At 37.2% G+C, this 105810-nt stretch carries 97 protein-coding genes, 2 tRNA genes, 9 pseudogenes and 2 other annotated features; of the genes and pseudogenes, 51 read left to right on the top strand and 57 right to left on the bottom strand.

Annotation, left to right across the window (positions count from 1 at the left end):
- Positions 1–52: 52 nt before the first annotated feature.
- From CP352_RS04025 to CP352_RS04050, 6 genes are all read right to left on the bottom strand, one after another.
- On the bottom strand, positions 53–304 hold the full coding sequence (locus tag CP352_RS04025; RefSeq protein WP_089143501.1) for a helix-turn-helix domain-containing protein: 252 nt from the start codon (positions 302–304) through the stop codon (positions 53–55).
- Between the two features lie 685 nt (positions 305–989).
- Positions 990–1127 (bottom strand): hypothetical protein, encoded by a 138-nt coding sequence (locus CP352_RS11290; protein ID WP_223876007.1) that lies wholly within the window; start codon positions 1125–1127, stop codon positions 990–992.
- A gap of 114 nt (positions 1128–1241) precedes the next feature.
- Positions 1242–1583: a type II toxin-antitoxin system HicB family antitoxin gene (locus CP352_RS04035; protein ID WP_061205067.1), complete on the bottom strand. Its 342-nt coding sequence runs from the start codon at positions 1581–1583 to the stop codon at positions 1242–1244.
- Positions 1570–1830, bottom strand: coding sequence for a type II toxin-antitoxin system HicA family toxin (locus tag CP352_RS04040; protein WP_068813839.1), 261 nt, complete (start codon positions 1828–1830; stop codon positions 1570–1572). The genes CP352_RS04035 and CP352_RS04040 overlap by 14 nt, the downstream gene beginning before the upstream one ends.
- A gap of 131 nt (positions 1831–1961) precedes the next feature.
- Complete coding sequence (gene purB / locus CP352_RS04045) at positions 1962–3260, bottom strand: adenylosuccinate lyase (protein ID WP_061205066.1); 1299 nt, start codon at positions 3258–3260, stop codon at positions 1962–1964.
- Between the two features lie 3 nt (positions 3261–3263).
- Complete coding sequence (locus CP352_RS04050) at positions 3264–4553, bottom strand: adenylosuccinate synthase (protein ID WP_089143500.1); 1290 nt, start codon at positions 4551–4553, stop codon at positions 3264–3266.
- 197 nt (positions 4554–4750) lie between these two features.
- On the opposite strand from CP352_RS04050, the gene CP352_RS04055 reads away from it, so the two are divergent.
- The 3 genes from CP352_RS04055 (at position 4751) to CP352_RS04065 (ending at position 6096) form a co-directional block, all read left to right on the top strand.
- Entirely contained in the window at positions 4751–5743 is a 993-nt protein-coding gene (locus tag CP352_RS04055) for a GMP reductase (protein WP_013087027.1), read from the top strand.
- A gap of 197 nt (positions 5744–5940) precedes the next feature.
- Positions 5941–6014: transfer RNA gene (locus tag CP352_RS04060), tRNA-Arg, on the top strand.
- An 8-nt stretch (positions 6015–6022) separates the two neighbouring features.
- Positions 6023–6096: transfer RNA gene (locus tag CP352_RS04065), tRNA-Pro, on the top strand.
- Between the two features lie 76 nt (positions 6097–6172).
- On the opposite strand, the gene CP352_RS04070 is transcribed toward CP352_RS04065, so the two are convergent.
- Positions 6173–7231 carry a DUF871 domain-containing protein gene (locus tag CP352_RS04070; protein ID WP_005720009.1) on the bottom strand — a complete coding sequence of 353 codons (1059 nt, stop codon included), beginning with the start codon at positions 7229–7231 and terminating at the stop codon, positions 6173–6175.
- A 124-nt stretch (positions 7232–7355) separates the two neighbouring features.
- Positions 7356–7605 (top strand) — a binding site (T-box leader).
- Between the two features lie 62 nt (positions 7606–7667).
- Between CP352_RS04070 and asnA the strand changes: the two genes are divergently transcribed.
- Complete coding sequence (asnA, locus tag CP352_RS04075; RefSeq protein WP_089143220.1) at positions 7668–8681, top strand: aspartate--ammonia ligase; 1014 nt, start codon at positions 7668–7670, stop codon at positions 8679–8681.
- Positions 8682–8745: 64 nt separating this feature from the next.
- Here asnA and CP352_RS04080 read toward each other — a convergent pair whose 3' ends face one another.
- The 10 genes from CP352_RS04080 to CP352_RS04125 form a co-directional block, all read right to left on the bottom strand.
- A complete protein-coding gene (locus CP352_RS04080; protein ID WP_089143219.1) occupies positions 8746–10137 on the bottom strand; it encodes an APC family permease in 1392 nt (463 codons plus the stop codon).
- Positions 10138–10149: 12 nt separating this feature from the next.
- Positions 10150–10878: a gamma-glutamyl-gamma-aminobutyrate hydrolase family protein gene (locus tag CP352_RS04085; protein WP_005723688.1), complete on the bottom strand. Its 729-nt coding sequence runs from the start codon at positions 10876–10878 to the stop codon at positions 10150–10152.
- A gap of 106 nt (positions 10879–10984) precedes the next feature.
- Positions 10985–12085, bottom strand: a complete 1101-nt coding sequence (locus tag CP352_RS04090; protein WP_057726674.1) for a hypothetical protein — start codon at positions 12083–12085, stop codon at positions 10985–10987.
- 61 nt (positions 12086–12146) lie between these two features.
- A complete protein-coding gene (locus CP352_RS04095; RefSeq protein ID WP_089145714.1) occupies positions 12147–13520 on the bottom strand; it encodes an amino acid permease in 1374 nt (457 codons plus the stop codon).
- 72 nt (positions 13521–13592) lie between these two features.
- Positions 13593–14942: an amino acid permease gene (locus tag CP352_RS04100; RefSeq protein ID WP_005721860.1), complete on the bottom strand. Its 1350-nt coding sequence runs from the start codon at positions 14940–14942 to the stop codon at positions 13593–13595.
- Positions 14943–15104: 162 nt separating this feature from the next.
- On the bottom strand, positions 15105–15737 hold the full coding sequence (gene lepB, locus CP352_RS04105; RefSeq protein WP_061205060.1) for a signal peptidase I: 633 nt from the start codon (positions 15735–15737) through the stop codon (positions 15105–15107).
- A gap of 86 nt (positions 15738–15823) precedes the next feature.
- Complete coding sequence (locus CP352_RS04110; RefSeq protein ID WP_065990215.1) at positions 15824–17410, bottom strand: ABC transporter ATP-binding protein; 1587 nt, start codon at positions 17408–17410, stop codon at positions 15824–15826.
- A gap of 371 nt (positions 17411–17781) precedes the next feature.
- Positions 17782–19902, bottom strand: a complete 2121-nt coding sequence (locus tag CP352_RS04115) for an ATP-dependent Clp protease ATP-binding subunit (RefSeq protein WP_089143217.1) — start codon at positions 19900–19902, stop codon at positions 17782–17784.
- 329 nt (positions 19903–20231) lie between these two features.
- Positions 20232–21122 (bottom strand): alpha/beta hydrolase, encoded by an 891-nt coding sequence (locus tag CP352_RS04120; RefSeq protein WP_089143216.1) that lies wholly within the window; start codon positions 21120–21122, stop codon positions 20232–20234.
- Complete coding sequence (locus CP352_RS04125) at positions 21103–22410, bottom strand: PTS sugar transporter subunit IIC (protein WP_089143215.1); 1308 nt, start codon at positions 22408–22410, stop codon at positions 21103–21105. The genes CP352_RS04120 and CP352_RS04125 overlap by 20 nt, the downstream gene beginning before the upstream one ends.
- Positions 22411–22503: 93 nt before the next feature.
- Between CP352_RS04125 and CP352_RS04130 the strand changes: the two are divergent.
- The 3 genes and pseudogenes from CP352_RS04130 (at position 22504) to CP352_RS04140 (ending at position 26037) form a co-directional block, all read left to right on the top strand.
- Positions 22504–23204, top strand: a pseudogene (locus CP352_RS04130) (ABC transporter ATP-binding protein).
- Positions 23205–23213: 9 nt separating this feature from the next.
- Positions 23214–25754: an ABC transporter permease gene (locus CP352_RS04135; protein ID WP_180706819.1), complete on the top strand. Its 2541-nt coding sequence runs from the start codon at positions 23214–23216 to the stop codon at positions 25752–25754.
- A 46-nt stretch (positions 25755–25800) separates the two neighbouring features.
- The gene (locus tag CP352_RS04140; RefSeq protein ID WP_005721863.1) at positions 25801–26037 is read left to right on the top strand and encodes a hypothetical protein; all 237 of its coding nucleotides are present in this window, start codon (positions 25801–25803) and stop codon (positions 26035–26037) included.
- Positions 26038–26139: 102 nt separating this feature from the next.
- On the opposite strand, the gene CP352_RS04145 is transcribed toward CP352_RS04140, so the two are convergent.
- Entirely contained in the window at positions 26140–27756 is a 1617-nt protein-coding gene (locus tag CP352_RS04145; protein ID WP_089143213.1) for a polysaccharide biosynthesis protein, read from the bottom strand.
- 289 nt (positions 27757–28045) lie between these two features.
- On the opposite strand from CP352_RS04145, the gene CP352_RS04150 reads away from it, so the two are divergent.
- Positions 28046–28996 (top strand): GH25 family lysozyme, encoded by a 951-nt coding sequence (locus CP352_RS04150; RefSeq protein WP_005719986.1) that lies wholly within the window; start codon positions 28046–28048, stop codon positions 28994–28996.
- A 71-nt stretch (positions 28997–29067) separates the two neighbouring features.
- Here CP352_RS04150 and CP352_RS04155 read toward each other — a convergent pair.
- The 9 genes and pseudogenes from CP352_RS04155 to CP352_RS04195 form a co-directional block, all read right to left on the bottom strand.
- Positions 29068–29777, bottom strand: a pseudogene (locus tag CP352_RS04155) (DUF975 family protein).
- A 315-nt stretch (positions 29778–30092) separates the two neighbouring features.
- Entirely contained in the window at positions 30093–31034 is a 942-nt protein-coding gene (locus CP352_RS04160; protein ID WP_098034878.1) for a serine hydrolase, read from the bottom strand.
- Positions 31034–32320, bottom strand: a complete 1287-nt coding sequence (dltD, locus tag CP352_RS04165; RefSeq protein WP_089145286.1) for a D-alanyl-lipoteichoic acid biosynthesis protein DltD — start codon at positions 32318–32320, stop codon at positions 31034–31036. Before dltD ends, CP352_RS04160 begins: the two co-directional genes overlap by 1 nt.
- Positions 32313–32552, bottom strand: coding sequence for a D-alanine--poly(phosphoribitol) ligase subunit DltC (gene dltC, locus CP352_RS04170; protein ID WP_005719981.1), 240 nt, complete (start codon positions 32550–32552; stop codon positions 32313–32315). Before dltC ends, dltD begins: the two co-directional genes overlap by 8 nt.
- Before the next feature lie 36 nt (positions 32553–32588).
- Positions 32589–33827 (bottom strand): D-alanyl-lipoteichoic acid biosynthesis protein DltB, encoded by a 1239-nt coding sequence (gene dltB / locus CP352_RS04175; RefSeq protein ID WP_098034879.1) that lies wholly within the window; start codon positions 33825–33827, stop codon positions 32589–32591.
- Positions 33827–35341: a D-alanine--poly(phosphoribitol) ligase subunit DltA gene (gene dltA, locus CP352_RS04180; RefSeq protein WP_089145288.1), complete on the bottom strand. Its 1515-nt coding sequence runs from the start codon at positions 35339–35341 to the stop codon at positions 33827–33829. Before dltA ends, dltB begins: the two co-directional genes overlap by 1 nt.
- Positions 35342–35356: 15 nt before the next feature.
- On the bottom strand, positions 35357–35509 hold the full coding sequence (locus tag CP352_RS04185; protein ID WP_054832847.1) for a teichoic acid D-Ala incorporation-associated protein DltX: 153 nt from the start codon (positions 35507–35509) through the stop codon (positions 35357–35359).
- 148 nt (positions 35510–35657) lie between these two features.
- Entirely contained in the window at positions 35658–35954 is a 297-nt protein-coding gene (locus CP352_RS04190) for a hypothetical protein (RefSeq protein ID WP_013087054.1), read from the bottom strand.
- A gap of 25 nt (positions 35955–35979) precedes the next feature.
- Entirely contained in the window at positions 35980–37116 is a 1137-nt protein-coding gene (locus CP352_RS04195) for a YncE family protein (RefSeq protein WP_089143206.1), read from the bottom strand.
- Between the two features lie 583 nt (positions 37117–37699).
- Here CP352_RS04195 and cbpB point away from each other — a divergent pair.
- The 4 genes from cbpB (at position 37700) to CP352_RS04225 (ending at position 42288) form a co-directional block, all read left to right on the top strand.
- The gene (gene cbpB / locus CP352_RS04205) at positions 37700–38170 is read left to right on the top strand and encodes a cyclic-di-AMP-binding protein CbpB (RefSeq protein ID WP_089145290.1); all 471 of its coding nucleotides are present in this window, start codon (positions 37700–37702) and stop codon (positions 38168–38170) included.
- 128 nt (positions 38171–38298) lie between these two features.
- Entirely contained in the window at positions 38299–40161 is a 1863-nt protein-coding gene (locus CP352_RS04210; protein ID WP_089145718.1) for a heavy metal translocating P-type ATPase, read from the top strand.
- Between the two features lie 145 nt (positions 40162–40306).
- Entirely contained in the window at positions 40307–40963 is a 657-nt protein-coding gene (locus CP352_RS04215) for a hypothetical protein (RefSeq protein ID WP_060461825.1), read from the top strand.
- A gap of 60 nt (positions 40964–41023) precedes the next feature.
- Positions 41024–41080 (top strand) — a sequence feature (sodium ion sensor (DUF1646 type); this cis-regulatory element may regulate processes involved in with the transportation of sodium ions).
- Positions 41081–41118: 38 nt separating this feature from the next.
- Positions 41119–42288, top strand: a complete 1170-nt coding sequence (locus CP352_RS04225; RefSeq protein ID WP_013087058.1) for a cation:proton antiporter — start codon at positions 41119–41121, stop codon at positions 42286–42288.
- Positions 42289–42327: 39 nt separating this feature from the next.
- Here CP352_RS04225 and CP352_RS04230 read toward each other — a convergent pair.
- Positions 42328–43485, bottom strand: a pseudogene (locus CP352_RS04230) (ATP-binding cassette domain-containing protein); the annotation flags it as partial.
- Between the two features lie 89 nt (positions 43486–43574).
- Between CP352_RS04230 and CP352_RS04235 the strand changes: the two are divergent.
- Positions 43575–43823 (top strand): annotated as a pseudogene (locus CP352_RS04235) (IS30 family transposase); the annotation flags it as partial.
- Between the two features lie 237 nt (positions 43824–44060).
- Here CP352_RS04235 and CP352_RS04240 read toward each other — a convergent pair.
- The 4 genes from CP352_RS04240 to CP352_RS04255 form a co-directional block, all read right to left on the bottom strand.
- Positions 44061–44699 (bottom strand): TetR/AcrR family transcriptional regulator, encoded by a 639-nt coding sequence (locus tag CP352_RS04240; RefSeq protein WP_089150420.1) that lies wholly within the window; start codon positions 44697–44699, stop codon positions 44061–44063.
- A complete protein-coding gene (locus tag CP352_RS04245) occupies positions 44696–46312 on the bottom strand; it encodes an ABC transporter permease (protein ID WP_089144295.1) in 1617 nt (538 codons plus the stop codon). Before CP352_RS04245 ends, CP352_RS04240 begins: the two co-directional genes overlap by 4 nt.
- Positions 46299–47216 (bottom strand): ABC transporter ATP-binding protein, encoded by a 918-nt coding sequence (locus CP352_RS04250; RefSeq protein ID WP_087713299.1) that lies wholly within the window; start codon positions 47214–47216, stop codon positions 46299–46301. The genes CP352_RS04245 and CP352_RS04250 overlap by 14 nt, the downstream gene beginning before the upstream one ends.
- 272 nt (positions 47217–47488) lie before the next feature.
- A protein-coding gene (locus CP352_RS04255) for an IS5 family transposase (RefSeq protein ID WP_162920435.1) occupies positions 47489–48288 on the bottom strand; the annotation gives its coding sequence in 2 pieces (ribosomal slippage) (positions 47489–48000 and positions 48000–48288; 801 coding nt in all).
- An 80-nt stretch (positions 48289–48368) separates the two neighbouring features.
- On the opposite strand from CP352_RS04255, the pseudogene CP352_RS04260 reads away from it, so the two are divergent.
- Positions 48369–49352 (top strand): annotated as a pseudogene (locus CP352_RS04260) (IS30 family transposase); the annotation flags it as partial.
- On the opposite strand, the gene CP352_RS04265 reads toward CP352_RS04260, so the two are convergent.
- Entirely contained in the window at positions 49341–50150 is an 810-nt protein-coding gene (locus CP352_RS04265) for a hypothetical protein (protein WP_024863150.1), read from the bottom strand. The pseudogene CP352_RS04260 and the gene CP352_RS04265 sit on opposite strands and share 12 nt — an antisense overlap.
- Before the next feature lie 59 nt (positions 50151–50209).
- Positions 50210–50653, bottom strand: coding sequence for a hypothetical protein (locus CP352_RS04270; RefSeq protein ID WP_016526921.1), 444 nt, complete (start codon positions 50651–50653; stop codon positions 50210–50212).
- 262 nt (positions 50654–50915) lie between these two features.
- On the opposite strand from CP352_RS04270, the gene CP352_RS11495 reads away from it, so the two are divergent.
- On the top strand, positions 50916–50978 hold the full coding sequence (locus CP352_RS11495) for a putative holin-like toxin (protein ID WP_230083882.1): 63 nt from the start codon (positions 50916–50918) through the stop codon (positions 50976–50978).
- A gap of 152 nt (positions 50979–51130) precedes the next feature.
- On the opposite strand, the gene CP352_RS04280 is transcribed toward CP352_RS11495, so the two are convergent.
- The 5 genes and pseudogenes from CP352_RS04280 to CP352_RS04300 all read right to left on the bottom strand — a co-directional run bounded on the left by CP352_RS04280 (position 51131) and on the right by CP352_RS04300 (position 55514).
- Positions 51131–52255, bottom strand: a complete 1125-nt coding sequence (locus tag CP352_RS04280; RefSeq protein WP_089146669.1) for an ArdC-like ssDNA-binding domain-containing protein — start codon at positions 52253–52255, stop codon at positions 51131–51133.
- 2 nt (positions 52256–52257) lie between these two features.
- The gene (locus tag CP352_RS04285) at positions 52258–52473 is read right to left on the bottom strand and encodes a hypothetical protein (RefSeq protein WP_003713050.1); all 216 of its coding nucleotides are present in this window, start codon (positions 52471–52473) and stop codon (positions 52258–52260) included.
- A gap of 120 nt (positions 52474–52593) precedes the next feature.
- Entirely contained in the window at positions 52594–54105 is a 1512-nt protein-coding gene (locus CP352_RS04290; protein WP_233186909.1) for a type IA DNA topoisomerase, read from the bottom strand.
- 23 nt (positions 54106–54128) lie between these two features.
- Positions 54129–54551 (bottom strand): annotated as a pseudogene (locus CP352_RS04295) (ABC transporter ATP-binding protein); the annotation flags it as partial.
- Between the two features lie 345 nt (positions 54552–54896).
- Positions 54897–55514, bottom strand: coding sequence for a DUF4097 family beta strand repeat-containing protein (locus CP352_RS04300; RefSeq protein WP_065990193.1), 618 nt, complete (start codon positions 55512–55514; stop codon positions 54897–54899).
- A 94-nt stretch (positions 55515–55608) separates the two neighbouring features.
- On the opposite strand from CP352_RS04300, the gene CP352_RS04305 reads away from it, so the two are divergent.
- Positions 55609–56469 carry a helix-turn-helix domain-containing protein gene (locus CP352_RS04305; protein ID WP_089150415.1) on the top strand — a complete coding sequence of 287 codons (861 nt, stop codon included), beginning with the start codon at positions 55609–55611 and terminating at the stop codon, positions 56467–56469.
- Positions 56470–56546: 77 nt separating this feature from the next.
- On the opposite strand, the gene CP352_RS04310 is transcribed toward CP352_RS04305, so the two are convergent.
- Both CP352_RS04310 and CP352_RS04315 read right to left on the bottom strand, forming a co-directional pair.
- On the bottom strand, positions 56547–56903 hold the full coding sequence (locus CP352_RS04310) for a hypothetical protein (RefSeq protein ID WP_013087062.1): 357 nt from the start codon (positions 56901–56903) through the stop codon (positions 56547–56549).
- A gap of 227 nt (positions 56904–57130) precedes the next feature.
- Positions 57131–58399: an MFS transporter gene (locus CP352_RS04315; RefSeq protein WP_089145722.1), complete on the bottom strand. Its 1269-nt coding sequence runs from the start codon at positions 58397–58399 to the stop codon at positions 57131–57133.
- Positions 58400–58505: 106 nt separating this feature from the next.
- Between CP352_RS04315 and CP352_RS04320 the strand changes: the two genes are divergently transcribed.
- Complete coding sequence (locus tag CP352_RS04320) at positions 58506–59375, top strand: helix-turn-helix domain-containing protein (RefSeq protein ID WP_089145723.1); 870 nt, start codon at positions 58506–58508, stop codon at positions 59373–59375.
- A 28-nt stretch (positions 59376–59403) separates the two neighbouring features.
- Here CP352_RS04320 and CP352_RS04325 read toward each other — a convergent pair whose 3' ends face one another.
- Positions 59404–60057: a CPBP family intramembrane glutamic endopeptidase gene (locus CP352_RS04325; protein ID WP_013087063.1), complete on the bottom strand. Its 654-nt coding sequence runs from the start codon at positions 60055–60057 to the stop codon at positions 59404–59406.
- 91 nt (positions 60058–60148) lie between these two features.
- Here CP352_RS04325 and CP352_RS04330 point away from each other — a divergent pair, with 91 nt between their 5' ends.
- From CP352_RS04330 to ppc, 3 genes are all read left to right on the top strand, one after another.
- Positions 60149–61252 (top strand): YdcF family protein, encoded by a 1104-nt coding sequence (locus CP352_RS04330; protein ID WP_098034880.1) that lies wholly within the window; start codon positions 60149–60151, stop codon positions 61250–61252.
- A 14-nt stretch (positions 61253–61266) separates the two neighbouring features.
- Positions 61267–63606, top strand: a complete 2340-nt coding sequence (locus CP352_RS04335; RefSeq protein ID WP_089146665.1) for an ATP-binding cassette domain-containing protein — start codon at positions 61267–61269, stop codon at positions 63604–63606.
- 106 nt (positions 63607–63712) lie between these two features.
- Entirely contained in the window at positions 63713–66451 is a 2739-nt protein-coding gene (gene ppc, locus CP352_RS04340) for a phosphoenolpyruvate carboxylase (RefSeq protein ID WP_089146664.1), read from the top strand.
- 91 nt (positions 66452–66542) lie between these two features.
- On the opposite strand, the gene CP352_RS04345 is transcribed toward ppc, so the two are convergent.
- A complete protein-coding gene (locus CP352_RS04345; protein ID WP_013087067.1) occupies positions 66543–67148 on the bottom strand; it encodes an ECF transporter S component in 606 nt (201 codons plus the stop codon).
- A gap of 305 nt (positions 67149–67453) precedes the next feature.
- Between CP352_RS04345 and CP352_RS04350 the strand changes: the two genes are divergently transcribed.
- The 5 genes from CP352_RS04350 (at position 67454) to CP352_RS04370 (ending at position 73493) form a co-directional block, all read left to right on the top strand.
- A complete protein-coding gene (locus tag CP352_RS04350) occupies positions 67454–68548 on the top strand; it encodes a BMP family protein (protein WP_089146663.1) in 1095 nt (364 codons plus the stop codon).
- 142 nt (positions 68549–68690) lie between these two features.
- Positions 68691–69776 carry a BMP family protein gene (locus CP352_RS04355; RefSeq protein WP_013087069.1) on the top strand — a complete coding sequence of 362 codons (1086 nt, stop codon included), beginning with the start codon at positions 68691–68693 and terminating at the stop codon, positions 69774–69776.
- An 81-nt stretch (positions 69777–69857) separates the two neighbouring features.
- Positions 69858–71396, top strand: coding sequence for an ABC transporter ATP-binding protein (locus tag CP352_RS04360; protein WP_023487779.1), 1539 nt, complete (start codon positions 69858–69860; stop codon positions 71394–71396).
- Positions 71389–72537 (top strand): ABC transporter permease, encoded by a 1149-nt coding sequence (locus CP352_RS04365; RefSeq protein WP_005726928.1) that lies wholly within the window; start codon positions 71389–71391, stop codon positions 72535–72537. Before CP352_RS04360 ends, CP352_RS04365 begins: the two co-directional genes overlap by 8 nt.
- Complete coding sequence (locus CP352_RS04370) at positions 72537–73493, top strand: ABC transporter permease (RefSeq protein WP_089146662.1); 957 nt, start codon at positions 72537–72539, stop codon at positions 73491–73493. The genes CP352_RS04365 and CP352_RS04370 overlap by 1 nt, the downstream gene beginning before the upstream one ends.
- Positions 73494–73596: 103 nt before the next feature.
- Here CP352_RS04370 and CP352_RS04375 read toward each other — a convergent pair whose 3' ends face one another.
- Positions 73597–74424: an aldo/keto reductase gene (locus CP352_RS04375; RefSeq protein ID WP_013087072.1), complete on the bottom strand. Its 828-nt coding sequence runs from the start codon at positions 74422–74424 to the stop codon at positions 73597–73599.
- Between the two features lie 126 nt (positions 74425–74550).
- Between CP352_RS04375 and nagB the strand changes: the two genes are divergently transcribed.
- From nagB to CP352_RS04395, 4 genes are all read left to right on the top strand, one after another.
- Positions 74551–75270, top strand: coding sequence for a glucosamine-6-phosphate deaminase (gene nagB, locus CP352_RS04380; RefSeq protein ID WP_089143198.1), 720 nt, complete (start codon positions 74551–74553; stop codon positions 75268–75270).
- Positions 75271–75564: 294 nt separating this feature from the next.
- On the top strand, positions 75565–76212 hold the full coding sequence (locus CP352_RS04385; protein WP_089143197.1) for a deoxynucleoside kinase: 648 nt from the start codon (positions 75565–75567) through the stop codon (positions 76210–76212).
- A gap of 17 nt (positions 76213–76229) precedes the next feature.
- The gene (locus tag CP352_RS04390; protein ID WP_013087073.1) at positions 76230–76916 is read left to right on the top strand and encodes a deoxynucleoside kinase; all 687 of its coding nucleotides are present in this window, start codon (positions 76230–76232) and stop codon (positions 76914–76916) included.
- A gap of 113 nt (positions 76917–77029) precedes the next feature.
- On the top strand, positions 77030–77488 hold the full coding sequence (locus CP352_RS04395; protein WP_089143196.1) for a hypothetical protein: 459 nt from the start codon (positions 77030–77032) through the stop codon (positions 77486–77488).
- Between the two features lie 47 nt (positions 77489–77535).
- On the opposite strand, the gene CP352_RS04400 is transcribed toward CP352_RS04395, so the two are convergent.
- Positions 77536–78336: a Cof-type HAD-IIB family hydrolase gene (locus CP352_RS04400; protein WP_089145296.1), complete on the bottom strand. Its 801-nt coding sequence runs from the start codon at positions 78334–78336 to the stop codon at positions 77536–77538.
- 228 nt (positions 78337–78564) lie between these two features.
- On the opposite strand from CP352_RS04400, the gene CP352_RS04405 reads away from it, so the two are divergent.
- Positions 78565–79872 carry an NCS2 family permease gene (locus tag CP352_RS04405; RefSeq protein WP_005719937.1) on the top strand — a complete coding sequence of 436 codons (1308 nt, stop codon included), beginning with the start codon at positions 78565–78567 and terminating at the stop codon, positions 79870–79872.
- Positions 79873–79934: 62 nt separating this feature from the next.
- On the opposite strand, the pseudogene CP352_RS11545 reads toward CP352_RS04405, so the two are convergent.
- Positions 79935–80069, bottom strand: a pseudogene (locus CP352_RS11545) (ATPase); the annotation flags it as partial.
- Between the two features lie 135 nt (positions 80070–80204).
- Here CP352_RS11545 and CP352_RS04415 point away from each other — a divergent pair.
- From CP352_RS04415 to CP352_RS04425, 3 genes are all read left to right on the top strand, one after another.
- Positions 80205–81038 (top strand): helix-turn-helix domain-containing protein, encoded by an 834-nt coding sequence (locus tag CP352_RS04415; protein WP_089145297.1) that lies wholly within the window; start codon positions 80205–80207, stop codon positions 81036–81038.
- 111 nt (positions 81039–81149) lie between these two features.
- Complete coding sequence (locus CP352_RS04420) at positions 81150–81767, top strand: ATP-binding cassette domain-containing protein (protein ID WP_089142942.1); 618 nt, start codon at positions 81150–81152, stop codon at positions 81765–81767.
- Positions 81767–82918 carry an ABC transporter permease gene (locus tag CP352_RS04425; RefSeq protein ID WP_057726317.1) on the top strand — a complete coding sequence of 384 codons (1152 nt, stop codon included), beginning with the start codon at positions 81767–81769 and terminating at the stop codon, positions 82916–82918. Before CP352_RS04420 ends, CP352_RS04425 begins: the two co-directional genes overlap by 1 nt.
- A gap of 51 nt (positions 82919–82969) precedes the next feature.
- Here CP352_RS04425 and CP352_RS04430 read toward each other — a convergent pair whose 3' ends face one another.
- Positions 82970–83695 (bottom strand): MerR family transcriptional regulator, encoded by a 726-nt coding sequence (locus tag CP352_RS04430; protein WP_089142941.1) that lies wholly within the window; start codon positions 83693–83695, stop codon positions 82970–82972.
- 183 nt (positions 83696–83878) lie between these two features.
- Between CP352_RS04430 and CP352_RS04435 the strand changes: the two genes are divergently transcribed.
- The 8 genes from CP352_RS04435 (at position 83879) to CP352_RS04470 (ending at position 88967) form a co-directional block, all read left to right on the top strand.
- A complete protein-coding gene (locus CP352_RS04435) occupies positions 83879–85189 on the top strand; it encodes an NCS2 family permease (RefSeq protein WP_089145298.1) in 1311 nt (436 codons plus the stop codon).
- Positions 85190–85356: 167 nt separating this feature from the next.
- Positions 85357–85623 carry a type II toxin-antitoxin system RelB/DinJ family antitoxin gene (locus CP352_RS04440; RefSeq protein WP_005720719.1) on the top strand — a complete coding sequence of 89 codons (267 nt, stop codon included), beginning with the start codon at positions 85357–85359 and terminating at the stop codon, positions 85621–85623.
- Positions 85613–85945, top strand: coding sequence for a hypothetical protein (locus tag CP352_RS04445; RefSeq protein ID WP_013087080.1), 333 nt, complete (start codon positions 85613–85615; stop codon positions 85943–85945). The genes CP352_RS04440 and CP352_RS04445 overlap by 11 nt, the downstream gene beginning before the upstream one ends.
- Positions 85946–86225: 280 nt before the next feature.
- Positions 86226–86447 (top strand): SDR family NAD(P)-dependent oxidoreductase, encoded by a 222-nt coding sequence (locus CP352_RS11450; RefSeq protein WP_255405190.1) that lies wholly within the window; start codon positions 86226–86228, stop codon positions 86445–86447.
- Positions 86448–86532: 85 nt separating this feature from the next.
- The gene (locus CP352_RS11455; RefSeq protein WP_089145299.1) at positions 86533–86892 is read left to right on the top strand and encodes an SDR family oxidoreductase; all 360 of its coding nucleotides are present in this window, start codon (positions 86533–86535) and stop codon (positions 86890–86892) included.
- A gap of 41 nt (positions 86893–86933) precedes the next feature.
- Positions 86934–87245 carry a hypothetical protein gene (locus tag CP352_RS04460; protein ID WP_089145300.1) on the top strand — a complete coding sequence of 104 codons (312 nt, stop codon included), beginning with the start codon at positions 86934–86936 and terminating at the stop codon, positions 87243–87245.
- A gap of 3 nt (positions 87246–87248) precedes the next feature.
- Positions 87249–87626 carry an AraC family transcriptional regulator gene (locus tag CP352_RS04465; protein ID WP_089145301.1) on the top strand — a complete coding sequence of 126 codons (378 nt, stop codon included), beginning with the start codon at positions 87249–87251 and terminating at the stop codon, positions 87624–87626.
- Positions 87627–87752: 126 nt separating this feature from the next.
- Positions 87753–88967, top strand: a complete 1215-nt coding sequence (locus CP352_RS04470) for an ATP-binding protein (protein ID WP_057726309.1) — start codon at positions 87753–87755, stop codon at positions 88965–88967.
- Between the two features lie 37 nt (positions 88968–89004).
- On the opposite strand, the gene CP352_RS04475 is transcribed toward CP352_RS04470, so the two are convergent.
- Positions 89005–89778: a Cof-type HAD-IIB family hydrolase gene (locus CP352_RS04475; protein ID WP_089147298.1), complete on the bottom strand. Its 774-nt coding sequence runs from the start codon at positions 89776–89778 to the stop codon at positions 89005–89007.
- Positions 89779–89931: 153 nt separating this feature from the next.
- On the opposite strand from CP352_RS04475, the gene CP352_RS04480 reads away from it, so the two are divergent.
- From CP352_RS04480 to CP352_RS04515, 8 genes are all read left to right on the top strand, one after another.
- Positions 89932–91242, top strand: coding sequence for an NCS2 family permease (locus tag CP352_RS04480; RefSeq protein WP_089147297.1), 1311 nt, complete (start codon positions 89932–89934; stop codon positions 91240–91242).
- Positions 91243–91341: 99 nt separating this feature from the next.
- Complete coding sequence (locus CP352_RS04485; RefSeq protein ID WP_089145303.1) at positions 91342–91596, top strand: hypothetical protein; 255 nt, start codon at positions 91342–91344, stop codon at positions 91594–91596.
- 143 nt (positions 91597–91739) lie between these two features.
- Positions 91740–92096 carry a helix-turn-helix domain-containing protein gene (locus tag CP352_RS04490; RefSeq protein ID WP_060462121.1) on the top strand — a complete coding sequence of 119 codons (357 nt, stop codon included), beginning with the start codon at positions 91740–91742 and terminating at the stop codon, positions 92094–92096.
- A 10-nt stretch (positions 92097–92106) separates the two neighbouring features.
- Positions 92107–92835, top strand: coding sequence for a DUF4097 family beta strand repeat-containing protein (locus CP352_RS04495; protein WP_089145304.1), 729 nt, complete (start codon positions 92107–92109; stop codon positions 92833–92835).
- A gap of 116 nt (positions 92836–92951) precedes the next feature.
- Positions 92952–93392: a CopY/TcrY family copper transport repressor gene (locus CP352_RS04500; RefSeq protein ID WP_089142934.1), complete on the top strand. Its 441-nt coding sequence runs from the start codon at positions 92952–92954 to the stop codon at positions 93390–93392.
- A gap of 15 nt (positions 93393–93407) precedes the next feature.
- The gene (locus CP352_RS04505) at positions 93408–93785 is read left to right on the top strand and encodes a cupredoxin domain-containing protein (RefSeq protein WP_089145737.1); all 378 of its coding nucleotides are present in this window, start codon (positions 93408–93410) and stop codon (positions 93783–93785) included.
- Complete coding sequence (locus CP352_RS04510; RefSeq protein ID WP_089145306.1) at positions 93785–94072, top strand: cupredoxin domain-containing protein; 288 nt, start codon at positions 93785–93787, stop codon at positions 94070–94072. The genes CP352_RS04505 and CP352_RS04510 overlap by 1 nt, the downstream gene beginning before the upstream one ends.
- Positions 94072–96012, top strand: a complete 1941-nt coding sequence (locus tag CP352_RS04515) for a copper-translocating P-type ATPase (RefSeq protein WP_089145307.1) — start codon at positions 94072–94074, stop codon at positions 96010–96012. Before CP352_RS04510 ends, CP352_RS04515 begins: the two co-directional genes overlap by 1 nt.
- Here the strand turns inward: CP352_RS04515 and CP352_RS04520 are convergent.
- Complete coding sequence (locus CP352_RS04520) at positions 96004–96648, bottom strand: Crp/Fnr family transcriptional regulator (RefSeq protein ID WP_005720745.1); 645 nt, start codon at positions 96646–96648, stop codon at positions 96004–96006. The two genes, CP352_RS04515 and CP352_RS04520, sit on opposite strands and share 9 nt — an antisense overlap.
- A gap of 92 nt (positions 96649–96740) precedes the next feature.
- Here CP352_RS04520 and CP352_RS04525 point away from each other — a divergent pair, with 92 nt between their 5' ends.
- Both CP352_RS04525 and CP352_RS04530 read left to right on the top strand, forming a co-directional pair.
- Entirely contained in the window at positions 96741–97295 is a 555-nt protein-coding gene (locus CP352_RS04525) for a hypothetical protein (RefSeq protein WP_005720746.1), read from the top strand.
- A gap of 125 nt (positions 97296–97420) precedes the next feature.
- A complete protein-coding gene (locus CP352_RS04530) occupies positions 97421–98785 on the top strand; it encodes an MFS transporter (RefSeq protein WP_089145308.1) in 1365 nt (454 codons plus the stop codon).
- A gap of 56 nt (positions 98786–98841) precedes the next feature.
- Here CP352_RS04530 and CP352_RS04535 read toward each other — a convergent pair whose 3' ends face one another.
- The 8 genes and pseudogenes from CP352_RS04535 to CP352_RS04570 form a co-directional block, all read right to left on the bottom strand.
- On the bottom strand, positions 98842–98994 hold the full coding sequence (locus tag CP352_RS04535; RefSeq protein WP_003624933.1) for an SPJ_0845 family protein: 153 nt from the start codon (positions 98992–98994) through the stop codon (positions 98842–98844).
- 60 nt (positions 98995–99054) lie between these two features.
- On the bottom strand, positions 99055–100164 hold the full coding sequence (locus CP352_RS04540) for a hypothetical protein (RefSeq protein ID WP_065990144.1): 1110 nt from the start codon (positions 100162–100164) through the stop codon (positions 99055–99057).
- Between the two features lie 125 nt (positions 100165–100289).
- Positions 100290–101059, bottom strand: a pseudogene (locus tag CP352_RS04545) (IS982 family transposase).
- 79 nt (positions 101060–101138) lie between these two features.
- Positions 101139–101522: a cupin domain-containing protein gene (locus CP352_RS04550; RefSeq protein ID WP_089142930.1), complete on the bottom strand. Its 384-nt coding sequence runs from the start codon at positions 101520–101522 to the stop codon at positions 101139–101141.
- Positions 101522–102427, bottom strand: a complete 906-nt coding sequence (locus tag CP352_RS04555) for an ROK family protein (RefSeq protein WP_013682702.1) — start codon at positions 102425–102427, stop codon at positions 101522–101524. The genes CP352_RS04550 and CP352_RS04555 overlap by 1 nt, the downstream gene beginning before the upstream one ends.
- Positions 102428–102541: 114 nt before the next feature.
- Positions 102542–103900, bottom strand: coding sequence for an MATE family efflux transporter (locus tag CP352_RS04560; protein ID WP_012845486.1), 1359 nt, complete (start codon positions 103898–103900; stop codon positions 102542–102544).
- A gap of 79 nt (positions 103901–103979) precedes the next feature.
- Complete coding sequence (locus CP352_RS04565) at positions 103980–105320, bottom strand: MATE family efflux transporter (protein WP_089142929.1); 1341 nt, start codon at positions 105318–105320, stop codon at positions 103980–103982.
- A 126-nt stretch (positions 105321–105446) separates the two neighbouring features.
- A pseudogene (locus CP352_RS04570) lies at positions 105447–105743 on the bottom strand (helveticin J family class III bacteriocin); the annotation flags it as partial.
- Positions 105744–105810: the final 67 nt, after the last annotated feature.

Consider the following 105810-nt stretch of genomic DNA (forward strand, 5'->3'; position numbering starts at 1 on the left):
TTAAAAAATCAATTTACGAGAAAGATCTATTTACACAAAAGATTTGACAGTTTCAACTTTCTCGTAAAATATCTATATAATAATCATATTTTGATTGTTGCATTTCTTTTTCCATCATCGAAAAAAATTCAGAAGTCTTTATATCATGTAATCTTAAAATTGCCACTAGGTCACAAGCTTTTATTTCAAACTCTCCTCGTTCAATTTTGGAATAATATGATTTAGTTAGTACATCCCCAGACATTTTTTCTTGACTAAGGCCCAGCATTTTTCTAATTTGTTTTAATCCTTCTGCAATTTTCATAATTTATCCTCCAACTATTAACTACTCACTCTATGCAATAATCAGCACTTTAAAATTAATTCTCGAATTTAGTTAAACTATAATTTATCAGATTTAAAATATTCTAGTAAAACTTTTTATTTAGTTAAATGTACTTCTATAGAAGAACTATAAGAAACAAAAATGACATATTTACTCTTTATTTTTATTGTGAAGCAGATTAAAGTTACGAATATTACTAGCATGCTTTAATACTCCAATACGTCAGCTTTTAAAACAGATAATTAGGCATACATCCAACATAAAAAATGAAGGCATATAGTTAATTCAAAGTATAAGTATGCCACATATTACAATATAAATACTCAAATCATTTTAATTATCTTATACCCTTCTTCATAGATTCGCTTAACTAAAATATCAAGAATCATAAGTATTCTAAAAAAATGTCATTAAGTTTAGTTTTAATTATCAATACCTAACTTAATGACATTTGATTTTTCCAAACGCTTTTTTACTATTTTTTTGCTTGCATGAATCGTTTTCTAGTGATGTATTTGATTGATTTAACGTATTGCCCCTTGTGTTGAATTGAAATATATTGGCCTGATGAATCGTAGACGCCAACCTTCTTCAACAATAAATTCTTTTTTGTCTTAGGATTATACGCCTTCACATTGTAATATCGCTGTGTGTCTTTATCTACTTAAGCATAGCTTTTTTCCTGGGAAATGAATGGATTTAACCGATTGGTATAGGAATTATGAAATGATAGAACACAAACAACTCCCATTGCCAGCACTAAAGCGATTAAAAATGCGGTTTTAACAGTACCTTTATTCATAATACTCACCTTCATCATTCAAATATTGTTATACTTAAATAGTACACTAATTCAATGAATTTAGCAATTGTTTTCATGAAAAAACGCTTGGAAAAATTCCAAACGTTTTTCAATCTAAGCTAACAATCTTTTTATAGCTTCTTCCACACTAGCATTTAATGATTGGTGCTTTGCTGCGGCATAATTAGCTAATTTTTCATGCAATGATGGATCGATGCGCACATTAAAGTTACCTTTAAAGGGCTTCTCTGGCGTAATTCCGTCCTCCTTACAACTTGCTAAATAATCATCAACAGCACCCTGAAAATCCTTCTCTAATTCATCTATTGTGTTACCTTCGTAAGAAATAAGACTCTTAATTCCTTGAACCTTACCAAAGAGAATCTTATCTTCCAAGGTATACTCAATAGAGCCTTCATAACCCTTATATTTCATATATTGATTAGTTTTTTTCATTTTTATTCATCTCTTTAACTTTATCTTGGATTTGTTTAATTTGGTATGGTAATAGTTCTTTTCTAGGATGTGGTTTATGAAGAATGATCCGATCACTGCCCTTTTTAAAAATAATTCTAGATCCACTCGTTTTTCCTTTATTATCGAGTTGATAATCTAGTTCATGCAATAGTGTTTTAGCATCTTTAAAGTCAAACGTTCTTGGATGACTATATAACTTTATTAATAGCTTTTCTAATTTACTCACGTTATCCTCACTTAAGTATATAATATAATATATCATTTGTAACTAAATTTGCAACTAAGACAAATTATACCTAATTCGCTAAATTCACGCTACTAAAAAAGCGCTTGGAAAATTCCAAACGTTTCTCTCTTCTAATCATCCAAGCCAAGCTTCTTAAAGATATCATCAACATGACGCAAATGATAGTGATAATCAAATGCATCATCAATATCTTCCTTGGATAGGTAATTCATAATTTCACTGTTTTCAACCAACGGCTTAAACTGCTTTTGCTCATTCCATGATTTAGCAGTTAGCTTCTGTACCATATCATAAGCTTTTTCACGAGATAGACCTGCTTCATCGATCAACTTAAGCAATACTCGTTGAGAGTAAATTAAACCGTATGTACGATCCATATTCTTAAGCATCGTTTCAGGGAATACATCTAAGTTAGTCAAAATCCGGTTGAAACGGTGCAACATGTAGTCAATTCCGATCGTCGTATCAGGCAAGATAACCCGCTCTGCACTAGAGTGTGAAATATCACGTTCATGCCATAACGCTACATCCTCGTATGCTGTAACGACGTGACCACGCATTACCCGCGCCATTCCACAAAGGTTTTCTGAGCCAATTGGGTTACGCTTGTGTGGCATTGCAGATGATCCCTTTTGGCCAGCACGGAAATGTTCCTCAACTTCATGAATTTCACTGCGCTGCAAGCCACGAATTTCTGTCGCCCAATTTTCAATACTAGTAGCAATCAATGCTAATGTCGCAATGTATTCTGCATGCAAATCACGAGGCAATACTTGACTAGTAATTGGCTGTTGTGTCAAACCTAATTGCTTCATTACGCTAGTTTCAACTGCAGGTGGAACATTAGCAAAAGTACCAACAGCACCCGAAATTTTGCCAGATTCAACGCCTTTTGCGGCATGTTCAAATCGTTCAATATCACGATTAATTTCTGCGTACCAGCGAGCAATCTTGAGACCAAATGTAGTTGGTTCAGCCTGAACGCCATGTGTACGTCCCATTTCTACTGTGTACTTATACTTTTTAGCCTTTTCTGCAATAGTTGCTTTTAATTCGTGCAGATCTTTTCTGATAATCTCATCAGCTTGTTTAAGTAAGTAGCCTTGAGCAGTATCAACCACATCAGTTGAAGTCAAACCAAAGTGCACCCATTTTTTCTCAGGGCCAAGGCTTTCAGACACAGTTCTAGTAAAAGCAACCACGTCATGGTGGGTTACTTGTTCAAGCTCAGCCACACGCTCTGCAGTAAAGCTGGCATTCTTAGCAATCTTCTCCGCATCTGCTTCTGGCACTTCACCGAGTTCTGCCCAAGCCTTTGTTGCGGCAATTTCTACTTCAAGCCAAGCTGCATATTTATTTTCGTCTGTCCAAATTTTCCCCATTTCTGGGCGAGTATAACGTTCAAGCATAAATTACATTTCCCATGGATTCTTCAAAACAATAGTTTGTTCACGATCTGGACCAACTGAAACAGTTACCAAAGGAATGCCAACCAACTCTGAAACGCGGTTCAAGAATTTCTTAGCATTTTCTGGAAGAGCGTCCCAAGTCTTAACTTGAGTAATATCTTCATCCCAAGCTGGAAGTTCTTCATATACAGGCTTACATCTGTATAATTCCTTCAAACTTGCTGGATAATAATCAATCTTTTCACCATCAAGTTCATATGCAGTACAAATCTTGATCTTGTCAAAGCCTGAAAATACATCAAGCAAGTTCAAGCTAAGGCCATTGATACCAGCAACACGCTTTGAGTGACGCAATGCAACGGAGTCAAACCAACCAACACGACGTGGACGACCAGTAACAGTACCATATTCATGAGCAGTTTCACGAATACGGTCACCAACTTCATCAAGCAATTCAGTTGGGAAAGGACCAGCACCAACACGAGTAGTGTAAGCCTTGCAGACACCAATTACAGTATCAAGACGATTAGCACCTATACCAATACCTGAACAAATACCACCAGAAATAGTATTAGATGAGGTTACAAATGGATAAGTACCTTCATCAATATCAAGCATCACACCTTGCGCACCTTCAAATAAAACTTTCTTATTTTGGTCAAGTGCATCATTCACTAAGACAGAAGTATCAGTTACATACTTCTTCATTCTTTGACCATATTCATAGTATTTATCAAAAATGTCTTCAAATTTAAGTGCTGGCTTACCATAAACCTTAGTAAATAATTCATTCTTTACTTCAAGGTTAGCACGCAATTTTTCTTCAAAGGTGTCTTTTTCAAGCAAATCACAAACGCGGATTCCAATTCTTGAAGCCTTGTCCATGTAAGTTGGTCCAATACCATTCTTAGTAGTACCAATCTTGTTAGCCCCCTTAGCTTCTTCTTGATATTCATCTTGCTTAATATCATAAGGCATAATGATGTGGGCACGATTAGAAATTCTCAAGCCACTAGTATCAATGCCACTCTTTTCAAGATTTTCTAATTCGCCAAACATTACTTCTGGATTGATTACGACACCATTACCAATAACTGTATTGTCCTTGGCTGCAAAAATACCAGAAGGAATTAAACGCATCTTGAAAGTTTGACCATTAATATCAATAGTATGACCTGCGTTGTTACCACCATTTGAACGAACTGCAACTGCAGCATCCTTACTCAAAAAGTCAGTAATCTTTCCCTTACCTTCATCGCCCCATTGGCTTCCTACGACTGCGACTGCTGTCATTTAAAATTCACCTCATAAAAATCTCTATAAATATTACGTATGCTAGTCTAGCAATTAATTTACAAATAATCAATATAAAATCCGAATTATTTTATTTTTAAATTATTTCATAGTTCGATTTTTATATTGACAAACACAAATTATTCCCATATAGTATGTCTCGGTCAACAAACAAGATTAAAGGGAGCAGTTTTAAAATGAGTAACTACTTTAGTATGGAAGCCTTTGACTATGATGATATCCAACTTGTACCTAATAAGGGTATCATCAAAAGCCGTCGTGATGCAGATACCAGTGTCAAGTTCGGAAACCGAACATTTAAAATACCGGTTGTTCCTGCCAATATGGAAAGTGTCATTGATGATAACCTCGCTATTTGGCTAGCCCAAAACGATTATTATTACGTAATGCATCGTTTTGAACCCGAAAAGAGAATTCCCTTCATCAAAATGATGCATCAAAAAGGATTATTTGCATCTATTTCAGTTGGCATTAAAGACAGTGAATATGATTTTATTGATGAATTAGTCAAGGAAAACCTTAAACCAGAATATATTACTATTGATGTAGCTCATGGTCACTCCGTTTACGTGATTAAGATGATCAAGTATATTAAGGAAAAATTACCTGATTCATTTTTAACAGCGGGCAATATTGCTACGCCAGAAGCCGTACGTGAACTCGAAAATGCAGGCGCCGACGCAACCAAGGTTGGTGTGGGACCTGGTAAAGCATGTATTACGAAATTGAAGACTGGCTTTGGTACTGGTGGTTGGCAATTAGCCGCATTAAGAATGTGCAGTAAATCTGCTTCTAAGCCATTAATTGCCGACGGTGGGATTCGTCATAACGGCGATATCGCTAAGTCAATTCGTTTTGGCGCTACCATGGTTATGATTGGTTCAATGCTGGCCGGTCATGAAGAATCACCTGGTAATGTAATCAAAATTAATGGTAAAACTTACAAGCAATACTGGGGCTCAGCCTCTGAGGTTCAAAAAGGTGCTTACAAAAATGTAGAAGGTAAGCAAATGTTAGTGCCATACCGTGGCTCAATTAAGGATACTTTAAAAGAAATGAAGGAAGACTTGCAGTCATCCATCTCATACGCTGGTGGTCGCGATCTTAATTCCATTAAGTTAGTCGACTACGTAATCGTTAAAGACAATATTTTTGATGGTGATAAGTAATTTTAATAAAATTTTTGCATTTTTATTATTTTCCTGTTAAGAATATTACGATAATATAGTATTATCTATCTTTTTTCGATAGAATAATATAGGTCGAGTTATTGTAGGGTAGTCAATAACTCGGCTTTTTTTGATTATTTTTTAAAAACGATTGGACAGAGTTTTAAATTGTGTTATACTAGTTGTCGTTGATGAATGCGCCCTTAGCGCAACTGGATAGAGTGTCTGACTACGAATCAGAAGGTTGAAGGTTCAAATCCTTCAGGGCGCACTTAAAAACGGGAAATGGCTCAGTTTGGTAGAGCACCTGGTTTGGGACCAGGGGGTCGCAGGTTCGAATCCTGTTTTCCCGATAAGTTAACCGCATTTCATTGAAGTGCGGTTTTTTTGTGTAAAAAAATAAGTATTTCCTCGGAAATACTTATCATGCTATGCCCCTTTAGTAGCTCGTCTAAAGATAATCTGTGTATCTGAATCTACATATTTCAATAACGGTAAATCGTAATCCTTAACCTGGGCCAAAACATTTACTTTCTCATTGCATGGCAAATCGCGTTTAGTAATCTCGATTTCGCCTTCATAACGCGGATACAAATGATTATCAATCGTCACGCTGCCAGTTGGTCTAGCATAAATATTATCTTGCGGCTCTGTTGACAAAAACATCTTTTTTCTGCTTTCCTTTAAGCGAACTACGTCACGCGCCACATCTGGACGATTATGCCAATCATTGCCAAACAATTCTGGTATATCAGTATCTAAATGCAGTGTAATTGCACCCTGTTTTTGATAATTAGTAATCGATTCAATTGCATCCCTCGTAAGTTGCGGATCTCCCACAAAAATGTGATCGCAATCATAATCTTTCAATTCTAAGATCGCAGCTAATGGGTTTTCATATCGCTGCTTCTCCAACGTTGGCAATCCTGCAAAAATTGGTCCACGCAATTTGCCATTTCCTGAAATAAAGGCTGCTGTTTTCAAACCATATTGCTTAAGCCACTCATTCTTCTTTTGCATCCAGTGTGCATCAAGACCTGTTTCAGGACGTGGGTAGAAGTTATGTCCTGCTGTTAATTTTTCAAAATTTGCATTACTATAACGCAGATCATCAATATTTTGTTGCGTAATAATGCTGGCATTTAGAACTATCGGCATTTCTTTGGACAACTTGGCAATAATATCAGTAGAAAATCCATGATCTACTCTAAGACCAGTTAGACTCAAACTTTTAATTTGCTCAACACTATTGACATTAATACCCAAATCTTGCAGATCATCTGCCGTGACATCTGCAATAATTTTCAAGTCTAGTTTTTGACACCAATTAGTTAAGTCCGCCAGCCGATTTAAAATCGTCTCACTATCAGTATCAGGTACAGCTAGCTGAGTAAAAACGCAGGTAAATCCACTATTGCGCATCGTCAGCAAATAATTGTAATTCTCGGACGTCAAATCGTGTCCTAGATAAACAGAAAATCCTAACATTCTTATTCCTCTAAAATTAATTAATTTCTTTTATTATCTATAACTTAAACGCTTTCCTAAATATATTACTACATTTTTTGCTTGCTTTTTTCTAAAAAATAATGTTAAATACATATAAACAAATTAAAAAGCGATGAAAAAGACGAGTAAATAATCTAATTCTTCCCAGTGAATTAGTGCTAGTGTGAAACTAATAGACCCTGGATTATTGAAAAACACTTTTAGCAGCTCACCGAAACAACAATTCTTAGAGTAGGTTGAGACGTCTCCGGTACGTTACCACGCCGGTGGAGCATGATAGTGCTTCATGAGTCGGTCTATTAAAATATAGACAATGTGGGTGGTACCGCGGAAAAAAGCCTTTCGTCCCTGTTTTTTTTTAGGGAGCGAAGGGCTTTTTCTTTGCTCTAAGTACATTAGAAAGAGGACTTATATTATGACACTTATTTTACCTAAAGATTATCACCCAACATTAACTGTGCGCGACACTGAAGCTGCGATTGTATTTATTCGTGAAACCTTCCAAGATAAATTGGCAGAAATTCTCGGTTTACAAAGAATGTCAGCTCCAATGTTTGTTGAAAAAAAGACCGGCTTAAACGACAACTTAAATGGTGTTGAACGTCCCGTTGCCTTTGACATGAAGGCAATGCCTAAAGAAGATACTATCGAAGTAGTTCACTCATTGGCTAAATGGAAGAGATTGGCTTTGAAACGCTATGGTTTCGGAATGCATGAAGGACTTTACACCAACATGAACGCCATCCGCCGGGACGAAGATCTTGATAACTTCCACTCTATCTATGTTGACCAATGGGACTGGGAAAAGATTATTAGTAAACAAGAACGCAACACCGACACACTTGAAGTTACTGTGATGAACATTTTTAAGGCAATTAAGGCAACTGAAAAGCTGGTTGCTGCACGCTACCCAGGCTCTACTTATCGCCTAGCTGATCACGTTTCATTTATTACTACTCAAGAATTAGAAGATCGCTGGCCTGATCTTTCTCCAGAAGAGCGTGAAGATAAGATTGCTAAAGAAGAAAAAGCCGTCTTTATTATGAAAATTGGTGACAAGTTAAAGCGTAGTGGTAAACCACACGATGGCCGTGCACCAGACTACGATGATTGGCAATTAAACGGTGACTTAGTCTTCTGGTACGAACCTTTACAAAGTAAGCTCGAAATTTCTTCAATGGGTATCCGTGTTAGTGAGGAAAGCTTACGTGAACAACTAAAGAAGGCACATTGCGAAGATCGCGAAAAATTGCCATTCCACCAAATGCTTTTGAAGGGTGAATTACCTTATTCAATCGGCGGCGGAATCGGTCAATCTCGTCTCTGTATGTTGCTGTTAGGTAAGGCTCACATTGGTGAAGTACAAGCTTCTATTTGGCCAGAAGATATGGTTGAGGCTTGTGAAGCTGACGATATTAAGTTGCTGTAATTTTAAGATTTTTTTACATACCAAAAAAGATCCTGCAAAATGTAGGATCTTTTTTCTATTGATTTTATTTCCGTTCTCTTCTAGAAATCCAAGCCATAATGAGTGGCAACAATACAAAGCCAAAGACCATCATCGCAATGGCATACCAGTTAACACCGATAACTTGCCCTGCTGCGTTTACTACACCAAATTGTGCCTTCCAGTTATATTCAACTAACAAGAAGATCACAATCACAACAGATAAAATTGGCACAATAACATCAGTCATAACGCTCTTATTAGCCTTTAAGATATCTTCTTTTGCCTTACCACGGTAAAATTGAATAACTGCTAGAGGTACCACGATGAAACCTAAGAATCTAACCATCGCGCTCAAAGTAATCAAGTTGACCATATTGTATTCAAAGGCCATCGGAATCAAAATTGCCAAGCCAACAGAGATAAAGAAAGTTCTAATTGGGAAGTTATTCTTAGTTCTCTTAGTTAAAGCTTGTGACATCTGACCCTCTCGAGCCATAGCTTCCAGAATACGTGGAGCATTAAAGCTGGAAGCTACGTTGATCCCAAACATTGAAACCAAGGCACCAACTAAGATCACATCACGTAAGATTTCATTATTAAAAATAGCCGCAATCGCTACAACTTGCTTAGTCGTCATTAAAGCGCGTGGATTAAGTACCATCGCTACCGCTACAACGCCGATATAGACAACCGCAATAATTAAGATTGCCAATGGAATTGCTCGTGGCAAGTTCTTTTCAGGGTTCTTCATATCTTCTGAACCAGAAGCTACTGATTCAAAGCCGGTAAAGGCATAGAAGGCTGAAACAATTGCCATGACAAAGGTAGTTGTAGTTAAAGTTGGCACAATTTTCTGACCATTCTGAGTCAATTGATCTACTTGTCCTAGGTTGCTTGATGCACCAGTAGTAATTAACAAAACTACTCCAGCAATAATAATTAACACCAATGCAGCCAACTTACCTATCGTGGCTAAATTCATTACATACTTAACTACTTTTTGACCAAACAAGTTGATCACGGTAATAATTGCCATCAAGATCAAAAAGCCAATTGTGACATTTATTGCCTTATTGGGATTTCCGCCAAAAATTGAAATAGTTGACTTAATTACCCCAACAGCCATTACGCCCCAAGCTACACTGGCTGAGAAGTAACGCAGAACTCCCATATAAAAGCCAATTTTTTTACCAAAAGCGGCCTTGGAATAAGCATAGGCAGCACCAGATTTAGTGACATACTTTGAAGCTGCCGCAAACGAAATGGCCAGAATCGCTGCAAAAATTGCCGCAATTAAATATACAACTAAGGCTTTACTACCGGCTTGTTGTACTACACTACCAGGTGTTAAAAAAATACCCGAACCAATAATGGCATTAATTGCTAATAGTACAATTGACCAAAAGCCTAATTTATCTCCTGTTTTTTCATTCATCTATTTGCTTCCTTACTTTGCATTATCAACAACAAACTTAAATAAGTTATTCATAAACGCTACATCGGAATTACGGTGCAACATTTCAGGGTGCCACTGCACGGCAATGACATTACCTTTTTTATTTTCAAGTCCTTCAACCACACCATCAGGAGCTGTTGCCACTGCTTTTAAATCTGGTGCAACGTCTTTAATTAATTGATGGTGGAAAGAATTAACGCGAAATTCAGTTTTACCCAAAATTTCAGCCAATTTACTATCAGCTTCCACTTCCATACTATGAGTAGGCAAAGTTGGCGTATGACCTTGCATGTGTTTCAAAGTAAGTTCTTTTCTGTATGAAAGATCTTGGTAAAGCGTACCGCCATGAGCCACATTAATAATTTGAGCACCACGACAAATGCCGAGTACCGGAATACCATTTTCTTCTGCTAACTTTAACAAGCGCATATCAAAATGATCGCGTTCAGGCCAAGTAGCACCAATCTTTTGCATTGGTTCTTCGCCATAAAAACGTGGATCAACATCATGACCGCCAGATAAGATCAAACCTTGAACATGATTAAGCTGTTCACGAATCACCTCATCATTTTCAGTAAATGGAATAATGTAAGGCACACCACCATTTTGAACTACTGAATCTACATAGTCTTCGTTCACATAACTACGATGATAACCAGGGAAAATTCCTCCATCGTCAATAATTACAGAACCTGAGATACCGATAATTGGTTTTGTCATTTATGCTCCTCCTTTTGCTTACTTTTTGTATGTAATATTATAGAGAATTTCTTTGAAAAAGTACAATATTAGATTTGAATTGAATACGATAATTTTTGAATATTTCTTATTCTAGTCCCTGCTCAAAGCGATACTGCCGTAATACATATTCCTTGAAAAACGGTAAAGTAAAGGCCACTTCACCATAATTAGTAGATTTGATAACTTGATCATCTAACAAGCGTCTACGATAGTTAGCAACAAAATTGCTTGGACGGTTTAACCTTTCATGAATTTCTTTAATTGAAACACAATGTTTTGGGCTCTGAGCCATAGCTAAAACAAATTTTCGGTCTTGCTTTGACAAACTACTAAGTACTTTGGTATAAACATTTTGCTTTAGCACCAATAAGTACTCTGATTTAATACATTCTAAAGTGTTTTGATCTATTACCTTACTTTTTTTAGCAGCTTTCAAAACTAAATAACCTAGCAACTGAAAGGCATATGAATAGCCCATTGTCATCAACGCCATTTTTTCAAGAATTTTTTTCGACACTTGATAACCTGATTCTTTAAAAACTTTACTATAGCTAGCTTCAACCTGTGAGAGATTCAATGCTGATAAAGCTATTCGCTTTCCACGTAGTAAGAATGAAGTTATATTTTCGTTTTTCAATTCAGAGATATTTTCAGAAAGACCAGCTATCATTAAGGCTATAGGATAACCCTGCCGATTTAATAATTGATAACATCTTGCAAAATCTTTCAACTCCTGACATAGTTTTACTTCGTCTAAGGTAATCAACACTTTAACGTCATTTTTTCTTACTTCATCAAACATGTTCGTTAAAATATCTTGATATGTTAACTTACTAATGTCTGTAGAAAGCGATAATCCAAAATTAGAGAAATTTAGTCCTTCAATAGATTTAAATGATTTTTTTAGTTTTGAATCTGCATTCAGATATAAGCTATTAATAAAAGAAGGCAACAACTTCATCCCCATGGCCAAATTAACAACAATCCAATCTGGATATGCACTAATCTTTCTGTCCATTGCTGTCAAAAAGACAGTTTTGCCTATTCCACGCATTCCATAAACAATCGAAATTGTATATGAACTATTTAAATTCTCTATTCCTTGAGACACATCAGCAATTAGTTTTTTTCGCTGCAAATACACTGCTGGAATTCGGCCAAAGCTAGGATTAAACGGATTATCCATATTTTGTCCCCAATCATTTTCTTATCAAAAAAGCAGCAGGCTTCTTACCTACTACTCAATTTTATTTATCTTTTTGATGCTTAACCACATAAATCAGTGCCGCAATAATCAACACTGCTGCACCAACTGCAACAGAAATTTGCGTTTCTGGATTAATAAACATAAAGATTACAATCACAACCAACATGATTAAAGCAAAATAGTTGGAATATGGATATAGTGGCAATTTAAACGGATGATTCTTCATCAAATCAGGGTTCTTTTTTCTAAAACGCAACTCTGCTAGTAAAATCACAAACCATGCAACCATCCCTGGCAAAACAGATGAACTATAAACAATAACAAAAACATTAGCTAGTGATTTATTCAAAAATTGTGCCAAAACATTAAGCATGAAACCAATAAAGATCCCACTAGTAATTCCAATGATCGCATGACTAGGCACGATTCTCTTAGATACGTGACCAAAAGTCTTCGGTGCTTCACCTTCGTGTGCCAATTTATACAACATTCGACTTGATGAATAAATTCCTGAGTTTGCACCGGACAAAGCTGCAGTCAAAACTACAAAGTTAATTACTGAAGCTGCCGCGGTAATTCCCACCTTGGCAAAGGTCGTTACAAACGGTGAGCCAATGCTATCTAATTTATTCCATGGATAAATTGTGACAATCACAAAAATTGCCCCAACATAAAAGATCAAAATCCGCCACAATACTGACTTCACGCTTTTAACAATGGCCTTATGCGGATCAGATACTTCACCAGCTGAAATCCCAATTAGCTCAATTCCTTCATAAGAACCAACAATAATGGCCATTGAGAAAAAGAAGCCCTTGAGACCACCAGTGAAGAAGCCGCCATGACTCCACAGGTTAGAAAAGCCTACTGGATGACCGCCATTACCAAAGCCAAATAGAATTACCGCAAAGCCAAGCAAAATCATTAAGATAATCGTTACAACCTTGATCATGGCAAACCAGAATTCCAAGGTTGCATAAGCTTTCGCACTAGCTAAGTTAGCCACCAGCAAAAATAAAATAATAATTACGCCGGCAGCCCAATCAGAGGTGCCTTTCCACCAAAAGCGCAAATACTCTGTTGTTGCCACCACCTCAGAAATTCCGACAACAATGTATTGAAACACGTTTGCCCATTCGGCTAAATAGCCGGCAATTGGATGCACATGCTCTGAAGCATAGTCTGCAAAAGAACCAGTACCTGGATCAACATAAAGCATCTCACCTAATGCCCGCATTACGATATACAAAATAACCCCAACAAAAATATAAGCTAGCAGTACTGAAGGACCGGTCCACTTAATGGTTGAGCTAGCCCCCATGAATAGTCCAACACCAATTGCTCCTCCAAGTGAGATCATTTCCATCTGTCCGGCTGTCATCGACCGCTTTAATTCAGGTGCTTTCTTCGCCATTTCCAACTTCCTTTCTTTAGCATCTGTAAAAATTTCCTAGGAAATATATCTATTCTCATTTATCTTTAATCACTATACCTTATCATTTTTTCGAACAAAACTGTAGCTGATCGCTAAAAAGATTGCAAATAAAATCGAAATAATCAAAGCCAGCTGCGTTGATTTGATAAAGAATAATAAGATTAAAATACCAATGTAAAAGGCAAGCGTAAGCCAGCTAGTTACTGGGTAGCCCGGCATTTTAAAGCTGCCTAAATTCTGCTTATTCTGTTTGCGATAAACAATATGTGCTGCCATAATCATGATCCAAACAATCACAAAACAAATCGTTGAAACAGTTGAGACAACGGAGAATATTTCTGCTGGCATTAAATAGTTTAAGGCAACTACTACAAATAAAATTAATGAAGAGGTCATCAAAGCGTTCATTGGAATTGCTTTTTTGGTCAATTCACCTAGTCTTTTAGGTGCATGGCCGTTACGTGCTAATGAATAAAGTGATCGACTAGTTGAAAAGATTGCACTATTAGTCGCTGACATAGCTGCAGTCAAAACGACAAAATTTAAAATCCCTGCAGCCGCTGTAACACCGATGCCGGTAAAGACCTGGACAAAGGGACTTGAAGTAGTTGTAATGTGATTCCATGGATAAACAGACATAATTGCCAACATTGAGCCCACATAAAAAAGGCCGATTCTAACTGGCAAAGTGTTAATTGCCTTAGGAATATCCTTTTGCGGATTAGCTGTTTCACTAGCAGTTTGACCTACAATTTCTACCCCAACAAAGGCAAAAACAACCATTTGAAATGATAAAAGAAAGCCCCAAATCCCAGTTGGGAAAAAGCCACCATGATTAACTAAATTAGTTAGTGAAACATAACCGCCCTTTACATGCGTATGAAGTAACAACATTACAGCACCGGTAATGATTAAGACTACAATTGCCATTACCTTAATCATTGAGAACCAACTTTCCAGTTCACCAAATAATCCGACATTTACCATGTTAATCAACATCAATAAGATCACAATTACTAAAGGGCCAACCCATTGCGGTAGCCACGGAAACCAGTATCTTAAATAAATTCCTGTCGCAGTCAAATCAGCCATAGCTAAACTAAGCCAGCAAGCCCAGTACATCCAGCCCGCTACAAATTCGGCACGCTTACCTAAATATTTTTTGATTGATTCTAAAAATGAATGACTATCAGGATCGGCTAAAATAAGCTCTCCTAAAGCACGCATCATAAAAAAGGTGATAATCCCTACGATTAAGTACGACAAAATAATTGAAGGGCCAGCACTATGAATGGCTGAACCAGAACCTAAGAATAGGCCAGTACCAATGGCTCCCCCTATTGCAATCATTGTTACGTGACGACTCTTAAGCCCGCGTTTTAATCTCGGCTTCTCATCCATAATTACTCGCACCTTCCTCAAAATAAAAAATGGAGCGGCATGTTTTTTAAATGAAACATGTTGCTCCATCAAGTTTGCTTTTTTTGAATTATATAGTCTTATGCCAATTCATGCAATTATTTTTTATCTAAAAAAGATATTCCCTTAGGAATATCTTCATTATTAGTAAACTTTAAATTGGTTCAACGGCCAGTAACGTACTTTAACTACGCCAACGATACTACTACGCTTAATGGTTCCGATATAACGGCTATCCTTAGAAACGCTCCGGTGATCACCCATTACGAAATATGTTCCTTTCGGAATGCGCCCAGTATCCTGCACATATTTAATCTGCGCTCTAGTAAAGTATTGCTGGTAAGTCCGCGCCCGCATCAGTGACTGCATAGTAAAATTCTGAGTCTCAGAATAAAATGTATCTGAGCCATTATCAATTAACTTCGTTCCTTGTTTCAACCAAGGTTGAGCAATCTTTTTATTATTAATGTAGATTTGATTATTTTTGCTGACGATTTTTTCACCAGGCAAACCAATAACACGCTTAATGTACAAAGCACCTGGTTCATCTGGGGCTTTAACAATGACCACTTCACCACGTTTGATTTGTGCATGACGTTCCGCAATCAATCGATCACCATTTTGAAAGGTTGGTTGCATTGATGGACCAGACACCGTATCGTTGCTCAAAACGAAGTGGAAGAGCAACATATAAACGCCAAATAAAATACCCCAGATAATTAAGATATCTAGGAAAAACTTACCCCATGATTCTTTTTCTTCTTTTTTTTCAGCCATAATTTTCTCCATTTTGTCTTTTTTCACAGTTTACAACTTTATGAAGAAATTGCCAAATCAATAGGAAGCTAGAGCAACTGGGCTACTTAATTAGTCAACTCTAAAATTTGCCCATATTTTTGCTTATACTCGTCACTTAAATTATGCTCAATGTCGATTACAGTACCTTTGAAATCAACAATTAACTGAAATATAGTCTGCATACTTTGATGATCTAATCCCGACAAGGCCTCATCTAATAATAAAATTGTCTTCTTTCTTAATAATGCACGAGCTAATTCAATTTTACGCTTTTCACCTCCAGAAAGATGGACTCCATTCTCACCTAATCTAGTATCCAGTCCTTCTGTTGAGGCAAATTTATCCAATTCAACCTTTCGTAAGATTGCAATCATGTCTTCATCAGAGAAATCTTCGCCTAATGTCAAATTAAAGCGCAAGCTTTTTGAAAAAATAAACGTATCTTGACTAATGATACCAGTTTGATGCTTCAACTCATTATCATTTAACTTAGAATTAACTAGAATTTCTCCTGAAAAGAGTGGTATTTCATTTAATAAAGTTTTGAAAATTGTTGACTTTCCCACACCAGATGGTCCCTCAATCATCACATGACTATTACCTTTAACAGCAAAATTAATATCTTTTATCAATGCATGATCATACCCAAAACTAGCGTGATCAAATTCAAGTAAAAGATCCTTAGATAGATTTTGATAAGTTAAATTATTAATTTGCTGCTGCTTAGATTTATCAATCTCTGCTTCCAAAAGTGGAGTGGACGAATTAATCTGATTCAAGAACTGAACAGAACTCAAAATAGGACTCGTTACCCTATCGGCTGCCAAATATAGCGAAATAAAGGCACCAACTGTGATTTGACCATTCATAATAAACAACACACTAACTAATAGGGCAATAATTGTTGAAATCACATAAGTGGTATTTGATAATAAACGTGAAGTTTCTTGATGCAAGTTCATTTTAAAATACGCATTTTCTTCTTGCTTAAGCGAATGTGTAATTAGCTTTTGCATCTTAGCTGTAACGCCATAATTATTAATCAGATGAAAACCTTTAACTCCTTCCGAAACTTCTAAGTTATACTTCTTATATTTAGCGGACCACTTCTTGGTTCCCTTTTCTAGCCATTTTTTAGTAAGCCTGGGAACAACCGTTGGTAAAAAACCACAAACAAGGTAAACCAATGCTACCCAAGAATTAATATAAAGAATATAGATTAAAGTGATCAATGCTTGCTCAAAGCAATAAATTACCATTACTACCGCATTGATAAACTGATTTTCAATTTGCTTTACATCTACATCTATAAAGGAAATTACTTTCGATTCATCGCGATTATCACTGGCAGTAATAAACTTATCATAAGCATCTGCACGCAATTTGGTATTAGCAACTTGAATAATTTTTAAATTAAAATATTGCCAAAACCAAAAAGCAATATTAGTAAATGTCATTGCCACAAAGAAAAGTGCAATAACTAACCAAACTCGATTAAATTGACGTTTTGTTAAAATATTCGTAAGAATTCCCATAACGGCGGGGGAAATAATGCCATCTAAGCCAGTAAAACCGCTAGCTATAACTAAGCCTAGCCACAAAGATGAGTGCCCTTTAAAAATATCTCGAAGATATATAAATTTTTGCTTCATAATTATTCCTCATTGAAGATCTTTTTTAATCATATTCAATACCGCTTCTTAAGTAGTTACTTACAAATCAAAATGAATTCCTTAAAAGAGCTTCTTTATTATCGTCTAAACAAAGATAATGAAGAATTAATTTTGTTTATAGTTTCCTTACCTGAGGTACTTAATCTGCCTAAAGTATCTCATAATTTTTCTGAACTTTTTCACCGAATTAAGAGCTTATAATTATCTTATTTTTTATATTTTTATAATACTCTTATTTTAATTTCAGATCAAACAACTTTGCAGAAATGCAAAACTAATTCAATTTCTGCACAAAAAGAGGATATTCCCTAGGAAATATCCTCTTTTTCTTTATTAACTATTAATTAATCTTATTTTTTATCTTCGGCTTTAGTTTTGTCTTCCTTAATTTTTTCTTCAATCTTTGGAGAAATATCGAAGATTGCTTCACCGTTTAAGTACAAGTGCTTGTCATCTGCAGTGAATTCAAGCTTCTTAGTTTCAGGTTTTCTCAGGATCAACTTAGCAGCTGGAGTTTCAAGATTTTGTTCAACTACTCTTCTAAGTGGACGAGCACCGAACTTCTTGTCGTAGCCCTTTTCTGCCAAGAATGCCTTAGCTTCGTCTGAAACTTCTACCGTTACACCCTTCTTAGCAAGAACATGAGACATCTTCTTCAAGTAAATGTTGATGATCTTGCCCATGTCTTGTTCAGTAAGTGAGTTGAATGGAACGATTGCGTCCAAACGGTTCAAGAATTCAGGTCTGAAGTAGTTTTCAAGGGCTGAGATTAACTTGTCTTGGTCAACCTTGCCATCTTCAAGCAACTTGTCTGAGAAGCCGGCGTTTGAAGTCATAATCAAGATAGTATCCTTGAATGAAACAGTTCTACCTTGTGCGTCAGTCAAACGACCGTCATCCATAATTTGCAATAATGCGTTGAAGACTTGTGGGTTAGCTTTTTCAATCTCATCAAATAAAATCAATGAGTATGGTTGGTGACGAACCTTTTCAGTTAATTGACCACCTTCACCGTAGCCAACATAGCCAGGTGCTGAACCGATCAACTTGTTAACTGCCATTTCGTCTTGGTATTCACTCATGTCCAAACGGATTAAGTGTTCCTTGTTACCAAATAATTGAATTGCCAATTGTTTAGCAAGTTCAGTCTTACCAACACCAGTAGGTCCAGTGAGTAAGAATGAACCAGTAGGTCTGTCGCTGTCTTTGAAGATTTGCTTACGAGCAATAGCGTCAGTAATTACATCGATAGCTCTGTCTTGATCAATAACATTCTTCTTAAGTTTCTTAGCTAAGTCCAAGTTCTTTTGAGCTTCATCAGCGTGGAGTTCACTCATTGGGATCTTAGTCTTTTGTTCAATAATTGCGTAGATGTCTTTTTCAGTTACTTCTGGAGTATTCTTAGAATCTACATTCTTAAGTTGTTTCTCAAGTTCAGCAATCTTACTCTTAATTTCTGAAGCCTTGTCGTAATCCTCTGCCTTAGCAGCTTCAGTCTTCTTAGCTTCAAGAGCTGAGATTTGGTTCTTTAAGCTCTTTTCATCAGTTGGTTGTACAAGCAATGCCTTCTTAGCACCAGCTTCATCCATCAAGTCGATAGCCTTGTCTGGTAAGTAACGGCCTTGAATGTATCTTTCTGATAATTCAACAGCTAATTTAAGACTGTCGTCACTGTATTTTACGTGGTGGTAGTCTTCGTACTTCTTCTTTAAGCCTTCCAAAATCTTAACAGCTACATCAGTAGATGGTTCTGGAACTTGAACAGCTTGGAATCTACGTGATAAAGCTGGATCTTTTTCAATTCTTTGGAATTCACTAGTAGTAGTAGCACCAATTAACTTCAATTGACCACTTGCCAAAGCTGGCTTCAAGATGTTAGCTGCATCCCCATTGTTGTTTTCTGAATCAGTAGAACCAGCACCAACGATGTTGTGAATTTCATCGATGAATAAAACAATGTTAGGATCGCTCTTGGCCTTATCGATAACCTTCTTTAATCTTTCTTCAAAGCTACCACGAAGACTTGAACCAGCAACCATGTCATTAATATTTACTGAAATGATATGCATGTTAGCCATTTTAGCTGGTACATTGCCTGAAGCAATTCTTTCAGCTAAGCCTTCTACAATAGAAGTCTTACCAACACCAGCAGGTCCGATTAAAACAGGATTATTCTTCTTACGTCTTGAAAGAATTTCAATTACGTTATCAATCTGTTCGTCACGGCCAATTACTGGGTCAAATTTATTGTTCTTAGCTTCCTCAACTAAGTCAACACCAATTGGCTTTTCATTGGGTTGTTGTGGGTTCTGTTGAATTGTTTGTGGTGCAGCACCCATGCTGCTGGAGTAGTTAATTGGAATTGAACCTGAATTGCCCTTGCTATTTCTTCTAGTGCCGAAGTCGTCATTAAAGAATGAGCTATTCAATTCGTTAAATAAGTTATCAAAATCATTGTTAAAGTATGCCATATGTGCAACACTCCCTATCTCAAATTTACGTCTTTAGCACTCTAAGCTACTGAGTGCTAACTCATTACATTTAATAGTATAGCATGTTATCCACAGATTGCAAGCTAAAAATCAAAAGTTTTCCACATCTTCTTTATTTTTTGTGATTTTTATTAAAAAAGCGCCACAAATGCTGTAATATAAACATTTGTAGTGCTTCACAAATTCTAAAAAATTTCTTAAGATGGGCAAAAATTGATGATTATTTTGCTTAAAACTGTTTAATTTTAAGGAAGTTTTCCACAGATAAGAATAAGTTTATTACTATAAACTATTTCTGCCTACCTCTATTATTGCCCTTTTGCTTGTCCAGTATTTTGCGGTTCGCTCAACTTTCTCGGCTCAAGCAAATACTGTTTAATTACTTTGATTACCTGCTTATTCTGAGGTAAATCCGAGTGATCCGCTTCTACACCCGTTACTGTCATTGCAGTATAGCTCTTGACTTGATTCTGAAAAATATATTTTCCGGCTGCTACGCTAGCTTCTGGTACAATTCCATCAGACTCATAATTTTTTCCACCAGATAAGGAATAAACAATCAAGTTTTTCGGTAGTTTATCTTTGTTCTTGATAAAGGTTTCTAGCATTTGCGTTTTATGATTAATATTTTTTTCACCAAAATTATATGGCGTTCCTAGCGTCATCAGACGTTTGATTTTAATTTCATCAGAATAGTAACAGTAGTAATGTTCTAACCAATAGGTCCAGATCAAGCCACCGTTAGAATGCCCAAAGGCTTTAAAATTATTAAACTTATAGCTCTCTGATAAGGCATAAAAGGCTTGATCAAACCAGCTGGCTTGCTTCTTAATATTGCTATAACCATCGTGATTATTTTCAAAACCGACAATAATGAAAGGTTCGTTGTCGTTTTTATTGATTTTGCCTGAATATGATAGCGTTCCATTCGTTGAAACTTTAATTTTAAGCACGCTATGCTTAGTCGGTGTGTTCTGATTTAGCTGCTTCACTAATTGATTAAAACGTTCAGTTGTTGCACTAGAGCCTGGAATCATAATTACTGGCGACAAAAGTGATTTGCGTCTTTCAGCTCTAGCGTGGTTATCAGCCTTCATCCAAAAATAACCTGGAATAGCCAAAGCTACTAATAAGACTAAGACGATTGCCAACCATTTAAAATTAGGATTTTGAACTAAATTAATCATTCTTTTCTTCATAATCCTTTAGTCCCCTTTCAAGTCGCAAACCTAATTTCATAGTTGGAATAAACATTATTATATCTAAAATGAATAACAAAATAGAAAATACCAAGTTGCTCCAGTCACCATTAGAACCAAAGAAAGAGACCAAAATTCCTGGTGTCCCACTTAAAACGGGGTAAGCACAAGGTTGAATTAAATGGCAAAAAATTGCTCCAGCGGCTAGTAGAATATTAATAATTGGAATAATCACAATCGCCGGCAGTAACAATGGATTTAAAATAATCGGCATCCCGACCATCATGCCTCCAGTTGAGCCAAAAGCTGCTGGAAGCAGGTTAACCTTGGCAATATTTTCACTATCCTTATTTTTACTATAAATTAGGATAATTACAATCATCGCTAAAACAATACTCGCACCACCCATTTCTGCATAAGGATAAAACAAAGAACTACCCAAATACTTATATGGCACATTCCAAGCACTCCCATGTTTTAAGGCAAAATTTAAGTTAGCTGCTGCTGAAATACTATTAGAAGTAGTTGACAAAGAAGCTAGAGGATAACCTATTCCCATCCAGCTAAGTAAAAAGACTGGGATAGTCAGTAAAGCTATTAACAAAATATTATTTGATTCCTGTATTTGAGTAACTAGGCCTTTAAAAGTACTAGAATTCAAAAATTTGATTTGAAATTCATAAATTATAATCCCCAGAACTATCCCACAAAAAATTGCAAATATTGTCGGGATAAACGCATTCCAGGCTCTTTCCTTAATTCTAGCGGCATGTTCAAAATCGACTGGCTTGTGTTCCTTTCCTAGCCAATGAAAAATTTGCCCTACACCATAGCCAATTAACAAGGCCAGCAAGACAGCATTAATTTTTAAAACACTGGAAGAAAATGGTGAATGATCGCTGGCATTATTAGCTAAATTATTGGCATAAGCACAAAACATGATAACGATGACAGCCGTCATCCCGGCCATGGTTGAATCTTTACGGTATAAACGCGCAGTATAACGTGCCGCAAAATAAGCCGCATAAATACCAAATAAGCCGAAGGTTACCCGAACCATCCCCCGACTGACAAATGCTCCCGCATACCAAAAACGATCTGGCAAAGTGATATCAAAATTAAAAATATTGTAAATAAAACTATCGGGCGAAAAAAAGGCATCTCTGAACAACTTAAAATATGCCCCAATTACCGCGATCGGCATCAGCATAACCAACGTTCGCTGAAAAATTCTAAAGATTGCCAATCTTCTTAGTTTAAGAAAGATATTTGTGATTCTGTTTACCATGGTATTTCCTTTACCTATTTATTATAAATATGATTGAATAAAGTTAATTAAAACAATTATTAATTATACATCTATACTAGAAAGCTGATTATGATGGCTTACATTAACTTAAAAAATAATACTAAAATTTACCAATCTGGTGACACAACCATCTATGCCAATAAGAACATTACTTTTTCTATCGATAAAGGCGAACTAGTCATTATTCTCGGCTCATCAGGAGCTGGAAAATCTACTTTGCTTAATATTTTAGGCGGAATGGAGCCAAATACAAGTGGCGATGTAATTGTAGCGGGAAAAATATTGCAAAATATAACGCTAAAGAATTAACTACCTATCGGCGCAACGACGTTGGCTTTGTTTTTCAATTTTATAATTTGATTCCCAACTTAACAGCAAAAGAAAACGTTGAATTAGCTGCTCAAATTGTCCCTGATGCGATGAGCGCCGCTGATGCCTTGCAGTATGTTGACCTAGGGCGACGAGAAAACAATTTTCCCGCTCAACTATCAGGCGGTGAGCAGCAACGTGTGGCAATTGCCCGAGCCATCGCTAAAAAGCCAGCCTTACTTTTGTGCGATGAACCAACCGGTGCCCTTGACTATAAAACAGGCAAACGAATTTTAAAAATTTTGCAAAATATGAGCCGGCAAAATGGCTCGACGGTCTTGATTGTAACTCATAACGCCGCTATTGCCCCAATTGCTGATAAGGTCATCCGTATTCACGATGGAAGTATTCAAAAAGTCCAGCATAATCTACATCCCGCTGACATCAGTACAATTGAATGGTAGGTGAGCGACATGCAAAAAACTATTCTATGGAAAGATGCTTGGCAAGCAATCATTCATTCACTTGGCCGTTATATCGCCATTATTCTATTAATTGCACTGGGGACTTTTGCTTTTACAGGCTTAAAAATGGCTGGTCCTGATATGCGAACAACAGGGGCAGACTTTTTTGCCAAACATAACTTAGCTGATGTCACTGTCACTTCAAACTATGGCATTAATTCAACTGATCGCCTTACTATTCAGAATTTACCGGAAGTAAAAGAAGCTACCTTCGGCTATTTTCAAGATGTTAAAATTAAAAATCAACCTGATACGCTCCGCATCTTTTCTCAATCAGATAATCTTTCAAGTTATGAATTGATTAAAGGTCATTTTCCTAAGAATAAAACAGAGATTGCACTGTCATATTTATTGCAGAAAAAATATCGCTTGGGGCAAAACATTACTTTTAATAAACCTGGCATTTTAAAAAATAAGACTTACAAGATTGTTGGCTTCGTCAAAGCTAGTGAGTTCTTAGATAAAAATCAAATCGGTCAAACCAACATTGGCAGTGGCCATTTAACTGGAATTGCGGTTGCTAATCATAACGCCTTCGCCGCACCAGTTTATCAAATTGCCCGAATCATTTTCAAAAATACCGCCAATTTAAGTCCCTTTAGCATAGCTTACCGCAACCGTGTTTATAACGATCAAACCAAATTGCAAACTGCTTTAAACCAAAATCGAGCCGACAAATATGACAAATATCGGGCCATGTATCAAAAGCAATATCGACAAGCTACAGCTAAACAATTACTTAAACGTGGCATCGTAGTTAACCCGGCGCAAATTAAAGTACCACAAAACAAGCTTAAAATTGCTTATCCTAACTACGTAATCAACAGCCGTGAAGAAAGTCAGGGTTATGCTTCTTATCGAGCAGATTCTGAACGAGTTGAAGTTTTGGCTAATGTCTTTCCTGTTTTCTTGTTTGCTGTAGCGGCTTTGGTCAGCTTAACTACAATGATGCGTTTTGTTGAAGAAGAACGGACTAATATTGGTACGCTAAAAGCACTAGGCTATGGTAATGGAGCAATTGCCATTAAGTTCTTGCTCTATAGCACCTCAGCTGCAATTTTAGGTGTTATTCTGGGGGCTAGCTTAGGTTACACCTTTTTGCCTAACTTAATCATCAAGGCCTATTTAGCTAGCTCAACCTTAGGAACTGATTACCAGCTGAATTTTGCTTGGGGACCACTATTAATTTCATTGACGATTGCACTACTTGCAACAACCGTCGTTTCAATGATTACTTTAGCTCAAACTCTGCGTGAACAGCCTTCAGCTTTACTTTTACCTAAACCACCTAAAAATGGTTCACGTATTTTACTAGAATATATTCCATTTTTATGGAAGCACATGAGCTTTTCAGCTAAGGTAACAGCCCGCAATATTTTCCGTTATAAGAGCAGAATGCTGATGACCATCCTAGGCGTTGCTGGTTGTACTGGATTACTAGTAATGGGATTTGGTATTCGTGATTCGCTACAAGGAATTGGCAATATTCAATATTCTGAAGTACAAAAAAACGATGTTATCGCTTTGAAGAATCGCCATGTTAACACGACTGAGCGACAAAAATTAAACAAAATTTTTACCAGCCATGATGTTACGCAAACTACTGCTGTACAATATCAACAATTGACTAAACACCTTGATAGCACTGGAGCAACTGAAAATGTAATGCTAATTGCGCCACAATCAACTAAAAGCTTTAGCAAATCTATCAATTTGCAAGAACGTCAAAGCAAGAAAAAACTTGTTTTGTCAAATAATGGTGTAGTCATTTCAGAAAAATTAGCTACTATCTTGCACGCTCATAAAGGTTCAACAATTTCCTTAAAAAATGAACATGGGAAACTACTTAAGTTCAAAGTTAGTGGAATCTGCGAAATGTATCTCGGTCACTATATCTTTATGAGCCCAGCTGAATATGCCAAAGCAACTGGCAAAAAATTTACTACTAATGCTTATTTAGTAACCATGGCCAAACATTCCCCAGGAAATATCAGCCATATTAGTCAAAAAATGATCAAAACAGGCGCAATCGAAACGGTTGTCTCAACTTCATCAAATAGAGAATTGCTGAGCAGTTTTACTGGTAGTCTAAATGAAGTCATTCTAATCCTAATTTTAATTTCAGGGATGTTGGCCTTAGTAGTCATCTATAACTTAACTAATATCAATGTCGCTGAAAGAATTCGCGAATTATCGACTATCAAAGTGCTAGGATTTTACGATAATGAAACAACGATGTACATTTATCGCGAAACAATCATCTTATCGGCACTAGGAATTATCGTAGGCTTTGGCTTTGGGTGGTGGCTACACCACTTTATTATCACTAGTTTGCCACCAGATGTCGCGATGTTCGATCCGAATATGTACCCGTTGAACTTCGTCTTCTCTGCGCTAATTCCCGCTATTATCACCGCTATTTTAGCAATTGTTGTCCATCACAAGATCAAGCGAATCAACATGCTAGATGCCTTGTCCTCCATTGATTAAGCGCTGTTATGCTATAATAATCACTATAGAAAAGGGTGGAAAAAACATGCCAAGAAAGCACTTTGAATTAAACAGTGATGTTAATAAATTAATCGAAAAATATGATGAAATTAATAATGTTGATTTCAATAAGTTAGTTAACAAGGCCTTGAGATTCTACCTTGTTAATCAAATGAACTACAAAGATGTTCAAGACGCCCTGAATAAAGCTGATAACGAAGCTTCTAAGTATATTGATGAAGCAATGCGTTCCAGCATGGGTGATATTAATCGAAATTATTAGAACATAACTAATCATGGAAAAAGCCATCTGTTTTGACAGCAGGTGGCTTTTAGTATTCATTACAAGATAATTTATTATAAAAACAACTAATTGATAATTTCTTTACTCAAAATGCTTATACCGATAATATCGATAACCTATCTTTTTACCAAAAATCGTCTCCGAAGTTTTCATCCAATTAGCCAGCAAAACATAAATGCCTAAAAAGACTAAACCGAAGATTGCTAAATAACCAAAACTACCAACACGGCCTAAGTCGTTGAAACGATAGCCAAATAAAATTTGGTAAACAAAGAGCAGGATAATGTAAATCTCGTTTGAAACAATGATCGGCAACAAACTCCCCATCTTAACGCCATATGTCTTATTAAGCTTGTGATAACTGAGCCAAATTACCAGTAAGAACGAAATATCAGTTGAAAGAATTGCACCATCTGCATTCATGAACATAGTCATCGGTACTTGCAGAATTATTTTTACTAAGACACCTTCAACCATATAGATCACAGCCAGTTTGTTCATGTTCAAAGCTAAAAGCAGTGTTAATGAATTCATCACCAAACCAGCAAACAAACTTTGAACAATATTTTCAACCAAATAATACGCACCTAAACTATCGTGTGAGAACAAGACCGTATAAATTGGAGAAGCCGCAAAAGCACCAAGTGCAACAACCGGAAGCAAGACAAATAATAGTAGTCTATAGTTCTCTAAAAGCAGCTGTCTAATGCTTTCTTGACTATCATTAGCCTTATACTTAAGCCCTGCTAAAAGCGGCAGACTAGTCTCAGAAACGGCTGTCGCAAGTGAAATAATCACCGTGGTAATCTTGCTTGGATTAGCCGAGAAAATTGTGTACAAGTAACTAACATAGCTTTTACTCATATGACTGAAGCTAATCAGGATTTGTTTAAACAAAAGTTGATCAACTAATTGCGTAACAGTAATGAACGATCCCAGCAAAACAAACGGAATTGAGGCATACCATAAGTTAAGCAAACTACGAGAAACATTATTAAGTGCTCTGGGCTCGCTATTTTCAATTAATTCTCGGTAATGTCCCCACTGCTTGCGCATATATGCAAAAAGATACAGGTAACTAGCTATAGCACCAACACAGGCGCCAAACACACTGAAATAAACCGCCGTTACGTAATCATGATGGAAGACTTCAATAATCAACAAAGTAGCCAGCAAAATAAACAAAATTCGAGCAAATTGTTCCCATAATTGGGAAATCCCATATGGCTTCATATCATTATTTCCCTGAAACCAGCCTCGAACCATACTCATTGATGGCAGAATTACTACGGCTGGCACTAATACTCGAATAGAAATTGTTGCACTAGCCACTGAATCCACTGGACTATTTTTGGCAATCATTGGTGCCGTCACATAAAGCAAAATACCACACGCTATTCCCATGACCAGCATAATAGCGAAGCCTAATTTGGTAATGTACAAACTGTCTTTATATCTATTTTGCGAATTTAATTGCGATACTTCCCGGGCAATAACTGAAGGAAGTCCTGCCGTCCCAATTGATAAAAACAGCGCATACGGCGTATATGACGAATTGAACAGCGCCTGTGCGTTTAATTGGTTGTGGTAGCTTCCCAGCATAATTAGCCAGGGAATCAAATAAACAACCCCGAGAATTCTAGATACAATGCTACCAAACGATAGCCAAAATGAACCGGATAGGATTTTTTTATTCAATAGAATAGCCTCAAATCTACGTTAGTTTCTCATTGTGCCTTCTTATTATACGTGGATTTTATAACTTTGTGGGAAATATGTACCAACTAGTTACCCTTTTTTAACAAATTTTTCAGCTCTAATAATACAAATCAGTTACATTATTTACTATATTGTTACCCAGCCTTTAATTTTACGTTAGACCCCTTGACCTAACCTTCTTTAATTATTATCCTTAAAATGTTTCTGTTAAAGGTCATAATTAGACAAAAATAATAATGTATTAAGAATATTCATCGGGGGAATTAAGTTGTCATTCAAGAAAAAGATTATCACTAAATTAGCTTATGTTGCTATGCTTTCAACTACTGGCGTTGCCGCAGCTGCAATCGTGCAACCACAAGCACATGTCCAAGCTTCTACCACTTCAGTTGCTGCTCGCTCACTCGGAATCGATGTTGCTAGTTACCAAAGTGCTGATCTTTCAGCTCACGCTAAAAGCGGTGCTAAGTTTGCTGTTGTTAAAGTAAGTGAAGGTACCAGCTACAGAAATCCTAAGGCTAGTGCTCAAATCGCTAGTGCCCGCGCTAAGAATATGATGCCAATGGGCTACCACTTTGCTACATTTTCTGCTAATAGCGCTGCTGCTAAAAATGAAGCCAACTACGCAATCGCATCAGCTAAGGCTGTTGGTCTTGGTGCTGGCTCATACCTTGCATGTGACTATGAGTCAGGTGACGGCAACAATATCTATGGTGGTAAGAATCCTACTGCTAATGCAATTAATGCCTTCATGAGCAAGGTTAAAGCTGCTGGTTACAAGCCACTTCTTTACGCTAGTTCATCAGTTTTAAGAAACAACATTAACACTAACTCTGTTGTTAACAAATTCCCTAACTCATTATGGGTTGCTGCATACGCTGTTTCAGGTCGAGTAGACAATCCTAACTTTGACTACTTCCCATCAATGAAGGGTGTTTCAATTTGGCAATTTACTGACAACTGGCGTGGTCTTAACGTTGACGGTAACATTAACGTTTTACCTCTTACTTCATCAGGTAGCGCTGTTTCTCAAGCACCTAAGAAGGCTCGCGTATTAAAGAAGAAGGCTCATGTATACAACAAGGCTGGTCACCGTACAGGCAAGACTATTAAGAAGGGCACTTCTATCACTACCCATGGCAAGAAGAAAACTATCAATGGTAAGAAATACTACAAGATTGCCAAGAATCAATACATTAGATCAGCTAACCTTTACTAAAAAGGCAAAATAAGTCATCAAAAAATGCACCAGGTAGAAATTACCTGATGCATTTTATTTTATCCAATTTTTTACTTGGCGAATTGTTCACCAGCTAAGTTACGGTAGAAGTTCGCCTTAGCTTGACGGTAATATGGGTTAACCCACAATAAACCGATCCCGCAGGAAATAATACCAAGTAGCCACCAGCCGATGAAACTTAAATCAAAAATAAACAAGTCCATCTTATGGCCGTCCATCAACTTACGACTAGCACTGATGGCTTCCGTAGCAGTTGGCTCATGACCACTATCTAGCATGTCACGCAAGATATATGGTGTCATTGCATATGAATAAGCCTTGATCAGCCCTGGAATAATCAGTAACCAAGTCCACAAAATAAGAAAAATTTCATACAAAATATAAGTTAAAAAGTTACTCTTAAAGTTTCTGGTAAATGGACTAAAGATACCTGAAAGAACATTTTCCTTAGTACCATTATCTCTAAAATGCAAGATAGTATAAATTACGCCCCATGTGATTAAGCCAATTGCAACTGAAACTACCTCAGCCATGCAAAAGGATTAACTCTTACTTTATCTAGGTACATCAATTCAGCATTGTTACCGAAGCGGCGGACAATACCGTACACGATATCTTCGCCCTTTTCAAAAAAGTTTTCGATATCGGTCAAAATATAAACGATTAGCCAGCCAACAAATGACAGCAAAACTGCCCAGCCCCAGTTACCACGTAACTGGTCTCTAGCTTGTTCTTTTAATTCTTTTCTTGTAGTAGCCATTTTCTCTCCTCCTCACTTTTCTAATCATGAGTATTGTCGCCTAAAATCAGGGCAGAATCAATTAAAAGCACATCAAAAAAGCCTAATTCCACCAACATCGGAACTAGGCTCACACAGTGTTGACCGCCACTCTGACCACATATAGAAGATAACATTTTCGCTACCGGAGAAAATGACTACTAATAGCGACGGTACATGATAGATTTTAGCATTCAACTACCTAAAAAACAAGCAAAAAGACGGGTTGAATTAGCGGAATGGATACCAAAATTTACGGATAAAAAAGACGAGGTCTAAACCTCGTCTTCTTCATTACTAAAATTCAAGCATCATCGTCATTGCACGATTGATCTTCTTTTTAATCTTTTTAAACTCACCAGAAGCAGTATGATTATCCTGCAAAATGATCATGTTCTGGCCATCTTTAGTTGCCCGCATAAAGGTATAATACCCTTCACCAGCACCATTAGCAGCTTTATAATGCTTTAAATTATAAAGTCCACCATTGTAATAGCTAGGAGCCTGACCCTTGAACAGAACTTTTCTACTCTTGTTAGTCAAAATCTTACCAGCAAGAATATACTGCATGGTCTTAGCTAAATCTGCGTTAGACATTACGATTGAACCAGCACCCAGCTCATTGTGAGCATCCTTAACGGCTTTAGCATGGTTCACTTTGACATATTCACCCTCACGCATTTCATAGCCTGGTACCCAATGACTAGCCAATAACTTAGCCTTGTCTGACCACAAGAATTCACTATGGGTTAGCTTCAGTGGCTTGATATATGTGTCATGGAACAATTGCTCGTATGACTTTTTCTCAAGCTTGGACAAGATTCCACAAAGGAAAATATAGTTTACTGAAGTATAGTGCCACTTACCTAATTTGCTAGCATCAAACACAGTATATTGTGCATCATGCTTGATATTCTCTTCATCAGAGATAAACTCAGGCGTACCTAATTGTTGACCAGCTTTCAAATCCAGCCCTGATGTCATATCAATTAAGTTGCTAATCTTGACTGAACTAGCACCATCTACATTTGGGTAGAATTTTGAAAGTTTATCGCTAAGCTTCAACTTTCCTTTCTCTACCTCATGCATCACCATTGCAGCTGTCATTGACTTTTGAACTGAATTGATCAAATAGCTAGTGTCAGGTTTATTGTCCGTCGCATAATTAAGCAAAACTTTGCCATGATTTATTACTAAAACTGAGCCTTTAACGCCCACATGGTCAATAGCCTGGCGCACTATTCCGCTTTTAAACGGTCTTTATTGCTTAAATCAACTCGCTTAACGTTATCCTTGTTTTGCCACTTCTTGGAGTAGAAGTAGTTAGACATATCATAGTCATAACGCTTATTAGGTTCCTTCATGAATGGACGAACAGCTTGATCAACTGCAACCCAGCCTTTCCAGCCTAGGTGAATAGTATCTTGCATAAAGTACTTTTCATTGCCTCGTCTTGAAAGATCTGCAATATTTTCAAAGCCTTGACTGGTTAACTGGTGTTCCATCTTGGCAACTGATTCTTGGTACATCTTGTTGGACAAACCAGTGTACTTCATCCACTTACCATTAATTGGTGGAATAATGAACAAAACATTGGTATGTTGCTTAGCGAATTGTTCCAACATCAATTGGAAGTCACCATATTCAACTGAGTGTACATAGTCAAAGTTGCGTTGACTACCCTTCAAACGCTTTAAGACCTTCTTTGGCAAACGGGTCCGATAGAAGGTGTTGTCAATTCCCAAGTTATTTGAAGTAGTATGTGCTGCAGCTTGTTCCTCAGCTACTTTATTTAAAGCAGCTACGGAATATGCCCCAGGTAATACTTTAGCCTTCTTTTGGATCTTATTTACACGGTCACGTAGTTGGAATGAGCTGAAGAAATTATCTTCGTTACGCAACATTCGACGACGGTTTTGTAAATAAAATTTTTGGAAGCTAGTCAACTTCTTGCCTTGAGCAATTTGCTTCAGACTATTCTTGATTTCACCTTTTACATCTGGCATTTCCAACAGACGTTTAGCTGCATAACGATCAGTTTTATTATTTTTCGCACTGAGCAAGAAATTACATGCTTGCAATGGTGAATAATACAATGCAAAGGCATTAGGATCTTGACCCCGCTTAGTAAACCATTGTGGTGAAATGATCACAACAGCCTTCTTGTTTCTAAGCTGCTTAGCTGTTCCTTGCATCCCCAAGAACTGAGCCAAAGATTGACTACCCGGTCCACCTAATAAGAATGGACGGTAGTTTCTATGATACTTTTCCGCAATTACACTAGGGTGAAGTGGGTCGAATCTTGACAACTCACTTGAACCATAGAATGGCACGTAGCCATCTTCAAAAGCTTCCTGCTTCATTGTGCTGCCCTTGAAGACAGTTGTGTTTTGTGAAGCTGCAGCCTCGTAAATCGTTTGCTTAGAAAAAGTTCTTTCCCAAGGAATAAGGAAAACAACTAACAAAAGGATAAAAGCGCAAAGAACTGGGCCAAAGATTTGCCACAGCCGGCGTTTATTACTCATTTTCTAAGCTTTCCACCTTTGCCACAATCTTGTTTGGAGTGTCCCATTCTTCACGGTTAAATTCTGAAACAGGAACATCAATATCAAACTTTTCTTGCAAGTTCAAAAGCATTTGTACACTTGCCATTGAGTCCATCAAACCATTGTCAAAGATGTTTTCATCCATTTGGTCTGATAAATCTTCACCAGTTAAGTCATTTAAAATATCTAATACGCCTTGTTTTGTATCCATAATTAATACCTCTCAAAAAACAACTCAATACTTATTCTACTTCCAACCGAACCATAGTTGACTAAGAAATCCTGAGAAAATCAAGAAACTGAAGCAAACTACGTTAAAGGTTAAGAAAATGGCGAACCATTCAGTAAACTTGTTAGATGGAATTTGCTTCTTATGCTTTCCCTTAAATCTAAGCCACATATCGTTGATACAAATAGCTGAAGCGTGGAAGATACCATAAACAATATAATACCACGTTAAGCCGTGCCAGAAACCCTGGATTAAGAACAACAGGAAGTAAGAAACTTGTGACAATCTAATTCGATTCTTAAACAATTTTTTCTTCATTGCAAAGAAAGAGAATCGCATATAGATGTAGTCACGGAACCAGAATGACAAAGTCATATGCCAACGATTCCAGAAATCTTTAATGTTCTTAGAAATAAATGGCTTATTGAAGTTCATTGGGGTATGAATACCCATGAAGTATGAAATTGATACGGCAAATAATGAATAACCTGCAAAGTCAAAGAACAAGTACATGCTGTAACAATACATGTAAGCAAGTACCCACCATGAAAGCTTCAAACCACCGTTTGCATTACCCACGGCTAAAGCAGCGACACTGATTTTTGGTAGCCAATAAGTACCGAAGAACCAACCAATAATAAATTTATATAAAAAGCCTTGGAACAAGTATCTAACCGCATATTGCAGATCAGTAATATATGCATCACGTGTAGGTACCTTATCATAATCTTTTTTAAATCTACGGTAACGGTCAATAGGACCTGAAGAAATAGTTGGGAAGAAGAGTAAGAACCTTGCATAAGTAATCGGATCTACCTTCTTAATTGCCCCATCACGCATTTCCATAATAACTTGTACTGTCTTAAAGGTTACGTATGAGATTCCCAAGAAACCAATGACAAAGCCAATTGAGTTATCAGGAAAAGCGGTCAAATATTTAACTGCGGCTAATGGAATAATTGCCAAAATCACAGCCAAACTAAAGATCCAAGTCTTATTTTTACCGTGGTGACGATAATACTGATAAGCAAAGGTTAAGGCAAATTCGTAAACCAACCAGATTAACAGGTTAACCCCTTGCTCCCAGTGATCACCATCAAAAATCAAGAACAAGAAAACAATTGAAAAAATTGCTTCATATGTCTTGAGTCGATGACCGTAATAAAGCCCAACGATAATCGGAATTAAAGCGATCATCAAATAGACAAAGTATTGCGGGTTGGAATAAGGCTGTAAGTTAATGAAATTAAAATTCACTACTTATTAACCTCCTTAATTACCGCCTTAATATCTACCTTGCCGTTTTGCGAAATTGGTAACGCATCTTGGTAGACATAACGTTGTGGAATCATGTAAGGCATGACGTTCTTAGCTAGATCCTCACGAATCATCTTGGTTAAAGTGGCATCAGAGTATTGACGACGAACGCCTTCTTTTAATTCGATTTCGGCAACGATCTGCTTAACGGTATGATCCTTATTGTACTTAGGAGCCGCAACGCCATAACGAACCAACTTGTTCTTTGTTAAGTAGAAATTAATTTCCTCAAGTTCGATTCTATAGCCGTTAAACTTAATCTGGAAGTCAATTCGACCGCGGTAAAATAGCATATCGCCATCAAAGAAACCAGCATCCCCACTCCGGTAGCTACGATACTCAGCACCATCTTCATGGAAAAAGGCAGCTTCAGTCTTTTCAGGATTGTTCATATATCCTTTAGAAACACTAGGACCACTAATGATAATTTCACCTTCGCCAGGCTTATCACCCTTAGAAGTATCAATTGTAATCTTAGTGTCTTCTTTAACCTTACCGATTGGCAAACGGTCATACTTTTTAAGAACTTCATCAGTAATTTCAACTTGAGTAACAGCAACTGTTGTTTCAGTTGGACCATAGGTGTTGAAAATATGACTATCTGGGAACTTCTTCTTAAGCATCTCAGCTTCACTGTGTGGCAATTCTTCACCACAAAACAAGAAATGACTTAAGTCTGGATGGTGTTCTGCATCAAAAGTCTTGTCCAAGAAGCACATCTGTGCAAATGACGGAGTTGATACCCAAACATTGAACTGCATCTTTGGCAAAGTTTGGAATAATTTACCAAAGTTTTGAGTAACATCATGAGGCAAAACTACCAACTTACCAGCAGAAACAAGTGCTGGATAAAGACTCATTACTGACAAATCAAATGAGTAAGGTGCTTGTGCCAAGAAACTTGGATGTTCTGGCAAATTAAAGTCTGACAACTCCCAGTTAACGAAACTAAGCAAATTGTCGTGACTAATTTGTACACCCTTAGGCTTACCAGTGGTACCTGATGTAAAGATAATGTAGTAGTTGTCATCACCTTCAACGAAGTTCTTCTCGTCAACTTCAAAATTGCCGTCTTCAACTTCGCTAGCCTTAAGAACCTTAACATCAGTTAAATCAACTTCTGGTAACGGATCAATTTCCAAAACTAGTGGTGACTTAGAAACGTCTTGAATCATCGTTAAACGTTCTGCATTAGAATAGCTAGCAATTGGAATATAAGCGTGACCTGACTTAACACAACCAAGAAAACTAGCAATCATTTCAAAAGTTTGTCCGCCCCAAATCATAATTGGAGCATGCTCTGGAATATCTAAGCTAGCAATTTTATGTGCCCACGCATTTGAACGCTTTTTAAGGTCACCATATGTATTAGTTTCACCGAGATAGTCGTAAACAACACGATCTGGTTCGTTTGCGGCGATCTCATCAATTTTCTTAATAACATCTTGAATCATGTGATAGCACCTACCTTAAAATTCATTATAAATGAAGTGAACAGATGTTAGTCCACTATATTCATATAAATAGATAAGAGCCATCAGGATTCCAAAATAAACAATTGTTTTCAAAACAAACATACCAATACGTTTGCCTCGAGAATCAACCTTCGTCTTTTTATTCATTTTTTCTCCCTTAGGTAATCTTACTTTTGCTTTTGCCCTATATTACTACAAATAGTGGCAACAAATGCACTAACAGCTTATATTTTAACAAATTTAAACTTTTTCTTAAATCTTCAGTTATTTGTTTCAAATTGCGAATGCGTTTTCTTTACTGTTGTCTCTTGCAATCCCGATAAGCAAAAAATAATGGAATAAAGATAATAATTGCCACAAAAATTAATGCAAAAATCATCAAACGCATTACATTTTGTGGTTTAGCCCACATCTCACTTTTCGCGGTTGCCAACAAAAATGCCGCAAATAATGCAATGATAACTACTTCGCCTAAACAAAAGACTAAATGCGTGCTTTGCCACAAATACAAATACGTTGTTGCTGGAAATAAGCAAAACCAGCCTGAAAAACGTAAAAGAAAAATCTCTCTTTTCCGGTAGTCAATCTTCATTTTTCTTTATTTGTTCCTTTCTTGATTAGTTACCAAACAATGCATTTATATTCATCGATAAAATACGGTCCATAACGACGATCTCTGGTCTAGCATAGATCTTTGACCCAGATTCAAATACACAAAGCAGTTGACCTTTATAAGCAGTAATTTGTTCTAAATACGGTGGCATGGTAATCACCAACTCCGCATTTTTTTCGTCCAGAGCATTCAAAGCTGAGGTGGGAAAAACATAAAGCTTTGAATCACCACTACCATAAGATTGACTCAAAAAGATCTTATTTTGATAAATAGCAATCCCCTGAATTTGCTTATCCATTGACGTTTCACCAGTTGGATCGGACCAGCGTAGCGTTCCTGTAACGGATTTAACTTCATTATTAGTAATCGAGCCGCGATTTTTACCGCTACGTGCAATTGTATAAGCTGCAACCTTGCCGCGACCATACATGTTAAAGAAGCCTACGAACAGTTGACCATCATAATAGGTTACAGTTGAGGCTTTTTCAACCGCTGGAATCGCAATTTGATACTTATATTTAATCGGTATTTGGCTACCGGCTTTGTAAGACTTTAATTCCGCCATCGAAAAAGCAGCTAGCGCCGATGACCTTCCCATTGATCCAGTTACCCAAATATTTTTAGCAACCGGATCATAAGCAATGCCACCTAAGTGCGGCCGCCCTGCTACTTGAATTGTCTTGAGATATTTACCAGTCTTTTTGTCCAAAACATAGACGACTGAAGCATGTTCGTGTTCCCCATCATAGGCGGTTAACAAAATATACTTACCAGCTATAGTAATCCCTTGCGGTGTCATCGCAGTAGCTGTATTTACCTTTTTAGTTTTAAAATCATAGCTTTTGGTCGCCAGCAGTCCTGGTAAAACAAAGTCTTTTCCATCCCACGTGCGTGGTGGAACGTAGTTAGATACCTTATTAATAAAGGAATATTTTTCACGCAATGCCTTTTGATAATTAGAGAAATTATGCCAAGCAGGACTAGTATTTGTCCCATCTTTAGCAAGTTTTTCCTTTGGCCGTTGCCGAATCATCTCCTGCTTCTGCCACCATTGGTAACCGAAATAGCCTCCTGTTCCAACTCCTGCTAAAAGAAGAAGCACTAAAAAGAAGCGCAAGATTCTTTTACCAAACTTCTTCAAAAGATTACTCCTTTCTCATTTTTGTTTTGCTATGCACCTAATTATAGCGAAAAATAATTATTTTTTTGCTTTTAGCCCTTTGCTATAAGCAATTTTTACTAAAAAGATAATTTTTTTGCAAATAAAGCACATTCGTCACACTTTTTTCACAAATTAAGGTTATACTATTAAGTGTAGTGAGGGAGAACAATTCCTCTACTACAACTCAACTTTTTTGTTTTTCATTCATACTCCTCCAAGTAAATAATGAAAATAAAAAGAATTGACTTACTCCAATTAGTCAATTTCATATCTATCCCTTTCGGCTCACGTGCGTTGCGTGAGCTTTTCTTATGTCTTAATTTCTTCTCAAGTAAATCTTTACCTTTTCATAATAATTTGAACATTTTTACTTCACATTTACCCAGTATTATATAAATCGTAGCAAGGTGGTAGAAACTTGCTACAATACTCCCACTTTTTTATTTCATTCATTCTTACTCCTCCAAAGTAGATGAAACTAATAAGGTCCGCAAAAACTTGCGGGCCTTTTCCTTTTTCAGCACTTTTTTCTGTATAATTAAGGTAGAAATGAGGTGCCGCTATGTTTTCACCATCAATCAAACATTTAATAGAAGAAAAATCTGGTTCATTTTTAATCCCTGCTAGCCGAATTGCCTTTGTCCAAGCAGACAATCCTCTTTATCATGCCTTTTTGATTTTGACTAAGGTTAAATATTCAAAAATTCCAGTTTTAGACAAAGAAAAACGAGTCGTTGGCCTGCTTAGTTTGGCAATGATTACGGACAAGATGCTGACGACTGATGAGATCTCCACTGCCCCTTTGGATAAATTAAAGGTCGAAGATGTAATGCAAACTAAGTTTGATAAAATAAACTTCATTGAAACTACCCTAGAAACGCAACTGCATCTGTTAATCAATAATGCTTTCTTGCCCGTTGTTGATGATCGCGGCGTGTTTCAGGGACTACTTACTAGACGCGAATGGATTAAGGCATTTAACTATGTAGTTCACACTTATGACAAACACTACGAAACAAAACGAATAAAATAACCTCCAAGCAGCCTTTAAGGCTGCTTTTTTTAACTCCAACATTTATTGAGCAAAAATGTGTCCAGACCAATAAAGAATGTTAGAATTAAGCGGTAGACAGATATGTTTGTATTTTTGGGAGGGCAATTATGAAAAATTTAAAACGTCAATGGAAGTTTATTGTCGTTTTGATTGCTGGTGCAGTTGGATTAATTAGCCAATTTGCATTGCATTCAAAGAGCCTCTTCTCAATCGGGAATCTTCAATTTCCAGTTCATGCCATCATTATTGATATCATTGGTATCTTGATGGCAATTTCTTTACTATTGGAAATTTTCCACGATTGGAAGACAGGCCGTTACGGCGTAGACATCCTGGCTGTTATCGCTGTTGTTTCTACCATATTGATTGGTGATGTATGGGCTGAATGGATGATTTTGGTAATGATGACCGGTGGTGAAACGCTGGAAGATTACGCAACTGGTCAAGCCAACAAGGAATTACGTGCCTTGCTTGATAAAACGCCACGTATCGCCAACAAGTTAGTTGACGGGAAGATCACCGAAGTTAAGGTTGATGACCTGCAGGTCGGTAATACTGTTTTGATCAAGCCAGGTCAACAAGTTCCTGTCGATGGTCAAATCGTTAAGGGCACTTCAAGCTTCGACCAATCTTCATTAACTGGTGAATCAGTTCCTGTGACCAAGAACCCTGGCGACGACTTAATGTCCGGTTCAGTGAACGGTGATGTGGCGGTAGAGATGAAGGTAACTAAGGCTGCTAAGGACTCAGAATATCAGTCTATTGTTGCGTTAGTTAAGTCTTCACAAGCTCAACCTGCTAAGTTCGTTAAGATGGCTGACCGGTATGCCATTCCATTTACTATCATTTCATTAATTATCGGTGGTGCTGCTTGGATCGTTTCTGGGGATGCAACAAGATTCGCGGAAGTTATGGTTGTTGCTTCTCCATGTCCACTGTTGATCGCTGCTCCTGTTGCTTTGGTATCAGGGATGAGCTCAATGTCAGCTCACCATATCATCGTTAAGTCAGGTCCAACACTTGAAAAGTTGGCCAAAGCTAAGACTTTTGCCTTCGATAAAACCGGTACCTTGACTGAAAACCAATTGATCGTTGACCAAGTGGTAGCTGCTGATGATTCAGTTGATCAAAAAGAATTACAAAGCTTAGCTGCTAGTGTTGAACAACAATCAAGCCACGTTATTGCCAGTTCCTTAGTTAAAGCTACTAATAAGGATTGGATTCATGCAGTTACTAACTTGAAAGAAACGACTGCTCAAGGGGTCGAAGGCGATGTTGACGGCAAGCACGTTAAGGTAGGTAAATTATCTTTCGTTGCTCCAGATGATGAAAAATTAGATGTTACTTCAACTGCCGTCTACATTTCAATCAACGGTAAATTCGCAGGTTATATTACCTTGAAAGACAAGATGCGTCCTGAAAGTCCTGAGACTATCGCTCGTCTTCGTCGTCAAGGTGCCGAGGACATCATGATGCTTACCGGTGACCACAAGCAAGTTGCTGAAAAAGTTGCTAAAGAAGCTGGTATTACTGATGTTCGCTCAGAACTTTTGCCATCACAAAAAATTCAAGCTATCAAAGATGTACCTAAGGATCTTCGTCCTGTCGTTATGACTGGTGATGGTGTTAACGACGCGCCTAGTTTAACTGCCGCAGATGTTGGTATTGCCATGGGGGCTAAAGGTGCTACTGCTGCCAGTGAAAGTGCCGATGCTGTTATCATGGTTAACGATATTTCTAAAGTTAACGATGCAGTCGCTATTTCTAAACACACAATGAAGGTTGCTAATATCGATGTTTTAACTGCAATTGGTGTCGTTATTATCATTGAATTGATTGCCTTCACTGGTGTTATCCCAGCCTTCTGGGGCGCTATTTTGCAAGAAGTAGTCGACATGATTACGATCAGCTTAGGTTTACTTGCTAAGACTAAGCCAAGTGATAAGCAATTTGGTTTGGAAGAAAAATAGACTAGATGTGAAGAAGCTCCAGAATCGATTTGGTTCTGGAGCTTTTTTATGCATTACTTGTATTTCAACAAAATCATAGTATAATCATGATCAACAAATGAGATTATGAATAAATAATTATAAATTATATTGGAAGGATGATTTGATGAACAATACGAAAAAATTTATTCGTTCACGGCGAATTTCTAGCATCCTTCCCTGGCTAGGTATTTTAGGTGTATTAATCCTAGTTTTCTCTCTTATCATGCATGGTTTTTTATTATTTTTTACGGAATTAGGATTTATTGCTAATTTTTATTATTTTATCGATGAATATAATTGGGTAGCAGATCGAATCATGTTTGATCGTGAATTACTAATAACCCATGCTCGAGATAAAATGGTCTATCTTGCCATGACTATTTCTACAGTACTTGCATTAATCAATACAGCTATTTTAGCCTATTTGAGACACCAGAGCTTTATCGCTTTTTGCATTGGTATCTGTTTCATTAGTGGTCTTTATTTTGCTAGTCGTCTTGCAGAAAATATCCTAGTTATTCTGCATATTGCATTTAACAATTGGAAAAGATTTTATATTTTAGTAGCTGCTATAACTATCATCTTGACTAGCTTTAGCATTGTGCTGCTCTGTCTAAACCTATTTGCTTACTTCATACTATTTGCACTTATTTGTACTGGCTACGTATTGACTTATCATATTTTAATTGAACTTTACAATCGAACTAAAGGAAATCTTGGTGGACACAAATACTTCATCGATTTACCCGATAAACGTTTTGATTCTAAATTTAAATATTAGATCTATTTGCATCTAAGTTAAAAAACTATTAAAATTATACTCAACTAAATAATTTTTAGTGGTTGGGTTTTTATCACAATAAAAACTTTCAAGATTCGCTTCTTTGGGTCAGGAAGCACTTGAAAGTTTTTTGTTTTTTTACAGAAGGGGAAAATATGCATTTTTTAGGACAACTTATCTTAATCCTCTTAACTACAGTTTTGCTGGGGCAATTATTCGCCCGCTTCAATATGCCTGCAGTTATTGGACAACTATTATCAGGAATTTTACTGGGACCAGCTATCTTAAATTGGGTTAAGCCAAATGATATCATCAGTCTATTCTCCGAGTTCGGGGTTATTCTGCTGATGTTCTTAGCTGGGCTTGAGAGCGATCTAGATTTATTAAAAAAATACTTCAAGCTAAGCTTTACTGTCGCCACAGTCGGCGTTATCCTACCCGTTGTTTTCATGGGCTTAGCCAGTTACTTCTTTGGCATGCGCCCTCTTGAAGCACTCTTTATTGGGATTGTCTTTGCAGCAACTAGCGTTTCTATCTCCGTTGTGGTGCTGCAAGAAGCACACCAACTGCACACCCGTGCCGGCACAGCCATTTTAGGTGCTGCCGTAGTTGACGATATCTTAGCCGTGGTTGTTCTGAGTCTATTCACTACATTCAGTCATGAAGGTGGCAAGAGCGGCTTAACTAATAACTTTTTGCTTAATATCTTGATTGAAGTAGTTTACTTCGTAGTTGTTTGGCTGATTTTTAAATTTGTTGCGCCATACTTTATGAAAGCTTCTGAAAAAATCGACGTTGACTATTCCGTCGTTATCGGTTCATTGGTTTTAGCCTTAACCATGGCTTGGGCCGCTGATTTTGTTGGTCTTTCAGCTGTTGTTGGTGCATTTTTCGGTGGTTTAGCAATTCGTCAAACACCACAATACAAAGAAGTTCACTCTTCTGTTTCCGCAATCGGCTACTCTGTCTTCATCCCCGTCTTCTTCGCTGATATCGGTCTTTCAATGACTTTTGCCAGCTTTTTCAAGGATATCTGGTTCATTATCGTTATGACCGTTTTAGCTATTTTATCAAAATTCTGGGCCGGAAAATACTCCAGCGAAATCTTTGGCTTCAATAAGAATGAAGGCAATATCGTCGGTGCTGGAATGGTATCACGTGGTGAAGTTGCACTGATTGTAGCGCAAATCGGAATTAACCACCATCTCTTCCCTGAGGATATTTATTCAAGTCTGATCCTAGTAATTATCGTTACTACAGTTATTTCGCCGTTTATCTTGAATTACTTTATTAAAAAGCAACAGAATTCTACAGAATTTATGTAAGCAAAAAAATCCAGTCAAGGCTGGATTTTTTTATTATCTTTAATTTAATTCGATTACTTGATCATACTTTTTCAAATCTGCTGGTTCATAGTGGTGAATTACTTCAAGAAAGGTAAGGTTTGAGTTTAACAAGTAATCATGGATTTGATCTGATGTGTTCTTATCAAGGGATGCATTAATTTCATCTAGTAGCAAAACCGACCTATCAGCCAAAATTGCCCGTGCTAGTTCGATTCTAGCTAGCTGTCCCCCAGACAATTGATCCGCATTATCACCCAAGGAATAGTCCCAGCCTTTTTCAGCAATAATTTGATCCAAGCCTAATTTTTGGCACACCTCGCTCACCTTTTCCCGGGAAATATTTGCACCTAAAGTGAGATTAAACCACAAGGTATCGGCAAAAATTACTGGGGACTGGCTAGCATAAGCGAATAAATCTGTAAACGAGCCTGGCTTTTGCTTTTTATCGTTAAGCAATATTTCCTTGGCATGACCATGCTTTCCGGTTAATAGGAATTGTAATAACGTTGATTTACCTACGCCAGACGGTCCAATAACTGCGACCTTTTGTCCTTTTTTGATTGTAAAATTAATTTGGTTAGCTAACTTCTTGCCCTTTCTAGTGAGAGCTAGATCTTCTATTTGCAAAGTTGCAAAATTATAATCAGATTTTGCCTTTTCAACCTTGCCCTTGGCAATATATTTTTCTGCCTTAGCGACAATTTTCTTAGTTGTTGATAATTTGTTTCGATCTTCTAAAATAGTCAAAATTGGATTAAGAAATGAATTTGACAGTTGAACGATTGCAAATAAGGCACCTAAAGTAGTTTGACCCTTAACCACCATGTAAATTCCCACTAAGAATGGGGTTAAGAACGTAAATAAACTAGCAATCAAGTTAATCCAAGAACTAGTATCTAGATTGAGTAAGTTCATTTTACGCAAAGCATCTTCTAATTGATTGATCAAAACTTGATTTTTCTTAACCGCATTATCGCGCTTGTTGTATAAATTTAATGTTGTGCTACCAGCCAGAAAATTTTTAATATGACTAACATATTTATCATTAGCAGTTGTCCAATTTTCTGCTGCAGTTTGAATCTTCTTTTGAAATAAATTAGAAACCAGCATCGGCAAACATGAACCGATTAAAAATAATAATGTAACTAACCAATTAACACATAAAGCATACCCTATTGGCTGTTTGGGGTTTCATGCTATACTGAACCATAACCTACAAATAAAATTGGCCCTAAAGCCGTTAATATGAAAGGCTGATTTAATGATTGGTTGATTGTATGATCAATCTACTAAGAAATGTAGGAGAAGATAAATGTAAAACCGTTACACCTGATAGAGGAAAAGAATTCTCCCAGCATAGTCGAATAACGCTAGAATTAAATGGCACTAAAGTGTATTTTCCAGATCCACATGCTCCATGGCAACGTGGTACAAACGAAAATACTAATGGTTTATTACGAGAATATTCACCCAAAGGTGAAGATATTTCAGGTATTTTCGATAGTCAAATTCAAGATGAGGAAATACCACGAGAGATTGTGATCATGCTTGATGGAAGTGACTTAGCGTATAGTCCTGATCAACCGCCTCAATTTGTGTGTGAAGATTGTGGTGGTGCCATGTCACCGGTGTATTACCGAAACAAACTTGGCTATGAATTTAGACTCGAAGACAAGTAAGTGGCAGTGGCCACTAACTAAAAAGACCTCAGGGCGGGTTTCCCTGAGGTTTTCTTAATCTATCAGCTGACGTCAACTTTCATCTGGTAAAAAGCCGTGTTCGACAATCAATAACTGGCGTGCCATCGTCTCAACCACGGACTGCAGATCTTCAAACTTGCGATAATGGCCACTGGCAATGAGTCTGATGGTGACCGCCGTTTGTTGGGCGATTAAGGCAGAAACGACACCGAAAACGTCATCGACTGACAGGCCCTCACGACGAGGCAGCTGTTCAATTTTCTCGCGAAAAATGCGATCGATTTCAGCGGATACGGCAGTTGTTTCTTGCTGCACTTGTTGTCGCAACGGTTCGGGAAAATGCGGTAAATCAGCATAGGCTTGCATTATCAAGCGGTATTCAGCTGGGAATTTGAATTGTAGTTTCAACTCATACTTAACTGCAGTGGTCATCATGGCAGCCAAGCCAGGGGCATTCTGCCACTTTTTAGGGTCCATGTGATCATAAATTCGATGATAGGCATATTTGAAAGCGTCAAGATACAGCGCTTGTTTATTGCCAAAATAATGGAAGAGCAAGCCCTTAGATACTTGTGCTTGGTTGGCAATCTGATCGGTTTTGCTCTTGATGAAGCCTTGCTGGCCGAAAATTTCCGTCGCTGTTTTGAGGATTCGGGTGACCTTTTCAGAATCTGTCACAACATTTTTCATAGGCTCAAATCCTGACGGCGATAACCAGCAATGCCAAGAATAAATAATACTATAGCGCTAACAACCATCACGATTAGCCATGTTTGATCAACGTTTTCAACCGGTACATTGGCAATCCAGCCAAAAGGTGTGAAGTTGCCTGCGTGTTTTGGCAAATCAAACAATCCCCGGAAAATTTGAACGATCAGACCGGCTCCCATATACAGCCAGAATAGACTGCTTAAGCGTGGCCACAGACCGACTAGTGCGATGCCAAGGGCGATAAACGATATCACAGCCGGAACGCTAGCCACGAATAGGCGACCGAGGTACTTGAGCGGCAACGGGTGACTGAGAACAGTGTTCCCAGTGAAGAACAAGGCCAGCAGCCCAGCAGAAAGGACGAACACGCCTGCCAGCAGACCAAAGCAATAGTAGCTGACACTGATCGTGGTTCGCGTTGGCTTTTCGGCATGAATGACGCTCAAGTAACCAAGGTTGTCATCGCGTTTGAGTCGGAATGCCACTTGGACGCCAGCAGTCACGGCTAATGCGACGAAAATGCCGAGATACATGCCTAAGAATGACAGGACCATGGTCTGATTGGCAGCGTTGATTTGGCCAACATCTAGTATTTTACGATAAAGCGGATTCGTTTTAAGAATGTCGCCAACGCTGCCGAGCACACTACCCATGACGCCGCCAAACACCACGGCGCCGATTAACCACCCAGCAAATAATCTGCGCTCAGTTCGCCACAGTAAGGCAGGGATCGAGCGAAGCCAGCCGGCAGCTTTGGCTCGGCCGGTGCGTTCAGCAATAATCCCGGCGCCCAGATCGCGGTTGCGGGCAATCATGGTGGCGCTGGCCGCAAGCAGAATGCTGACCAGTAAGGCCAAACCTAAAGCCCAGACGTTGTTATCAGTATAGAAGTTTGCTTTTTCGAACCAACCAATTGGTGATAACCACGTCAGATTTTGATGCTGGATATCGGTGACCAGCCGAACCAAATAAGCGGCAGTCAGCACCATGTAGCTCAACATATTGGCTGTACGTGTGTTATTGGTTAGTTGCGCGAATAGCAACGCAATGGCTCCGAATAGCAAGTTGGCGATCACCATCCCCAGTGAAAACAGGAAGTCACCGTACAAGTCAGTACCACCCATGTTGACAGCGGCCAACGAGACAAAATAGAGGATACCCATTATGGCACTGTCGATGAGAAGCTCAAGCGAAGCGGCGGTGATGGCAGCCGTTCGCCCAACATTGCGAGCGCGAACCGTTTCGAGCAAGCCACTTTCTTCTTGACCGCGGGTGTTGCGAATCATCAGCGGCATAACCCATAAGGCCTGCAAAATAATCATGAAGACGACCATCACACCAGCAAACACAATCGCTGTGTTATACGTGTCCACCTTTGGCATCGCGCCAAACATTGCCGCCATGCCCGGCGCTTGCAGCATTTTGACAATCTCTTTAGAGCCCGAGGCCCCGCCTGCAAAGTCTGCTTCCAATTTGCCAGCACCACTGGCAATCATCATGATCAAAATGACAAGCCAGATGAGTGAAAATTTTAGATTTTGTTTGAGGTTTGCCCGAAGCAGATAACCTGCGTTCCGATTACTGTGCCGCATGAGTCTCACCTTGCTTTCCATAATAACGCAGGAATAATTCTTCCAGCGTTGGCGGCGTTGATTGCATGTCGACCACGGTGTTGGCGGCCAGTGTGGTCATGATGGTGCCAAGCGCGTCTCGATCAGCGGTGAAAACCGCCTTGGTGTGCTCGGAATCGCGATAAGTGAGGTCGTGAACGCCAGCTTGCTTTGCCAAAGCAGTCATTGGGGTAGCGGTGGTGACTTCAATTTTGATCCGCGATAGATGCCGTAATTGATCAAGATTGCTGCTCTCAATCACACTACCATCACGGATGATAACAATTGAATCACACATTCGCTCGACTTCGGACAAAATGTGGCTTGATAGCAGCACACTTTTACCGGCTCTTTTCAGTTTTAAAACTTCTTGCTGGAAAATCTGTTCATTTAATGGATCAAGCCCAGAAGTGGGTTCATCAAAAATATACAAATCGGCATCTTGCGACAACGCAGCAATTAACGCTACTTTTTGACGATTGCCTTTTGAATAGGTACGAGCTTTTTTCTTCGGATCAAATTCAAAGGCCTTGATTAGTTCATCGGTCTTTTGATTATGCTGGCGGCCATTTAAACGTAGCAATAGGTCGATAATTTCGCCGCCAGAAAGATTTGGCCATAAATAAACGTCCCCAGGAATATAGGCGATGCGTTGATGAATCGCCGCATCATCCCGCCAGGCATCTTTGCCGAAGACGGTCACTGAGCCGCCACTCTTTTTTAATAAGCCTAAAATAACTCGAATGGTCGTGGATTTGCCGGCCCCACTAGGTCCTAGAAAACCCAGAACCTGACCGGGTGCCAACGTGAAACTGACATCTTTTAATGCGGCAAACTTGCCAAAGTTTTTTTGAAGATGGTCAAGTTCGATAATAGCTGTTGTCATTTTTGTCATCCTCCTTAAGGTCAAACTTGAAACACGTTTTAATATGTCGGTATCGACCTTTTCAGTATAGTCGCGATTGACTGACGAGTCAACGAATTATTGACTCGTCAGTCAATTTTTTTGTGACGCCGGATTTACAATGTAAGTGCAACACCTAAATAACTAGACCAAAAAGGCCATGAAGCCTTAAACTTATAAGTGACAAAACCAATAAGTTAGGACGGACTTCATGGCCCAATCTAAAGATACCATCAAAAAATCTTAGAAACTGTTTAGTATCTTTTGAGAAGTAACCTGATAAAAGCTAACGAAACCATCATGAGACTAGTGTTGAGCTTACGCTCACAGTTACGCCATAAACGATGATAATTTCCCAACCAACTAAATGAACGTTCAATGAGCCACCGTTGGGGGATAACCGAAAATTGGTGTAACTCATTTCTTTTAACGACGATTACCTTGGCTGAGGTTAAACTGCTAATCTCATTGGCAAAATTTTGGCCGGTATAACCACTATCAACCATCATGGTTCGAACCAATTTAAACTGCTCTAAATTAAGGGTGACGAGTGCAATCGCCCCGTCACGATCAGTGATGTTAGCCCGGGTAATATGGATAGCTTGCGGGAATCCATTGATGTCGACGGCTAAATGGCGCTTAATGCCGGAAATTTTCTTGCCACCATCGTAACCCTTATTTTCAGCGGTAGCGGTGTTCTTAATGCTTTGGGCATCTAAAATGACGAACGAAGTTCGGGCTGACCGCCCTTGCCTTAATCGTCGATCAGCGACAATTTTTTTAAAACCTGAGTTAATAAAGCTGGTTTATCAGGGGTGGGGGCTTTTGACCAACTCATCCAATAGTAGTAAACGGTGGACCACTTTGGATAATCAGCCGGCAAATCACGCCAAGTACAGCCATTTTTAAGGACATAGAGCATGGCACAGAAGATATCATAAGGATCAATGTGTTTTGGGTGAGTTCGTTTTCTTGAAGCTTCCAGATCCTGACGGATCAAATCGAATTGTTGCCGAGAAATATCGCTTTGGTAATGATGACTAAAATGTTGCATATGATCACCAACTTTTTTGACAGTAGTTTATCAAATTATTGGGTCAAAATCAAAGATACTAAACAGCTTCTTATAAGCAACTATCACGTGAGGAGCGTGGCCAAATCCAGAGTCTTTATGAAGATCATTATTCGATCAGGGCGATTGCTAAAAGATTAGCACGCGATCCCAGCACGATCAGCCGTGAAATCAAGCGCGGCACCGTGACTCAAATGTCCAGTTATGGCGTTTATACCCAGCGTTATTTTGCCGATAGCGGTCAAATTCAATACGAACAACGCCGTTTAAATTGCCATCGCAAAAGTCTACTCGAATATAGTCCGGCATTCTTTAACCAATTGACCACTGCGCTTAAGGCTAAGTTCCGAGTGCACAGTGTAGATAGCTTTGTCGGTGCTTATAAACGTCACCATCCAGCTGAATATTGCCCCGCAACACCCACTGTTTATCGTTACATTGATCGCGGGTTACTAGCTGTCGCCAATATCGATTTACCACAACAGGTCAAACGTCACCAAAAGCACCGTACGGGTCGTGTACGCCAAAATAAAAAGATCTTGGGGACTTCAATTGAACAGCGACCAGTAGCGGCTAATGATCGTTCTGAATTTGGTCATTGGGAAGGTGATTTAGTCAAAGGCAAGCGAACCAGCGATCAACCGGCACTGCTCACCCTAACTGAACGAATGACGCGCTACGAAGTCGTGATCAGAATCCCCAACTATCAGGCTGAAACCTGTAAGGCTGCAGTTCAACAGTTTGTGAATAAACTTGATGCTGAGGTGGTTAAGTCACTCACTTTTGATAATGGTGCAGAATTTTCTGCGCTGAGTGAGGTCACTGGTACCAACCTATATTTTGCTCATCCTTATACGCCGTCAGAACGGGGCAGTAACGAACAGCTTAATGGGCTACTAAGAGAATTTATCCCTAAAGGTCAATCAATTACCAGTTTCAGTGATGATCATATTAAGCAAGCGACCGCGGCACTTAACCAACGACCACGTAAACTATTTGGTTATAAATCAGCCAATGAATTCATGGCTGAGCAGCTACTCGCATGACCACCACCTAGACCACTTATAAGTGAAGTTTAGCAAGTGTTGCACTTGATTTGACAATTCGGGAATAGAGTCCCCATTAGTATGAATTAATTTATTTCGGCACTCCATTCCCTTCCCAAGTGCTGCTCTCAATTCTTTAGGTATTTTCCAACCAAAAATGGGATTAAAGACTTTATCACTTGTTAATTTAACAATTGATGGACTCGGTAAGTTCTCAATTAGTAGTCTAAGTTCAGTGCTCTGACTACTAAAAGCTTCTTTAACACCAATTTCTGCTGCCATAGCCAAAGATACATACCTTATTCTTAAATCTATAATAGATTTGCTGTGCTGCAAAATCAATAACGATAATGGTATGTTTTGATTGTGAATGATACAACTTCCTAATCGTTTTAAGTTATCCTCATCAGATAAGGACATGCTCATAGTTCTATCTGGAAAAATGATTTTCAAGTTTAAGGGACAATCTGTCCAAGTGCCATCATTAAAATTTATTTGGAGTTTCTTCGTTATTTTGTTTGAATCCAAATTAACCAAATTAAAAAAACCAACGAGATAATTTATAATCTTAGTGTCAATCTGTAGTAGTTTATCAGAAATTTTTTTACTGATTTCAGGATTATCTTTAAATCCCTTTTTTTCATCAAACGCAGCTTTATCAACGTTGAAGTTTAAAAAAAATTCAATGGTTTTATTCTTAAATATTATTGATTTAACTTCACCAGAACTTAAATTTAAGGTAGCTGTACCGTTAACTAAATCGTCTTCAAAAATAATAGTGCGTTTTAAAATAGCCATCTTGTCCTCCTAAACTTCAAAACTTATATACATTATGCGTTTAATCTGTCTTACTCTCTTTATTTTCTATGGGGTAAATTTGCTTCTGATTTTTTAAGCCAACCATCAAAATCTTTTTTAGTACCCTCATAAACATCATATGCGCTTGGATATTTTTTTTGAAATTCACTCTTAAAATCTTCGAACGAATAATCATCTGGCAATGAATTTCTAACCTTTTCAAGTTTTTTATTAATCCCCTTAACCAGATTTCCCTTCTTTCCTTTACCTAAATAAATAGGATTTCCATGACTGGTTACGCCTAATGCTTGAGCAGCACGAAACGCCGTTTCTTTCACTTTAAACACTGGGTCATTTATAGCAAGTCTAGCAAGTATATCTTTAGACTGCTTGCAATCATATTCTTTTAAAACATTTACAGCAGACAAACGTTCACGCCAACTGTTTTTATTATTTGCTTTCTTTTTCAACTCTTCAATGTTTCTTGGTGTTTCTTTTATCATAAATATCACTCCTACTTTAATGTCCAAGCAACTACATAGCTATTGCTTTTTAATCAAACAAATTTCAATCATTCTAAAGCAAAAAATACACACTGGTTACAAGAAATATTTCTTCCTATACAAGTTTTCTGTATAATAGACCAAGCAAGAAGTTTTAAGGGCGGTGGCTGTCTTTTCCCTTGCGAGGTGAGGCCCATGGGAACATGGAATAATCTTCAGAAAGGTTTCACAGTCAATGAGCGTCTTCCAGACACTCTCGTTGATGTTGCTGTTTGCAATGTTTATTTTGGCGTTGCTAACATACATCGACAAAAGGAACAAATAAAAAAGCCGCCCTGCGTAACTTTGGTCGGTTACAGGGCGACAATATAGTTTTGTAATCTAGGCCACCGCCTTTAAAGCGGCTTGTATGGGAAGTCCTGTTCCAGCGGGGCTTCCTTTTTCTGTCTTTATTATAGCATGTCCTTTAAAAACTGGCTAACGTTTCAGACTTTGATCAGATTCAGGATCAGGTTGTTTGATTTTCGGATTCTGTTTAGCAAACGCTTGTAGCTGCTTTTGCGTTCGATCACTAATTTCCTGGTGCACATCGGTTAATTGATTTTTTAATTCTGATTTTTGTTGTGGATTAGTTGATTGCTTAACTTGCAGTTGCAAGCCTTGATAGGACTTATTAAGATCCTGGGCTGATAGCTTTTTTAAATCATGCTCAGGCTCTTTTTGTGCTTCTTGTAAGCCTAATTGTTTGGTTAACCCGTCACTAAGCTCAATCACTTTGTTGCTAACTTGCTGGATTTCACTTAAAGCACTATGGATCACGGCTTTATCTTTGGCCCAGGTAGCTACATACCCGAGGGAGTAATTGCCCGTATCAACCCCAATGTTTTGCATGGCGACATATGCAATCGCTTCGGCTTGGGTTTCCTGATAGGCTCGTGGCCGATCTTTAAAGGTTGATTTTAACCCGTGTAGCTGGCTATGTGCATATTCGTGATATAAAGTCTTTAGTTTCAAAGCATTGTCGGGCTCATCGCCACCAATAACGATTTCACTAGTGCTAGGTTGAAAATAGCCTTTAGCGCCACCAAGTTCTGACAATCTCTTTTCACTGACTTTAATATCAGTATTGCTATTCAAATAATTTTTGAGTTCGTTGTATAGGTTAGTAACGTTTTTATGATCCGCTAAATTTTCTTTGACAAAATCTTTAGCACTTAGGACTGGTTCGCCGCTTGTCTGTGATATGTCAAATACTGGAATATAGCGATAACCAACTATGGCTTTTTCTTCGGTCGTATCAAGCCTTTTCTGATCCTCTGGAGTTAGTTTTTTAATAATAGGGGCCGCAATCCTGATCCCTTTTTCTCCTTTATTTACTGATCGTTTAAAATCATTCTGCCATTTTTTAAAGCCTGCAACTTGGCTGGCACTTGGATTTTGAGAATAGATAAGGTCAATATTACGTTGGCTATACCGGTGAAACTTTGCTACGGTATCAAGATAAATTTTAAATTTTTCACTATCAGTTAGTTTTAAAATTTCTTTTTCGGCATTTTCGACAAGCTGCCTTTTCCATTTTTCAGTTTCAACTTTACTTGGCATGATTAACCCTCCTCGGCGTCTACAAACTCTACAGAATTATCAATTTGGGGTAACTTGATAGATTGTGTGCCGTAAAGTGCTAAATATTCAGCATTCTTTTTTTGCCACGCAACTTGAATATATTTGCCATTACCCGCAACTTCTGATAGGTACTTATAACTGCTTTTATCCGTCAAAATAGGTAATTCGCTTGCTAATGCTTCCAGTTCATTTTTCATGATATATCCTCCTTCTTTTACAATTACACTCGTTGGTTAGGTTCACTTTTTGGTTTTTGAAAAGTAAACCTAAATGACGAGTTCACCAACCGAAACAACGTGCAGGGCGGTAGGCAGGTTCTAATCAAAATCAAAACTTAATTTGTGGCCGTCAAGCTTTAACTTGGCGTCAAACAACTTTCCTTTTTTGCTCTTGAAACCCTTTAATTTGCTCGTTTCCCCCTTGGTGACCAACGCTTTAATTGCGGTCTTCCCGAGCGTCTTGCTACTCCATTTCTTAGGTAAGGTAAAATCTTCACCTTGCTTGGGTTTCACAATGTAAAACTTCTGTTTATTTAACACGGTTGCTTGTGGTGTTTCTAAGAAGACTTCGGCGGCTTTTTGCGCTTGCTGTTGGTGATTAATTTGTTGCTTAATGGCTGCACTGCCGGTTAATTGTGTCGGAACATCAGCAATCAATTTTTCCACGAACTTTTTGATTTGGTTCAAAAAGTTATCCGGGGTGCGTTCTTCGGTACTGATTTGTTGTAACGCTTGCTCCCATTTTGCTGTCATCTCTGGGCTAGTTAACAAGGGTTCGAGTTCAACCGCTTTACATAAAGTAATCCCCGCTTCACTGACGTGGAGCTTGTTCTTTTCAGTAACTAAATAGCCGCGCTTCTTTAACACTTCCAGCACATTTGCCCGGGTTGCACTCGTTCCAATGCCTTGCACATCTTTAAGAATCGCTTGGGCTTCTTCATCATCAAGTGTTTTACCGGCCGTCTTCATTGCCGTAATTAAGGTACCTTCGGTAAAGGGCACCGGTGGTGTCGTTTCTTTTTGCGGTGTTTGCAGATTTGCTTGGACTTGATCGCCTTGGTGAACGAGCGGTAAGGTGGCTGCCTCTTGCTGCTCGGTTTTGGTTTCATCAAATAAAGCTTGCCAACCTTGGTTAGTTGGGACCTTACCGGTTGCTTTAAAATTGGCGTCACCAACTTGGGTGATAATGGTGGTTTCTTCGTACTCGTACGGATCAGCAAACATGGCTAATGTGGTTCTTAAAACCAAGTCATAGACTTGTTGCTGTAATTTAGGCAAGCTGGCTAGTTTCTCTTTCGTCGGCACGACTTTAGTCATGATAATGGCGTAGTGTTCTTCAACCTTTTTTCCATTAACATAGCGCTTATTTGGGGTGGTATTGGTTAAAGCGACTGGCTTAGAGACTAACCCCAGATACTTCGTCAGATTAGCCACTAAATACTCAAATTCTTCATCAGTGATATAAGCACAATCCGTTCGGGGATAACTCAACAACTTGGCTTCATATAAGCTTTGAATGGCTGCTAAGGTTTGGCTGGCGCTGGCGTGATAACGTTTATTCATGGCACTTTGCAGACTGGATAGTGAGAATAGTTGGGGACTAGCACGCTTTTTAGCCTGTTTTTGGACGTCCTTGATTAAACCGGCCTGTGAGCTTTTCTGAACACGTTTAGCTTGCATGAACGTTATTAGCCCTGCTTCGTCTTTAAATCGCTGATAAGGGTCTAATTTTGCGACGAATTTTTGCTGATTAGCAAGAATTTCAGCATTTAGTTCAAAATAGGGTTCCGGCTTAAAGTTTTTGATTGCCTGGTCTCTTTGATAGACCATATACAAGGTTGGCGTCTGCACGCGACCAATTGAGTATACCCTAGCGCAAAGACAATCATATAGGCCTGCATCATTATTTCAATTTCGGCATCAAAACGATTAGTTTCCAGCAGTTTAAAATCTGTAGTTAAAAAGCCTAAGCTAGCAGTATTTTCTTTGCTAGTCTGACCCAGCATCCCCTTTAAAATGCCAGCTCGCAGCGTCGTATTAGTCTCTTGAATAGCACTTGTTTTTAACCGATTGAAAATCAGCGAAGCAATAAAAGTCGCAATAAACGCCCCAATAACAATAACTAGAAATTGTGCTAAATCGCCAAACCTTCTTTGCGTACCAACATTGGTCAATGTCTGTACCATATATGCAAAAATGATTTGTTGTGTACTAGCAATCAAGCCTAAAATAGTTAACATAATGAATTTTGCATGTGAAGAATATTTGTAAATCATTTTTTGTCCTCCTGTATTTTACTTGAGGCTAGTATCGCAGGATAATGACGAAAAATGCAGAAAATTTGCAGATCTGCAAATTTAAGCTGGTTAAAACTAAGTAAAAATCGAGAGGAGGATTTATTATGTTGCCGTTTGGGGCTTCAATGAAGCAAGAGCTATTTTACCTACATATAAATGGCTAAATAATGATGGATTTAGCTAAGAACAAATCAAGTTTTTCAAAAAGTTTATGCATTCCAATGCTCACTTAATTTTCAAATATGCAAAGCAACATAAGCCAGATCTTCTTGATTAAAAGCATTAAAAAAGCGCAATCTACAAAATTGCGCTTTTTTATCATTCCTAATTTACTGTGATATTTCCATTTGAAGTATCAATCTCTAGCACATTATCCCCGACGTCATTTTGGCTATATGTGTCGCCTTCATCTTGTCCATTCACTGTAATTCGTCCGTTAGATGTATCAAGGTCATATCCTTGAGCCACACTATTTCTAACCACAACACTACCATTTGACGTGTCGATTTTACCTTGCTTAAGAGCAAGATCTTTCACTGTTACATTACCGTTTGAACTATCGATCGTCACTTTATCAAGCTTCTTTTTAGGTATTTCAATTGTAATCGTAGGTACAATCGAATTCTTCTTAAACAAATCAAAAATATTTGCATTAATATTTACAGATCCATTATTACGTTCAACCTTTAAAACACTATTTTCAACTTTAACTGCCGGTACCATTTTTTCTCTACCGTTATAGATTACACGATAACTGTCACCTTTTTGAATCTTAATATTTGCGTTAGCAACATTTACATCGATTTGATTAAACTGTTGATGTGTCAGCTCTTTTTGCACTATCGGACCTGCATTACCTTTTCTAAACATTAAACTCGCTCCAATTACTAAAGCCAAAATTACTACTAATATAGATACTTTCAAAACTCTTTTACCTTTCATTTTTTCCTCCAAGTACTTGATGTATTTTGATTATCGCAAGATAATAAGCCTAAATCTAACATATTTGCAGATCTGCAAATCGAGGTAAAAAATTATGTTCAAATATGGTTCAGTTTACAAACAATTGCGCAAAGATCAAGAAATCACTCAAACTGAAGCCTGCAAGGGTATTTGTTCAATCTCCAAGTTATCACGCTGGGAAAACAATCAGGTAGAAGTTGAGTTTAGCACTGCCATTGCATTACTCAGGCGCATCAACATTACGCTTAACGAATTCACGCATTACGCTGCAATGAAAACAGAATTTACATTGCCAGACGACATTATAACGGCCATTAAAGACAATGATACAAAGGTACTCGAAAAATTTGTTCAGGAGCAGCTAAATCATTATCACGCCACCAAAAATATTCTCGAACTCAAAAACATCATTCTTGTCTGCAATCAATTATTTCTCATGACTGGTAAAAACTATCTAACACCTGCAGACATTAATCGAATCGGTTCATACCTGCTTCACAACACCGTTTGGTCTAAATACAATATCTTGCTCTTTGCTAACTCACCGTTTTTGCTAAATTCTAAAATCGGCTATCAAATTGCTCTGCGAATTATTCACAACTTTCATCCTACAGAAAGTTTGAACGAAAACACCACCATTTTCATAGGTGGTTTATCTGATACAGTTATTGCCTTAGTTTTCAAAAAGAAGCTAGATTACGCTCAAAAAATTCTTAATGAATTAAAAAAGATAGAACTTCCCTTCTATCTCATGTTCTTTAGTTTAACATTGACCCTTTTACAAAAAATTATCGACTACTGCCACACTCTCAACGCACAGCCTGTATTGGCAATGATTGATACCATAGTTCAGTTGAATTGCATGGAAGTTGCTCAAAAATGGCTTGAAATTTTTAAAGACGTACAACAAATCTGGCCAGAAAAAGAAAATTAAAAACCGTAAAAGTAATTTACTTTCACGGCTTTTGACATGGTATTCATTATGCAAGCTTACAAATTTTTAGCTTTTAATTAATCCTTTACAACGTCTTTGATGTTCAACCATTGACTCTTGTTGATCTTGACGATCTTCTTGCCAGCAGCTTTCTTAACATCCTTAACGGTGTAAGTTGAACCCATTGAAACCTTTTGGCTAGTCTTGTGACCTTGTGCGTCCAAAACATTAACTTTTTGGTTCTTAGTGTCCTTTACAGTAACAAAGATCTTGTCACCCTTTTTAATTGCAGGATCAGTTGGCATAGTTTCGGCAACACCTAACTTTGGAGCAGGAAAACTAGCTGCTTGACTAACTGAAGCACCAACACCCATTAAACTCATTGAAGCAACTGCGATTGAAACAACTTTAACTAAATTCTTTGAAACTAACATAATGAATACCTCTAATTTCTATATCACTTAACTTGTTGGAACTTTTTGTTCCCATATTCCTTGCACCTTTATTGTATAACATATGTTATTAATTGCAAGGGATAATTCAAAGTTTTTCAAAAATAATTCAGTCGTCTGAAAGTGTTGCTATAATAACGATTGCGGCGATTTTTTGTCCAAAAGCATTAAAAAAGTGTCTGAGAAACCGTTCTTTCCCAAACACTTTTTTAAGCAGCTGCTACTTCGTTTGAATTTTGAGTCACTTTTCTAGTTTTTAAACTGACAAAAATCGCTACAATTAATGTTATTACCTGGATTACTAATAATGTAACCAAAGCAACAGTAACATTGAATGAACCAGAAATTGTGGTTAATACTGTTGTCATAATTGGAGCAACAGCCATTAAGATTGTATTTAATAATCCAACAGTTGAAGCCAAGATTTTATGATCAACTGATGTTACTAGCCATTGCTCCATTTTAATTGAAGCAACTCCTGCAATAGCTGCCAAGAAAAACATTGTTATCATAATTACGTAAGTATTTCCTAGGAAAATGCTTGTTGTAGTAACAATACTTAAACTGGCAGAAATAATTACTAAACTAAAAACTGTTAATTTTTTGAATAATTGTGGTCCAAACATTGAACCCAATGCAAAGCCTGCGCCAGTAATCACACCAAACAAAGCAATAGTAAAGCTATAAGTGCCGATTAGCATAGTTGAACGATGAGCTGCAAGTACAATTGTTGTCAATGGAGTAATGGTATCTAAAGCTCCATTTAATAATGCGATTACTAATACCACAGTCAATAATCCTGATTGTTTCTTCACTTGGGTCAATGAAGTTTTCATTGTTTGGAAAAAGTTTTGATCATTAACTTCCTGTTTTTCAAGTGGCTTCTGATCCTTCTGATGTTTTAAGCCAACACTGGCAAATAACAAACCTGCTAACAAGAAAGTACCTGCATTAACAAAGGCTAAAGTTGAGTATGACATTACTAGCAAAAGTGCTGAACCAATGAATTGAGCACCCATACTAATAATTTGATTTACGCCGCCATTAAAGCCTACTGCATTCCCGTATTCTTTTTTACCAACAATATCAACAATTAATGGTGCAACCAAGCCACCTGAATATGAACCAATAGTATCTGATAAGAAATTCACAACAACGATGATTAAAACCAAATTCCACTGTGACATTTTAGTGATAAACAATAATCCTACTAAACCATATAAGATGAATCGGACAAATGCTGCTAAAAAGATATTGCGAAACTTTTTCTTAGTCTTATCAGCAAGGTAACCACCAAAGATCTCGAATAATTTTGGAACTGATTCAGAAATTGCAATTAATGAAAGTGCTAATGAGTAGTTTTGTAATTTGCTAGCATAAGTCATGAAAGCCAAGTAGAAAAGAATATCGCCTGCGCCTGAAAGAAAACTAGCTACTGAAAATCTTCTAAAGTCTGCGTTTTTAAGAAATACGTTCATAAATCTTACCCCTTTTTCTTTGTTTCGTTTGTTGTTGAAATTATAATAAAGTGAAAAAGAAATTGATTTTAAAAAATGGCGTATTCGACATTCGGAGGATAAACCTATGACAATTGGTGAATTACTCAAAGAAAAAAGACTAGCAGAAAACAAAACTCAAAAAGCATGGGTTGGTCATATTATCAGTACTTCTTATTATGCTAAAGTTGAAAAGAATATTCATAGAATTACAGCAGAGGATTTATTAGCCATTCTTAAACATAATGATCTTTCAATTACTGACTTTTTCGAAGAATTAGCAGACAAAAAGGATGAACTAAAAGCACAAGTAAACTCGCTAAATAAAACAGTAATTGATGCTGTTTATCATTCTGATATTTCCAAAGTTAATGAAGTCATTCAAATTATTAAAAAAATGGATCTACCGACTAAGCAAAAACAAGAACTTGTCTTAATCAATAAGGGGTTTATCGAAACTATCAAAAATGATCTAAGTGACAATTATCATCCAGATAAAAACATCGTTCAACAACTAAAAGATAAAATTTTTAGTATTCCTAATTTTAATAGATTCAAACTTGAACTCTATACTAATTTCATGCAATTTTATGATTATACAACTAATATTATGATCACCAAACAAGTGATCCATAAAATAGATCAGTTTAAGAGCGATAAAGAGTTATTAGCAATCGCTGGTATTCTATTCAATCTCCTTTCACAATTAGTCGAAGAACATCATTATCAAGAAACTGCACCATTTATAGCAGCTAGTGAGCATTTACCCTTTTTACCAGACTTATACTTTCCTCAAACCGGAATCTCATTGCTAAAATACATTATTAGTTATCATTTTAATAAAAAACCAGCAGATTTAGCTAAAGCTGAGATGATCGCACAAACTTATCAAATTACTGGTCTAGAAGATTTTTGTAAAGGTGCGCAAGAAATTATTAATGAAGTTAAAGAGGACTAGCTTTAAGCTAATCCTCTTGTTTCAATCTTTAAATAAAACCTAACGCGTTATAGCACATGTGCACCAAAATTGAATAGCGCAAATCCTTGGTTGACATATAGACCCAAGCTAAAACCATGCCTAAGACCCAATATACTAAGATATACTTACTTAATGCCGGATCATGCATATAGCCAAATAAAAATCCGCTTGCAACAATACCTAGCCACTTATTTCTAGTATTTTTCTTAGTGAAAAAGATATTGAAAAACATCCCTCTAAAGATATGTTCCTCACAAAATGGCGCGATGAAAACTACTAGGATCCTAAATAAACCTGCATTGTATTCCGCTATTTTATTCAAGCTTTCCTGGTTCTTTGAAACGCCGCCACCAACTAGATTAAGCATCACAATCGAACCTACTACAATCAGTACAAAACCGATCATCGCTATTCCGATTCTGCGCCAGTCCCAGTGTGGTGTTTCATCAAAGCCCCAATCATTTTCTTCTTTTAATTGCCTGCGATAAATATAGGAAATTGCAAACAAAACTATTACCGTAGCAAGCGCCGTAACGAAGACGCGATATTGCCCCAAATCAAATCGCTGAGGTCTAAAGTAAAGTACTTCTAATTCAGAATACATTACCAAAGCTAACACAGCCCCTGCAATATTTCCCAGGTAATGTCCAAATCTCTTCATTTTTCATTCACACCTTGATTCTTTCAACTAGTAATTATTGTTTCTATTATAATGTAAATAAGAAAAAATACCTAAGGAGGAGTATCTATCTATGCTTAATCAGATCATCGCTTTTTTGGGGAGACGCGGTGAGTTCTTCTACATTTCAGTCTTTATGTTACTGATATTTTTTGTCTTTTTAATCTCTTGGCTTATCGAACCAAGACGTTTGATTAATGGCGTTTTGTTTACTATCTTTATAGTCTCACTGCTCTCTTGGATCACCGTTATGGTGCACAAAAGTACGAGTCACGGCTTGCAACGTGCCTATGACCTACTATTTCTAGCTGCATTATTTTGCATTGTCTTATTATTAATTTTCGCCTGGATTTTTCTATTCTGGAATGCCTATTTCGTTTGGAAATATGAAAGCCATACTTTGCCTAACTTGCTTACTTTAATTACCGGATTTTTAGCATTAATTATTAGTATTATCGTGCTCTTAGGACCAGGTAAGTACTTGCCACGTTGGCTTAGTCTCGCATTAGCTTCAATTCCCGCGATTGCAATTTATTTGGGATTGGTGCTTTACAACTTTTTGGTAAACTTACTTCTATATCAAATTTATCCTCGTACCTACCACCAAGACTATTTAATCGTTCTAGGGGCTGGGCTAATCAATGGCGACCAAGTATCAAAACTGCTTGCGGCTAGAATTAATCGAGCAATTCAATACTCTAACCGCCAGTATCAAAAGGGCCGCAAGCGCCCTATCCTGATCATGTCAGGTGGTCAAGGCGCTGACGAAAAAATCTCTGAAGCACTCGCTATGTCTCGTTTTGCACAACGGCGTGGCGTTAGTGTTGACCGTATCTTATTAGAAGATCAATCGAAAAACACATACGAAAACATGCTCTTTTCTAAGCGTATTGCCACAAAAGATTTTGGTAATTCCCACTTCAAGGCACGCTTCTTTAGCAATAATTACCATATTTTTAGAGCTGCTCTCTTGGCTAAGGAAGTTGGTTTAAAAGCCAATGGTGTCGGTGCTTACACCAGATTCTACTACTTGCCTAACGCAATTATCCGCGAATTTGCCGGTGTGTTTGTCATGCATAAACGCCGTCATTTCGTTATCATGGGATTAATCGTTTTATTCTTTATCCTGCAAGCTATCTTAGTCATGACAGGATTAGAAAGATTTACTGTAATTTAGAAAAGAGGGATGCAATGCTTCAACTAAAGCATATTTTTAAGTCATATAAGGTGGGGGACAACATCACACACGCTTTAGACGACGTTACAATCTCGTTCCGTGATCAGGAATTCGTCGCTATCTTAGGTCCGAGTGGTTCTGGAAAAACTACCATGTTAAACGTAATTGGCGGACTTGACCGTTACGACCAAGGTGACTTGATCATCAACGGCAAATCTACCAAGAATTTTAAAGAGACCGACTGGGATGCTTACCGCAACAATACCGTTGGTTTTGTTTTTCAAAATTATAATCTAATCCCCCACTTGTCGATCATCGCCAATGTGGAACTAGGGATGAATTTGTCTGGTGTGCCTAAAAAACAGCGCCATGAAAAAGCAATTGCGGCGTTAACAGAAGTGGGATTGAAAGACCATCTAAATAAACGTCCTAACCAGTTGTCTGGCGGTCAGATGCAACGAGTAGCGATTGCTCGAGCAATTGCCAACGACCCTGATATTCTACTTTGTGATGAACCAACTGGTGCACTTGATACTGAGACTTCTGTCCAAATTATGAAGTTGATCAAAAAACTATCTAAAGATCGACTCGTTATTATGGTGACCCACAATCCTGAATTAGCTAAAGAATACGCCACAAGAATCGTTAATTTCCAAGACGGTAAGATTCGTCATGATTCTGATCCTTTTAGCCCTAATAAGGAAGAAGACAAATTTAACCTCAAGCGTACCAAGATGTCTTACTGGAACGCCATCAAGTTGAGTTTCACCAATATTATGACCAAAAAAGGTCGAACTCTGCTAACTGCTTTTGCTTCAAGCATCGGGATTATCTCAATTGCCGTAGTTTTAGCTATCTCTAATGGTTTTCAAAAGCAAATCAATACCACAATGAGCAAAGCTTTAGCAAAATATCCGATTTCTATTTCACAGACCGCAACTGACATTACTTCAGCTAATGCACGTAAAGAATCGGATAAAAATGTCAAAAACCGCGGCTATGTAACGGCAGAACAAGACCAAAGCGAACAGGCCCAACACGTTAATAAAATTAGCACAAAGTATGTTAACTACATCAAGAAGATCAATCCTAATTATGCCAATAACGTGTCTTACCAACGCGGTGTAAGCTTGAATTTATTAGCTAAAAACAAGGGAAAAATTGAACGCGTGCAATTTTCAAATACGGATCCTGATCAGACTAATTCTGTTCTAGCTGCTAGATCCCAAGCGATGAGTTCAATGGGACTGGGTTCAAGTGTCTTTCCCACTACTTTAAATAAAGAGAAAGGCTCATTTTTGAAGCAAAATTATCAATTGCTCTCAGGCACTTGGCCTACTAAGGCAACCGACTTGGTTTTAGTTACTGACAATAAAAATACTGTTAACATCAATGCCTTAAAAAATCTTGGTTTCGATTTAAAGAATAAGGAACACGTCAAATTCGGCCAATTAGTAAATAAGCAATTTCGTGTAGTTGCCAACAATGATTACTATCAGCAATTGCAAACTGGCATGTTTATTCCTAAAAAGGTAAATAACGCCATGTATAACGGTGCTCAAACCAAGCTAAAGATTGCTGGTGTCATTCGTCCTAAAAACGAAGATTCAATGGCCTTGTTATCAACTGGAATTGCTTATAGCGATCAACTTTCACAACGCGTGATTAATGAAAAGAAAAACTCTGCAATTGTAAAGGCACAAAAGAAGAGTAACCATAGCGTATTAACTAACCAAAAACTAAATGCCAATGAAAAGAAAGCTACAATGCAGACTCTTGGCGGTACCAACATCCCTACTGGCATCATGATTTATCCCAACAATTTTGATGATAAAGATAAAGTACTTGATTATCTTGACAAATGGAACAAAGGGAAGAAAAAATCAGACAAGATTCTCTATACTGACATGTCAAACGCTGTTACCACAATGACTGGCGGCCTCTTAAGCGGGATAACGACGATCCTTGTCGCATTTGCTGGTATTTCATTAATCACATCTATGATTATGATTGGTATTTTAACTTATACCTCAGTACTTGAGCGAACTAAGGAAATCGGGGTACTCAAGGCATTAGGTGCCCGTAAAAAAGACATTACTCGTGTCTTTGATGCCGAAACCTTCATCCTAGGTGTTTTCTCTGGTGTATTAGGCATTCTGATTGCTTACCTACTAACATTCCCAATTAACAGTATCATTTACAAGATTACTGATCTGGCAAATGTAGCCCAACTAGATCCTACTGCTGCTATTGTTTTGATCATTATTTCAACTATCCTCACCCTCTTAGGTGGTCATATTCCAGCACGAATGGCTGCAAAGAAAGATGCTGCAATTGCATTGCGGAGTGAATGAATTTAATAAAGAATTTGTTACGTTGTTCACAATAACCTAAATTTTTAGCAAAATATGTGGTATCTTAGCTTTAGCAAAAACAAGTAAGAAAGGAACTTTTTTCACCATGACTGTTAAAAAATTAGAAAATAACAGCGATGTTAATGTAGTGGCAGAAGAAAGCAAAGTTTTAACTGATTTACTGAATGAATCAACTAAGCAAGTAATCGGTCAAGCAGCTTTCGATAAGATCCAAAACTTAATTAAAATCTCTGCCGCCAAAGATTATCAAGAACTTGAAAAGCAAATTGCTAGTCTTAACAATCGCGAAATGATTGTTGTTGCACGTTATTTTGCTACTCTCCCACTCTTGATCAACATTTCAGAGGATGTAGAACTAGCAAGTAAAGTTAATGTGCTTAACAATACTCATCAAGATTATCTAGGTAAATTGAGTGACATAATTGACATTGTAGCCCCAAAGAAAAATGCCGAAGAAATCCTTGAACATGTAAATGTAGTACCCGTTTTAACTGCCCATCCTACTCAAGTACAAAGAAAAACCATTTTGGAATTAACCGATCAAATTCATCAACTTTTGCGCAATTATCGTGATGTGAAGAATGGCACAATTGATCGCGATGAATGGACTGAACAAATGCGGGCTTGCATCGAAATTTTGATGCAAACTGACATTATTCGTGGTCACAAATTAAAGGTAGCTAATGAAATTACCAATGTTTTGGCTTACTACCCTAAGGCTTTAATCCCTGCAATCACCAAATTTACTAGTCGTTACAAGGAATTAGCTAAAAAACACGGGCTAAACGCTAGTCATGCTACGCCAATTACCATGGGAATGTGGATCGGCGGCGACCGTGACGGTAACCCTTATGTAACGGCTGATACGCTAGAACTAAGCGCTACTTTGCAAAGCCAAGTAATCTTTGAATATTACATTAAGCAAATCAATAAGCTTTATAGAGCCATTTCCATGTCTACTTCTTATATGGAGCCATCTGACGATGTAATGCACCTATCTGAGCTTTCTAATGATGATTCACCATTCAGAACTAACGAGCCATATAGACGGGCATTCTACTATATTCAAAGCCGTTTAGTGCACACTGAACAAAAATTACTGAATATTACTAACAAGAACACTTTCTTAAAGAAACGTGACCTCCAAAATCTTGATAAAATCCCTTGTTATCAAAATGCTCAAGAATTTAAAGCCGACTTAGAAATCATCAAAAATTCACTTGAAGAAGACCATGATCACGCCGTAGTAGACAGCTACTTTACTCAAATTCTTGAGGCTATCAACATCTTCGGCTTCCATCTAGCTACAATTGATATGCGTCAAGATTCTAGCGTTAACGAGGCCTGTGTCGCTGAGCTACTTAAGAGTGCTGGAATTTGTGACAATTATAGCGATTTAAGCGAAGACAAAAAGATCAAGCTTTTACTCAACGAATTGAACAATGATCCACGTAACTTACACGCCAATAACAAACCCAAGTCTGAGTTACTACAAAAAGAATTAAAGATCTACAAGACTGCTCGTCAATTGAAAGACCGTTTGGGTGAAGACGTCATCAAGCAACATATTATTTCTCACACTGAGAGTGTTTCAGACATGCTAGAACAAGCAATCATGTTAAAGGAATACGATTTACTTGATAATCAAAAAGCCCGAATTCAAGTGGTACCACTATTTGAAACGGTTGAAGACTTGAATAATGCCCGGGAAATAATCAAGGAATTCTTAAGCTTTGATATCGTCAAGAAGTGGCTTGTTTCTCAAAATAATTATCAAGAAGTTATGCTAGGCTACTCAGATTCTAATAAGGACGGTGGCTACTTAGCTTCATGCTGGAACCTTTATAAAGCTCAAAAGGATCTAACTAAGATCGGTGAAGAAATGGGTATCAAGATTACCTTTATGCATGGCCGTGGCGGTACCGTTGGTCGTGGTGGTGGTCCATCATACGAAGCAATTACAGCACAACCATTCAAGTCAATTAACGATCGGATGCGGATGACTGAGCAAGGTGAAATTATCCAAAACAAGTATGGTAATAAAGACACCGCCTACTACAACCTAGAAATGTTAGCTTCAGCAACAATCGATCGAATGGCTTCTAAACAAATCGTTAGCGAAGATCACGTCGCAGATTTCCGTTCTTCAATGGATCAAATCGTAGCTAAAAGCAACGAAGTTTACCGGAAACTAGTATTTGAGAATCCTAACTTCCTTAAGTACTTCTTCCAAGCAACTCCAATCAAAGAAATCTCTGGTCTTAACGTAGGATCACGTCCAGCTTCAAGAAAGAAACTCACTGACTTTTCTGGCTTAAGAGCCATCCCTTGGGTTTTCTCTTGGTCACAAAGCCGAGTAATGTTCCCTGGTTGGTATGGTGTAGGTTCTGGTTTCAAATCATTCATCGATGCCGATCCAGCCAACTTGAAGGAATTACAAAATATGTACCAAGGGTGGCCATTCTTCCACTCCCTGCTTTCCAATGTTGATATGGTTTTATCTAAATCAAATATGAGAATTGCCAAGCAGTATGCGGATCTTTGCGAAGATGAACAAGTTAAATCAGTCTTTGATATCATCAATCAAGAATGGGAACTAACTAAGAAAGTCATCCTACAAATTGAAGGTCATGATGAATTAATCGAAGATGCACCTACTCTTAAGAAGAGTCTGGAATACAGAATGCCTTACTTCAACATTTTGAACTACATCCAATTAGAAATGATCAAGCGTGATCGTGAAGATGAGATTCAAGGTGTTTACCAAAGTATTATTCCAATTACTATCAACGGTGTGGCTTCCGGTTTACGTAATTCAGGATAAAAAACACATAAAATTCAGCTAAAAAAGGCTCCTCATTGCCTGTTTTATCAAGCATTTGAGGAGCTTTTTTTTAATTTATTAAACTTTTTAGTTACGCCTTTTTCATAACTAAGTTAAGTGGCGTTACAATTACTGGAACGACAATGGCTGTAAAAATTGCTTCTACTAAACCGTTCATGCCCAGTGCCATAATTAAAATTAAAATCAATGGCGTACCTGAACTGTAATTTCCTAGGTAATGAGTTAAGCTTGCTGGATCATGCATGAAGAAAATACTCGTCAGCAAAATAACCATCACGGTATTAGTTAACGAAGTGACTGCTCCACTTATGATATAACCCAATTTCGCATATTTAGTCTTACTCATACCCTTCGCAATAATTCCCGGGAAATAGCCAGCCAAAATACTTGGTACCAATGAAATTACCGGATTTTGGAACAACATTAAGCTGACCATATCGCCAGGTTGAGTATATGCAACAATCAATCTGGTAATACCCCAGAATAAGCCAAAGCCTAACCCGGCCTTTGGTCCCATTAACGTGCCATAGACGGCAATTGTCATTGGAATAGTAGTTACAGCTGGCAAAGCCGGGATAATTCTTACATAGCCGACATTTGGCACAAAAGTCTGTACAATCAATAAAGCAGCAAAGACAGCAGTAATTGCTAATCTTTTAGTTTCTTCTCTTCTCATATATTTCTCCAACTTAATTCTTTAGACTCAATTAAACCATAATTAAGATTTTTTCTCAGCAAAAAAGTTCATTATACAATATCTAGGTATATTTTATCTAATATGACAAGATATTGTATTTTTTATTATTTTTTTACTTAATTATGCATTATCCTTACTCTCTCTAATGCATAATCGTGTTCTATACCAATTAAGAATCCCTTTATATCAATACTTTATGTTGTATGTCAATTTTGACATAGCCACTAAATATTGTTAGCCTCGTTTTATGTTAAAAATCATTTGATGGAGAGAGGATCAATTTTATGAATAAAAAAGTCAAAAAATTACTATCTATTGGTGTGCTTGCATTGAGTTTAGGTGCAATTTTAACCGCCTGCTCTGGTAAAAAACAGGGTGCAAGCAATAATAAATCAAGCGATGCCAAGCACTCTATTGCATTAATTACTGACGGTAATGGTGTAAATGATAACTCTTTTAACCAATCTGCTTGGGAAGGATTTCAAAGTTATGGCAAAGAGCACAACTTGAGCCGCGGTCGAAACGGTTATCAATATTTTCAATCAAGTAGTGCTGCTGATTTCACTCCTAATTTTGATCAGGCAGCTAAAGCTGGTTATCAAACTATCTTTGGCGTTGGTTACAGTTTAAAAGATGCCGTAGCTTCTGCCGCCAAACGCTATCCTAAAAAGAATTTTGCCATTATTGACGATGTAATCAAGGGACAAAAGAATGTTGTCTCAGCTAATTTCAAGAGTGAACAAGCTTCCTACTTAGCTGGTGTAGTAGCTGCTAAAGAAACCAAAACCAACACGGTTGGCTTCATCGGCGGTGCTCATGGCGATATTGTCGACCTTTTTGATGCCGGATTTACTCAAGGTGTTAAAGATCAAGCCAAAAAAATGCACAAAAAAGTTACTATCTTAAACCAATATATTGGCAACTTTACTAGTTCAGACAAGGCCAAATCAATTGCTCAATCAATGTACACCAAAAAAGCCGACATCATCTTCCATGCTGCTGGTGGTGCTGGTGATGGTCTTTTCCAAGAAGCTAAAGCCATTAATCAAACTAGACCAGCTAAAGATAAAGTGTGGGTAATCGGAGTTGATGTCGATCAATCTCATCTCGGTAACTACACTGCTAAAGGCGGACAAAAATCTAATTTTGTTTTGACATCAGTAATAACTGGAGCAAATGTTGCTGTTAAAGATATCGCCAATAGAGCTTATAATAATAAATTCCCTGGTGGTAAAAATTTAGTTTATGGGCTTAAAAACAATGGTGTTTCTATTGAACGAGGACAGATTTCAGCTTCAACTTGGAAAGATGCCCAAATTGCTAGAGCTAATATCCTAAAAGGCAAAATTAAGGTTGCCATTCATCCTAACAATAAATAAAAGCATACTAGTATAGTTTGCTTTTTTATAATTACAATCAATTATTTTTTTGCCTGATCAATATTTCTGTTGACAAAATACGTATTAATTAATAAACTTATTTATAAATTGTTCGGTATTAATATTGTGGAGGACAGAAATAATGAACGTAAAGTTCAAGAAAATTTTATCATTTGGTGTCGTTTTAGCATCAGTTGGCTTGATTCTAACTGCTTGTTCGGGTAAAAAGTCTGGTCAATCAGCCAACAAAGATACTAAACATGGCATTGCCCTAATCACAGATGAAAATGGTGTTGATGATCATTCATTTAACCAAGCTGCATGGTCAGGATTTAAAGCATACGGCAAGGAACATGGTTTAAAACAAGGAAAAGGTGGTTATCAATACTTCCAGTCTAGCAGTGCCGCAGACTTCACTCCTAACTTTGATCAAGCCGCTACAGCCGGCTACCAAACCATTTTCGGTGTTGGCTATCAATTAGCCGACGCAGTCAAGCAAGCAGCCAAGAAGAATCCTAAAAAGAATTTCGTTATCATTGATAGCGTTGACTCTGGGATTAAGAACGTCGCTTCTGCCACCTTTGAAAGCAATCAAGCTTCTTATCTTGGCGGATTGGCCGCAGCTTACACCACTAAAACCAACAAAGTAGGTTTCATTGGCGGTGCTAAGTCATCTATTATTGATTTATTCGAAGCCGGCTTTAAGCAAGGTGTTGCTGACGGTGCTAAAGCTCTTCACAAGAAGATTTCAGTTCAAACCCAATACATCGGTAACTTCACTTCAACCGATAAGGCTAAATCAATCGCTCAATCAATGTATGCTAACCGCGCTGATATTATTTACCAAGCAGCCGGTAACGCAGGTAACGGTGTTTTCCAAGAAGGAAAAGATTACAACCAAGCCCGTCCAGCAGCTAAAAAGGTTTGGGTAATCGGAGTTGACGTTGACCAATCTAACCTAGGTAACTACAAGTCAAAAGATGGTAAGAAAGAGAACTTCACTTTAACTTCCGTCTTAAAGGGCTTAGATGTTGCTACTAAGTCAATTGCTAATGATGCCTACAATGGTAAATTCCCTGGTGGTAAGCACTTAGTTTACAGCTTAAAGGGTAATGGGGTTTCAATCACCAAAGGTAATTTAAACGCTAAAACTTGGGCAGCAGTACAAAAGGCTCGTCAACAAATTATTGATGGCAAGATCAAGGTTGCTACTGCTCCAACTAAGTAATTCAGCTGCTTAGTATTTTGAGAACTCTTCGTTTTTTAGCGAAGAGTTTTTCTATAGTTAATTAAGGAAGTATTTATTTACATGAAAGAACAGAGAAATAAAGTAATCGAGATGCGTCATATTGTCAAAGATTTCGATGGTTTCAAGGCAAATGACGATATTAACCTTACGCTCTATCAAGGTGAAATTTTGGCTTTGCTTGGCGAAAATGGCGCGGGTAAATCTACCTTAATGAGAATTTTATCCGGCTTGCTTGAACCAACAAGCGGTGAAATTCTGGTTAATAATCAAAAAGTAAATATTAAAGATCCAACCGTCGCTAAAAAATTAGGCATTGGGATGGTACACCAGCATTTCATGCTTATGGATTCATTTACCGTTTTAGAAAATATTATTCTAGGACATGAATCAACTAAGGGACCCGTTATCGATCTGAAAAAGGCAAGAAAACAGGTCCTAGCTCTTGCACAAAAATATGGCTTTGCTATTAATCCAGATGCCAAAATCTCTAGCATTACTGTCGCCCAACAGCAAAGAGTTGAGATTCTAAAGGTACTTTATCGTGGTGCAGATATTTTAATTTTTGATGAACCAACTGCTGTTTTAACCCCACAAGAAATTTCTGAATTTATTAAAGTACTCAAAAATTTAGCTAAAGAAGGCAAATCAATCATTTTGATCACTCATAAATTAGAAGAAATCAAGGCTGTTGCAGATCGAGTTACAGTTATCAGACGTGGTCACGATGTTGGTACTTTTGCTGTTGATCAAGTTAGTGATGAGCGGTTAGCCGAATTAATGGTGGGGCGGCATGTCAACATGAAGCTAACCAAACCAGCACCTAACTTGGGCAAGCAAATTCTAGCAATCAAAAACTTACAGGTAAAAGGAAATCACGGTGCCTTAAGCGTTAAAGACCTTTCCCTTTCAATCCGTGGAGGTGAAATTTTAGGGCTAGCCGGAATTGACGGCAATGGACAAGATGAACTGGTTGAAGCAATCACTGGTTTACGCCATGTTAAGTCAGGGCAAATTTTAATTAATGGTCAAAATTTAACCAACCAAAAAGTTCGCAAAATCACCGAAGCTGGCGTAGCGCATATTCCTGCAGACCGGCAAAAATATGGCTTAATTCTTCACATGTCATTAGCTGATAACTTAGCGCTGCAAACTTACTACCAACGTCCCTTCTCTAATCATGGCATCATTAATCATCAAGCAATCTTGAAGCATGCCGTAGATTTAATTAAAAAATTCGATATTCGAACTACTAGCCCTGCATTGCCAGCTAGCGACCTATCGGGAGGTAACCAGCAAAAAGCAATTATCGCTAGAGAATTAAATAGAAACAGCGATCTAATCATTGCATTCCAGCCCACTCGCGGTTTAGATGTTGGTGCAATTGAGTATATTCATAAGCAGCTTTTAGCTCAAAGAGCAGCAGGAAAAGCTATCCTATTAATTTCATATGAACTTGATGAAATTATGCAATTATCTGACCGGATTGCTGTTTTGCATGATGGTCAAATTTCAGGCGAAGTATTACCTGAAAAAACTACAGATCAAGAACTAGGTCTTTTAATGACCGGTGTTAAGAAAGAAGATGCAACAATTGATTAAAGTTACACCTAAAGTCAAAAATATTCTAGTACCAGTTATCTCAGTAATTGCTGGTTTTATAGTTGGTGCTATTATCATGCTGATTTGGAGCTATAATCCTTTTCAAGCATACAGCTCCATGTTCTCTAGCGCACTGGGCAATATGAATGGTATTGGTGAAACTATTCGTGAAGCTACGCCATTAATTTTTATTGCTATCGGTTTTGCAATTGCCTCAAAAGCTGGCTTTTTTAACATCGGTTTGCCAGGTCAAGCACAAGCTGGTTGGTTGACTTCTATTTGGATTGTATTGGCCAATCCTCAATTGCCTAAGCCAGTATTATTGCCTTTAGCTATTATTGCAGGCGCTATAGCTGGTGCTATTGTGGCAGGAATTGCTGGCTATTTAAGAGCTCAATTTGGAACTAATGAAGTAATTACTACTATCATGCTTAACTATATTGTGCTCTATACTTGTCAATATTTAATGCAACAAGTAATGTCCTCAAAATTAAGAATTGATACCGATACTACTAAAACAATTCCAGCCAATGGCAGCTTAAAGCTTAACTGGTTAACTAGCATGTTTGGTGATTCGCGAATCAATGCTGGTATTTTCTTAGCAATAATTGGACTTATTTTTTATTGGTATTTAATGAAAAAAACTACCGTTGGTTTTGAAATCAAGGCAGTTGGACTCAATCCTTTTGCTAGTCGCTATGCCGGGATGTCTTCTAAAAAGAATATTATTATTTCAATGTTACTTTCAGGTGCATTTTCTGGCTTAGGCGGTGTAGTACAAGGACTTGGTACCTACCAAAACTACTTCACTCAAACAACTAGTTTGGATATTGGCTGGGACGGGCTTTCAGTTGCCTTACTTGGTGGTGGAACTGCAATTGGTATTTTATTAGCTTCACTTCTTTTCTCAATTTTAAAAATTGGTGGTTTGGGCATGCAAACTATTGCCGGTATTCCTTATGAAATCGTATCTATCGTAATTGCTGCCATCATTTTCTTCATCGCTATCAATTATGTCATTGGTTTGCTTTTTAAAACTAAGAAGAACCGCAGTGATTACTACATTCCAACCAGAAAAGAAAAAGGACCCAACAATGGTGTTGATGGTCCAGGTAGAAAAGTAATCGAAGGAGAAAAATAATGAATTTCGTTACAATGATGGCGTTAATTGTTTCATCCACTTTAGTTTATTCTGCGCCTCTAATCCTAGCTTCTCTTGGTGGTGTTTACAGTGAAAACTCTGGGATTGTTAATATTGGCCTGGAGGGTATCATGACCATGGGAGCCTTTGCGGCGATTGTCTTCAACCTAACTTTCGCTTCAACTTTTGGTGCAGCTACTCCTTGGCTTGGCACTCTAGTCGGCGGAATTGTTGGTTTGATTTTTTCATTGCTTCACGCTGTTGCCACAATCAATTTTCACGCTGATCATGTCATTTCCGGAACAGTGCTGAACATCATGGCACCACCTTTAGGTGTTTTCTTGATCAAAGCAATTTATGATAAAGGCCAAACTGAAAATATCACCGCTAACTTCGGCTACTTCAGCTTTCCTGGTTTAAGCAGCATTCCCATCGTTGGGCCAATCTTCTTCAAAAACACCTCTGCCCCTGCTTGGATTGCCATTATTCTTGCTATTTTGATGTGGTGGATTTTATATAAGACTCGCTTTGGCCTACGCTTACGTTCATGTGGTGAAAATCCTCAAGCAGCTGACACAATGGGAATCAATGTCTATGGCATGCGTTATGCAGGTGTATTAATTTCCGGCTTTATGGCAGGTCTTGGCGGTGCCGTCTTTGCTCAAGCAATATCTGGTAACTTCTCTGTTTCTACTATCGTTGGACAAGGATTCATGACTTTAGCTGCCGTTATATTTGGTAAATGGAATCCAATCGGTGCAATGCTCTCATCCCTTTTCTTTGGTTTTGCTCAAAGCTTAAGTATTATTGGACATCAACTGCCAGGAATCGATCAAATTCCATCCGTTTACATGCAGATTGCACCTTACGTTATTACAATCATCGTTTTGGTCCTCTTCCTCGGCAAGTCAGTTGCACCTGCCGCAGATGGGGTTAACTACATCAAATCGAAATAAGAAAAAAAGGTTGTTTCACATGAAACAGCCTTTTTTTACACATGTCCACATAGTTATCCACAAGATATAGTGATTATATGTGATAATCTTACTATATCTTGTACTAAATAACAGCTAACGGCGTTTTTTCAGTTGGCATTGGAAAATCACTGTTAAGCAATCTAAGCTCATCATCTGTAAGTTTAATCTTTTGTGTTGCAATATTTTCCTTCATGTGTTCTACACTACTTGCCTTAGGAATCGTTAAAACATTGCCATTGCGCATCGTCCAAGCTAGCATTATTTGATGAGGCGTAACGCCATGATCACGTGCAACAATTTTCAAATTACGCGTAATTCGAATTGTGTTGCCCTTGCCTGAATTAAATGGTGAATACCCAATAAAGTTTACACCGTGCTCTTCTTGCCAAGCTTGCAGATCAAATTCTGTCCCACGTTCACTGATATTGTATAAGTCTTCATTAGCAAAGCATTCTTCTCCACCTGGCACTGTAAAAAGCTCCTGCATATCAGCCGTATCAAAGTTGGATACACCCCAATAACGGATCAAGCCATCTTTTTGTAATGCTTGTAAGCCGCGGATCGTATCAGACAAGCGGTGACTACCCCGCCAGTGTAATAGATAAAGATCCAGATGATCTGTTCCAAGGCGTTTTAGACTGGCTTCTAGACTCTGACGTTCTAGTTTTGGCGTTGCATGATAGGGGTAGAATTTTGAAATCAAAAATAATTTTTCGCGATCATATCCTTTAATCGCTTCACCAATTAGCTCTTCGCTTTGGCCATCCCCATACATTTCGGCTGTATCAATTACACTCAAGCCATGATCAAGGCCATAGCGAATAGCTGCTATTTCATCTTTTTTCTTTTTAGGATCTTCACCCAAACCCCAGCTGCCAATTCCTAAACCTGTTAGTTTTTCAAAATTCATCCTCGTTCACTTCCTTATGTTCAAATTTTAACATAATTGATTCGTAATTATTTTTATCAACCAATTGACAAAATGGTCTATTCCATTTTATAATGGACTAGACCAGTAAATGAGGAGGTCTTAATTATGAAAGTTATTGTTACCGAAAATAAAATTCAAGGTGGAGCAAAAGCATTTGAAATTTTTGAAAAAGGAATCAAGAACGGTGCTAAAGTCTTAGGTTTGGCAACCGGCTCAACCCCTGAAACACTTTACCAAAACTGGGTAAAAAGCGATCTTAACTGTGAAAATCTTACCAGCATTAACCTCGATGAATACGTTGGTTTAACCCCAGATAATCCTCAAAGCTACCACTACTTCATGCAAAAGCATTTATTTGACAAGAAGCCATTTAAGAAGACTTACGTTCCTGACGGTATGGCAAAAGACGTTGATGCTTTTTGTAAAGACTATGATCAAATTATCAAAGACAATCCTATCGACATTCAACTATTAGGAATCGGCCGCAATGGTCACATTGCCTTTAACGAACCAGGCACTCCATTCAACATCGGCACTCATGAAGTTAAGTTAACCGAAAATACTATCAAGGCTAATGCTCGCTTCTTTGACAGTATCGATGAAGTGCCAAAGAGTGCCATCTGCATGGGTACTGCTAATATTATGCAATCTAAGAAGATTGTTTTGATGGCTTTTGGTGAAAAGAAAGCTCACGCAATCAAGAAAATGATTGAAGGCAAAGTCACTGAAGAAGTACCTGCATCAATTTTGCAAAAACACCCAGATGTAACGGTGATCGTAGACGAGGCTGCCGCACAAGAATTAGACGACAAATACAAGAACTAAAAACAATAATTTAATTATCAGCATAGAAAAAGCTAGGCTTTCTACAATCGTGGAAGACCTAGTTTTTTTATTTAGCAGCCTGTATCTACAATGAAATATACTTCACAAAATTGCATTTTTATATAAAAAATGAAGCATAATTCAGTTTTTTATTGAATTATGTTTCATTCCTATTCGATTTTTTATTTCTACCCTTGACTTTTAGATGTGAAACATAATCAAAAAATCACTTGTGTGCCACAACATATCGTATTAAACTTAATAATTGTCTACATATGGTATTTAAGAAAGAATGTGATTCAAGTTATTGTTTTAAGTGGGCCAATTGGAGCCGGTAAATCCAGTTTAACCAGTATTCTAGCTGAACATTTAGGGACTCAGGCATTCTATGAGGGCGTTGATAACAATCCCGTATTGCCTTTATACTACAAGGACATGAAGCGTTACACTTTTTTGCTTAACACTTACCTCCTTAACCACCGTTTAGCACAGATCAATCAAGCAATTCAAGAAAAAAACAGTGTCTCCGATCGTTCTATCTATGAAGATGCACTGTTTTTCAAGATGAACGCCGATAGCAAGGTCGCTGATCCAACCGAGTTCAAGATCTACGATGACTTACTCGACAACATGATGGAAGACACTCCTGGCAATCCAAGTAAGAAGCCTGACTTACTGATTTACATTCATGTCTCCCTTGATACTATGCTTAACCGAATCAAGAAGCGCGGTCGTTCATTTGAGCAAATCAGCACTGATCCAGGTTTGAAAGATTATTACGCAAGACTTTTAAAGTACTACAAACCATGGTATGAAAATTATCATGCCTCACCAAAGATAGAAATCAATGGCGACAAACTTGATTTTGTTACCAACATGGATGCACAAAAACAAGTACTTAAAGAAATTGATGAAAAGTTGCATGAAATCGGCAACTTATAAGAAAAAGAAGGAACGTGATGACAGTTATTGTTTTAAGCGGGCCAATTGGAGCCGGTAAATCCAGTTTAACAGGTATTTTATCTAAATATTTAGGGACTAAGCCTTTCTATGAAAGTGTTGATGACAATCCAGTTTTGCCACTTTTTTACGCTGACCCTAAAAAATATGCATTCTTATTGCAAGTATATTTCTTGAACACACGCTTCCACAGCATTAAAGACGCGCTCACTGAAGATAATAACGTCTTAGATCGTTCTATCTATGAAGACGCCTTATTCTTCCAAATGAACGCTGATATCGGCCGTGCTACTTCTGAAGAAGTCGATACTTACTATGAGTTATTGCACAATATGATGAGCGAACTAAAACGGATGCCTAAGAAGAATCCTGACTTGCTCGTTCACATTAATGTTTCTTATGATACGATGATCAAGCGAATTCAAAAACGTGGCCGTCCTTACGAGCAGCTGAGCTATGATTCAACCTTGGAAGACTATTACAAGCGTTTGTTGCGCTACTACAAGCCATGGTACGATAATTACGACTACTCACCTAAGATGGAAATTGATGGTGATAAGCTTGACTTCATGGCTAATCCAGCTGATAAGCAAATAGTCTTGGATCAAATCACTGACAAATTAAAAGAAATGGGCAAGTTGCCTGCAGATTGGAAAAAGCCAACCGATATTCAAATCGAAGCATAAATAAAAACATTCAATTTGCGTACGAATGCATTTTGAATGATTTTTTGTTTACAGTGAATTTTTCGCTTTATTTTTGTATAATTTGAAAAAATGTGTTTAAAGGAGGAGTTTTTATGTTATCAACCGTAACCGGTGGACAATGGTTTTTCCCACTTATCATAGTTTGCTTAATTTTGGGCATTGTCGCAATCATCGCTCAAAAGAAAAAGTTGACTAAACTAAAAAGAATAACCGATAACTTTGCCTATGCAATATTAGTTATTCTCTTAATCATTGAATGGATTCTATATTTTCAAAAACAATTTAATTTTATTACTCCAGCAATCTACACCCTTGTTGTCATCTATCTTATTGGACGGCAATTACTAACCAGATACCGTTCTTCTCTATTGAAAAAATTAGGAAGCAAATATAAGCAACTGACAATTGGACTTGATACTATTTATATTCTCCTGGTTGCCCTATTACTTTTAATCGGATCTAAATTTTCAACTATGGGCTGGATCATTGCTGGATTAGTTATCGTAGCCTTTGGCTTCGTTAGCTACATCTTTGAAAAAGACAAACAATAATTTCCCAGGAAATAATAAATCGCATAGAGCTTCTATGCGATTTTTATTTATTCAATTTTTGCTAATGCCTTCGCAACCCCATCATGATTGTTATCAGCAGTAATTTGTGCCGGAGCAAATTTTTGTTTTAGTTCTGCTGGGGCATTACCCATTAAAAATGGATACCCCACTTCTTCCAACATATCTTCATCGTTATAGTTATCGCCAAAAGCAATGCAATTTTGCAAGTCTACGCCATATTCTTGAGCAACTATTTTGACTGCACTGGCTTTACTTACACCTTTTAAAACTATTTCTAGTAAAATCTTGGAAGATCTAACAAAAGTCAAATCAGGATATTTAGCAGTTAATTCCGCCTGCATCCGATCAAGATCTTCAGGTTCACCCATAATTAAGCCTTTGTGCACGCCTTGCAGTTTAGCAATTTGTTCAATCGTAGTTGGTGTGGCTTGAACTTTCACAATACTTTCTTCATGTTCAACTCTTGGACTCTTTTGTTCACTGCAATACCAAACATAGCCGCTATAGATATTCCAAGCTGCATCATTATCTTGCTCATCAACGTAGCGGCAAATTTCAGCTGCTTCTTTTGCATTAAAAAAACGGCTGATTAGTACTTTGCCTGTTTCATCAAGGGCTAAAGCACCGTTATAGGCGATAAACGGACAAACTTTCAAAATTTGATTAACCACTGTCATCATCCCTTTAGGAAGACGTGCTGATGCAGGAACGAAAATATTACCATTAATAATTTGTCTACGAATTGCATCCCGCGTTGCGACGGTTACCTTTAAATCATCATTAATTAATGTGCCATCAAGATCTGAAAAAATAAGTTGTGCGGACATTCTTTCACCTTTATTTCTTTTTTAATTCTTATATCCTAGGATAATGCTTTGTTTATGCTAATGAAAGCTGATTCAATTAAATGCATTTCCTATCATTTAAAGATAAATTGCAATAAATGCCCAAGTAATCATTAAAATAATTCGCGTTTACAAATTTATTTATCAATGCTAAAGTATAAGAGTTGTGTTCAAGAAGTTAAAACACGAACAATATTTTGGGGAGATAAAATGAATTTTATAAAAAGCTACTTTCAATTGGATAAGTACAAAACCAACATTCGAACTGAATTTATTGCTGGTTTAACTACCTTTATCAGCATGTCCTATATTTTGTTTGTTAACCCTAGCGTACTGGGCGCCAGCGGTATGAATACCGGTGCAGTCTTCACCGCTACTGCTTTAGCTGCCGCTCTTGGTACTGCAATCATGGGGATCGTTGCCAACTACCCAATCGGTGAGGCACCAGCTTTGGGAATCAATGCCTTCTTTGCTTACACCGTATGTATTGGAATGCATGTTTCATGGGAAACAGCCTTGGCTTCAGTTTTCGTTGCATCAATTATTTTCATCTTAATTACTTTATTCAAATTAAGAGAAAAGATCATTGATTCAATTCCAGCTGACTTAAAGTTTGCCATTTCTTCTGGGATCGGCTTATTCATTGCCTTTTTAGGTTTACAAAATGGTAAATTGATCGTTGCTAATAAATCAACTTTGGTAGGTTTAGGATCATTACACGATCCCCTCGTTTGGATCACTATCTTTGGTTTGCTAGTAACTGTCATTTTGATGATCTTGAACGTTCCTGGTGCAATCTTTATCGGAATGGTTCTTGCCGCTATCTTCGGGATCTGCACTGGGCAAATTGCATTGCCACACAAGGTGATTTCTACCGCACCTAGCTTAGCTCCAACCTTTGGTCAAGCTATTTTCCACGTAAAGGACATCAACTCCGTGCAAATGTGGGTTGTTGTCTTAACATTCCTGCTTGTTACTTTCTTCGATACTGCAGGTACCTTAATCGGACTTGCTCAACAAGCTGGTTTCATGAAGAACAACAAGATGCCACGTGTAGGTAAGGCCTTAGCAGCTGACTCAAGTGCGATGGCTGTTGGTTCAATCCTTGGTACTTCACCTGTTGGTGCCTTCGTTGAATCAAGTGCTGGTATCGCCGTTGGTGGCCGTACCGGTTTAACCGCAGTTTTTGTAGCGATCTTTTTCTTAATCTCAATGATTTTCAGTCCATTGCTTGGTGTTTTCACTAGCCAAGTTACTGCTCCTGCCTTAATCATTGTTGGAGTATTAATGGCACAAAATACTGCTCATATTCATTGGAACAAGTTGGAAATTGCAGTTCCTGCATTCTTGATTATTTTAGGGATGCCTCTTACTTACTCAATTTCAGACGGTTTATCATGGGGCATGATCACCTACCCTATCTGTATGCTTGCTGCTAAGCGTGGCAAGGAAGTCACACCGATGATGTGGGTACTGTTTGTAGTATTCCTGATCTTCCTGTGGGTGTTGAATTTTTAAGGAAATAATTAAATTTTGAAAAAGAGGACCAGCCAATTTTGACTAGTCCTCTTTTATTGCGGTTATTTTTCAAGCAAAAAATCAATAATATTCTGATGAATTATCCCATTGCGACTCATATCAAACTTGTCCATTGAAAGGACATATTTTGGATAATTGTCCGCAATGCCATCATATGCACCGAATTCACGTTCGATTTATCTCATTTATTATCGATTATAATCGATATAAATACAAAAATCATTAATCTTATCGAATATAGTCGATGTTTTTTGATAACTTAGCCTTTTTTTAGTATTATTCATCAATAAAAAATAAAAGAAGGTAGTCCTGTGACCATTGGTGAGGCATTAAAACAAATTAGACATGAATTATATCTTACTCAAGAGCAAATGTGTGCAGGTGTTGTAACTCGCTCCTTTTACGCTAAAGTTGAAAGCGGAAGAAATAGAATCAGCGCCGATAAATTAACTGAAATTCTATTTGAACACGATATTGATATTACATATTTTTATCAATTGCTTCGCAATACCTATAGCTCCCAATCTAAATTAAAAGAAAACGATCTGAATCAAAAGATGAACCAGGCTTTTAATAGTGGAAAAATTGAACTAATTGAACAAAATTATCATAAAATTCTTCTTCAATCTAATTCAAGCATTCTAAAACTGAGAGCTATGATTTCAGTAGCTAATCTAAAAGATGAATTAAACTTAATTGATCCCAAAGTAAAAGAAAAGCTTTTCGTTGAATTTGATGAAGGAGCAAATTGGATGACCAGACCTGATTTACTGCGATTATTTACAGATACAATGCCACTATGGGATTCATCTGACTTATCATTTTTTATCGGCAGGCTACTTGCGAAAGTACAAAAGGAGCATAATATACCTGAATTACTACAAGAAAGATATCTTCGCGTCTTCGAGAATTATTTAGCGGTATATTATAAGAAAAATAATCCTGTAAAAACCATAAATGTAAATGTTCAAAAAATATTTGATTATATTCTTAATCTAGAACCTACGGTACATTTCTTGCTTTACAAGATTGCTGCAGTATATTTGCAAAATTTATTTCTTGGTAACAAGGAAGAGGCACAAAAAATTAAAGACGAAATGAAAAAATATGGCTATCAAGATATAGTTAAAACTTGGCCAAAATGATTTTGTATAGTATGTGATACAAAACAACTCGATGCTGATTAATATCCTGTATGATTTAATTATTATTTATAGGCATGGCACAACAGCCGTGCCTTTTTTGAAAGGATATTTATGATCAAAGTTGAAAACCTAACTATCACAACCAGACAACCAATTTTAAAGAGTTTTACGACTACTTTTAAAACTAGAAATATCTATCAAATTATGGCAGAAAATGGTGCTGGCAAAAGCACCTTTCTTAAAGCATTAACGCAATTAGTTAACTATAAAGGGGCTATCACTTTTGATAATTTGCCATTTAATCAAATTAAGGAGAAAATATTTTTCTTTGAGGAGAACAGCTGGCTTGACCCCAATCTAAACAGCTTAGATTATCTTCAATTTGTGAAAGATTCATGGCACTCGCAACACGATATAGATACAGAGCTCAGCTTTTGGGGAATAGATCAATTTGCAAAAGTACCCATTAAAAAATATTCTCTAGGGATGAAACAGAAATTAATTATCGCTATGTACTTAGTCAGTGATGCCCAATATTTATTAATGGATGAGATTACCAATGGCTTAGATGAAGAAAACAGAAACAAGCTCTACTGTAGATTAAACGATTTGATCAGTTTAAATGACAAATGCATTATTCTAACCTCTCACTATGCAAACGAAATTAATAATTTAAATAACGTCACCAAGTTAAAACTAGAGAATTTAACAATGAATGAGGTGAAATAATGGCTTATATTCAATTTCAGCTAAAGAAGGTTTTCAAAAATAACATTTTTCTAATTACAGTACCATTATTACTAATAATTTCTTTTATCGTGCTCGGTCTTAATGCGACCACTTCTAGGAGTATGTCCTTAGAAAATCAAGCTAAGGGAAATTTAGCTATGCAAAATAACGCTATTGAACAAATGGAACATTCCTTAAAGCATTACAAAAAGAATGGCGAAGCATATAACTTAACCAAACAAAGTATTTCAGATACTAAAAAACAGCGCAAAGATAGTCAGAATCTACTCAATGCATTCAAGCAACAAAATTGGCAAGAAGTTTATCACTATCAGCTAAAAGCCGCAAATTTGGCTAAAAATATTCAATTAAAAAATCATAATGTCAGCAACGATGAAAAAAATGCTCTAACTAAAAATGTAAAATTTTTTGAATATTTAACTAAACATCCACTTCCGTATGAAGACACTCCACCCGTGACTGGAATTCAATTTTTATTAGATTTAAATCAACTATACCTGCCATTTTTATTCATTTTAGTAGTCACGTTTATTTTGACCCAACTCTATACTTCAAAATACAAAAACAAAGCAGATATTAGTTCGTTATTACCAATCACTAACAATCACAGATATGTATTTGATAATTTAATTGGCATAATCATTGCAGGTGGTATTTTTTACCTACTCAATATTTTAATATTCATAGTTGCAACACTAATTTTTAAAACTGGTAATCTGAATTATCCATTCTATCTCTACAAAAATCTAACCGGACAAACACTTAACGAGTATGTACCAACGCTAAAAATTATCATGCCAATCCTAGTACTTCAGCTTTTAGTGGGATTATTTATCATCAACTTTATCCAATTAATTTCTAATGTCGTACGTGACAAGTTTCCTACCTTATTTATTACGCTGATTTTGTTAATAGGAGTAAGTGTTTCAAGCACCGTGATTGAGCCGTTGCAAAAAGCAGCAGCATGGTTACCTACCACCTACTTTAATGTTATTGGTATAGTTTCTGGGAAAATTGCAGTGCAATATCATAATAATCAAGTAACTTTTATCTCTGGCTTAATCACATTGATTGCTGGCATACTAATTACCTATTGCCTAGGCTTAATTATCAATAAAATTAGACATTAACCAAAAAAGATTGCCTCAAACGACAATCTTTTTTTCATTCCCCAGGAAATATTACCGCCCTACTTCCAAACAATAGGACTTTTCATGACAATTAGGGCAACGCAGTCTTCTCATCTTTGGCGTATGTGCCGCAAACATGAATGTTCTAAACGATGGAACAAAAGTATGCCCACAATGCGGACACACATACGCTACTGCCTTGTAATAGTTTAGACTTAGCTTAAATGCACTAAATACAACAACGAGTAACATTATTCCAACTGAAGCAATTACACCAATATCATTTCCCCGCTTGCCAAAATAGAAAGCTAAAATAATCCCTATAATCTCAATTGCATCTAACAATAAACCATAAACCAACATTCTTCTTCTGAACTTCTTTAAAATAGTCTCATTAGTCATCATCTTCGTAAGGTCAGTTAATTCTAAATTACTTTGTTTGGTTAGTATTTTTTGCAAATCATGAAGTTGCTTCTGTTGTGTCTGAAACTTTTCTATTTCTTCATTATTACTCTGCAATTGCGCATTCACCAATAAAGCCAACGATTCTTGCGCATGGTCAGCCTGCAATAATGTTTTTATCTTAGCTAGAGAAAAGCCTAATTCTTTTAAATAAATAATCACCTGTAATTGCTGCACTTGATCCTCGTTATAAAAGCGATAGCCATTTTCTGCCTTAGTTGGTTTAAGTAGCCCTTTTTGATCATAAAAACGTAATGTACGCGTACTTACTTGCAATTTTTTAGCAACTTCACCAATTCCATGTCTTTCTGACATTACTTTTCACCTGCTTTCTAATTCAAATATACGGTTTTACGCAAGGTAAAGGTCAAGAGTTTTTCAAAATAAAGCGTATTCATTATCAAAATCGAATAAAGTCGTTTTATTCTATTGAAATTATTAACTATTTAAGTATAATTCTAATTGAATGTTCATATTATACAGACTATGGAGGAATAAATGAATTCTATCAGTAAGTTTTTTCACTTAAAAGAGAACAATGCCTCTTTTAAAACAGAATTATTGGCTGGTCTTACTACTTTTGTAAGTATGTCATACATTCTGTTCGTTAACCCAAACGTCCTAGGTGCCAGCGGTATGGATAAAGGTGCTCTATTCACCGTTACTGCATTGTCGGCTGCCTTTACCTGTATCGTAATGGGGCTTATCGCTAACTACCCAATTGCTTCCGCACCAACTTTGGGCTTAAACGCCTTCTTCACCTACACTGTTTGTTTAGGCATGAAGGTTAAGTGGCAAACTGCTTTAGCTGCCGTCTTCGTTGCATCAATTCTGTTCATTTTGCTAACTGTCTTTAAGGTACGTGAAATGATCATTGATGCCATCCCTGCCGATATTAAATATGCTATTTCCGCAGGTATCGGTTTATTCATCGCCTTTATCGGTTTGCAAGGTGGTAAGTTGATTCAAAACAGTGATTCTACCTTAGTTACTATTGGTAGTCTCAACAACCCTACTGTTTGGATCACTATCTTTGGTTTAATCATTACTATTTTCTTAATGATTGCCAGAGTTCCAGGTGCCATATTCATCGGAATGATCGCCGCTGCTGTTTTTGGCATAGTGACTGGTCAAATTCCCATGCCTAAAGGCGTTATCTCTTCAGTTCCAAGCATTGCTCCAACTTTTGGTCAAGCAGTCTTCCATATTGGCGATATTAATACCGTTCAAATGTGGATCGTTGTCTTTACATTCTTACTTGTTACTTTCTTTGATACCACTGGTACCTTAATTGGTTTGGTTCAACAAGCAGGTCTGATGAAGGACAACAAGATGCCACGTGCTGGTGAAGCTCTAGCAGCTGATTCATCAGGTATGTTAGTTGGTTCTGTGCTTGGTACTTCCCCTGTTGGTGCCTTCGTTGAATCAAGTTCTGGTATCGCTGTTGGTGGTCGTACCGGTTTAACCGCCGTTTGGGTTGGTATTTTCTTCCTTATTTCAACTATCTTCAGTCCAATTTTGAGTGTTTTCACTACCCAAGTTACAGCACCCGCTTTAATTATTGTTGGGGTATTAATGGCCGAAAACTTGGCACACGTTCACTGGACTGATCTTGAAATTGCCATCCCATGTTTCTTAATCGCATTGGGAATGCCTCTTACATACTCTATTTCAGACGGACTTGGCTGGGGTTTGATTGTCTACCCTGTATCAATGATCGCAGCCAAGCGTTTCAAAGAAATCACGCCAATGATGTGGATTTTGTTTATTGTTTTCGTAATCTACTTCGTTGTGCTAAATGTAAAATAATTCTATCTTATAAACCCCTATCTTACTTTTACATTAATAGATACCCCCATCTAACCAAGTAGCATGTCTACTTGGTTTTTATTCTAAAAAGATGTCTGTTAATAGTATGGATGATGACAGCAGATTCTATTAGATGATATAATAATCAAAGAAAGGCTGTGACTAAAATGAAATCATATAAAAAAATTCAAGCTAATGTTGACTCCTCACTAGCACTTCAAGCAGAAGGAATTTTTCAAGATATAGGGCTCAATACCACTACCGCAATAAATGTGTTCTTAAAGAAAGTTGTGGCAACTGGTGGTATCCCATTTGAATTAAAAGAAACTCCTGAACAAAAAGCCTCAAGAGAATTAATTCAAAGCATCTCAAAAATCCCCCACAAAGAAGCTAAAACCAAAAAAGAAATTGAGGATTGGCTAGATGAGGACTAATGATATTGTAGATATTTATGTTGCTTACATTGATAAGCCTGGAGGAAAAAATAGGCCTGTATTAATAATTAAATTACTAAACAGTAAAGCTTGGCTGCTAAAAATCACTTCAAAATATAAAGAAAAAAGTGAAAATATCCGAAAGCATTACTTTCCCATTTTTGACTGGAAAAAATATAATTTAGATAAACCATCATACATTGATACTAAAAATTATTTAATAGTTAATATTAGTGATTTAAATATCGAAAAATACCGAGGCCATTTCTCAATAGCAGATTTACGCAAATTAAAAGATTTTATTGACGAAAATTCAAACTAAGAATTAAACTATATGTTTTAGTTCCTAAACACAATCTCAAATATGAGATTGTGTTTTTATTTATCCAAATGGCATCTTTTGATAATCATTTGACGCCTTATGATGTTCGTATTCTTCTAAATTGCCGCTATACTATTTTCAACAAATCGAGTTATGAAAGATTTATTTAGGAGGAATTCATTATGACAACTCAAGAAGGAAAAACTGCTTTAATTACTGGTTCATACGGTGGGCTTGGTACCCAATTCGTTAACATTCATGCTTCACAAGGGGGTGACTAATCCTAGTTGGTCGCAATGCTAAGAAATTAGCCGATCAACAAAAAGAAGTTCGTAGAAAGTACAACGTAACGGCACATATTATCGATGTTGATCTCTCACAACCAGATGCTGCGCAAAAGATCTATGATACTTGCAAAAAGAACGGTTGGACTATTGACTACTTAATCAACAATGCTGGCTTTGGTGGTCAAGGCGAATTCATTAAAAGAAGTATGGAATAAGACATGTCCATGATCGCCGTTAACATTGAAACGCCTACTCGTTTAACTAAATTATTTTTACCTGACTTCGTAAAACGCGGCCGTTATGCCTGACCCACTTCAAGCCGTTTACTACGCTACTAAAGCATACGCTACAAGCTGGTCAAATGCGTTATGGCATGAAGTACAAGGCACAGGCGTTACGGTAAGCTGCTTAATGCCTGGCGCTATGCAAACCGGTTTTATCAATCGTGGTGATTTGAGTTCAACTCAATTATTCGCCCATGCGGTTAGTCCAGAAGGTGTTGCAAAAGCTGGGTATGAAGGAATGATTGAAGGCAAGCTTAACATTACCGCTGGTTTAACTGCAGCCCAAAAACCATTCATGAAATTGGCACCAATGTTACCTAAGAAGATGCTCATGAACAATGTTTATAAGATGCAAGAACAAGGTAGTAGAAAGTAATCAACTTATCTTATAATATGGATCAAAAGGATGGTATTTGAATGAATCACTTTATCTTAGATGGTCGCTATGAAGACCTAATCTCTCATTATAAATTTAACGTTGAAGAAGCACTTAAAAAAAGCCAATATTCCCTACCCTCTTTTCTAGTTTTATCAGAATTTGCATTTTTAGTGGGACTTTTGCGCAAGACGACCAAAGAAGCCATTTCCCCGCTGAAGATCACAATGACATCCCCCGTCAATGATGAGCAGGTCATTAACTTCTTTGGCTGCAAAATCGAATCGGGTAAAAGCAAAACCATTACTTTTGCCAAAAAAGACTTGCAGGTCAATTTTATTAGTTATAACTAAGCAATGTGGGATTATTTCAAGCCTGAATTAACTAAACGCTTATCTGAATTATCCGTTGATGATTCAACTAGTGCTAGAGTACGTAGCATATTGACCGAATTACTCCCTAATGGTGAATTTACAATTGACGATGTAGCTAAAAAGTTAGGTTATTCTAAACAGACTTTACAGAGAAAGTTGAGTAGCGAAAACACTACTTTTCAAAAACAACTGAACTCCACCCGAGAAGTTTTAGCGCTAAATTATTTACAAAACACCGATATGACAACTAGCGATATTGCTTACCTTCTAGGCTATCAGGAATTTAATTCGTTCTTACGTGCCTTCAGCATCTGGAAATGCATGAGCATTAGCGAATATCGTGAAAAAATGAATAAATAATAAAAAGCAGATATATTTTCTGTTTTTTACTTTATAAAGGAAATAATATGAAATTTTTGCTATAATTTACTTTATAAAGGAAATAATATGAAAATTGCTAAAAATTTACTTTATGAAGGAAATAATATGCAGTTAAATTTAATTAACCGCCCACAGTATTTAAATCAATTACTTCAATTTCAAAATACAGAATTCATCAAAGTACTGACGGGAGTACGAAGATCAGGCAAATCTTATATTTTAATGCTTTATCGTGAATATTTACTCAAACACAACATAAATGAACATCAAATCATTTATATTTCTTTTGAAGACTTTGATAATATAGATCTTTATGAACCTAAAAAGCTTTATTCATACTTAAAAGAACGAATTATTAGTGACCAAAGAATGTACATTCTACTTGATGAAATCCAATATGTATCAGATTGGCAAAAAGTAGTAAATAGCCTTCGACTTAATCCTCTACTTGATATCACAATTACTGGCAGTAATTCCAATCTATTAAGTGGAGAATTAGCAACCTTACTATCGGGAAGATATGTAGAAATACATGTTTATCCTCTTTCTTTTAAAGAAATGCTAGATTTTAAACATATTTCTGAACCATCAGAGCGTCAGATTGATAACTTATATGATGAATACATTAAATATGGTGGTTTCCCCGCGGTAGTGTTAGCAAAAGAAGAATTAAAACAAACTATTCTTTCTGGAATTTACAATACCATTATTGTCAATGATATCGGCTACAAAAATGGATTAAGAGAACCAGAATTAGTTGCATTAGTAGCTAAATATCTAGCAGATTCGATTGGTCAATTAATTAATCCGAACAAGATTGTAAATACACTAAAATCAGCAAATTTTGATATCTCTTATAACGCTGTGCAGCGTTACCTTAAATATTTTGAAGAAGCATATCTTTTTTATAAATCTAGTCGTTATGATATTAGAGGGAGAAAGATTCTTTCTACTCAAGGTAAGTATTACATTGTAGATACTGGTTTGCGTACCCAAGCTTTAGGAGAAAGAAATAATGACCGCGGTAGTGTTTTAGAAAATATAGTTTATGTCGAATTACTTCGCCGGGGCTACACAGTTCAAATTGGTAAATTAGATAATAAAGAAATTGATTTCATCGTTTCCAAGGTAAATGATAAACAATATATTCAAGTAACCTACCAGCTTCCAGAAAATTCTACTAGAGAAACTGATAATTTACTTCAAATTCCAAATAACTACAAAAAAATAGTCATCACTGGCCGATATGAAAATGAAGAAATGATTTCCGGTATTCCAATAATCAATATTAAAGATTGGTTATTAAGCTCTAAAAACTGATCAAAATAGGATCGACTAACTCATGTCGATCCTATTTTTAAATTAAATTATGTTTTTTACAATAAGTAAAAATTCCGTCATCTTGCACGCTGCCACAGAAGTCATCAGCAATTTCCTTCACATCGTCTGTTGCGTTCCCCATTGCAACGCCGTGACCAACAGTCTTTAACATTTCAATATCGTTGCCGCCATCACCAAAGGCTATTGCTTCGCTCACAGGGATTTGATAATAATCTAACACTTTTTCAATTGCTACACCCTTACTACCAGTAGCTGGAATAATATCTGCTGCTCTATCCCACCAAGCTGTTACCTTAGCATTTTGCGTATTAGCTACAAGTCTGTCATAATCTTTTTCACGACAGCCTACCATTATTTGATAAACCGTATCCTGATCGACAACCACATCAAAATCTGGCGCCACTTTCAAATCCGTTCCACCAATAGCAAAGTATTCCTTTAAATCCTCATCAACACCATTAGCTGCAATCCGTGTTTTGGTAGCTACAGCTAACGGCCGATTTATTTTCTGAGCATTTTGAATCACCTGCAAGACATCTCCTTGCCTTAACGGATTATCAAAAACAATGTCTTGATCGTTATAGCAGTAAGAACCATTAAAAGTTAAATATGCATCAAAATCTACACCCAACTTAGGCAGTTGCACTGGTGGTCTGCCTGATGCAATACAAATCATAATGCCGTTGTCTTGTAAAGCATGCAGTGTCTCTAGCATTTTAGGTGTAATTGATTTTTTCTTTTCAATTAAAGTACCATCTATATCAAAAAATATTATCTTAGGTTTGCTCATTATTTTTACCTTCTAAAGAATTTTCTACTAATTATTATACTTTAACCGATATTTCCCAGGAAATATTAAAATTGAGCTCTCTTCCTCAACATCTGTGCTAAACTAGATACAATTAGTTTCTTTAAAAGTTAATAGTTACGGAGGAATTTTTAAATGCAGACATTGGAAAAAGTCTTTCATTTACAAGATGCTCATACCACTGTTAAACGTGAGTTAATCGCTGCTTTAACCACTTTTGTCAGTCTCTCCTACATCTTATTCGTTAACCCAAACATTTTGCACGCAGCTGGTATCCCTAAAGGTGCCGCTTTTACTGTAACAGCTCTTGCCACAGCAGTTGGGTGTTTTTTAATGGGTTTTATTGCTAATTATCCGATTGCCTTAGCTCCAACCTTAGGTAGCGGTGCCTTTTTCGCTTATAACGTATGTGTTGGGATGCATATTTCTTGGGAAACAGCTTTGGCTGCAGTCCTTGTTGCTTCAGTTTTATTCATTTTAATTACTGTCTTTAAATTACGCGAATTAGTGGTTAATGCCATTCCACAAGATATGAAGTATGCTATTTCAGCAGGAATTGGGTTATTCATCGCTTTTATCGGTTTAAAAAATGGTCAATTAATTGTTAACAGTGACTCAACCTTAGTTACTTTAGGAAAATTTAGCACCCCAGCAGTTTGGATCACATTATTCGGTTTAATTTTAACTGTTGTATTAATGGCATTAAATGTACCTGGCTCTATTTTTATCGGTATGATTGTTACTGCAATCTTTGGTATGATTATTGGTCAAATTCCATTGCCACACAGTATTATCTCTGGTGCACCAAGTATTGCGCCAACTTTTGGTCAAGCTGTCTTCCATATTAAAGATATTAATACAGCCCAACTATGGATGGTTGTACTAACCTTCCTGCTGGTTACTTTCTTTGATACTGCCGGTACTTTAATTGGGATGACTGAACAAGCTGGCATGGTTGATAAGGATGGCAAGATTCCACGGATCGGTCGCGCCTTTTTAGCCGACTCAACTGCCATGGTTGAAGGTGCCGTCTTTGGTACTGCCCCACTTGGAACTTCTGTTGAATCTAGTGCTGGTATCGCTATGGGTGGTAGAACTGGACTTACTGCGATTTTTGTTGGTATTTTCTTCATCATCAGTATGATTTTTAGTCCACTTTTGCAAGTAATTCCAACTACTGTAACGGCTCCTGCTTTAATTATCGTTGGTGTACTGATGGCCAGCAACTTAAAGAAAATCGATTGGGAGAAGTTTGAGATTGCTTTTCCTGCCTTCCTTACTGTTGTAGGGATGCCATTAACCTACAGTATTTCAGATGGTTTGGCATTAGGCTTGATTGCATATCCAATCACAATGATTGCTTCTAAGCGTTATAAAGAAGTTAGTCCTATGATGTATATCCTGTTTGTGGTATTCGTCATCTTCTTCTTGGTTACTAATTTATAACATGATATTACGACTCATTCTTTTAATTAAGAATGAGTTTTTTCTTTATAATAAAATATAGGTAGTTTCACATGAAACACACATACGAGAGGTATAATCATGAAGTTAAACAAAAAATCATTTTGGATCAGCGGGACTTTAATATTATCTGCCATTACTGGTATCTTTTTCTATTTAAATGGACATAGTGCATCTGCCACCGCTATTGGAGTTATCTTAGCAGGATTAACTTTATATTTTCTATTTCAGACCGGCCAATTATATAATAAGATCTGGCTTAAGATCTTAGTTTATCTTATTGATGCAGTTTGGATTTTAATTGTCTTGCTCACAATTAGCTTATTTATTCATTAACTTCCTTTTTCACCCCCCAAAAAATAGCCTAAGTTGACAAAAAGCAAACACCATTTGACAAGATTCAGCCAAGATTTGCTCGACATTTTTAGCTAAAAAAGCCAATATTAAACTATAAATTTTCAAACGAGGAGTGAAAATGAATGATAGATATTCAAGCAATTGGTCAACGCATTAAGAGTTACCGCGAAAATGCTAAGCTAACTCAAGATAATCTTGCACAAAAGTTAAATGTTTCTCGTCAATCAGTTTCTAAATGGGAAAAAGGTGGTTCTTTACCAGATATTGACCGTTTAGTAACTATGAGTGAATTATTTGACATCTCTCTAGATAAGTTGATCTTAGGTAAAGACAAAAATGTTCAAAAAGTCGTTCTGGAAAAATCGCCCTCTACCCATCTTAATTTTTGGGATTTTTTAGCAAAATATTGGTGGATCATTCTTATTCTTTTACCATTAATCGGTGATGCTATTTCTGAAATTATTGAAGCTTTTTCGTAGGAGTTAAAAAATGAAAAAACAAATCTTCTTAATTACCTTATTATTCACAATATTAGTTAGTTTATCTGGCTGTCAATTTATCCCACATCATTACACTAATATCGGACCTACAATCAAGAAAAACATGACTCAACAAAATTTCAATGAGATTGATGCCGATGTAAGTTTATTAGACTTCAATTTACAAGTAAGTGATCATCCTAAGGTCATCTATCATGGTGGTAAAAAAATAATGCCCATAGTTAAAGTTAGAAATGGGAAATTAATTATTCGTGATCACCACCATGTTTTAATTAATATTAACAGCAACGAAAATAACTATTTGACTATCTATCTACCTAAAAAGCAATTAGCTAAAATCAAGATTAATACCGATGATGGCGATATTACTTGTTACGGGCAAGTGAAAACCAAAAAGCTAGCCTTCCATAGTGATGACGGAGACATCAACGCTGACTACTTTAATGTGACAAATGGTTCTGTTAGTTCCGATGATGGTGATATACAAATTAAGGATTTACGTTCACTTGCCGGATTCAAAGCGACATCTAGTGATGGAAATATTTCAATCAAAAAATGTGATGCTTCAGGCGTAGATCTGAATTCCGACGATGGAGATGTTATCTATCATCGTCATAATTATAACAATGATGATGGTGGCTCTTACCAACACAACTTGCATAGTAAAAATGTCTTAATTGCAAATAGCGATGAGGGCGACATTAAAGTAAACAATTAATAATTACGATTCTAAAATGAGAAGCATGGATGAAAACATGCTTTTTTTGTTGCTTTATCGTTTACAACTGTAAATTTAAGTGGTATAGTTACATATGTAAACGTTAGGAGGAAAAAATGGTTAAACTGCAAGAAAAAGAGAGCACAATTTCTGACAGTGAATGGGAAATCATGCGAATTATCTGGACGATAGAACCCGTGAGCTCTACTAAAATAATTCAAGAACTTCAAGCTAAGAAAGATTGGTCTGAATCAACAATTAAGACCCTATTGCGTCGCTTAGTTAATAAAAACTTGCTAAGCACTACTAAGGAAGGCCGACATTTCGTTTACTCGGCCAAAGTTAACCAAACACAAGTAATGACTGAAGCAGCACAAGAATTGTTAGATCGGATGTGCAATATGCATAAAGGAGAGGTAATCTTGCAACTCCTAGCAGATTCTCCTATTTCTAAAAATGACTTAGCTAAAATGAAGCAGATCATTGATCAAAAAGAAAAGACTGCCCCTGAAACAGTGCCATGCAACTGTCTACCAGGGAAAGAGCATCTGTGCTAAAGGAAGGAAAATAAAATGGAAATTTCACAAATTATTACATTAGTTGTAGCCATCCTACTAATTGGTTTTATCCTCTGGTGGTTCTTTGGTAAACATACAGAAGCCGTTGGGACCGCTAATGTAGGTCAAGGCTCGCAAGAAGCAGATATCGTTGTTAAGGGCGGTTACTCTCCTTCAACGATTGTTTTAAAGCAAGGCGTTCCCGCCAAAGTGAACTTCGACATGCAGGACTCAACTGCATGTTTATCCCATGTCGTCTTTGAACAACTGGGCGTTGATAAAGATTTAACCAAGCAAAAAGTTACTACAATTGATATTCCTACTGATAAAAAAGGCACTTATAATTTTGCCTGCGGAATGGGTATGTTTCATGGAAAGGTTGTTGTTAAATAATGAGTATTTTTTCAAAGAATCAAACTAAAAAAGTTGTTGTTAATGCAGAAAATCATGGTTATAAACCAAACACAGTTACTTTCAAGCAAGGTAAACCAGCTCAATTAAAGTTTATTCCATCAGATAATATGGGCTGCATGAATGAAGTAGTCTCTAAAGATTTAAATCTTGACCAAAAATTAGATGGTAAAAAAGAAGTTACGATTGACATTCCAACTGACAAGCCAGGTACTTACACCTACGCTTGTGGAATGGATATGTTCCGCGGAAAGGTTGTTGTTAAATAATGAAACTTTCAAATATTAAGCGCTTCTGGATTTCATTTATTTTAGCAATTCCAATGCTAATCCAGATGTTTGCCACGCCATTTCACTGGATGATGCCGGGCTATAATTGGATCGCCTTTATCACGACTACAATCATAATGGCAATTTCTGCTGCGCCTTATTGGAGCAGTGCTTGGTCCGCTTTTAAGCACCATAACGCTAACATGAACACGCTGATAGCCGTTGGTACTTCAATAGCATACTTCTACAGTATCTTCGCCATGTTTACTGGCCGTGAAGTTTATTTTGAAACTGCTGCTTACGTAACCGTCTTCGTTTTACTCGGGGATGCCCTGGAAGAAAAGATGCACAATAACGCTTCAAATGCCTTAGCTAAATTGATTGACCTTCAAGCTAAAGACGCTGAAGTTGAGCGCAATGGCGAGTTTGTTAAGGTACCTCTTGACCAAGTCAAGGTTGGCGATATCATCCGCGTTAAGCCAGGTGAAAAGGTTCCTGTCGATGGTGTAATTGTTAATGGATCATCAACTCTTGATGAATCAATGGTTACTGGTGAAAGTATGCCAGTTACTAAGAAAAAGGGTGACGATGTTGTTGGTTCAACGATCAACACCAATGGTACTTTTACCTTTAAAGCAACTAAGGTTGGTAGCGAGACCATGCTATCTCAGATTGTTGATTTAGTTAAAAAAGCCCAAACCAGTCATGCTCCAATTCAAAATTTGACCGACAAGATCTCTAATATTTTCACACCAGCCGTTTTGATTATTGCTATCCTTACTTTCGTTATCTGGTACATCTTCTTAGGTGCAACGTTAATTAGTGCGATGCTCTTCGCTGTTTCCGTAGTTGTTATTGCTTGTCCTTGTGCTCTTGGGTTAGCCACTCCAACCGCTTTAATGGTTGGTACTGCTCGTAGTGCCAAGATGGGTGTTTTGATTAAAAATGGTGAAGTACTTCAAGAAGTCAGTGACATTAATACCGTTGTTTTCGACAAAACTGGTACGATTACTGTTGGTAAACCGCAAGTTACTAATGTTGTAGGCGATAAAAACAAAGTTTTAGCTATTGCAGCTAGCTTAGAAGAAAATTCCGAACACCCACTAGCAACTGCCGTAGTTAAAACAGCACAAGAAGCCAATATTACAATTAAGCCTGTCAAAAACTTTGCGGCTATCGAAGGCCGCGGGGTTAAGGCTAACTATGATAATCAAGAAGCTTTTGTTGGTAGCGATCGTTTATTAGAAGATATTTCTATTTCCCAGGAAATGAAAGATCAGGCTCTCCAACTTCAAAAAGAAGCAAAAACTGTAGTCTATGTTGGCCTAGGTAATGACATCATTGGCTTAATTGCCATTCAAGATGTACCTAAAGCAAGTTCTAAGCAAGCAATTGCGGAACTTAAAAAGCGTGGTTTAAAGACGGTGATGCTTACCGGTGACAATCAAAATGTTGCCGAAGCTATTGGGCGCGAAGTTGGTATTGATCAAGTTATAGCAGGCGTTTTGCCAACCGAAAAAGCTGCTGAGATTAAGAAATTGCAGGATGAAGGCAATAAAGTAGCCTTTGTTGGTGACGGTATTAACGACGCACCTGCACTGTCTACAGCTGATGTCGGCATCGCCATGGGATCAGGTACCGATATTGCTATTGAATCTGGTGGCATTGTTCTCGTTCAAAATGACTTAATGGGCGTAGTTAGAGCGCTTGAGATCTCTAAGAAGACTTTCAACAGAATCAAATTAAACCTCTTCTGGGCTCTTATTTACAACACTATTGGTATTCCAATTGCAGCAGGTTTATTCATGGCCTTTGGTCTGCAGCTTAGTCCTGAACTTGCAGGTTTAGCTATGGCCTTCTCTTCTGTTTCTGTTGTAACTAGTTCACTTTTATTGAATAAAACAAAAATTGCTGGTGAAACAGCTCAAGTTTCAAAGTAAAATAATTCTCCGACCGGATATTTTAATCCGGTTTTCTTTTTGTAAATTTTTCAATTTGCGACTTAAAGTTTCAGCAGTAATACCCAAATATGATGCTAAGTCTTTCTTTTTTAACTTTAATTCCACATTTTTACTCCCCTGTTTTTGAGCTAAGTCTTGCAAATAGGCCATTAAGCGTTCCTGAGCATCCATTGAATTGCGCCGAATAGAGTTAGTTTCGATTGTAACCAGCTGCTCGCCAAAATTATTAAGCAAATTCAATGCTAAATCTGGCGTCTTTTTCAATAACTTTTGAAAGTCACGACGCTCAATAGAACAAACATAAGTATCTTGTAAAGCCTGCACAAAGTTTTCCTGGGCATGTTCTTGAAAAAGATTCTGCTGTCCATTAGCATCGCCTTGATTCAGCACACCTAATACGGTCTCTTTACCGTCTTCGTTGAGATTGTAAATCTTGGCACTGCCTTGATCCATAAAAAGCATTCCGTTCTTACCATCACCTGGTTGTCGAATAATACTGCCTTTTGGAAAATATTCTTGATGCGTTGAAATTGGTACTAGTTTTTCTAACATTTCATTTGGCAAATTTTTAAATATGGCTGCTTTGCGAATACAAGCCATGGGTGAATGTTGCATAAAAGCCTCATTTCTTGATCTAAGTCAATTTATTTTTATCTGCATCTTAATACAATGTATTTAACAACTCAAGCAGAAAGGAAATATTAATCATGACTAAATACATCGCACATATTGAGCCTTTAAACGCTGAAAAAATTGGTACCAAGGCACACGGTACTGCCACTTTTGAAGAAAAAGGTGATCAACTACATATTCACGTTGAGATGTTTGATACTCCAGCAAATATTGAACACTGGGAACATTTCCATGGCTTCCCGAATGGTCAAAAAGCTCATGTACCAACTGCAGCTCAAGACGTTAACCATGATGGCTTTATTGATTTACCAGAAACTGAGCCGGTCTCAGGAACTACAATGGTGCCACTTGATGATGCCCCAGAAAACATGAATATTCCTCATGATGGTTATCCTGTTGCCGACAGTAATGGACATTATGAATATGAGATTGATGTCTCATTAACAAAGCTACAAAAGAAATTCAAAGCTGCCTTTGGTAGCGATAAACTACAACTAGACAAGCGTGTAGTTTACGTTCATGGTGTACCTGCAGATCTGGAATTACCTGATACTGTAGGTGGTTGCGTAATGAGTTATGATGCCCATACTACCTTGCCAATCGCAGCTGGTGAAATTGAAAAAGCTTAAGTTAAAAGCCATTCCTTGTGAATGGCTTTTTGCATCCTTTCTTATTTTTTGATAACATAGATATAGATTATGTAAAGTATCTAAGAAAAGGAGATGTTTTATAAGTAGGCTTAGATCCTACTCTTATGGAGAATAACGAAAAAATTATCCAAGAAAAGAAACGCGAAAAATTTATTAAAACTAAAAAGAATTACAAGCGTGCACCACTAATGTCAGTTCACTTAAGAGTGATGATGGCCGTTATCTTAGGTCAAATCGCCTGTGGCTATTCCCTGGGAATTAGTGGTACCGCTCTTTCTAATGCAGCTAAATATATCAACATTAGTGACTTCTGGACTGGATTAATTGGGGCTGGTGCTTTAATTGGCCTTGCTGGTAGTCTTTTGGTCGGTCGACTTTCTGATAAAATCGGTCGCCGTAAACTCTTAATGTGGAATATGTATATATTAGCTGCTTTTTCTTTATTACATCTAATAACCGCTAATTTTAGCTTAACCTTTATCCTCCGTATTGGAATTGGTTTAATGATTGCTGTTGACTATACTGTAGGGAATGCCTTGTTAACCGAATGGCTACCTAAGGGTGAAGACAGCAAGCGCCAGAGTCATTTATTAATCTACTGGACTATTGGTTTTATTTTGTCTTACCTAGCTGGTAGTTTTATCACTGGATTTGATAGTTATACTTGGCAAATAATCTTAGCAACAAGTGCAGTACCTGCACTAGTAACTGCTATCTTCAGAAGTCTTTTCCCACTCCCTGCTTCACCAGGCTGGCTAGCAAGTAAGGGCAAGATTAAGGCGGCCAACAAGGTCATTCGTAAGCACATGGGACGCAAATGGAGATTACCTGCCCGCTTTATGAAGCGGAATAAAAAGAAAACGCCTAGAAATATTTCCTGGGCAATTTTATTTTCCAAGCAATATCTGCGACGTACTCTAGTAGGTGGGATTTTCTATGCCTGCCAAGCCTTCTCATTTTTCGGTATTAGTATCTTCTTGCCAATTTTATTACAAAGCATGAATATCACTAGTGGAAATATCTCAGGAATTATCTACAATGGTGGGATGTTCATTGGTGTGCTAATCGGTACCTGGATCTTTAACAAGGTTAGCCGCCGCTTCTATCTTATCAGTAATTTTCTAATCTCAGGTCTGCTAATCGGCATTTTAGCAATAGTACCTAACTTAAATTCAATACTTAAATTAGGTATTTTTACGTTATTTGCGATTATTTTATCAGCTGGTTTGATCCTAGATTATCCTTATCCGACTGAATTATTTGATCTGAAGGTACGAGCAACTGGTGTAGGTACTTGTATTACAATCAGCCGAATCGGGGCTGCCGCAGGGACTTTCTTATTGCCCGTCTTAACTAATGTGGGTGGTGCTAGCCTGGCAATGCTAGTTTGTGCGATTGTTTTACTCTTTGCCTTTATCGTTTGCCTAATCTGGGCACCGGAGACCTCACCCCAATTTATGAAAAAATAAAATAATTAATATGCTACACAAAAAGACAGATTACATATGATGCAATCTGTCTTTTCTTATTTCTTATCTTTTTTCTTCTTGTCCTTAGAATCCTTATTTAATAATTCTTCTGGATCCTTATGCTTAGGCGTCTTCTTTGGATCTGGTACAGTCGCAAAGCGATCAAGCATCTTCTGTAAGTTATTAGGGTTGTCAAAAGTTAATCCCATAAAACATCTTCCTTTCGTTTTCTCAATTATATTAAAATTTCAATTCAAATGACAATAATTTTAACCCTCATTATCAATAAATTGTTGCATCTTAATCATTTCTGAACCAGCCAGATCAACACTAATTAAATCACTATAATCATGATCGCTAGTATCTCCTAAACCATATTCAGTTACAATTTTTAGGTCGAAGCCACTATCAGAGCGATCTTCAATTAAGCCTAAACGATCAGGATAATGATAAATTGAATCACTAATTTTCACTATTTGATCTTCGGGCCAATTATCAATAATTTCTGCTGGTGACTGAATTTCATCCCGTAATTTAACTGAACGCTCCAGCCTGTCCGGATCAAAACTGCCATTATTTTTTTGCCATTGAACTAAAAAATTAAAGAAGAGCAAGCGCTCGGAATCTTCAGTAATATGCGTTATATGGCTCCTAGCAATCACTGCAATTGATTCAACCTGCCCTAACTCATTGATGCTCTCGAATACCAGATTATCATCGTCATACTTGAGTACTTTACCAATAGCAAAACTACCATATTGATCATCAAAGGTATAATCAAAATAAATTTCAACCAGATCCAAGTCGTTAGTGAATTCTTGCTTCTGTGATTGCCGCAAATATTGGGTAAATAAGCGATTATCAATGGCATTAGTGTCGACACAAACAATATCGTCAAGTGGTATAACGGTGGCATAATGCTCTAAAGTTAATTCATTGCGTTCTAAAATACGCACCTCTTGCTGATCAAGTTGAGTAATTAAGCCAGTGTAAGTAGCACCTGTATTCACCTCAAAAGTTGTAAAGGGTTGCGCGTCAGCTACGTTAATCAGTAAATCATGCAGATTAGTAAAATCCCAGGCTAACACTGTCTTATTTAATTGCTCTAAGTTAAATGAATCCTTAACTTGGGTAATCATATAATAGCGTAGATTAGGCGTATCGTCTTCAATCTTAGCTACTTGATCTTCTTTAATAAAGACTATTCCACCTAAATTACCGCCTTGATCGATTGATTCAAAGGTAATCCAGCCATGATGTTGCGTGATAATGCGGCCAATATAGTAAGAATTTGCATCAACTACCGTAATACTTGCATCCCCATCTAAGTTATATTTTTCTTGATCAGCCTTAAGCGTGATTTGTACAAGTTTATTCAATTTTTCGCCCCCTCTTTTTTCTTCCGTGAATTTAATTGTCGCCTAATCATTATTTTTCTGCAAGAAAAAAGAAGATGGTTTAGCCATCTTCTTTTAGGTAGTTTTTCTAACTAATACGCGTGGTGCTAGTTAAATCGTTCTAGACAATATGCCATATTATAGGTCAAAATGGCTATTTCTAGCCGCTGTTGAAAGCCTGCTAGATTCCTTGCTCGGTTGTTTTCAGTATTGTAATAGCTAAGCAAGAAAAAGTCGCTTTCAATCGTTCTCCTAATTGCCATTAATTAGTGATCGTTATGCTTTTTAGAGCCTTTCATATTTTTGCGATATGGCGTCCAAAGCACATATCCCATACGCTCGTCTCTTTGGCATCATGTACCGACGCCTTAGTAACTGCGTAATCAAGCAGATAGCCATCATCACTCACTATCGCGTGGACCTTGAAGCCATAATAGTAGACTTTTTTGGTGGCTTTATAGCCAATATCGGCTATGCCACGGAAAATTTTAACGCGATAATTGCGAACAGGCTGACAAACTGGAACAGGAAAACTGTCAATAATCAAAAATTCTCCAGCAACCCTTACTTCTTTATTCCAAGCTTGACGGATACAGCGAATTAAAGGCAGGAGCATCCGAGCTCGCCGATTAAAGCGAGAATGAGACAAGCCAACAAAGAATTTACAAAATCTTCGTTGAGACTCAATCCCAATTTCAGTTTGCCAAATGAGCATCGCTAAGATAGAGCTGTCAGAAAGCTTGGTACGATCAACATTTTTGCGATGTTTAAGCTTATCGGGAGCATAGAGTTTATACAGAGAGCGGCAGATTACATTTAAGCGACTAAAACTAACTTGTAAATGGTGAGAGAAACGATTAAGCTTGAGGTAGTTCAATTAGATCAGACTCTTTTCTATTAATTTAAGTTACAGCTTGAGTCTAATCCGATTGGACTTTTTTGATAACTAAAACGATTTAAGTAGCACCACGCGTTTGCAGATCAGTAAAACTAGTTGGATCATTGATAGCAATAATCTCCTCACTGATTTGCGGATACAGCCTGCAGACTACACTATACGGAAAAATTATTGATAGAGCTAAATCTTGTTCTCCAGAACGATTTCTAATCGAATGTATTTCCTGAGAATTAACAATAAAGATTTTTCCAGGCTTAGTGTTATATTTTTTACCGCTAATTTGAAAATTATCGATGTTTCCTCTTATCGTATAGCTAAGTTCAATCCCACGATGCCAATGCGGAGCAATATAAAACGGAATTTTATTGTCATGAAAAACGAAATACCATACGTTTAACGGATCGGTAGGAATTACTACTTCGTGAAGATTCTTTTCAGACATTATAGTTTTTCACCATTAACGTGTAGCAACAAGTTGTATAAAGCTCCAAATAAATTTGCATCATTCTTAAATTTAGCTTCAACAATCTTAGGACGAGTCAAAGTCATCTTGTACATTGGCATTTGATCCAAAAATTGATCATATGCACGATTGATTTCTTCAACTAGAATCGGTTGCGCTGAGATTCCACCACCAATCGCAATTGTTGTCAAATCTACTACTGATTGGATATTAACAATGATGCCAACCACATCCCAGCAATAGGAACGTAGTATTTTCAAAGCTTGCTCATTGCCCGAATTGATAGCTTCAAAAGCAGCTAAGCCATCAGTTTCATCCTCATTGCCGATCGCTTTAATGACCTGGCTAACCATGCGAACTGCCGAGCCCATAGTTCCAGCAATATCATCAAAACCCATTTCTTTGGCCATCTTTAAAACCATGAAGCTCAATTCACCGGCTTGGAAGTGAGCACCATTTAATAAGCGACCATTCACAATTATTCCGCCACCTACTCCTGAACCAAGAGTAATAGCAGCACAATTTTGCAAGTCCTTCAAATTTCCTAGCCAATTTTCAGCCAAAACACTAGCCTTGCCATCATTTATTACTGCGACTGGAATGTTGAGATCCTTATATATTTCTGAAAAATCAATCCCATCAAGAAATGGCAATGCGCCACCGAAATGAATCTTCGTGTATTCAATTTTACCTGGTGCACAAAAAGCTAGACCCTTGATATCTTTTTCAGCGTAATTTTTAACTACTTGATCAACTGTCGTCAAGAACTTTTCTTTTTCATGTGGTGATTTTGTTTTGCCCTTTTCAATAATATTGCCGGCATTGTCTAACAAAGCATATTTTAAGTTAGTCCCACCAATATCAATACTTAGATAATTTTTCATCTCATATGTATTCGCTTTCATTATCATTACCACAATTGTACTCAAAGCTCAAAAAGCAAACAAGCCAAATATTGATCATAATTTGGCTTGTTTGACATTATTTAGTTTAAAATTTTACGCTTCTTTTCTAGTTTGTTGGCTGATTAAAGCAAAATCAAGATGACGATAAGCATTCAATAAAACTATGGTACTTAAGAACCAAGTAGCCGGATAAATCCAGTTGGCCATCCGAATATCCTGGAAAAATGGCTTGGTACCTAATAAAACTGCTAACCTTACTACAACCCAGCAAAGCATCATTGCTAACATTGGGATCGTCGCTTTCCCTGCACCACGCATTACTGAAGCAATTAAATGCGTAATCGCAACCAAGAAAAAGAAGAAACCACAAACTCTTGCACGCCCAACACCAAAGGCGACGACCGAAGGCGTCGGATCAAATAGCGCGATCAGTTGCGGCGCAAAGGTAAATACGCTTAAGCCGATTATTTCCGCAATCAGCACTGCCAAAATCACTCCAAACCGAACACCCTCTTTAATTCGCTTAATTTTTCCGGCACCAAGGTTTTGCGCCACAAACGTCGTCAAAGCTAAAGTGAAACTAGTTACTGGTAGAAAAGCAAAACCCTCAACGCGAGTATAGGCCCCGATTCCTGCAACTGCATGTGCACCAAACATGTTGATATATGATTGAATAACCACATTAGACACGGAAATTAACGAATTCTGTAATCCTGATGGTAAACCATAATCAATCGTCAGCTTCAACATCGGCCGATATATTTTAAGATGGCGCAGATCTACCCGACTTGGACCTTTTAGCTTACGCAATTTATTATAAGCAAGACAAGCAGAAAATGTTTGTGCTATTACTGTAGCCAAAGCTGAAAAGCCAACGCTTAAATGAAGCCAATAGATAAAAATAATGTCAAAAGCAATATTTACTACTGATGAGGCAATTAGGTAATACAAAGGACCCTTACTATCACCATTGGCTTGAAGGATACTAATAAAAGTGTTGTACATAACAAAGCCCATTGATCCCAAAAAGTATACTCGTAAGAATTCTACTGATTCAGGCATAATGCTTTTTGGCGTTCCCATTAATATCAGAATTTGTGGAGTCAACACTACACCAATGATTATCAACAAAAAGCCACAAATAAAGCCCACAGCAACCACTGTAGCCACTGCTTCGCGTGTGTGTTGATCAATTTTAGCACCAATACATTGTGCTATTACTACTCCTGCACCCATCGCTAGTCCTTGGAATAACCCGATTAGCAACATGATCAAACTTCCAGACGATGAAACTGCAGCTAAAGCATTCGACCCAATTACATTACCAACTACCAACGAATCGGCAGCACTATACATTTGTTGGAATAAATTTCCCAAAAATAGTGGAATTGCAAATTTAATTATCTGACTTCGATATGAGCCTTCAGTCATTACAATCGCGTCATTATCCACCTAATTCCCCCTTACTTATCCAAACCGTTAAATAAATATCATCTTAACTTATAATTTAATTAAATCACAGGGAAAACAACTATACAAACAGTGACTTGGTTCTCCAAGTACCATGATGCCACCGGTAGATCATCAACATTGCGCGCAAACTTTCATCGATCGCATATGCAATCCATACACCTACTAACCCCATATGAAAGACAATTGCCAATAAATATGAAAATGGCAAGCTAATTAGCCATAGCACAGTTAAACTACATGCAAGCGGAAATCTAACATCCCCACTCGCATTTAATGATCCTACCAAAGTCATATTAACCGCTCTTGCTGCTTCAAGAATAATTTCGACCAAGAAAACCCAGCGTGCCAATTCAATGATTTCAGGTTTATTTGTATAAATATGCATAATTGGCGTAATGAAAATAAAGGTCACGATTGAAATTGAAGTTGAAATTCCCACATTTTGCACCATTGACCGAAAGCCTCTTTGATATGCTCCTTCGAAATCTTTTGCGCCAACAGTACGACCAATAATAATTTGATTTCCTTGACATAAGGCTGAAGCCGTTAAAAATACAAATTGAGTAATCGCTGAAACATACGATTTGGTAATCAATACATTAGTTCCTAAAGTAGCAACAATCATTGTGACTACCACTTGAGCCCCGGAATAAGAGACTGATTCACCTGATGAAGGTAATCCTAACTTAAGAATTTGTTTTAAAAATGGTATCGAAAACCGTTTGAAGTTAACTTTTAACACATTGAACTTCACATATCGCTTAACTAAATAAATTGCTACAATCCCCGCACAAAATTGGCCAAAGATACCTGAGATTGCAATCCCTCTAACGCCAAAATTAGGTAAGCCGAATGGTGAGAACAGCACCAAATAATTCCCACAAACCGCAAGAATATTAGCGATAGTTGGCACAATCAAAGCTTGCAAGGTTAAACCATGCGTTCTCAAGCAAGCTAACATGACAGAATTTAACGCCAAAATAATCGTTCCTGTTCCATACAGCTGCATATAAGGGATCGCAATTGCAATTACATCATCTGGAATGTTCAAGAAGCGTAACAGAGGGTATGGCAAAAGAATAAAAATAGCTCCTAAAAGCAGACCAATTCCAATTGCTCCAAAGATTGCTGTATTCATTACCTTAGGAATCTCTTTGTGTTTTTTGGCACCAAGAAATTGCGCAATCATGATTTGTGTACCTACCGTTACAAACCCATAAACATTATATGAAAAGCCAAGAAATTGGTTGCAGGCACCAACAGCAGCTACAGCCACTTCATCAAAGTGAGAAATCATCCATACATTGACGTTTCCCACCATCACATTGAAGAGAAATTCAATAAAAATTGGCCAGCTTAGAATGATTAATTCTTTGTCTGATCGGTTTAAAAACTTCATGGCAATACCTAACCTTTCAAAATAAAATTGAAACCGTTTTATTCGATTTGTACATATTTTATTCTATACACATAAAAGGTAAAGACAAAAGCTATACTTTTTTCAATTAATCTTGATATCTGAAATTTAGTCCCAAGCTAATTCATAAACCTTATTTGAAACAGTTTTATTTTTACCGTTAACATTAGCATGGTATGCAACAGTTAAGTAACCGTGATTCTCATCAATGATTTGGATACTTTCAACTTCACTATGTTCACCTGAAATATCTAATCCACCAAATGCACTTAAATTTACATTTTCCCATTGAGATTGGTCATTACGAGCATAAAATGGAATCTTTACAATTTCCTTGTGATAGTATGACCATGAACCATTACTTAAACTTGGTGATTTTTGACTAGTAATATAAATATTACCAGAATTATCTAGATCACGCGTGGTGCTAGTTAAATCGTTCTAGACAATATGCCATATTATAAGCTAAAAT

Source organism: Lactobacillus sp. UMNPBX1 (assembly GCF_002554085.1).
GTDB classification, from domain to species: domain Bacteria; phylum Bacillota; class Bacilli; order Lactobacillales; family Lactobacillaceae; genus Lactobacillus; species Lactobacillus crispatus.

Bases quoted from the DNA above. Each gene is read 5' to 3' on its own strand.
- CP352_RS04290 (WP_233186909.1), bottom strand. From the start codon at position 54,105: ATGGTCTATCAAAGAGACCAGGCAATCAAAAACTTTAAGCCGGAACCC.
- CP352_RS04055 (WP_013087027.1), top strand. From the start codon at position 4,751: ATGAGTAACTACTTTAGTATGGAAGCCTTTGACTATGATGATATCCAA.
- CP352_RS11455 (WP_089145299.1), top strand. From the start codon at position 86,533: ATGCCTGACCCACTTCAAGCCGTTTACTACGCTACTAAAGCATACGCT.
- CP352_RS04215 (WP_060461825.1), top strand. From the start codon at position 40,307: ATGAACAATACGAAAAAATTTATTCGTTCACGGCGAATTTCTAGCATC.
- CP352_RS04265 (WP_024863150.1), bottom strand. From the start codon at position 50,150: ATGGCTATTTTAAAACGCACTATTATTTTTGAAGACGATTTAGTTAAC.
- CP352_RS04135 (WP_180706819.1), top strand. From the start codon at position 23,214: ATGCAAAAAACTATTCTATGGAAAGATGCTTGGCAAGCAATCATTCAT.
- CP352_RS04400 (WP_089145296.1), bottom strand. From the start codon at position 78,336: ATGTCCGCACAACTTATTTTTTCAGATCTTGATGGCACATTAATTAAT.
- CP352_RS04245 (WP_089144295.1), bottom strand. From the start codon at position 46,312: ATGCGGCACAGTAATCGGAACGCAGGTTATCTGCTTCGGGCAAACCTC.
- CP352_RS04395 (WP_089143196.1), top strand. From the start codon at position 77,030: ATGTTATCAACCGTAACCGGTGGACAATGGTTTTTCCCACTTATCATA.
- CP352_RS04345 (WP_013087067.1), bottom strand. From the start codon at position 67,148: ATGAGAAGAGAAGAAACTAAAAGATTAGCAATTACTGCTGTCTTTGCT.
- CP352_RS04485 (WP_089145303.1), top strand. From the start codon at position 91,342: ATGAAGTTAAACAAAAAATCATTTTGGATCAGCGGGACTTTAATATTA.
- lepB (WP_061205060.1), bottom strand. From the start codon at position 15,737: ATGGCTGAAAAAAAAGAAGAAAAAGAATCATGGGGTAAGTTTTTCCTA.
- CP352_RS04305 (WP_089150415.1), top strand. From the start codon at position 55,609: ATGTTCAAATATGGTTCAGTTTACAAACAATTGCGCAAAGATCAAGAA.
- CP352_RS04080 (WP_089143219.1), bottom strand. From the start codon at position 10,137: ATGAATGAAAAAACAGGAGATAAATTAGGCTTTTGGTCAATTGTACTA.
- CP352_RS04460 (WP_089145300.1), top strand. From the start codon at position 86,934: ATGAATCACTTTATCTTAGATGGTCGCTATGAAGACCTAATCTCTCAT.
- dltA (WP_089145288.1), bottom strand. From the start codon at position 35,341: ATGATTCAAGATGTTATTAAGAAAATTGATGAGATCGCCGCAAACGAA.
- CP352_RS04490 (WP_060462121.1), top strand. From the start codon at position 91,740: ATGATAGATATTCAAGCAATTGGTCAACGCATTAAGAGTTACCGCGAA.
- CP352_RS04225 (WP_013087058.1), top strand. From the start codon at position 41,119: ATGCATTTTTTAGGACAACTTATCTTAATCCTCTTAACTACAGTTTTG.
- ppc (WP_089146664.1), top strand. From the start codon at position 63,713: ATGACTGTTAAAAAATTAGAAAATAACAGCGATGTTAATGTAGTGGCA.
- CP352_RS04360 (WP_023487779.1), top strand. From the start codon at position 69,858: ATGAAAGAACAGAGAAATAAAGTAATCGAGATGCGTCATATTGTCAAA.
- CP352_RS04125 (WP_089143215.1), bottom strand. From the start codon at position 22,410: ATGGTAAACAGAATCACAAATATCTTTCTTAAACTAAGAAGATTGGCA.
- CP352_RS04565 (WP_089142929.1), bottom strand. From the start codon at position 105,320: ATGAAGTTTTTAAACCGATCAGACAAAGAATTAATCATTCTAAGCTGG.
- CP352_RS04350 (WP_089146663.1), top strand. From the start codon at position 67,454: ATGAATAAAAAAGTCAAAAAATTACTATCTATTGGTGTGCTTGCATTG.
- CP352_RS04525 (WP_005720746.1), top strand. From the start codon at position 96,741: ATGACTAAATACATCGCACATATTGAGCCTTTAAACGCTGAAAAAATT.
- CP352_RS04445 (WP_013087080.1), top strand. From the start codon at position 85,613: ATGAGGACTAATGATATTGTAGATATTTATGTTGCTTACATTGATAAG.
- CP352_RS04070 (WP_005720009.1), bottom strand. From the start codon at position 7,231: ATGTTAGGATTTTCTGTTTATCTAGGACACGATTTGACGTCCGAGAAT.
- CP352_RS04210 (WP_089145718.1), top strand. From the start codon at position 38,299: ATGAAAAATTTAAAACGTCAATGGAAGTTTATTGTCGTTTTGATTGCT.
- CP352_RS04515 (WP_089145307.1), top strand. From the start codon at position 94,072: ATGAAACTTTCAAATATTAAGCGCTTCTGGATTTCATTTATTTTAGCA.
- CP352_RS04140 (WP_005721863.1), top strand. From the start codon at position 25,801: ATGCCAAGAAAGCACTTTGAATTAAACAGTGATGTTAATAAATTAATC.
- CP352_RS04285 (WP_003713050.1), bottom strand. From the start codon at position 52,473: ATGAAAAATGAACTGGAAGCATTAGCAAGCGAATTACCTATTTTGACG.
- CP352_RS04280 (WP_089146669.1), bottom strand. From the start codon at position 52,255: ATGCCAAGTAAAGTTGAAACTGAAAAATGGAAAAGGCAGCTTGTCGAA.
- CP352_RS04420 (WP_089142942.1), top strand. From the start codon at position 81,150: ATGATCAAAGTTGAAAACCTAACTATCACAACCAGACAACCAATTTTA.
- CP352_RS04100 (WP_005721860.1), bottom strand. From the start codon at position 14,942: ATGGATGAGAAGCCGAGATTAAAACGCGGGCTTAAGAGTCGTCACGTA.
- CP352_RS04370 (WP_089146662.1), top strand. From the start codon at position 72,537: ATGAATTTCGTTACAATGATGGCGTTAATTGTTTCATCCACTTTAGTT.
- CP352_RS04465 (WP_089145301.1), top strand. From the start codon at position 87,249: ATGTGGGATTATTTCAAGCCTGAATTAACTAAACGCTTATCTGAATTA.
- CP352_RS04090 (WP_057726674.1), bottom strand. From the start codon at position 12,085: ATGGATAATCCGTTTAATCCTAGCTTTGGCCGAATTCCAGCAGTGTAT.
- CP352_RS04035 (WP_061205067.1), bottom strand. From the start codon at position 1,583: ATGAAAAAAACTAATCAATATATGAAATATAAGGGTTATGAAGGCTCT.
- CP352_RS04355 (WP_013087069.1), top strand. From the start codon at position 68,691: ATGAACGTAAAGTTCAAGAAAATTTTATCATTTGGTGTCGTTTTAGCA.
- purB (WP_061205066.1), bottom strand. From the start codon at position 3,260: ATGCTTGAACGTTATACTCGCCCAGAAATGGGGAAAATTTGGACAGAC.
- CP352_RS04050 (WP_089143500.1), bottom strand. From the start codon at position 4,553: ATGACAGCAGTCGCAGTCGTAGGAAGCCAATGGGGCGATGAAGGTAAG.
- CP352_RS04325 (WP_013087063.1), bottom strand. From the start codon at position 60,057: ATGAAGAGATTTGGACATTACCTGGGAAATATTGCAGGGGCTGTGTTA.
- CP352_RS04025 (WP_089143501.1), bottom strand. From the start codon at position 304: ATGAAAATTGCAGAAGGATTAAAACAAATTAGAAAAATGCTGGGCCTT.
- CP352_RS04495 (WP_089145304.1), top strand. From the start codon at position 92,107: ATGAAAAAACAAATCTTCTTAATTACCTTATTATTCACAATATTAGTT.
- CP352_RS04440 (WP_005720719.1), top strand. From the start codon at position 85,357: ATGAAATCATATAAAAAAATTCAAGCTAATGTTGACTCCTCACTAGCA.
- dltD (WP_089145286.1), bottom strand. From the start codon at position 32,320: ATGAGTAATAAACGCCGGCTGTGGCAAATCTTTGGCCCAGTTCTTTGC.
- CP352_RS04120 (WP_089143216.1), bottom strand. From the start codon at position 21,122: ATGAAGAAAAGAATGATTAATTTAGTTCAAAATCCTAATTTTAAATGG.
- CP352_RS04335 (WP_089146665.1), top strand. From the start codon at position 61,267: ATGCTTCAACTAAAGCATATTTTTAAGTCATATAAGGTGGGGGACAAC.
- CP352_RS04320 (WP_089145723.1), top strand. From the start codon at position 58,506: ATGACAATTGGTGAATTACTCAAAGAAAAAAGACTAGCAGAAAACAAA.
- CP352_RS04530 (WP_089145308.1), top strand. From the start codon at position 97,421: ATGGAGAATAACGAAAAAATTATCCAAGAAAAGAAACGCGAAAAATTT.
- CP352_RS04510 (WP_089145306.1), top strand. From the start codon at position 93,785: ATGAGTATTTTTTCAAAGAATCAAACTAAAAAAGTTGTTGTTAATGCA.
- CP352_RS04240 (WP_089150420.1), bottom strand. From the start codon at position 44,699: ATGAAAAATGTTGTGACAGATTCTGAAAAGGTCACCCGAATCCTCAAA.
- CP352_RS04330 (WP_098034880.1), top strand. From the start codon at position 60,149: ATGCTTAATCAGATCATCGCTTTTTTGGGGAGACGCGGTGAGTTCTTC.
- CP352_RS04185 (WP_054832847.1), bottom strand. From the start codon at position 35,509: ATGAATAAAAAGACGAAGGTTGATTCTCGAGGCAAACGTATTGGTATG.
- CP352_RS04110 (WP_065990215.1), bottom strand. From the start codon at position 17,410: ATGAAGCAAAAATTTATATATCTTCGAGATATTTTTAAAGGGCACTCA.
- CP352_RS04425 (WP_057726317.1), top strand. From the start codon at position 81,767: ATGGCTTATATTCAATTTCAGCTAAAGAAGGTTTTCAAAAATAACATT.
- CP352_RS04480 (WP_089147297.1), top strand. From the start codon at position 89,932: ATGCAGACATTGGAAAAAGTCTTTCATTTACAAGATGCTCATACCACT.
- CP352_RS04250 (WP_087713299.1), bottom strand. From the start codon at position 47,216: ATGACAACAGCTATTATCGAACTTGACCATCTTCAAAAAAACTTTGGC.
- CP352_RS04470 (WP_057726309.1), top strand. From the start codon at position 87,753: ATGCAGTTAAATTTAATTAACCGCCCACAGTATTTAAATCAATTACTT.
- CP352_RS04270 (WP_016526921.1), bottom strand. From the start codon at position 50,653: ATGATAAAAGAAACACCAAGAAACATTGAAGAGTTGAAAAAGAAAGCA.
- CP352_RS04375 (WP_013087072.1), bottom strand. From the start codon at position 74,424: ATGAATTTTGAAAAACTAACAGGTTTAGGAATTGGCAGCTGGGGTTTG.
- CP352_RS04535 (WP_003624933.1), bottom strand. From the start codon at position 98,994: ATGGGATTAACTTTTGACAACCCTAATAACTTACAGAAGATGCTTGAT.
- CP352_RS04405 (WP_005719937.1), top strand. From the start codon at position 78,565: ATGAATTTTATAAAAAGCTACTTTCAATTGGATAAGTACAAAACCAAC.
- nagB (WP_089143198.1), top strand. From the start codon at position 74,551: ATGAAAGTTATTGTTACCGAAAATAAAATTCAAGGTGGAGCAAAAGCA.
- asnA (WP_089143220.1), top strand. From the start codon at position 7,668: ATGACACTTATTTTACCTAAAGATTATCACCCAACATTAACTGTGCGC.
- CP352_RS04085 (WP_005723688.1), bottom strand. From the start codon at position 10,878: ATGACAAAACCAATTATCGGTATCTCAGGTTCTGTAATTATTGACGAT.
- CP352_RS04435 (WP_089145298.1), top strand. From the start codon at position 83,879: ATGAATTCTATCAGTAAGTTTTTTCACTTAAAAGAGAACAATGCCTCT.
- CP352_RS04190 (WP_013087054.1), bottom strand. From the start codon at position 35,954: ATGAAGATTGACTACCGGAAAAGAGAGATTTTTCTTTTACGTTTTTCA.
- CP352_RS04300 (WP_065990193.1), bottom strand. From the start codon at position 55,514: ATGAAAGGTAAAAGAGTTTTGAAAGTATCTATATTAGTAGTAATTTTG.
- CP352_RS04520 (WP_005720745.1), bottom strand. From the start codon at position 96,648: ATGCAACATTCACCCATGGCTTGTATTCGCAAAGCAGCCATATTTAAA.
- CP352_RS04475 (WP_089147298.1), bottom strand. From the start codon at position 89,778: ATGAGCAAACCTAAGATAATATTTTTTGATATAGATGGTACTTTAATT.
- CP352_RS04505 (WP_089145737.1), top strand. From the start codon at position 93,408: ATGGAAATTTCACAAATTATTACATTAGTTGTAGCCATCCTACTAATT.
- CP352_RS04115 (WP_089143217.1), bottom strand. From the start codon at position 19,902: ATGGCATACTTTAACAATGATTTTGATAACTTATTTAACGAATTGAAT.
- CP352_RS04555 (WP_013682702.1), bottom strand. From the start codon at position 102,427: ATGAAAAATTATCTAAGTATTGATATTGGTGGGACTAACTTAAAATAT.
- CP352_RS04430 (WP_089142941.1), bottom strand. From the start codon at position 83,695: ATGTCAGAAAGACATGGAATTGGTGAAGTTGCTAAAAAATTGCAAGTA.
- CP352_RS04500 (WP_089142934.1), top strand. From the start codon at position 92,952: ATGGTTAAACTGCAAGAAAAAGAGAGCACAATTTCTGACAGTGAATGG.
- CP352_RS04315 (WP_089145722.1), bottom strand. From the start codon at position 58,399: ATGAACGTATTTCTTAAAAACGCAGACTTTAGAAGATTTTCAGTAGCT.
- dltC (WP_005719981.1), bottom strand. From the start codon at position 32,552: ATGGATACAAAACAAGGCGTATTAGATATTTTAAATGACTTAACTGGT.
- CP352_RS04095 (WP_089145714.1), bottom strand. From the start codon at position 13,520: ATGGCGAAGAAAGCACCTGAATTAAAGCGGTCGATGACAGCCGGACAG.
- CP352_RS11290 (WP_223876007.1), bottom strand. From the start codon at position 1,127: ATGAATAAAGGTACTGTTAAAACCGCATTTTTAATCGCTTTAGTGCTG.
- CP352_RS04550 (WP_089142930.1), bottom strand. From the start codon at position 101,522: ATGTCTGAAAAGAATCTTCACGAAGTAGTAATTCCTACCGATCCGTTA.
- CP352_RS04390 (WP_013087073.1), top strand. From the start codon at position 76,230: ATGACAGTTATTGTTTTAAGCGGGCCAATTGGAGCCGGTAAATCCAGT.
- cbpB (WP_089145290.1), top strand. From the start codon at position 37,700: ATGTTTTCACCATCAATCAAACATTTAATAGAAGAAAAATCTGGTTCA.
- CP352_RS04310 (WP_013087062.1), bottom strand. From the start codon at position 56,903: ATGTTAGTTTCAAAGAATTTAGTTAAAGTTGTTTCAATCGCAGTTGCT.